The 109,981-nt window shown below is 58.3% G+C and carries 125 protein-coding genes, 1 tRNA gene and 1 pseudogene (1 of these 127 only partly in view); 85 read left to right on the top strand and 42 right to left on the bottom strand.

What is annotated here, in order from left to right; genetic code table 11:
- Positions 1 to 371 carry the 5' portion of a S24 family peptidase gene (locus K5Q35_RS02250; protein WP_220798275.1) on the bottom strand. Its footprint begins 688 nt before the window's first position, so the window shows 371 of its 1,059 coding nt (coding positions 1–371); the start codon lies at positions 369 to 371; the stop codon falls past the left edge of the window.
- A 559-nt stretch (positions 372 to 930) separates the two neighbouring features.
- On the opposite strand from K5Q35_RS02250, the gene K5Q35_RS22570 reads away from it, so the two are divergent.
- The 23 genes from K5Q35_RS22570 to K5Q35_RS02140 all read left to right on the top strand — a co-directional run bounded on the left by K5Q35_RS22570 (position 931) and on the right by K5Q35_RS02140 (position 12,759).
- A complete protein-coding gene (locus K5Q35_RS22570; protein WP_259650433.1) occupies positions 931 to 1,065 on the top strand; it encodes a hypothetical protein in 135 nt (44 codons plus the stop codon).
- Positions 1,062 to 1,364, top strand: a complete 303-nt coding sequence (locus tag K5Q35_RS02245; RefSeq protein WP_220798274.1) for a hypothetical protein — start codon at positions 1,062 to 1,064, stop codon at positions 1,362 to 1,364. Before K5Q35_RS22570 ends, K5Q35_RS02245 begins: the two co-directional genes overlap by 4 nt.
- On the top strand, positions 1,364 to 1,603 hold the full coding sequence (locus K5Q35_RS02240) for a hypothetical protein (protein ID WP_220798273.1): 240 nt from the start codon (positions 1,364 to 1,366) through the stop codon (positions 1,601 to 1,603). The genes K5Q35_RS02245 and K5Q35_RS02240 overlap by 1 nt, the downstream gene beginning before the upstream one ends.
- A complete protein-coding gene (locus tag K5Q35_RS02235; protein ID WP_220798272.1) occupies positions 1,600 to 2,481 on the top strand; it encodes a ParB/RepB/Spo0J family partition protein in 882 nt (293 codons plus the stop codon). Before K5Q35_RS02240 ends, K5Q35_RS02235 begins: the two co-directional genes overlap by 4 nt.
- A 2-nt stretch (positions 2,482 to 2,483) precedes the next feature.
- A complete protein-coding gene (locus K5Q35_RS02230) occupies positions 2,484 to 4,625 on the top strand; it encodes a transposase domain-containing protein (RefSeq protein ID WP_220798271.1) in 2,142 nt (713 codons plus the stop codon).
- A gap of 70 nt (positions 4,626 to 4,695) precedes the next feature.
- Complete coding sequence (locus K5Q35_RS02225) at positions 4,696 to 5,439, top strand: AAA family ATPase (protein WP_220798270.1); 744 nt, start codon at positions 4,696 to 4,698, stop codon at positions 5,437 to 5,439.
- Entirely contained in the window at positions 5,436 to 5,990 is a 555-nt protein-coding gene (locus K5Q35_RS02220) for a hypothetical protein (RefSeq protein WP_220798269.1), read from the top strand. Before K5Q35_RS02225 ends, K5Q35_RS02220 begins: the two co-directional genes overlap by 4 nt.
- The gene (locus K5Q35_RS02215) at positions 5,987 to 6,373 is read left to right on the top strand and encodes a hypothetical protein (protein WP_220798268.1); all 387 of its coding nucleotides are present in this window, start codon (positions 5,987 to 5,989) and stop codon (positions 6,371 to 6,373) included. Before K5Q35_RS02220 ends, K5Q35_RS02215 begins: the two co-directional genes overlap by 4 nt.
- A complete protein-coding gene (locus tag K5Q35_RS02210; protein ID WP_220798768.1) occupies positions 6,357 to 6,581 on the top strand; it encodes a hypothetical protein in 225 nt (74 codons plus the stop codon). The genes K5Q35_RS02215 and K5Q35_RS02210 overlap by 17 nt, the downstream gene beginning before the upstream one ends.
- A complete protein-coding gene (locus K5Q35_RS02205) occupies positions 6,578 to 6,811 on the top strand; it encodes a hypothetical protein (protein WP_220798267.1) in 234 nt (77 codons plus the stop codon). The genes K5Q35_RS02210 and K5Q35_RS02205 overlap by 4 nt, the downstream gene beginning before the upstream one ends.
- Positions 6,804 to 7,058 carry a hypothetical protein gene (locus K5Q35_RS02200; RefSeq protein ID WP_220798266.1) on the top strand — a complete coding sequence of 85 codons (255 nt, stop codon included), beginning with the start codon at positions 6,804 to 6,806 and terminating at the stop codon, positions 7,056 to 7,058. The genes K5Q35_RS02205 and K5Q35_RS02200 overlap by 8 nt, the downstream gene beginning before the upstream one ends.
- Positions 7,051 to 7,701, top strand: a complete 651-nt coding sequence (locus K5Q35_RS02195) for a DUF3164 family protein (protein ID WP_220798265.1) — start codon at positions 7,051 to 7,053, stop codon at positions 7,699 to 7,701. Before K5Q35_RS02200 ends, K5Q35_RS02195 begins: the two co-directional genes overlap by 8 nt.
- A gap of 72 nt (positions 7,702 to 7,773) precedes the next feature.
- The gene (locus K5Q35_RS02190) at positions 7,774 to 8,151 is read left to right on the top strand and encodes a helix-turn-helix domain-containing protein (RefSeq protein ID WP_220798264.1); all 378 of its coding nucleotides are present in this window, start codon (positions 7,774 to 7,776) and stop codon (positions 8,149 to 8,151) included.
- Complete coding sequence (locus K5Q35_RS02185) at positions 8,148 to 8,603, top strand: gp16 family protein (RefSeq protein WP_220798263.1); 456 nt, start codon at positions 8,148 to 8,150, stop codon at positions 8,601 to 8,603. Before K5Q35_RS02190 ends, K5Q35_RS02185 begins: the two co-directional genes overlap by 4 nt.
- Positions 8,600 to 8,854, top strand: coding sequence for a hypothetical protein (locus tag K5Q35_RS02180; RefSeq protein ID WP_220798262.1), 255 nt, complete (start codon positions 8,600 to 8,602; stop codon positions 8,852 to 8,854). The genes K5Q35_RS02185 and K5Q35_RS02180 overlap by 4 nt, the downstream gene beginning before the upstream one ends.
- The gene (locus K5Q35_RS02175; RefSeq protein WP_220798261.1) at positions 8,851 to 9,213 is read left to right on the top strand and encodes a helix-turn-helix domain-containing protein; all 363 of its coding nucleotides are present in this window, start codon (positions 8,851 to 8,853) and stop codon (positions 9,211 to 9,213) included. The genes K5Q35_RS02180 and K5Q35_RS02175 overlap by 4 nt, the downstream gene beginning before the upstream one ends.
- Before the next feature lie 108 nt (positions 9,214 to 9,321).
- Complete coding sequence (locus tag K5Q35_RS02170; protein WP_220798260.1) at positions 9,322 to 10,230, top strand: lysozyme; 909 nt, start codon at positions 9,322 to 9,324, stop codon at positions 10,228 to 10,230.
- 4 nt (positions 10,231 to 10,234) lie between these two features.
- Positions 10,235 to 10,747, top strand: coding sequence for a hypothetical protein (locus K5Q35_RS02165; protein ID WP_220798259.1), 513 nt, complete (start codon positions 10,235 to 10,237; stop codon positions 10,745 to 10,747).
- 1 nt (position 10,748) lies between these two features.
- Positions 10,749 to 11,153, top strand: coding sequence for a hypothetical protein (locus K5Q35_RS02160; RefSeq protein WP_220798258.1), 405 nt, complete (start codon positions 10,749 to 10,751; stop codon positions 11,151 to 11,153).
- Positions 11,153 to 11,593: a hypothetical protein gene (locus K5Q35_RS02155; protein WP_220798257.1), complete on the top strand. Its 441-nt coding sequence runs from the start codon at positions 11,153 to 11,155 to the stop codon at positions 11,591 to 11,593. The genes K5Q35_RS02160 and K5Q35_RS02155 overlap by 1 nt, the downstream gene beginning before the upstream one ends.
- Positions 11,590 to 11,904, top strand: a complete 315-nt coding sequence (locus tag K5Q35_RS02150) for a hypothetical protein (protein ID WP_220798256.1) — start codon at positions 11,590 to 11,592, stop codon at positions 11,902 to 11,904. The genes K5Q35_RS02155 and K5Q35_RS02150 overlap by 4 nt, the downstream gene beginning before the upstream one ends.
- A 1-nt stretch (position 11,905) precedes the next feature.
- Positions 11,906 to 12,463: a phage protein Gp27 family protein gene (locus K5Q35_RS02145; protein ID WP_220798255.1), complete on the top strand. Its 558-nt coding sequence runs from the start codon at positions 11,906 to 11,908 to the stop codon at positions 12,461 to 12,463.
- Complete coding sequence (locus K5Q35_RS02140) at positions 12,460 to 12,759, top strand: DUF6527 family protein (protein ID WP_220798254.1); 300 nt, start codon at positions 12,460 to 12,462, stop codon at positions 12,757 to 12,759. The genes K5Q35_RS02145 and K5Q35_RS02140 overlap by 4 nt, the downstream gene beginning before the upstream one ends.
- Positions 12,760 to 12,770: 11 nt before the next feature.
- Here K5Q35_RS02140 and K5Q35_RS02135 read toward each other — a convergent pair whose 3' ends face one another.
- The gene (locus K5Q35_RS02135) at positions 12,771 to 13,304 is read right to left on the bottom strand and encodes a hypothetical protein (RefSeq protein WP_220798253.1); all 534 of its coding nucleotides are present in this window, start codon (positions 13,302 to 13,304) and stop codon (positions 12,771 to 12,773) included.
- Positions 13,305 to 13,390: 86 nt separating this feature from the next.
- Here K5Q35_RS02135 and K5Q35_RS02130 point away from each other — a divergent pair, with 86 nt between their 5' ends.
- The 28 genes from K5Q35_RS02130 to K5Q35_RS02000 all read left to right on the top strand — a co-directional run bounded on the left by K5Q35_RS02130 (position 13,391) and on the right by K5Q35_RS02000 (position 35,209).
- Entirely contained in the window at positions 13,391 to 15,103 is a 1,713-nt protein-coding gene (locus tag K5Q35_RS02130; RefSeq protein WP_220798252.1) for a terminase large subunit domain-containing protein, read from the top strand.
- Positions 15,103 to 15,321, top strand: a complete 219-nt coding sequence (locus tag K5Q35_RS02125; RefSeq protein ID WP_220798251.1) for a hypothetical protein — start codon at positions 15,103 to 15,105, stop codon at positions 15,319 to 15,321. Before K5Q35_RS02130 ends, K5Q35_RS02125 begins: the two co-directional genes overlap by 1 nt.
- Positions 15,321 to 15,611, top strand: coding sequence for a hypothetical protein (locus tag K5Q35_RS02120; protein ID WP_220798250.1), 291 nt, complete (start codon positions 15,321 to 15,323; stop codon positions 15,609 to 15,611). The genes K5Q35_RS02125 and K5Q35_RS02120 overlap by 1 nt, the downstream gene beginning before the upstream one ends.
- Before the next feature lie 65 nt (positions 15,612 to 15,676).
- Positions 15,677 to 16,504: a DNA adenine methylase gene (locus K5Q35_RS02115; RefSeq protein ID WP_220798743.1), complete on the top strand. Its 828-nt coding sequence runs from the start codon at positions 15,677 to 15,679 to the stop codon at positions 16,502 to 16,504.
- A gap of 151 nt (positions 16,505 to 16,655) precedes the next feature.
- Positions 16,656 to 18,281 carry a DUF935 domain-containing protein gene (locus K5Q35_RS02110; RefSeq protein WP_220798249.1) on the top strand — a complete coding sequence of 542 codons (1,626 nt, stop codon included), beginning with the start codon at positions 16,656 to 16,658 and terminating at the stop codon, positions 18,279 to 18,281.
- Positions 18,274 to 19,083, top strand: coding sequence for a phage minor head protein (locus K5Q35_RS02105; RefSeq protein WP_220798248.1), 810 nt, complete (start codon positions 18,274 to 18,276; stop codon positions 19,081 to 19,083). The genes K5Q35_RS02110 and K5Q35_RS02105 overlap by 8 nt, the downstream gene beginning before the upstream one ends.
- Positions 19,080 to 19,586: a phage virion morphogenesis protein gene (locus K5Q35_RS02100; RefSeq protein WP_220798247.1), complete on the top strand. Its 507-nt coding sequence runs from the start codon at positions 19,080 to 19,082 to the stop codon at positions 19,584 to 19,586. Before K5Q35_RS02105 ends, K5Q35_RS02100 begins: the two co-directional genes overlap by 4 nt.
- Positions 19,587 to 19,650: 64 nt before the next feature.
- On the top strand, positions 19,651 to 20,787 hold the full coding sequence (locus K5Q35_RS02095; RefSeq protein ID WP_220798246.1) for a phage protease: 1,137 nt from the start codon (positions 19,651 to 19,653) through the stop codon (positions 20,785 to 20,787).
- On the top strand, positions 20,788 to 21,225 hold the full coding sequence (locus K5Q35_RS02090) for a hypothetical protein (protein ID WP_220798245.1): 438 nt from the start codon (positions 20,788 to 20,790) through the stop codon (positions 21,223 to 21,225). It abuts the gene before it with no gap.
- Between the two features lie 12 nt (positions 21,226 to 21,237).
- Entirely contained in the window at positions 21,238 to 22,128 is an 891-nt protein-coding gene (locus K5Q35_RS02085; RefSeq protein WP_220798244.1) for a Mu-like prophage major head subunit gpT family protein, read from the top strand.
- 9 nt (positions 22,129 to 22,137) lie between these two features.
- Positions 22,138 to 22,212: transfer RNA gene (locus K5Q35_RS02080), tRNA-Met, on the top strand.
- 115 nt (positions 22,213 to 22,327) lie between these two features.
- Positions 22,328 to 22,885, top strand: coding sequence for a hypothetical protein (locus K5Q35_RS02075; protein ID WP_220798243.1), 558 nt, complete (start codon positions 22,328 to 22,330; stop codon positions 22,883 to 22,885).
- Positions 22,886 to 22,942: 57 nt separating this feature from the next.
- Positions 22,943 to 23,371 carry a gp436 family protein gene (locus K5Q35_RS02070; RefSeq protein ID WP_220798242.1) on the top strand — a complete coding sequence of 143 codons (429 nt, stop codon included), beginning with the start codon at positions 22,943 to 22,945 and terminating at the stop codon, positions 23,369 to 23,371.
- Entirely contained in the window at positions 23,371 to 23,799 is a 429-nt protein-coding gene (locus K5Q35_RS02065) for a hypothetical protein (protein WP_220798241.1), read from the top strand. Before K5Q35_RS02070 ends, K5Q35_RS02065 begins: the two co-directional genes overlap by 1 nt.
- Entirely contained in the window at positions 23,799 to 23,921 is a 123-nt protein-coding gene (locus tag K5Q35_RS22565) for a hypothetical protein (RefSeq protein WP_259650432.1), read from the top strand. Before K5Q35_RS02065 ends, K5Q35_RS22565 begins: the two co-directional genes overlap by 1 nt.
- A 3-nt stretch (positions 23,922 to 23,924) precedes the next feature.
- On the top strand, positions 23,925 to 24,854 hold the full coding sequence (locus tag K5Q35_RS02060; RefSeq protein WP_220798240.1) for a phage tail tube protein: 930 nt from the start codon (positions 23,925 to 23,927) through the stop codon (positions 24,852 to 24,854).
- Between the two features lie 35 nt (positions 24,855 to 24,889).
- Positions 24,890 to 25,222, top strand: coding sequence for a phage tail assembly chaperone (locus K5Q35_RS02055; protein WP_220798239.1), 333 nt, complete (start codon positions 24,890 to 24,892; stop codon positions 25,220 to 25,222).
- A 35-nt stretch (positions 25,223 to 25,257) separates the two neighbouring features.
- Positions 25,258 to 25,584 (top strand): DUF1799 domain-containing protein, encoded by a 327-nt coding sequence (locus K5Q35_RS02050; protein ID WP_220798238.1) that lies wholly within the window; start codon positions 25,258 to 25,260, stop codon positions 25,582 to 25,584.
- Entirely contained in the window at positions 25,581 to 27,617 is a 2,037-nt protein-coding gene (locus K5Q35_RS02045; RefSeq protein WP_220798237.1) for a phage tail length tape measure family protein, read from the top strand. The genes K5Q35_RS02050 and K5Q35_RS02045 overlap by 4 nt, the downstream gene beginning before the upstream one ends.
- Positions 27,617 to 28,279, top strand: a complete 663-nt coding sequence (locus K5Q35_RS02040; RefSeq protein WP_220798236.1) for a hypothetical protein — start codon at positions 27,617 to 27,619, stop codon at positions 28,277 to 28,279. Before K5Q35_RS02045 ends, K5Q35_RS02040 begins: the two co-directional genes overlap by 1 nt.
- 3 nt (positions 28,280 to 28,282) lie before the next feature.
- Positions 28,283 to 28,900, top strand: a complete 618-nt coding sequence (locus K5Q35_RS02035) for a hypothetical protein (protein ID WP_220798235.1) — start codon at positions 28,283 to 28,285, stop codon at positions 28,898 to 28,900.
- On the top strand, positions 28,897 to 29,319 hold the full coding sequence (locus K5Q35_RS02030) for a DUF6950 family protein (RefSeq protein WP_220798234.1): 423 nt from the start codon (positions 28,897 to 28,899) through the stop codon (positions 29,317 to 29,319). The genes K5Q35_RS02035 and K5Q35_RS02030 overlap by 4 nt, the downstream gene beginning before the upstream one ends.
- 1 nt (position 29,320) lies before the next feature.
- Entirely contained in the window at positions 29,321 to 31,777 is a 2,457-nt protein-coding gene (locus K5Q35_RS02025) for a phage tail protein (RefSeq protein ID WP_220798233.1), read from the top strand.
- Positions 31,774 to 32,154, top strand: coding sequence for a hypothetical protein (locus K5Q35_RS02020; protein WP_220798232.1), 381 nt, complete (start codon positions 31,774 to 31,776; stop codon positions 32,152 to 32,154). Before K5Q35_RS02025 ends, K5Q35_RS02020 begins: the two co-directional genes overlap by 4 nt.
- Positions 32,155 to 32,285: 131 nt before the next feature.
- On the top strand, positions 32,286 to 32,582 hold the full coding sequence (locus K5Q35_RS02015) for a hypothetical protein (RefSeq protein ID WP_220798231.1): 297 nt from the start codon (positions 32,286 to 32,288) through the stop codon (positions 32,580 to 32,582).
- Positions 32,569 to 32,946 (top strand): hypothetical protein, encoded by a 378-nt coding sequence (locus K5Q35_RS02010; RefSeq protein WP_220798230.1) that lies wholly within the window; start codon positions 32,569 to 32,571, stop codon positions 32,944 to 32,946. The genes K5Q35_RS02015 and K5Q35_RS02010 overlap by 14 nt, the downstream gene beginning before the upstream one ends.
- Positions 32,946 to 33,194, top strand: coding sequence for a hypothetical protein (locus tag K5Q35_RS02005; RefSeq protein ID WP_220798229.1), 249 nt, complete (start codon positions 32,946 to 32,948; stop codon positions 33,192 to 33,194). The genes K5Q35_RS02010 and K5Q35_RS02005 overlap by 1 nt, the downstream gene beginning before the upstream one ends.
- A gap of 2 nt (positions 33,195 to 33,196) precedes the next feature.
- Complete coding sequence (locus tag K5Q35_RS02000) at positions 33,197 to 35,209, top strand: right-handed parallel beta-helix repeat-containing protein (RefSeq protein ID WP_220798228.1); 2,013 nt, start codon at positions 33,197 to 33,199, stop codon at positions 35,207 to 35,209.
- 332 nt (positions 35,210 to 35,541) lie between these two features.
- Here K5Q35_RS02000 and K5Q35_RS01995 read toward each other — a convergent pair whose 3' ends face one another.
- Positions 35,542 to 35,766 (bottom strand): hypothetical protein, encoded by a 225-nt coding sequence (locus tag K5Q35_RS01995; RefSeq protein ID WP_220798227.1) that lies wholly within the window; start codon positions 35,764 to 35,766, stop codon positions 35,542 to 35,544.
- A 529-nt stretch (positions 35,767 to 36,295) separates the two neighbouring features.
- Between K5Q35_RS01995 and K5Q35_RS01990 the strand changes: the two genes are divergently transcribed.
- Positions 36,296 to 37,936 (top strand): DUF262 domain-containing protein, encoded by a 1,641-nt coding sequence (locus K5Q35_RS01990; protein ID WP_220798226.1) that lies wholly within the window; start codon positions 36,296 to 36,298, stop codon positions 37,934 to 37,936.
- A gap of 231 nt (positions 37,937 to 38,167) precedes the next feature.
- Here the strand turns inward: K5Q35_RS01990 and K5Q35_RS01985 are convergent, their stop codons facing one another.
- Entirely contained in the window at positions 38,168 to 39,112 is a 945-nt protein-coding gene (locus K5Q35_RS01985) for a hypothetical protein (protein ID WP_220798225.1), read from the bottom strand.
- A gap of 606 nt (positions 39,113 to 39,718) precedes the next feature.
- Between K5Q35_RS01985 and K5Q35_RS01980 the strand changes: the two genes are divergently transcribed.
- The 5 genes from K5Q35_RS01980 to K5Q35_RS01960 all read left to right on the top strand — a co-directional run bounded on the left by K5Q35_RS01980 (position 39,719) and on the right by K5Q35_RS01960 (position 43,337).
- Entirely contained in the window at positions 39,719 to 40,081 is a 363-nt protein-coding gene (locus K5Q35_RS01980) for an SUF system Fe-S cluster assembly protein (protein ID WP_013961403.1), read from the top strand.
- 12 nt (positions 40,082 to 40,093) lie between these two features.
- The gene (locus K5Q35_RS01975; protein ID WP_220798224.1) at positions 40,094 to 40,651 is read left to right on the top strand and encodes a sugar O-acetyltransferase; all 558 of its coding nucleotides are present in this window, start codon (positions 40,094 to 40,096) and stop codon (positions 40,649 to 40,651) included.
- 32 nt (positions 40,652 to 40,683) lie between these two features.
- On the top strand, positions 40,684 to 41,028 hold the full coding sequence (locus tag K5Q35_RS01970) for an iron-sulfur cluster assembly accessory protein (protein WP_013961401.1): 345 nt from the start codon (positions 40,684 to 40,686) through the stop codon (positions 41,026 to 41,028).
- Positions 41,029 to 41,313: 285 nt separating this feature from the next.
- On the top strand, positions 41,314 to 42,060 hold the full coding sequence (tpiA, locus tag K5Q35_RS01965; protein ID WP_220798223.1) for a triose-phosphate isomerase: 747 nt from the start codon (positions 41,314 to 41,316) through the stop codon (positions 42,058 to 42,060).
- A gap of 95 nt (positions 42,061 to 42,155) precedes the next feature.
- The gene (locus tag K5Q35_RS01960) at positions 42,156 to 43,337 is read left to right on the top strand and encodes a cytochrome P450 (RefSeq protein WP_220798222.1); all 1,182 of its coding nucleotides are present in this window, start codon (positions 42,156 to 42,158) and stop codon (positions 43,335 to 43,337) included.
- Between the two features lie 80 nt (positions 43,338 to 43,417).
- Here K5Q35_RS01960 and K5Q35_RS01955 read toward each other — a convergent pair whose 3' ends face one another.
- A complete protein-coding gene (locus K5Q35_RS01955) occupies positions 43,418 to 43,879 on the bottom strand; it encodes an Lrp/AsnC family transcriptional regulator (RefSeq protein ID WP_013961398.1) in 462 nt (153 codons plus the stop codon).
- 136 nt (positions 43,880 to 44,015) lie between these two features.
- Here K5Q35_RS01955 and cysG point away from each other — a divergent pair, with 136 nt between their 5' ends.
- The 7 genes from cysG (at position 44,016) to infC (ending at position 50,261) form a co-directional block, all read left to right on the top strand.
- The gene (cysG, locus tag K5Q35_RS01950) at positions 44,016 to 45,443 is read left to right on the top strand and encodes a siroheme synthase CysG (RefSeq protein ID WP_220798221.1); all 1,428 of its coding nucleotides are present in this window, start codon (positions 44,016 to 44,018) and stop codon (positions 45,441 to 45,443) included.
- A complete protein-coding gene (locus K5Q35_RS01945; protein ID WP_220798220.1) occupies positions 45,443 to 45,748 on the top strand; it encodes a DUF2849 domain-containing protein in 306 nt (101 codons plus the stop codon). Before cysG ends, K5Q35_RS01945 begins: the two co-directional genes overlap by 1 nt.
- Entirely contained in the window at positions 45,741 to 47,405 is a 1,665-nt protein-coding gene (locus K5Q35_RS01940) for a nitrite/sulfite reductase (RefSeq protein ID WP_220798219.1), read from the top strand. The genes K5Q35_RS01945 and K5Q35_RS01940 overlap by 8 nt, the downstream gene beginning before the upstream one ends.
- The gene (locus tag K5Q35_RS01935; RefSeq protein ID WP_220798218.1) at positions 47,395 to 48,156 is read left to right on the top strand and encodes a phosphoadenylyl-sulfate reductase; all 762 of its coding nucleotides are present in this window, start codon (positions 47,395 to 47,397) and stop codon (positions 48,154 to 48,156) included. Before K5Q35_RS01940 ends, K5Q35_RS01935 begins: the two co-directional genes overlap by 11 nt.
- Positions 48,153 to 48,566, top strand: coding sequence for a DUF934 domain-containing protein (locus K5Q35_RS01930; protein WP_220798217.1), 414 nt, complete (start codon positions 48,153 to 48,155; stop codon positions 48,564 to 48,566). The genes K5Q35_RS01935 and K5Q35_RS01930 overlap by 4 nt, the downstream gene beginning before the upstream one ends.
- A gap of 81 nt (positions 48,567 to 48,647) precedes the next feature.
- Positions 48,648 to 49,496 (top strand): ferredoxin--NADP reductase, encoded by an 849-nt coding sequence (locus K5Q35_RS01925; RefSeq protein ID WP_220798216.1) that lies wholly within the window; start codon positions 48,648 to 48,650, stop codon positions 49,494 to 49,496.
- 219 nt (positions 49,497 to 49,715) lie between these two features.
- Positions 49,716 to 50,261 (top strand): translation initiation factor IF-3, encoded by a 546-nt coding sequence (gene infC / locus K5Q35_RS01920; RefSeq protein WP_044025245.1) that lies wholly within the window; start codon positions 49,716 to 49,718, stop codon positions 50,259 to 50,261.
- A 118-nt stretch (positions 50,262 to 50,379) separates the two neighbouring features.
- On the opposite strand, the gene K5Q35_RS01915 is transcribed toward infC, so the two are convergent.
- Positions 50,380 to 50,520, bottom strand: a complete 141-nt coding sequence (locus K5Q35_RS01915) for a hypothetical protein (protein ID WP_217517513.1) — start codon at positions 50,518 to 50,520, stop codon at positions 50,380 to 50,382.
- Positions 50,521 to 50,572: 52 nt separating this feature from the next.
- On the opposite strand from K5Q35_RS01915, the gene K5Q35_RS01910 reads away from it, so the two are divergent.
- The gene (locus K5Q35_RS01910; protein WP_220798215.1) at positions 50,573 to 51,358 is read left to right on the top strand and encodes a GNAT family N-acetyltransferase; all 786 of its coding nucleotides are present in this window, start codon (positions 50,573 to 50,575) and stop codon (positions 51,356 to 51,358) included.
- A 233-nt stretch (positions 51,359 to 51,591) separates the two neighbouring features.
- Here the strand turns inward: K5Q35_RS01910 and K5Q35_RS01905 are convergent, their stop codons facing one another.
- The 5 genes from K5Q35_RS01905 to K5Q35_RS01885 all read right to left on the bottom strand — a co-directional run bounded on the left by K5Q35_RS01905 (position 51,592) and on the right by K5Q35_RS01885 (position 57,531).
- Positions 51,592 to 52,383 (bottom strand): xanthine dehydrogenase family protein subunit M, encoded by a 792-nt coding sequence (locus tag K5Q35_RS01905; protein ID WP_220798214.1) that lies wholly within the window; start codon positions 52,381 to 52,383, stop codon positions 51,592 to 51,594.
- 99 nt (positions 52,384 to 52,482) lie between these two features.
- Positions 52,483 to 54,855 carry a xanthine dehydrogenase family protein molybdopterin-binding subunit gene (locus K5Q35_RS01900; protein WP_013961388.1) on the bottom strand — a complete coding sequence of 791 codons (2,373 nt, stop codon included), beginning with the start codon at positions 54,853 to 54,855 and terminating at the stop codon, positions 52,483 to 52,485.
- A 104-nt stretch (positions 54,856 to 54,959) separates the two neighbouring features.
- The gene (locus K5Q35_RS01895; RefSeq protein ID WP_013961387.1) at positions 54,960 to 55,445 is read right to left on the bottom strand and encodes a (2Fe-2S)-binding protein; all 486 of its coding nucleotides are present in this window, start codon (positions 55,443 to 55,445) and stop codon (positions 54,960 to 54,962) included.
- A gap of 107 nt (positions 55,446 to 55,552) precedes the next feature.
- On the bottom strand, positions 55,553 to 56,566 hold the full coding sequence (locus K5Q35_RS01890; RefSeq protein WP_220798213.1) for a molybdopterin-binding protein: 1,014 nt from the start codon (positions 56,564 to 56,566) through the stop codon (positions 55,553 to 55,555).
- Positions 56,563 to 57,531 (bottom strand): XdhC family protein, encoded by a 969-nt coding sequence (locus K5Q35_RS01885; protein ID WP_220798212.1) that lies wholly within the window; start codon positions 57,529 to 57,531, stop codon positions 56,563 to 56,565. Before K5Q35_RS01885 ends, K5Q35_RS01890 begins: the two co-directional genes overlap by 4 nt.
- Before the next feature lie 153 nt (positions 57,532 to 57,684).
- Here K5Q35_RS01885 and K5Q35_RS01880 point away from each other — a divergent pair, with 153 nt between their 5' ends.
- The 3 genes from K5Q35_RS01880 to grxD are packed head-to-tail and all read left to right on the top strand — an operon-like array spanning position 57,685 to position 58,601.
- Positions 57,685 to 57,921: a BolA/IbaG family iron-sulfur metabolism protein gene (locus K5Q35_RS01880; protein WP_013961384.1), complete on the top strand. Its 237-nt coding sequence runs from the start codon at positions 57,685 to 57,687 to the stop codon at positions 57,919 to 57,921.
- Positions 57,922 to 57,924: 3 nt separating this feature from the next.
- A complete protein-coding gene (locus K5Q35_RS01875; protein ID WP_220798211.1) occupies positions 57,925 to 58,242 on the top strand; it encodes a hypothetical protein in 318 nt (105 codons plus the stop codon).
- Positions 58,239 to 58,601: a Grx4 family monothiol glutaredoxin gene (grxD, locus tag K5Q35_RS01870; protein WP_013961382.1), complete on the top strand. Its 363-nt coding sequence runs from the start codon at positions 58,239 to 58,241 to the stop codon at positions 58,599 to 58,601. Before K5Q35_RS01875 ends, grxD begins: the two co-directional genes overlap by 4 nt.
- Positions 58,602 to 58,654: 53 nt before the next feature.
- Here the strand turns inward: grxD and K5Q35_RS01865 are convergent, their stop codons facing one another.
- Together K5Q35_RS01865 and K5Q35_RS01860 are read right to left on the bottom strand one after the other, a co-directional pair.
- Positions 58,655 to 59,047 carry a cell division protein ZapA gene (locus K5Q35_RS01865; RefSeq protein WP_011569116.1) on the bottom strand — a complete coding sequence of 131 codons (393 nt, stop codon included), beginning with the start codon at positions 59,045 to 59,047 and terminating at the stop codon, positions 58,655 to 58,657.
- On the bottom strand, positions 59,047 to 59,538 hold the full coding sequence (locus tag K5Q35_RS01860; RefSeq protein WP_220798210.1) for a hypothetical protein: 492 nt from the start codon (positions 59,536 to 59,538) through the stop codon (positions 59,047 to 59,049). The genes K5Q35_RS01865 and K5Q35_RS01860 overlap by 1 nt, the downstream gene beginning before the upstream one ends.
- A 274-nt stretch (positions 59,539 to 59,812) precedes the next feature.
- Between K5Q35_RS01860 and tkt the strand changes: the two genes are divergently transcribed.
- Positions 59,813 to 61,858, top strand: a complete 2,046-nt coding sequence (gene tkt / locus K5Q35_RS01855; protein ID WP_220798209.1) for a transketolase — start codon at positions 59,813 to 59,815, stop codon at positions 61,856 to 61,858.
- A 210-nt stretch (positions 61,859 to 62,068) separates the two neighbouring features.
- On the opposite strand, the gene K5Q35_RS01850 is transcribed toward tkt, so the two are convergent.
- Positions 62,069 to 63,058 (bottom strand): DUF808 domain-containing protein, encoded by a 990-nt coding sequence (locus K5Q35_RS01850; protein WP_220798208.1) that lies wholly within the window; start codon positions 63,056 to 63,058, stop codon positions 62,069 to 62,071.
- A 223-nt stretch (positions 63,059 to 63,281) separates the two neighbouring features.
- Between K5Q35_RS01850 and gap the strand changes: the two genes are divergently transcribed.
- A complete protein-coding gene (gene gap / locus K5Q35_RS01845; RefSeq protein ID WP_220798207.1) occupies positions 63,282 to 64,280 on the top strand; it encodes a type I glyceraldehyde-3-phosphate dehydrogenase in 999 nt (332 codons plus the stop codon).
- Between the two features lie 175 nt (positions 64,281 to 64,455).
- Here the strand turns inward: gap and coaD are convergent, their stop codons facing one another.
- The 3 genes from coaD to K5Q35_RS01830 all read right to left on the bottom strand — a co-directional run bounded on the left by coaD (position 64,456) and on the right by K5Q35_RS01830 (position 66,433).
- Positions 64,456 to 64,956: a pantetheine-phosphate adenylyltransferase gene (gene coaD / locus K5Q35_RS01840; RefSeq protein ID WP_013961377.1), complete on the bottom strand. Its 501-nt coding sequence runs from the start codon at positions 64,954 to 64,956 to the stop codon at positions 64,456 to 64,458.
- Positions 64,957 to 65,041: 85 nt separating this feature from the next.
- On the bottom strand, positions 65,042 to 65,476 hold the full coding sequence (locus K5Q35_RS01835; protein ID WP_013961376.1) for a CBS domain-containing protein: 435 nt from the start codon (positions 65,474 to 65,476) through the stop codon (positions 65,042 to 65,044).
- 60 nt (positions 65,477 to 65,536) lie between these two features.
- Complete coding sequence (locus tag K5Q35_RS01830; protein ID WP_013961375.1) at positions 65,537 to 66,433, bottom strand: LysR family transcriptional regulator; 897 nt, start codon at positions 66,431 to 66,433, stop codon at positions 65,537 to 65,539.
- Between the two features lie 132 nt (positions 66,434 to 66,565).
- Here K5Q35_RS01830 and K5Q35_RS01825 point away from each other — a divergent pair, with 132 nt between their 5' ends.
- The 4 genes and pseudogenes from K5Q35_RS01825 to K5Q35_RS01815 all read left to right on the top strand — a co-directional run bounded on the left by K5Q35_RS01825 (position 66,566) and on the right by K5Q35_RS01815 (position 71,538).
- Positions 66,566 to 68,065 (top strand): CoA-acylating methylmalonate-semialdehyde dehydrogenase, encoded by a 1,500-nt coding sequence (locus K5Q35_RS01825; protein ID WP_013961374.1) that lies wholly within the window; start codon positions 66,566 to 66,568, stop codon positions 68,063 to 68,065.
- 146 nt (positions 68,066 to 68,211) lie between these two features.
- Positions 68,212 to 69,219, top strand: a pseudogene (locus tag K5Q35_RS22835) (enoyl-CoA hydratase/isomerase family protein); the annotation flags it as partial.
- Between the two features lie 33 nt (positions 69,220 to 69,252).
- Positions 69,253 to 70,134, top strand: a complete 882-nt coding sequence (mmsB, locus tag K5Q35_RS22830; protein WP_308443339.1) for a 3-hydroxyisobutyrate dehydrogenase — start codon at positions 69,253 to 69,255, stop codon at positions 70,132 to 70,134.
- Positions 70,135 to 70,203: 69 nt separating this feature from the next.
- Positions 70,204 to 71,538 (top strand): MmgE/PrpD family protein, encoded by a 1,335-nt coding sequence (locus K5Q35_RS01815; protein WP_220798205.1) that lies wholly within the window; start codon positions 70,204 to 70,206, stop codon positions 71,536 to 71,538.
- Between the two features lie 76 nt (positions 71,539 to 71,614).
- Here K5Q35_RS01815 and uvrA read toward each other — a convergent pair whose 3' ends face one another.
- Positions 71,615 to 74,476 carry an excinuclease ABC subunit UvrA gene (gene uvrA / locus K5Q35_RS01810; RefSeq protein ID WP_220798204.1) on the bottom strand — a complete coding sequence of 954 codons (2,862 nt, stop codon included), beginning with the start codon at positions 74,474 to 74,476 and terminating at the stop codon, positions 71,615 to 71,617.
- Positions 74,477 to 74,839: 363 nt separating this feature from the next.
- Between uvrA and K5Q35_RS01805 the strand changes: the two genes are divergently transcribed.
- The gene (locus K5Q35_RS01805; protein WP_220798203.1) at positions 74,840 to 75,502 is read left to right on the top strand and encodes a VPLPA-CTERM sorting domain-containing protein; all 663 of its coding nucleotides are present in this window, start codon (positions 74,840 to 74,842) and stop codon (positions 75,500 to 75,502) included.
- A gap of 81 nt (positions 75,503 to 75,583) precedes the next feature.
- Here the strand turns inward: K5Q35_RS01805 and lpdA are convergent, their stop codons facing one another.
- The 5 genes from lpdA to K5Q35_RS01780 form a co-directional block, all read right to left on the bottom strand.
- On the bottom strand, positions 75,584 to 76,978 hold the full coding sequence (gene lpdA, locus K5Q35_RS01800) for a dihydrolipoyl dehydrogenase (protein WP_220798202.1): 1,395 nt from the start codon (positions 76,976 to 76,978) through the stop codon (positions 75,584 to 75,586).
- A gap of 122 nt (positions 76,979 to 77,100) precedes the next feature.
- The gene (locus K5Q35_RS01795) at positions 77,101 to 77,685 is read right to left on the bottom strand and encodes a DUF924 family protein (protein WP_013961368.1); all 585 of its coding nucleotides are present in this window, start codon (positions 77,683 to 77,685) and stop codon (positions 77,101 to 77,103) included.
- A gap of 92 nt (positions 77,686 to 77,777) precedes the next feature.
- The gene (locus K5Q35_RS01790; protein WP_013961367.1) at positions 77,778 to 79,043 is read right to left on the bottom strand and encodes an MFS transporter; all 1,266 of its coding nucleotides are present in this window, start codon (positions 79,041 to 79,043) and stop codon (positions 77,778 to 77,780) included.
- Between the two features lie 103 nt (positions 79,044 to 79,146).
- Positions 79,147 to 80,202 carry a tRNA preQ1(34) S-adenosylmethionine ribosyltransferase-isomerase QueA gene (gene queA / locus K5Q35_RS01785; RefSeq protein WP_220798201.1) on the bottom strand — a complete coding sequence of 352 codons (1,056 nt, stop codon included), beginning with the start codon at positions 80,200 to 80,202 and terminating at the stop codon, positions 79,147 to 79,149.
- Between the two features lie 10 nt (positions 80,203 to 80,212).
- Complete coding sequence (locus tag K5Q35_RS01780; RefSeq protein ID WP_259650431.1) at positions 80,213 to 83,509, bottom strand: DUF3971 domain-containing protein; 3,297 nt, start codon at positions 83,507 to 83,509, stop codon at positions 80,213 to 80,215.
- A gap of 189 nt (positions 83,510 to 83,698) precedes the next feature.
- Here K5Q35_RS01780 and K5Q35_RS01775 point away from each other — a divergent pair, with 189 nt between their 5' ends.
- The 5 genes from K5Q35_RS01775 (at position 83,699) to K5Q35_RS01755 (ending at position 87,808) form a co-directional block, all read left to right on the top strand.
- Positions 83,699 to 84,160 carry a peroxiredoxin gene (locus K5Q35_RS01775; RefSeq protein ID WP_220798200.1) on the top strand — a complete coding sequence of 154 codons (462 nt, stop codon included), beginning with the start codon at positions 83,699 to 83,701 and terminating at the stop codon, positions 84,158 to 84,160.
- On the top strand, positions 84,157 to 84,966 hold the full coding sequence (locus K5Q35_RS01770) for a ferritin-like domain-containing protein (RefSeq protein ID WP_013961363.1): 810 nt from the start codon (positions 84,157 to 84,159) through the stop codon (positions 84,964 to 84,966). The genes K5Q35_RS01775 and K5Q35_RS01770 overlap by 4 nt, the downstream gene beginning before the upstream one ends.
- Positions 84,967 to 85,133: 167 nt before the next feature.
- On the top strand, positions 85,134 to 86,468 hold the full coding sequence (locus K5Q35_RS01765) for a M23 family metallopeptidase (protein ID WP_220798199.1): 1,335 nt from the start codon (positions 85,134 to 85,136) through the stop codon (positions 86,466 to 86,468).
- Positions 86,458 to 86,952 (top strand): polymer-forming cytoskeletal protein, encoded by a 495-nt coding sequence (locus tag K5Q35_RS01760; protein ID WP_013961361.1) that lies wholly within the window; start codon positions 86,458 to 86,460, stop codon positions 86,950 to 86,952. Before K5Q35_RS01765 ends, K5Q35_RS01760 begins: the two co-directional genes overlap by 11 nt.
- Positions 86,953 to 87,190: 238 nt before the next feature.
- The gene (locus K5Q35_RS01755; protein WP_220798198.1) at positions 87,191 to 87,808 is read left to right on the top strand and encodes a VPLPA-CTERM sorting domain-containing protein; all 618 of its coding nucleotides are present in this window, start codon (positions 87,191 to 87,193) and stop codon (positions 87,806 to 87,808) included.
- 270 nt (positions 87,809 to 88,078) lie between these two features.
- On the opposite strand, the gene K5Q35_RS01750 is transcribed toward K5Q35_RS01755, so the two are convergent.
- Positions 88,079 to 88,627: a peptidylprolyl isomerase gene (locus tag K5Q35_RS01750; RefSeq protein ID WP_220798197.1), complete on the bottom strand. Its 549-nt coding sequence runs from the start codon at positions 88,625 to 88,627 to the stop codon at positions 88,079 to 88,081.
- Positions 88,620 to 89,126, bottom strand: a complete 507-nt coding sequence (locus K5Q35_RS01745; RefSeq protein WP_220798196.1) for a peptidylprolyl isomerase — start codon at positions 89,124 to 89,126, stop codon at positions 88,620 to 88,622. Before K5Q35_RS01745 ends, K5Q35_RS01750 begins: the two co-directional genes overlap by 8 nt.
- A gap of 129 nt (positions 89,127 to 89,255) precedes the next feature.
- Here K5Q35_RS01745 and pgk point away from each other — a divergent pair, with 129 nt between their 5' ends.
- The 5 genes from pgk to K5Q35_RS01720 all read left to right on the top strand — a co-directional run bounded on the left by pgk (position 89,256) and on the right by K5Q35_RS01720 (position 94,695).
- On the top strand, positions 89,256 to 90,452 hold the full coding sequence (gene pgk, locus K5Q35_RS01740; RefSeq protein WP_220798195.1) for a phosphoglycerate kinase: 1,197 nt from the start codon (positions 89,256 to 89,258) through the stop codon (positions 90,450 to 90,452).
- A 113-nt stretch (positions 90,453 to 90,565) separates the two neighbouring features.
- Complete coding sequence (locus K5Q35_RS01735) at positions 90,566 to 90,865, top strand: septum formation initiator family protein (protein WP_013961355.1); 300 nt, start codon at positions 90,566 to 90,568, stop codon at positions 90,863 to 90,865.
- Positions 90,866 to 91,000: 135 nt separating this feature from the next.
- On the top strand, positions 91,001 to 92,011 hold the full coding sequence (pdhA, locus tag K5Q35_RS01730) for a pyruvate dehydrogenase (acetyl-transferring) E1 component subunit alpha (protein ID WP_013961354.1): 1,011 nt from the start codon (positions 91,001 to 91,003) through the stop codon (positions 92,009 to 92,011).
- Positions 92,012 to 92,014: 3 nt separating this feature from the next.
- Complete coding sequence (locus tag K5Q35_RS01725) at positions 92,015 to 93,394, top strand: pyruvate dehydrogenase complex E1 component subunit beta (protein ID WP_220798194.1); 1,380 nt, start codon at positions 92,015 to 92,017, stop codon at positions 93,392 to 93,394.
- 11 nt (positions 93,395 to 93,405) lie between these two features.
- The gene (locus K5Q35_RS01720) at positions 93,406 to 94,695 is read left to right on the top strand and encodes a pyruvate dehydrogenase complex dihydrolipoamide acetyltransferase (protein WP_013961352.1); all 1,290 of its coding nucleotides are present in this window, start codon (positions 93,406 to 93,408) and stop codon (positions 94,693 to 94,695) included.
- 182 nt (positions 94,696 to 94,877) lie between these two features.
- Here the strand turns inward: K5Q35_RS01720 and cysE are convergent, their stop codons facing one another.
- From cysE to K5Q35_RS01635, 17 genes are all read right to left on the bottom strand, one after another.
- Positions 94,878 to 95,690: a serine O-acetyltransferase gene (gene cysE / locus K5Q35_RS01715; protein ID WP_013961351.1), complete on the bottom strand. Its 813-nt coding sequence runs from the start codon at positions 95,688 to 95,690 to the stop codon at positions 94,878 to 94,880.
- 113 nt (positions 95,691 to 95,803) lie between these two features.
- Positions 95,804 to 99,748: a glycoside hydrolase/phage tail family protein gene (locus K5Q35_RS01710; protein WP_220798193.1), complete on the bottom strand. Its 3,945-nt coding sequence runs from the start codon at positions 99,746 to 99,748 to the stop codon at positions 95,804 to 95,806.
- Positions 99,748 to 100,194, bottom strand: a complete 447-nt coding sequence (locus tag K5Q35_RS01705) for a peptidase (protein WP_220798192.1) — start codon at positions 100,192 to 100,194, stop codon at positions 99,748 to 99,750. The genes K5Q35_RS01710 and K5Q35_RS01705 overlap by 1 nt, the downstream gene beginning before the upstream one ends.
- Complete coding sequence (locus K5Q35_RS01700) at positions 100,191 to 101,078, bottom strand: DUF2163 domain-containing protein (protein ID WP_220798191.1); 888 nt, start codon at positions 101,076 to 101,078, stop codon at positions 100,191 to 100,193. Before K5Q35_RS01700 ends, K5Q35_RS01705 begins: the two co-directional genes overlap by 4 nt.
- Complete coding sequence (locus K5Q35_RS01695; RefSeq protein WP_220798190.1) at positions 101,075 to 101,710, bottom strand: DUF2460 domain-containing protein; 636 nt, start codon at positions 101,708 to 101,710, stop codon at positions 101,075 to 101,077. The genes K5Q35_RS01700 and K5Q35_RS01695 overlap by 4 nt, the downstream gene beginning before the upstream one ends.
- Positions 101,711 to 101,727: 17 nt before the next feature.
- A complete protein-coding gene (locus K5Q35_RS01690; protein ID WP_013961346.1) occupies positions 101,728 to 102,390 on the bottom strand; it encodes a phage tail tape measure protein in 663 nt (220 codons plus the stop codon).
- A gap of 12 nt (positions 102,391 to 102,402) precedes the next feature.
- Entirely contained in the window at positions 102,403 to 102,588 is a 186-nt protein-coding gene (locus K5Q35_RS01685; protein ID WP_148264319.1) for a rcc01693 family protein, read from the bottom strand.
- Positions 102,585 to 102,902: a gene transfer agent family protein gene (locus tag K5Q35_RS01680; RefSeq protein ID WP_013961344.1), complete on the bottom strand. Its 318-nt coding sequence runs from the start codon at positions 102,900 to 102,902 to the stop codon at positions 102,585 to 102,587. The genes K5Q35_RS01685 and K5Q35_RS01680 overlap by 4 nt, the downstream gene beginning before the upstream one ends.
- Position 102,903: 1 nt before the next feature.
- A complete protein-coding gene (locus K5Q35_RS01675; RefSeq protein WP_013961343.1) occupies positions 102,904 to 103,317 on the bottom strand; it encodes a phage major tail protein, TP901-1 family in 414 nt (137 codons plus the stop codon).
- A 28-nt stretch (positions 103,318 to 103,345) separates the two neighbouring features.
- Entirely contained in the window at positions 103,346 to 103,756 is a 411-nt protein-coding gene (locus K5Q35_RS01670; protein WP_013961342.1) for a DUF3168 domain-containing protein, read from the bottom strand.
- A 45-nt stretch (positions 103,757 to 103,801) separates the two neighbouring features.
- Complete coding sequence (locus K5Q35_RS01665; RefSeq protein ID WP_374758567.1) at positions 103,802 to 104,092, bottom strand: head-tail adaptor protein; 291 nt, start codon at positions 104,090 to 104,092, stop codon at positions 103,802 to 103,804.
- On the bottom strand, positions 104,089 to 104,682 hold the full coding sequence (locus tag K5Q35_RS01660; RefSeq protein WP_220798189.1) for a hypothetical protein: 594 nt from the start codon (positions 104,680 to 104,682) through the stop codon (positions 104,089 to 104,091). Before K5Q35_RS01660 ends, K5Q35_RS01665 begins: the two co-directional genes overlap by 4 nt.
- A gap of 158 nt (positions 104,683 to 104,840) precedes the next feature.
- Positions 104,841 to 106,019, bottom strand: coding sequence for a phage major capsid protein (locus K5Q35_RS01655; RefSeq protein WP_220798188.1), 1,179 nt, complete (start codon positions 106,017 to 106,019; stop codon positions 104,841 to 104,843).
- Positions 106,020 to 106,085: 66 nt separating this feature from the next.
- Positions 106,086 to 106,643, bottom strand: a complete 558-nt coding sequence (locus tag K5Q35_RS01650; protein ID WP_013961338.1) for an HK97 family phage prohead protease — start codon at positions 106,641 to 106,643, stop codon at positions 106,086 to 106,088.
- 34 nt (positions 106,644 to 106,677) lie between these two features.
- Positions 106,678 to 106,899: a hypothetical protein gene (locus K5Q35_RS01645; RefSeq protein WP_013961337.1), complete on the bottom strand. Its 222-nt coding sequence runs from the start codon at positions 106,897 to 106,899 to the stop codon at positions 106,678 to 106,680.
- Complete coding sequence (locus K5Q35_RS01640; protein ID WP_220798187.1) at positions 106,892 to 108,070, bottom strand: phage portal protein; 1,179 nt, start codon at positions 108,068 to 108,070, stop codon at positions 106,892 to 106,894. Before K5Q35_RS01640 ends, K5Q35_RS01645 begins: the two co-directional genes overlap by 8 nt.
- 148 nt (positions 108,071 to 108,218) lie before the next feature.
- Positions 108,219 to 109,589 (bottom strand): DNA-packaging protein, encoded by a 1,371-nt coding sequence (locus K5Q35_RS01635; RefSeq protein ID WP_220798186.1) that lies wholly within the window; start codon positions 109,587 to 109,589, stop codon positions 108,219 to 108,221.
- Between the last annotated feature and the right edge of the window lie 392 nt (positions 109,590 to 109,981).

Here is a 109,981-nt window from a genome sequence, read left to right as displayed (position 1 = left end):
AAGCAGTGATCGCCTGAAATAATTCCTTCGCGCTCCATGGACTGACCCGTCGCCATAACCCAGAAAGACTTCTCGTCGTCAATCCACGCAGGCTTTGGCAGAGGATCGCGTTCGCGAAAATCATCAGCCCACCCTTTGACGCTGCACTTTGCGAGCCCGATGAAAGGCACAGTGCTCTCGGACCAGCCATTAGCAACTTCCCAAGACGGACCCTCGATTACACGGGCGGGACCGAAATAAAATTCGAGCCCCAAAACATCTCCAATGGATTTCAGCCTGTCAACTGACGGCCACGCCCCGCGCCTTATGTTTTGAAAGGCAGTATCTGACGCCTTGCCGAAAGCGAGCTTACCCACTTGAGCTTGCGTCATACCAAGCTCTTTCCGCCTCACATCCAGAACATCGTACAGCTCAGTCAATTCCATGCTGTATAAATACAGAAAAAAAACATCTCCGACACCAATAAATATTAAAAAATAATTAATCTGTATTTATACCTTGCATGTAATCTGTATATTTGCAAGTTTTAGATATGGAACGAGTTATTCACACCCCGATGAAGTATGGAAATTTGATCAACCTCGTCTCGGTCATGTGCTCACACGTAGACCGAAAAGAGGTGACGATTGCTGGCTGGGCTGGCGTGCATTCTCGCTTCTTTGCGCGATTGCGTTCCGGAAAAGGCTGCAGCGCTCATGCTTATGAAGATGTCCTAAACTGGTTCAGCGAAAACTGGCCCACCGACCTCGAGTGGCCGAGAGACATCCCACGACCCAGTAAGCCAGAAGAAGCCCGGAGGGCCTCATGACCCACCGCTCCGAAACTGCCGCCGAGACTTCCCAACCTCCCTTGGGCCTGCCGGTCTCGGCCACCTGCGCAGGCGAGGCTCCCCCCTCGCCTGCGCCTTTTCAATCATCAAAGAGAAAAGCGATGATGGACCTCTCAAAAATACAAGACGAAACCGAACGTCAGGCGTGGCTGACCCTTATTTGTGATCTGATCGGCTGCGTCTGTCTCTTTGTGATCCTATTTGCAGGTCTGTGGATCGGGGCGGTGTTCCAATGAACGTGAACCCGGATATCGAGCAGCTGAGCGCGCCTGTGTTGACGCCATCGGCGCGGATCATGGATTTCGAGAATGCCGTATCAGAATATGGATTGGCGCGCGCTGCCGTGCGGCGGGCTGGGCTCGACGTTTCAGCCGCCGGAACACCGGTGCCTGAACACCTCTCGGAGCGCCTGCGTCTGGCGGTCATTGCCGAGGACAACGCGCGACACATAATCGCTGCGAAGGCCCAGATCCTGACAGCATCGGGCCTGCTTGACCGTGCCGCCGACGCCTTGGCGAACGAGGGCACATTCTGATGCATAGCGCGCGCCTCGCCACCAGTCCCCGCCTGCAGCGCACCCTTGATGCGCTGCGCCGCGCTGATGGCGAGATCAGCACCTATGATCTGTCACGCAGCGCCAAGATTTGCGCCGTGAATTCCTGTGTGGCCGAGTTGCGCGTGAACGGCGCTGAGATCACGTGCCGCCAGCAAGTCGAGAACGGCAAACGCACCTTTTACTACACCCTTTTAAACTCGCCGGAGACTCCAAAATGACGCGCAGCAACACGCCTCAGATCACCTTCCTGCCCGTCAGCGACATTCAGGTGCGCGACCGGCTGAGAGATACGTCCGAAGCCGCTGTTGCCGCCCTTGAGGCCTCGATCCCGGAGCGTGGCATTTTAAGCCCGCTTCAGGTCCAGCTGGTCAAGGGCACCTATTGCCTGATGGACGGGTTGCACCGGCTGGAGGGTGCGCGGCGCTGCGGCCTTGACGAGGTGCCGGTCATTATCCGGAACTGCTCCATGCGCGAGGCGCGCAACATCGAAGTAGACACAGCCCTTGCCGCCGCCCCACTCGACAGTCTGTCGATGGCAGTCTTTCTGGCAGCGCAAAAGGACCTCTATGAAGAGGAGTTTCCGGAGGCGAAACGCCTTCACGCCGCCAATGCAACCCTTCAGGGGGATCGTACTGTAAAAAATACAGTACGGTCATTCGCCGATAACGCAGCTGACATTTTCAACGTCTCTACATCCAAGATATTCAAGCTTGTCAGCGTGGGAAAGTCGCTGACAGGCGAGGATGTAAAGATGCTGCGAAAGGCCCCGAAGAAGGTCAAATTCGGGGACCTGCAAGCAATGGCAAAGCTGGACGCGAGCCTGCGCAGCCTCGTCTGCCGGGAGTTATCTTTAGGCAAGATCAAATCGGTCAAGGAGGCGTTGGAGCGCAGCAAGAAGCCCGGCTCGGTGGTGACCACATCCCCGGCGGAGGCCGAGTTCAAGAAGCTGAACGATGCCTTTGCCCGCGCCTCCAAGGCGGCACGGATGCAGTTTGTGCGCGCCCATTCCGACGCGCTTGAGGAATTGATGGCGCGCGATGTGATGAAGGGCGGTGACGGCGAGGTTGTCGAATTCAAAGCGCGGGAGCGTGGTTGAATATGGCGCGCCTTGAACCCGATAAACTCTGGTGGACGGCTGATGATCTTGCGGGCTCCGGCTTGCCGATGCTTCCCGGCACCAAGCAGGCCGTGAACGCAATGGTGAAGCGGGGCGGCTGGCGGGCAGCGCCCGGTTGTGCGCGCCGCAAGCCCGGTCGCGGTGGCGGGTGGCAATATCATTGGTCGGTTCTGCCCGAAGAGGCGCGCCGGGTGCTTTTGACCCGACAGATCGAGGTCGAGAAATCGCGCGCTGATGCCAATGACGCATGGGAGGCCTTTGATGGGCTGAAAGAGACGGCGAAGGCCAAGGCAAAAGAGCGCCTCGAAGCCATCCGCCTGGTCGAGGCCCTGCACGATACCGGCAACACGCACGTCGCCTCAGTGGACGCGGTTGCACGGCGCTACAAAGTCTCTGCCCGCACCATCTACAATTGGTGGGCAATGGTTGAAGGCGTCGCAGAAAGCGACCGTCTGGCCTATCTGGTGCCGCGCAATCAGCTGGTGAAGCGCACCCGTCGCAACAAAGCGGACGTGCGCGCCTTCATGGATCATCTGAAAAGCGATTTCCTGCGCCTTGAGGGTCCGGCCTTCACGGACTGTTACCGCGATGCGGTCGCCGAAGCCGTGAAGCAGGGCTGGGAGTACCTCAGAGAGCGCACCGCCAAGCGCAGGTTAGACGCGGAAGTGCCGCGTGTGACGCGCGTCTTTGCCCGTGAAGGTGAAAAGGGGCTGCGGCGTTGCTTTCCTGCACAGATCCGTGACCGCAGCGGATTGCATGCCCTTGAGGGCGTCAATGCCGATTGCCACAAGATCGATGTCTTTGTCCGCTGGCCCGATGGCACCGTGGATCGGCCCCAGATCGTTGGGTTCCAAGACCTCTACAGTAACAAAATACTGAGCTGGCGTGTGGATCATGACCCCAACAAGGTCATGGTCATGTCCGCCTTTGGTGAGATGATCGAGAAATGGGGCATCCCCAGTCACTGCCTGTTCGACAACGGACATGAGTTCGCCAACAAATGGATGACAGCAGGCGCGCCCACGCGGTTCCGCTTCAAGGTTCGCGAGGGTGATCCGCTCGGCGTGCTGCCCTTGCTGGGGATCAAGATGCACTGGGCCACGCCCGCGCACGGTCAGGCCAAGCCCATCGAACGCGGGTTTCGTGACTTTGCCAGTAGCATCGCCAAGGACATCCGCTTTGCCGGGGCCTATGTGGGCAACAAGCCCACCGCCAAGCCCGAGAACTACGGATCACGCGCCGTCCCGCTTGAGGACTTCATGCGGGTGGTTGACCAGGGCATCACAGAGCACAACGCCCGCGATGGCAGGCTATCCGCTACGGCAAACGGACGCTCTTTCGATGCGACCTTCGAAGACAGTTTCAAGACGGCCCGGATCCGCAAGGCGACCGAAGAGCAGCGCCGGTTGTGGATGATGGGTCAGCATGTCGGCAAGCTGAACAGCAACGATGGCCAGATCCGCATCCACGGCAACTTCTATTATGCTGACTGGATGTCTCAGCATGCAGGTCGCAAGGTCGTGGCCCGTTTTGACCCGGAAGACCTGCACGCCGAAGTGTTCATTTATGACCCGGACGGCACGTTCCTCGGGCAAGCCGAATGCCGCGAAAAGATCGGCTTTTTCGATCTGGTCGGTGCACGCGAAACCAGCCGCCGCAATGCCCGTATCAAGCGCGCCGAAAAGGCGCTCGTCAAGGCGCACGCACCGGTGCCCATCGACGAGCTGGCCGCACGCAAGAATGCCCGCGCACCCGAACCCGCCGAGCCTCTCGAGGCCAAGATCGTGGCCCCGGTCTTTGGCACGCGCCGCGCCACATCCAACCCGCACAGCCCGCTCTATGAGGCCCCTGATAACCCTGACATCGATCAGGCACAGGAAGCGCTGATCCTGCAGATGAGCGTCCCGAAAGACACCCCGAAACCAGCAGCCGAGAGCGCTGCCATCGACATGTCGACGCCAAGGGCACGGTTCATGTGGGCGCTGTCCATCATCGCCCGCTCGGACGCCGGTCAGGAGGTCGGTACGGAGGAGGCACGGCGGTACCGTGAGTATGTGAAATCATCCGAATACGAAAGCCAGATGGGCATGTACCGCGCATTTGGAGAAGACGGTGTCGGCTAGGCACCAAAGGAAAACCGCCGCTCGGCAGCACCCGAGCGACGGTTCAGTAGATACCTTCAACGGAGGCAAAATGACACGAAATACTTCAATAGGCAACAGGGTGAAGCCTCTGCGCAATGTGGCGGCACTCAACCAGCTCATCGAGCGGGTCAAGAGGCGGCAGTTTGGCCTGCCCGGCATGGCGGTCTTTTATGGTCCGCCGGGTTTGGGTAAGTCGTTTGCCTGCATTTTCGCCAAGGTCCAGCACGACGCGATCCACATTTCGGTGCAGAAGCTCTGGACGAAAAAGACCCTTCTGACCGAGATCCTGCGGGAGCTGTCGATTGCCCCCGAAAAGACACTCAGCGACATGCAGAAACAGGTCAACTATGGTCTGGCGACGTCTGACCGACCGCTGATCATCGACGAGGCAGATTATGCGGTCGACCGGGGCATGATCGAAATCATCCGCGACATGTTTGACGGCTCCGGCGTGCCGGTGATCCTGATCGGCATGGAAAAGTTCCCGCAGAAAATCCAGCGCCATGAGTTGGTCGACGGGCGGGTGCTGTCTTGGGTCGGGGCTGAGCCTGCCAACCTGCGCGACGTGCGCCTGCTGGCTGAGAACTATGCCGACGGTCTGGATATCGACGACACGATGCTGACCCACATCATGAACAGCAGAAACGGCAACGCCCGCAACATCAGCAAGGACATCGCCTATGTGGTCGAGGTCTGCCGCACCGAGGGCGTCACCGCGATCACGCACAAGACATGGGGCAACAGGCCCCTGTTCCACACAACCGCACCCGCACCACGGAGGGGCATTGGATGAACACTTTCGAGGCTGATTTCGAGCAGGAAAAAGAAACGATGATGGCATTTATGAACGCCCATCCGCAATTTACGAACAAAGAGGTTCTGGCCACGGTTGGCGGGCCCACGACACGGCGCAAACACTTCCTGCGCACCCTGCGCGCGCAGGGCAAGATCAACGAAGTCGCGCGCAAGGCGGGCACGCCCTTTTACACGATGCTCTCGACAGAGGTCGCCCAGCAGCGCGCCGCCATCAAACGCGCCACGCCCAATGGCTCCATGTGGGGCGCGATGCGCGCTCTGCGCCAGTTCACGCAAGCCGATGTCGTCGCCGCCCTCGCGGCAACCGACAAGGCTGTGAGCGCAGACGATGTGCGCAAGTTCGCATCCTCCTTGCTCGCCGCCGGATATCTCAAGGTCCTCCAGAAGGCCCGCGCCACCGGCAACCGCCCGGCGCGCTACCAGTTGGTCAACGACAGCGGCCCTCTGCCCCCCGACGTCAAGCGCCGCGAAGTCGTGATCGACGCCAACGAAGACCGCGTTGTGCATGTACAGGGAGCCCGGCTGTGAGCGCGCGTCTGCAAATCGCCCGCGAGGCGTGGGGCACCGTCCCCGACTGGATCGAAGCGCTGGTTGCGGCCTGTGATGCGCCCGGTTCATCCCAAAGCAAGGTCGCGGCCCGGATCGACCGCTCGCCCGGCGTGATCAGCTCGCTTTTGCGCAATGATTATCGCGGCAACATGGCCAACCTTGAGGACCGCGTGCGCTCCACGATCTGCATCAGCCAGGTCAAGTGCCCTGCCCTCGACTGGATCACGTCCGCGGACTGCCTGAACTGGCGCGATCAGGCCGTGAAACTCACCTCACCCAGCCCGGACCGCGTGATGATGTTTCGCGCGTGTCAGACCTGCCCGCGCTTCAAGAAGGATGACCCCGATGCCCAAGCAGATTGAGCCCATGTCCGCAGATCGCATGATCCGCCTTGCCGCCAGCGGTGTCGCCAAGGTCGATCTGATGGGCCCACGCGGCACCACGCTCTGCACCATGGATGAAATCGAGGCCATGGCGCTGATGATCGTCGCAAGCGGTATTCTGCCCGGCCATCCAGCAGATGCCGCGCGCCAGCCCCATTACCCTGAACTCGAAAAGGACAAGCGATGAAACGTAAACACCCCGCCGACGGGCGCTATCAGGCCTCGGGCCCCTTCGTGATCAAACGCCACGAGGTGCGCGCACATGACGGCACCGAAACACTGGTCTCGGACCAGCGCGTGATCTGTGAAATCCACAAGCAGGCAGGCGATGCAAACGCGATGGCAGAGAAGATCGCCAAGGCTCTGAACACGCAGGCCCGTGGCGATGCGCGCGTAGAGGAGGCTCGCAATGTCTGACTATTACTTTGAGGTCGATGTTCTGCGCGACCAGATGGCGACCAAACTCTCCGACAACCTCGAGCAGACGCCTTACGTCTTTGCCGAGGTCGCCAAGGACATTGTGCCCGACAGCGCCTATTTCACCGAGTTCTGTGACTTGGTGGATAATCTGGACGGCGGCCAGAAAGAGGCGCTGCAGCAGTTTTGCGCTGCCCTCGCCAAACACCTTTCACCCGAAATCAAAAAGGAAACGCCCAATGACTGAATTCACCCCCTTTCCGATCCCCGATGGCAAAGTTGAGGCCAATGGCCAAATCTATATGCAGGACGCAAAGGGCGGGCTGGTCCCGCTCGAGATGGTCAAGCCTCAGGACCAGCTTCAGGACGAGACCGTGCGCAAGATCATAGGCTTCTGGATCGCACTCAGTGAGCAGGTCGCGCGCCAGAAAGCGCATGTGATCGAGGACATCGACACCTTTGTTGATCTGTTGACCGAAGAGTATGGGGCGCGCGTTGGTGGGCCCAAGGGCAACATGCAGCTGAAGACCGTCGACGGGCTGTTCATGATCGAGGTGCGGATCAACGACTTCATCGACTTCGGCCCCGAGTTGCAGGTCGCCAAGGAATTGGTCGATCAGTGTCTGACCGAGTGGTCTGAGGACGCCCGTCCAGAAATCCGCGCCGTGATCAGCAACGCCTTTCACACCGACAAGGCGGGAATGGTGAACCGCGCCGAAATCATCAAGCTGACGCGCCTCAAGATCGAAGACGCACGCTGGCAGCGGGCGATGGATGCCATCCGTGACGCCCAGCGGGTCGTGGGCTCCAAAACCTACATCCGCTGCCGCCGCCGGGAGCGCTTCGATGCGCCCTGGCAGAATGTCACCATCGATATGGCGAAGGCGTGATCTGATGCCGCGCAAAGGCATCTGGGTTCTGTGGGCACAGCTGCACGATCAGCATATCGCGGAGCTGGCCGCATGACCCAAGTCACCCTCGCAGAGGTCCAGAAAGCCACGATTGCATACTTCGGGATCACGCAAGAGATGCTGCTGACACCCAAGCGGCACGCTCGCTTCGTGATGTACCGGGCGGTGGCCTACCGGGTGGCCCGCGATCTCACACATCAAAGCCTGGTCCAGATCGGGCTGGCCTTTGGCGGGCGCGATCACACGTCGGTGTTGCACGGCCTGAAGTGGCTGGAGAAGAGGCGCGATGAAGAGGTCGAGGCCGCAATCATCGCCATCAAGCGCGCTGCCAAGAACGAGGCATCCCATGCGCGACGCCATGTGATCCGTGCACCCTTCAAAACCGTGCGCAAACCGCGCGCGCCCCTCTTTATCAGGAGCGCATCGTGAACAACGCCCTGCGCAAGATGATCCATGTGGGCTGCCGCGAGCTTGGCATCGATCAAGACAGCCGCCGCGCCCTCCAGCTTGAAATCTGCGGCAAGGCCAGCATGTCGGACATGGACGAGGATGAGATGAACGCGCTGCTGGCTCGGCTCAAGCGCGATGGCTTTAATCCAGCTTCAAAGGCCCCTTCAAAGCGCCCTGCCGCCCCACGTGCCGATCTGCGGCTGTGTCACGTGCTTTGGCGCAAGCTGGGAGAGGCGGGAGCGCTGGACAGGCCCGGACGCGCCGGTCTCAACGCCTTCCTGCGCAGCCAGTTCGGCGATGCCTGGGGATCCGTGCCGGTCGATATCGACATGCTGCGCGATCCCGACCAGATCAACGATGTAATCCGCGCGCTCAAGGCGTGGGGCAAACGCGCCGGGATCGACTTTGATTTCAGGCGGACCGGCAAATGAAGACGCCCCGCGATATCGTATCGGACCACGCGGTCCTGCGCTATCTGGAGCGGGTCTACGGCGTGGACATCGATGGTGTGCGCGCGCGGATCACCGAAATCACCGCCGAGGGGCGTGAGAACGGTGCCTGTGGCATCAAGGCGGACGGTGTGAGCTACAAGATCAGCAAGAGCGGGCGTGTGGTCACCGTCCACGGCGTGAGCGCGCCGCTGAGCAACCGGGCCCGTCGGTGGCAGCGGAGGCGCAAATGAGCATTACCCCGCCCGCCAATGTGAAACCCTACGTCGATATCCTCGGCGAGGATCTGGCCGTTGAGTTTCTGCTGAACTTTGGCGGGGCTGAGCTCTACATGCCAACCAATCCGGGCGGTGGCAGTCGCGTCGCCAAATTCGTCGGCCTCGAAAAAGCCCGCGCGCTGGCGGAGGCCTCGACCAGCCTGAAAGCCCGCGTGCCGACACCCCGACGCTGGATCGCGCAGGCGCTGCGATCAAAGGGCTTGCCCGTGGCAGAAATTGCCCGCAGACTGCACGTGTCCGACGTGACCGTGCGTAAGTACATCGCCGATGTACGCAGCGATCCGGGCGATCCCCGTCAACTCCCCCTGCTCTGAAAACCTCTCTCTGCAACAGGCTTGCGGATGTATCCAAACGCTCTGCGCCGTCATCTTGGACGTGTAACGCGGGCGCGCCGGGCCCCGTGTCATTTCCGGGGTCAGATCATGAAAACAAGTGCAGAAGGCATCGCATTTCTGGAACGCCACGAGGGCGTCGTTCTCAAGGCTTACCTCTGCCCCGCTGGTCACTGGACAATCGGCGCAGGGCTCACCAAAGCCACGGGCATCATCACACCTAAAGCGGGCATGAAGATCACCCGGCAAGAGGCCAGCGCCCTGCTCGCGCAAGCCCTGTCTGGCAATTATGAACCCGGCGTCGCGCGGCAAATGCCCGGTGCCAACCAGCATGAGTTCGATGGCGGCGTCAGCTTTCACTTCAACACCGGGCAGATTGCCAAGGCCTCGTGGGTCAAGGCGTGGCTCGACGGAGATTGGGGCGAGGTCAAGCGTCGCATCAAGCTCTGGAAAAAAGGCGGCGGGCGTGTCCTGCCCGGTCTGGTGCGACGTCGCGAGGAAGAGTTCGATCTGATTGCACATGCCAGTTACGGCAAAGAGGTCTCCCAGCGCGTCGAGCCGCGCCTTGCACGCATTACGCTGCCTTTGACACAGGACGAAATCGGCACGTTGCGCAAAGAGCTCAAGCTGCTCGGGTATGATCCCGGTGACAATGTGCTGGGCGTCGCGGCGGGTGCTGCGGGCGCGTTTCAGCTTGATCACGGCCTGACAGTCGATGGCATCATCGGGCGCGCCACCCTGTCAACGCTGCAGCGCCGGATCGACGCGCGCGCCAAGGTCAAAACGAACACCGCAGTTGCCGGGACGGGCGCGGGCGCCGCCGGAACCGCCGGAGCTACGGACACCATCCCTGTCGATCAGGCAATCTCCGCCATGGCCCTTGTGGCGGGCTGGGGTCTGCTGCTCGCGCTGTATCTGGCGTGGTCCTACCGCGACGTCATTGCCGCCAAAATGGCGCATCGCTTCCCCAATCTCGCCCGCAAACTGAGAGGACACTGATCCCATGAGCATGGCTCTAGTTTCACTCGCCGCCCAGATCGGCGCGCCCATGGTGCGCAAGCTGCTCAGCGACCGCATCGGGTCGGGCAACGCAAAGCTCGCCGAAGAGGTCGCCGGGGCCATTGCCGAGCGTGTCGGTGTCGCGCCGGATCAGCTGGAGGGTTTCGCCGCAAAAGAACCGGAAGTCGTCATGTCGGCCATCAAGGAGGTCGAGGCGATGACGCCGAACATGATGCAGGTGGCGCTCGCTGAAACCCAGACCCGCGAAGCGTTGCTGCTTGCGGAAACCGCACGCGGCGGATGGCAGGCAGCATGGCGACCGGCGGGCATGTATCTGATAGGTTTTTTCTGGCTCTGGAACATGGTCATTCTTCACATCGCAAATGCCGTGTTCAAGATCGCGCTGCCGCCCACGGATTTTGCGATCCTGTTGCAGATCAGTGCGGCCTACATGGCGCTCTACATGGGCGGGCACACCGCCAAGGACGTGTTCAGAAACCGGAAAGGTGCGCGCTGAGATGGGGTTTGAACAAAACGCCCTGACCATCGCGAGCCATTTGACGATGATCGCCGTGCTGATCGTGCTCGTGGTGCGCCTTGTGCTGGCCGGGGCCAATAGCATCGCGTGGGAGGCGCTGGGTCACGGTCTGACACCTGCGCTGGCCATCGCCTGCGTCGGCTTGATGCTGGAGCGGACCTATTATGTCCTGGCACGGATCGTGAAGCCGCATGGCGTCGATCTGTGGAACCTGCATCCGGCCCCGGAGGTGCTGTCCTTTATTGTCGGCGCGGGCTTGTTCGTCGTCTCGATCCCGCTGGTGTTCGTCAAATCACCGACACCGCGACAGGGCTGGACGCGGATCTCGGTCGAGGCATTCCTTTTTCTGTGCCTCTGGGCACTTCTGGTCTGGGTCTTTTACTGATGGACGAGGCGACTTGGGTAGACGCATTGCGCAGTGTCGAGATGGTGGTCGGTCTGATCCTGACCTTTTTCGGGGTGTCCTCCGGCATCATCTTCTGGGCGCACAAGCGTATGAAATCCGTGGCAACCGATGCGGTCGAGAAGGCCAGCGGAACCAGCAGACACATCGCGTCTCAGGTCACCGAGATCGAGCGCGACGTGGAGCATATCGGCGACGAGCTGCAGCTGGTCAAGAACGACGTCCACTCTCTCTCGCGGCGCGTTGGCGGTGTGGAGAGGTCGATGGAGACGGTCGCGCGCCAATCCGATCTGGCGCGCCTTCAGGTCGAGGTCGCGGGCCTCGCGGGCAGCGTCACGGCGGAGCTGCGGATCCTGTCGGGCATTCTGCACACATTCCGGGAAAGCGCTTTGCGCGCTTCAGATGAAGGGAAATCAAAATGAACAGTTGGCGGGACAATGTCGCACAGGTCGAAATCGAGAAACGCCGCTGGGCCGTGCTCAGGCACCTTGAGGACAGTAAACCCGCGCGCAGCCTGAATGCGGATATCCTGTTGATGGGGTGCCGCGCTGCCGGTCTGCCGACCACCGAGGACCAGATGAAGGAGACATGGGCGTGGTTGGAAGAGCGCCGCTTTGTCGAGCGCACCAATCTGGGTCCGATGGAAGTGGTCACCATCACCTCTGCCGGGCGGGAGGTCATTCAGGGCCACAAGGTGGTTGAGGGTCTCATCCCCTTCGGGCTGGATATCTGAGATGCCGCCGCCCAAGAAACTGGACCTCGTGCCGGAGGAGTTGATCGAGCGCCTCAAGCGGATGCTGGCGGATCGTGGTTTTAGTGACATCGTTGAGGTCACCGAGGAGTTCAACACGCTGCTGGAAGTCGATGGCATCTCGATCCGCGTGGGCAAAACGGCGGTGGGCAACTTCTCGAAGATGCTCAAGGACCAGCGCGAGGCGTTTTCCATGGCGGAGACCTTGCTCAGCGACATGGACCTAGAGGCCGAAAGCGACATGCACCGCACGTTGCTGACCATGATCGCCACGTCGGCCATGCAGATGATGCGCTCGGTGCGCGAGGGAGATGGCCACCTGCCCGCCAGTGATCTGATGAACCTCGGGCGGATGCTCAAGGATCTGATGGGGTCCACAATCGCGCGCGAGAAAATACTCGAAGATGCCGAACGCAAGAAAGAGCGGCAAATGGGGCTGGAGATGGCTGCAGCGGCAGCCTGTGATACCGCGCGCAAGGTGGGCATGTCCGAGGAATTGGAGAACCAGATCAAGGCCAGTATCCTGGGGATTGAAGTATGATCCGGGCCATCGCGTTTCACGACTTTGAGGAGTTCAACGACACCAGGCAGGCGGGCAGCTTCCACCTGTCGAAACCCAACAGCAACGGCTGCCACGATTTCTGGTACTGCTGTCCCTGCGGGTGCCGCTGCGTCACAGCGCTGGTCGTGGGTCGCGAGTTCAAGCCCGATCTGGTCGGGCACGCCACATGGAACCTGTGCGGACCTGAAGGGTCCCCGACCCTCAAACCCTCCGTTAATCATGTTGATCACTGGCACGGCTGGCTGCGTGATGGGTACTGGGAGGTGTGCGCGTGACGAACCAGCGTTTAATAGCCAGTCGTGTTGTTTATGCCGCTGCGTGGATCGAAGTCGTAATCAGTTGGTGCGGGATCTTCACGCGCAAATTCGAAGGTTCTGTTGCAGTTTCGACAAACGAAGTAAGTCTCAAATTTTTCCATGGGCAGATACACTTCCTCTTTCTCAAAGCAAACATAACAAACAGTCGAAGGATAGCTGCCAGTTTCATCCGGGTTTCGGAGCTGCATCACGGTTCCACCAGCCTCAAAGTCTCGCACTCTGTACAGATTCCGTTTTTCTTCTGCCGCATCGCTACTCTCTGCGGTTCGTTTGATCTCAAGAAGCTTCTCACGCGCTTCCTGAAGCGCCTCCCGGTGTGTCAGGTTATCGTCGCGCAAATCCTGTATCAGTTCTTTAAGTGCCGTGACGTCTACTTCGCTGCCGTCAGACTTACCGCGCAAAAGGTCTTGGATGGCCTTGATCGTCCCCGCACCTGTTTTGACGGTCTTCAGCCCTGTATCTGTCGCAGCAAGACCCGCAATGATGGTCGCCAGTTCAATCATTTAGAATCATCCTTTTTTAAAGTGTTCATCAGCTTAGTCTGTTTGATACCGTCGCCAATACCAAATCCGATCTATCGAGCGTCGCTATGAACGCCCCCGTCTCCAAGGAACAATGGGAGTTTCAGCGCCGCGAGGCGATGGACGTCATGGACGATCTGGCGGGCAAGGTGGACACCGATACCAACGGGCTGCCTAAGGTCCTGCTGCCCTACCAGGCGAAAACAGTGGGCCTGCTCGATACCGTCTCGACCAAGGTGCTCTTCGTCGAGAAATCCCGCCGGATCGGTTTGACCTGGGCGCTGGCGGCTTATGCCGTGTTGCGCGCCTCGCGGCCCAAATCCCGGCGCGGCATGGATGCGATGTATATTTCCTATTCACAGGAGATGACCCGCGAGTTCGTGGACGCCTGCGCGATGTGGGCCCGCGCCTTCAACATTGCCGCCTCCGAGGTCGAGGACGGCCTCTTTGAGGAAGGCGACACCGACGGCGACAAGTCGATCCAGACCTTCCGCATCCGCTTTGGCTCCGGCTACCAGATCAAGGCGCTGAGTTCCGCCCCGCGCGGTCTGCGCGGCAAGGAGGGCGTGATCATCATCGACGAGGCGGCATTTGTTGATGATCTGGGCGAGCTGATCAAAGCCGCCATGGCCTTCCTGATCTGGGGTGGTCAGGTCATCGTCTGCTCGACGCATGACGGTGCCGACAACACCTTCAACGAACAGGTGCAGGACATTCTGGGCGGACGCCTGCCTTACCAACACCTCAAGATCGATCTGGACGATGCGCTCAACGACGGGCTCTACATGCGCATCTGTCTGGTCAGCGGTACTGAATGGACGCCCGAAGGCGAAGCGCAGTGGCGACAGGACCTGATCGACTTCTACGGCGATGGCGCGGACGAGGAGTTGTTCTGCGTCCCCTCGATGTCCTCCGGCTCGTGGATCCCTGCCCCGTTGATCGAGGCACGCATGACAGCCAAGGCCCCCGTGCTGCGGCTGGAACTGCCGGGGGATTATCTGCACCTCGACAAGCTGGCGCAGAAAAGCCTGATGTCGCCGTTTCTGGAAGAGCTCGAGGAGGTACTGGGCGGATTGGACATGGATCTGAGCTATGCCGCCGGGTTCGACTTTGCGCGCGTGGCCGACCTGTCCTGTCTGCCGGTGCTGGCCATCGAGCAGAACATGAAACGCACCGAGGCCTTTTCCATCGAGATGCGCAACGTGCCGGGCGACGAACAAAAGCTGGTCGTGGGCATGGTGCTCGACCACCTCAAGGAGCGCCTGCTGGGTGCGGCCTTCGATGCGACCGGCATGGGCTGGACCGTGGCCGAGGACATGGGGCGCAGGTTCGGCCTGCGAGAGGACGAGGAAGGTTCCGGTCTGATCTGGGCCATCAAGTTCACACAGGACTGGTACCGCATCCAGATGCCGCCTTTGAAAACGGCCTTTGAGGACGACATGATCGCCATCGGACCGGATGAGGATCACCTGGGCGACATGCGCGCCGTCAAGGTTGTGCGCGGCATCCCGCGCGTGCCCGACATCCGCACCAACGAAAAGGGCGAGGTCAAGGACAAGAAGGGCAAGAAGCGCCACGGCGATTATGCCATCGGTCTGGCACTGGCGCATTTTGCCTCGCGCATGCGCTGGGTGGAATACGGCTACCGCGCCGCGAGCAGCTACGGACGCCACCAGCGTGCCGAAGGCCGCATGTCCATGACACCGCGCCGGGATCGCGACATGCCCCGGAAGGACAGATATGCCGGACCGCTGGGCGCGCGGTTGCGAGGAGGCGTGTAATGCCGGGAAAATACAAACGCAAATCAGCATCTGGCATTATGGTCTCTGGCCGCGACGGAGACTGGGTTGCATATGACGGCAGCCGAGTTGGGTATGGACCCCACAAAGTGCATTTACTCATGGGCAGTTGGCATAACCTCTACAAGGTTGAAGCGGCAAAAGGGCGAACACCTTTTGAAGCAATGCAGAGATTTAAGCGTTTGAAGGGTGATCTCTGATGCCCTTTTCCCAAGAGCGTGTCGATGCTGCCTACAAGTTCTGGCGGTTGCTGCCCTATCACGAGCGCACTGAGAAAGAACTGCGCATATGCCTCAAGCGCCATGGTCTCGTGGACATCGATGCCGCCGCCTATGCCCGCGACCTGATCGCGAAGGCCACCGATCTTGAGCCGATGAATTCACCCACATGCCCGGTGCTCTTGTCCACCTGGTACCGCATTATCCCTGCGCCTGAAAGCGAAGGGCCAGCGGCTGTCTCACCAGCCACCGACACGGGGAGCAACCAATGACCCCCGCCGACCAGCAAACACATGTGGTCGCCTTCACCGGGCGGCGTAACTGGGAAACCTTTCACATGAATGAACGCAACAGGGCCAAACCCGTCGCCCCCTATATTGGCGGCAAGCGCAACCTCGCCAAGCGGCTCTGCCGCGTCATCGATGCGCATGATCACGTGACCTATGCGGAACCCTTTGTCGGTATGGGCGGGATATTCCTGCGCCGCGCCCAACCTGCGCGGGCCGAATTCATCAACGACCGCAGCCGCGATGTCTACAATCTGTTTCGCATTCTTCAGGAGCATTATGTTGCCTTCCTCGACCTCTTGCGGTTCCAGATTACGACGCAGACCGGGTTCGAGCGGTTGCTTGCCGTGGATCCCGAGACCCTGACCGACCTGCAGCGCGCAGCGCGGTTTCTCTACCTGCAGCGCATGGCCTTCGGCGGCAAGGTCGACAAGCGCACATTCGGAGTGTCACCGGATCGCACGGCGCGGTTCAACCTGACCACACTGGAACCGGACCTCGAGGCGCTCCACACGCGGCTCTCCGGAGTCACGGTGACCAATCTGGATTATGCCGCCTTCATCGCGCGCATCGACCGGCCCGGCGCGCTGTTCTATCTCGACCCGCCCTACTTTGGCTGCGAGGGCGATTATGGCAAGGACGCCTTTGGCCGGGAGGATTTCGCCCGGATCGCCGACAAGCTGAAAACCCTGAAGGGTGATTTCATCCTGTCGATCAACGAGACGCCCGAAATCCTCGAGTTGTTCGCCTGGGCAAACATCGAACCGATCAAGACAACCTACTCGCTGGGCCAAAAGGCCAGCACGGAGGCGCATGAGCTGATCATCACCTCGCTCGATCTGGCGTGGGTACAGGCGCGACTGGACCGGCAATCATGATACATCCTGCGTCGCCCTCTTCTTCCAGTGCGAAAGTCGCAGCCCTAAAGACAGCACGGCGCGCATTGCAACACCGTTGGAGTTCAGAGATTTGCTGATCGTGATGGCACGGTCTGTCAAAAATGGAATTGCTATTTGAAGGAGCCTTTAAATGGCCAATAAACCCGTCATCTACGACCACTACGGCAGACCGATGCGCCGCGCTGAGCTGAAGCAGGAAGTTGCCGCCCCCACGCTGGGCGGTGTGCGCTCGCCGATCACCAGCTATCCCGGTGACGGGCTGAACCCCTATCGGCTGGCGGAGATCCTGCGCGCGGCGGACCGGGGCGACCCGATCCGCTATCTTGAGCTGGCCGAAACCATCGAGGAGCGCAACCCTCACTACCTTGGTATTCTTGGCACCCGCCGCCGGTCTGTCAGCCAGCTCGACATCACGGTGGAGGCCGCGACCGACAGCGCCCAGGACGAGCGGATCGCCGAGACCATCCGCAACTGGCTCAAACGCAAGGAGCTCGCGCTGGAGCTCTTCGACATTCTGGATGCCATCGGCAAGGGCTACAGCTTCACCGAGATCATCTGGGAAACGTCCATGGGACAGTGGCGTCCACAAAAGCTGGAATGGCGCGACCCGCGCTGGTTCCGGTTTGACCGCACCGATCTGGCCACCCCGATGCTGCTGGATGACAACGGGCAGGAACAGCCCTTGCCCGCCTTCAAGTTCATCGATGCGCGCATGAAAGCCAAATCGGGTCTGGCGCTGCGGTCGGGTCTGGCACGGATCGCCACGTGGAACTGGATGTTCAAGGCTTTCACCGAGCGCGACTGGGCGATCTTTACCCAGACCTACGGCCAGCCCCTGCGGGTCGGCAAGTGGGGGCCCGGTGCGTCCGAGGCCGACAAGGACACGCTGTTCCGGGCGGTCTCCGAGATCGCGGGCGATTGTGCGGCCATCATACCCGACAGCATGGCCATCGAGTTTATCGAGAGCGGCAACGTCGGATCGAGCACGGATCACTACGAGCGGCGTGCGGACTGGCTTGACAAGCAGATGTCCAAGGCCGTGCTCGGCCAGACCGCAACCACGGATGCAGAGACCGGCGGGCTGGGGTCCGGCAAGGAACACCGCGAGGTACAGGAAGACATCGAGACGGCGGATGCCTGCGCGCTCTCGGCGATCATCAACCGCGATCTGGTGCGCCCGTTCGTGGATCTGGAATACGGCCCGCAGCAGAATTACCCGGTGCTCAGCATCGCGCGTCCGGAGCCAGAAGACATCGCCGGTCTGACGGATGCGCTGACCAAGGTCGTGCCCTTGGGTCTGCGGGTGGGCACCAAGGGCCTCTACAAGCGCCTGGGCATCGAGGAACCGGGCGAAGAGGAGGAGATTTTGAGCCAAACCGCCGAACGTGCGCCGGATGAAACGGGCGCAGATGGATTTAAAGCCGATAGCGCCATTCTTAAACGGTTTTCCGGGGCGTCAGGCAATCCTGCGGCCCTTGAGGCGCTACAGGCCTCCACCGCGCTGAGAGCGGCTAATATCGCGCCCACGCCGGATGGTGATCTGAGCGACCGGCTGGCAGAAGAAGCCGCCCCGCTCATTCAGGGCATGATCGAGCAGCTGGAGGCGATGATGGCAGCCGCCGGATCGCTGGGCGAGGTGCGCGAGATGTGGCTTGCCGCCTACCCCGATCTGGATGCCTCCGCCTTTGCGGAACTACTGGCCGATGCGATGATCGCGGCGGAGGCTGGCGGGCGGGCCGAGGTCGCGGATGGCTGATCCCGCGCTGCGCGCCACGTTCCGGCAACCCTTCAAGGAGCAGGTCGCGGCCTTTCGGCTTCGGCTGGGCGATCTGGTGCCCACGTCGCGCTGGGACGATATCAGCCGCGCGCAGCACGACCGCGCGTTCATGGTGGCCGGAGCGACCAAGGCCGATCTGCTGGAGGATCTGGGCGCGGCCATCGACAAGGCCATTACCGAGGGCACGTCGCTCGAAGAGTTCCGGCGTGATTTCCGCACAATCGTCGAGCGGCGTGGCTGGCACGGCTGGACCGGCGAGGGAACCGCAAAGGGCGAGGCATGGCGCACGAAGATCATCTACCGCACCAATCTGGCCACCACGCGCGCGGCGGGGCGGCATGCGCAGCATTTTGGCGGCGCGTTCAAATATCTCGTCTATCGTCATTCGGGTGCCGAGAACTATCGCCCGGAGCATCTGGCGTGGGACGGGTTGATCCTGCCGGTGGATCACCCGTTCTGGCGCACGCATTATCCGATCAATGGCTGGGGCTGTGCGTGTTTCGTGCGCGGCGCGCGCACTTTGGCCGGGGCCATCCGTGTGGGCGGCAAGCCTGATGTTAAGCTGCCCGCGAACTGGGCAGCCCCTGATCCGCGCACCGGCGCGCCTGCGGGCATCGACAAGGGCTGGGACTATGCACCAGGTGCGAGCGTCGATGATACGATCCGCGCGCTCAAGCCCAAGATTGACGGTCTGCCGGAGCGGATCGCGTCCGATCTGCTGACGGAATGGCTCAAGCGCGGCGACTGGGGCGACTGGATCGAGGAGTGGTTCAACCGATGACCGGATACAGTGTCGAGATCAACGATGCCGAGATCGAGGCGGGGCTGCGCGAGCTGGGCCAGCGGTTGTCTGATTTCACGCAGCCCTTCGAGGTAATCGGCGATCTGCTTGAGGATACGACCGAAAAGCGGTTCGACGAAGGTGTCTCGCCAGATGGCATCCCCTGGGCCCCGAAGTCACAGACCACAATCGATGCATATGAGCGCAAGGGGTTCGCCGTCGATTTCCGCCCGCTCTTTGGTCCGAACCTCGACACGCTGCCTTTGCGCAAGAGCTTTTTTCACGATGCAGGCCCCACCACGCTGGAGATCGGCACCAACAAGGTGCAGGCGGCAGTGATGCAGTTCGGGGCCGCCAAGGGTGCGTTCGGAACAGATGCGCGCGGCGGATCGATCCCGTGGGGCAATATCCCCGCGCGCCCCTTTCTCGGGATCTCGGACACCGATAGTGTGGCGATCCTGCAGACCATCGAAGAATGGCTTGAAGAGGCGGTCGACGATTGACCGCGCCCCCCTGCCCGGCCTAGTCTGAGGCAAGGGATACGCGCCCTCCGCAACAGGCTTGTGGATGTATCGCAAAACCCTGATCCGGCACAAAGGCTGCATGAGCCCAGCCGAACGCCTTACAGCCCTTATGAGCGCACAGACCCTGCCTGAAATGGCGGGTGATGCCGCACCTGAATGGATCCACCTGCTGCCCGCAGGTGTTGCTGGCGTGATCGACACATCAGATGCACGGGGACCTTATCATGTAAGTGACACCGCCAAGATCATCGCGGCCAGTTTTGAGGCCGACACCCGCCTTCCCATCGACGAAAACCACGCCACCGATATCGCGGCCCCTCTGGGTCAGCCCGCGCCAGCGCGCGGCTGGATCACGGAAATGCAGGCGCGTGAAGACGGGATCTGGGGGCGTGTTGAATGGACAGCGCAGGGTTCACGTCTTGTGCGCTCGCGTGCCTATCGCGGGATCAGCCCCGTGATCCTGCACGACAAGAGCGGCCCCAAAGAGGTGCGCGCCATCCTGCGCGCCAGCCTTGTGAACAAACCTAACCTGCGGGGCATGGCCTCGCTTCACCAACAACAGGATAAGGAAATGACCCTTATGGACAAGTTACGCGAACTTCTGGGTGTCGCCGCCACGGCCTCTGATGACGAGGTCGTTGCTGCGATGAGAGCCAAGATCGACAGCACTGCTGAGGTTCCGGCGCTGCAATCCGCTATTGGCGAGATTGGCATAGCCCTTGGGCTTGCAGCTGATGCCGCCCCCGCCGACATCGTGACCGCCGCACAGGCCGCGACCAAAAGTGATGACACGGTGGTCGCAGCGCTTCAGGCCAGCAACGCCGCACTTCAATCCAGCGTGACCGAGTTGAGCGCGACAGTCACCGCTCTGCAGTCCGGCCAGTCCGAGGCTGCCTCCGAGACGTTCTTTCAGAATGCCCTGGCCGAGCGCCGTGCGGGCGTGAATGAGGCGTCGAAAGACAAATGGATTTCGCTGCACCAGGCGGATCCGGAAAACGCCGTCGCCCTTGTGGCAACGCTGCCCAAGCTGGGTGCGACAAACACCACCATCGAGCCACCCGCCCCGAAAGACGGCGAGGTGTCTCTGAATGCCGATCAGCGCGCAGTTGCCGCTCAGCTCGGCCAGTCCGAAGAGGACTTCGCCAAAGCCCTTCAATCTGAAACCAAGGAGGCATCCTAAATGGTTGCTCTGACCAAAGGGCGCACGACGCCCCGTCTCGACGGTGATCTGCGCGAAGGCGCGGTCGCCGCAAATGCCACGCTGTTTACCGGCGCGATCCTGATGCGCAATTCGTCCGGCTATATCTTCGATGGGCGCGTGGGCACGGGAGCCGTTGGCGTCGGCGTCTGCCTCGCGGATGTCGATAATACCGGAGGGTCTGCCGGGGACGTGACCGTTGTCTTCCGGCAGGGCACCTATTCCTTCGCGAACTCTGCCGGTGCGGATGAGATCACCGCCGTGCATATCGGCTCTGTCGCTTACGCGGTCGATGACCAGACGGTCGCGCGCACCAACGGATCGAACACCCGTTCACCTGCGGGCGTGATCGAGGGTGTGGACGCACGTGGCGTCTGGGTCCGCTTTGACGAAGCCCTCACACAAGCCGCCTCGGCGTAAGGAGACCCCACAATGCTAGTTACCACCTCAACCCTCACGGCTCTGCGCACCGGCTTCAGCGGGATGTATCAATCCGGCCTCTCGCAGGTCGAAAGCCAGTATGCCGCCATCGCGACCAACGTGCCTTCAACCACCTCGGAGAACACCTACGGCTGGCTCGGCAGCATGCCCAACATGCGCGAATGGATCGGCCCTCGTCAGTTGCAGGCGTTGATGGAGCATGAGTATTCCATCAAGAACAGGGATTTCGAACTGTCGGTTCGGGTGCAGCGCAATCACATCCGCGACGACAATCTCGGTATCTACAGCCCGCTCTTCACGGAGATGGGCCGCGCGACCGGCGCGCACCCCGACCAGATGTGCTTTGGCGCGCTGGCAGAGGGTTTTGATAGCCGCTGCTATGATGGTCAGTACTTCTTTGACACCGACCACCCGGTGATCGGCCCGGACGGTGACGTCGTTACTGTCTCCAACACCGGCGGTGGTTCCGGCCCCGCCTGGTTCCTCATGGATGACAGCCGCGCACTGAAACCGATCATCTATCAGGATCGCGAAAAACCGCAGTTCGTGGCGATGGATAATCCGACGGATCAGAACGTCTTCATGAACAAGGAGTTCGTCTACGGCGTCGATGGCCGCAACAACACAGGCTATGGCTTCTGGCAGATGGCCTATGGCTCCAAGCAGCCGCTGACGGCGGAAAACTACGAGGCCGCGCGCGTCGCCATCGGCACCATGATGGGCGATCACGGGCGCAAGCTCGGCCTGCGCGGCAAGCTGCTCGTGGTCCCGCAGGAACTCGAAGGTGCCGCCATCGAGCTGCTGAATTCAGATCGCCAGGCCAACGGTGCCACCAACAAGTGGAAAGGCACCGCGCGCATGATGCTGGCCGACTGGCTCTGAGCACAGTTCTGCGGGGTAGAGCAGAGGTAGCTCGCCAGCCTCATAAGCTGGAGGTCGCAGGTTCGATCCCTGCCCCCGCAACCAGATACCAGGGGAAGCCATCGCGCCCCGCCTGAACACAAGGTCGCGTCCCGATGCGGCTCCGATGGTCAAGCAGGTGGGAAGCCTGCACCTGAATTCTCAAATCGGAGGGCCTCACATGGCACCGCGCAAGAAACCAACCAGCTCAAAGGCCGCAGACAAATCGTCAGAGGCCTCTACTGCGTCGAGCGAAGATCAGCCCGAAGCTGACACCGTGACGCAAACCGGGACAGGCCCTGAACCTGTCCCGGCACCTGACCCCGCCCCTGAAAAGGACGCGGTTCAGGACGCAGGGGCGGACAGTTCGGCACCCTCCTCCCCTGCGTCTGACGAAGATGCCGCACCACAGGATATGAAGGTTCTGGATCACATCTTGCAGGAGCTGGCGGAACTGAAGGGGCGCGTGTCGCTGCTTGAGCGTTCCCGCGCCATGTCCGGACAGGCCGTCATCCTCGAGGGGCTGGGCGAAACCCGCGACCCGATGCCCGACCCGCTCGATGAAAAGGGCGCGGCGGACATGATCATCACGGTCACGGGTCCCGAAAAGGGCTTTTACCGCGCAGGCCACCGCTTCGGGTTGGAGCCTGTGACGATCCCCGCCGACACGCTGAGCGTGCGCCAGATCATGGCGCTTGAAGACGAGCCGTCGCTCAGCGTGTCGGTCGCCCTGAAGTAATCAGCCCGACGGGCGGTCCGCTGCCCGTCTCCACCGCCTTGAAAGGATGCCGATCCCGTGCCCTACACAACCCTCGCAGATCTGACTGACCGGTTTGGTGAAAACCTGCTGATCCAGCTCACGGATCGCGGGGATGTGGCCACGGACAGTATCGATGCGGACGTGATCGACCGCGCGCTGGCCGACACCGACGCGCTGATCGACGGGTATGTGGCCAAGCGCTACGCCCTGCCGATGGCGGCGACGCCCGCGCTGATCCGCACGCTGGCCATCGATATCGCGATCTACAAGCTGCACGTCTATGACGCCAACCCCAAGATCGAGGCGGACTACAAGGCCGCGATGCGCGCACTTGAGGCCATCTCTGCAGGGTCGGTGACCTTGCCCGTTGACGGCGTCGAGGCACCGGGTTCCGGCAGCTCCGGCGCGCGTCTGACCGACCGTGAGCGCCCGCTGACCGAAGCCAGCATGAAAGGCTTCATCTGATGATCGAGGATGTCATCGCCAGATTGCAGGCCGAGATCGCCGAGCTTGACCACCGCGTCGAGGGCGCAGGTGCCTTTGCGGAAATGATGCGCGCCAAGCGTCTGCCGCAGCACACGCCCGCAGCACACGTCCTGCCGCTGGGAATTGCCGGGCGCGCCGCCGACAGCAGTGCGGGTGCCTTCACCCAGATGCTCGAGGAGACCGTGGGCATCATTCTGACCATCCGCGATCAGGGAGCCATGGCCCGCCGCGTGCTGGGCGATCTGCGCGGGTTCATCTTTCGCATCATCGAGGCCATCGCCGGGTGGGGCCCCACAGACAGTGTGGGTGTCTTTCGTTTTGCGCGCGGCACGCTCGTCAGCTCATCCGCTGGCACCTTTGTTTACCAGATGGATTTCACCATCGCAGACCAGCTGAGGATATTCTGATGGCGCAAGAGCTTCCACAAACGGGCGGCAGCTATACCCGTGACAAGGGCGGCAAGCTGATCAAATCGATCCCTTCGAAACCCGCTTCGAACACCCCTTCAAAGCCTGCGAAAGGAGCCTGATCAATGGAACCGCTTTTCTGGCGCGACAAGATCATTGCAGCCGCAATCGAGACCACCTACGGCACCGACGAAGATCCCGGCGGCGCGGATGCGATCTATGCAAAGGAGGTCAGCCTGACCCCGATGGAGGGCAATGATCTCGACCGGGAATTGGAACTGCCCCATTTCGGCTCGCAGGGTACGATCCCGGTGGAGCTGCACTCAAAGCTGAGCTTAAAGGTCGAGCTTGCCCCCTCCGGCACGGCCGGGCTTGCCCCGCAATGGGGGCCTTTGCTGCGCGCCTGTGGTGTTGCCGAGACGATCAGCGCGGGCACCTCGGTGACCTACAACCCGATCACGAACGGGGCCGAAAGCCTGACGATCCACTTCTTTATCGGCGCGACCCGCCATGTGCTGAAAGGCACGCGGGGCAATGCCCGCTTTGAGCTGACCGCCCAGGGCATCCCGCACATCATGTTCGAGTTCACCGGCCTCTTTGCGCTGCCCTCCGAGGAAACCCGCCCGACGCCCGTCTTCACCGGCTGGCAGAAACCCCAGCACGTCACCGAGACCTTCACCGCCTTCACGCTGAATGCGGTCACAACCGTGATGCGCAGCTTTACCATGGAAATGGGCAACGCGGTCGAAACGCGGTTTCTGGTCGGTCCCGAAAGCATCCTGATCACGGATAAATCCGAGCAGATCGAATGCACCATTCAGGCGGTGCCGCTGACCAGGCTCGATCCCTACACGCTGGCGCTGAATGCCACGGATGTGGCGCTGAACCTGCGCCACGGTGTGGGCGCGGGTAAGATCGCCACCATCGCCGTGCCACTGGCGCAGATGCAGCGCCCGCAAGGCCTGCAGCAACCCCAGAACATCACCGAATGGCCGCTGCGCCTCGTGCCCCGGACGAACGCGGGCAACGACCAGTGGACGCTGACCCTTACCTGAAACCCGAACCTGAAGCCCTGAAAGGAACACCGCCGATGTTCAAGATTGAGAAAAACCCCAAGTTCTGGGCCGACGTCAAAGTGCTGGTGCCCATCGATGACGGGCACCGCGAGGACACGTTCCGCGCCCGCTTCAAGGTGCAGCCGGCTGAAATGGTCGAGCAGTACGATATCCTCCACTCGGGCGGCGATCTGACAGAGTTCCTGCGCGCCACGGTGGTCGATCTGGATCAGATCGCGGATGAGGATGATGCCACCATCGCCTTCAGCCCTGATCTGCTGGAGACAATAATCAGCAATTACGGCGCGCGGCTTGCGATGTGGAACACCTACATCAGCGCGGTGACCAAAGCCCGCCTGGGAAACTGAAATGGGCCGGGCGCGCCTTTGTGAAGGGCACGCTGATGCAGCGGCCCCAGGATGCGCCCCCGGCGGACGATGCCGCGAGCGACGCGGCCTTCTGGGGGATCCCGCAGCCCCAAGCCACAAAAGAGGACGATACCGCCGTCTGGGAGGAAAACGTGCCCGCCCTGCTCGCCTATCTCGAGGTCAGCACACAGTGGCGCATCGTGTCTTTGGCGGAGGGCGGTCTGCACGCGGTGGGATTGGATTACCAGGGCGTCAAGGTCGGGCTGGAGCTGGCCGGAACTGAGATTACGCCAGCGCTCTGGTCTGATCTTCAAATGGTCGAGATCGGCGCACGCGCCGCGATGAACGGAGAGAAAGAGTGACCCTGAAGCTGTCCATGCTCGTTGATATGAACGCCAAACAGGCGCTCAACGAGAATGAGCGGCTGAAGGCGAGTTTTCGCGGTGTAGGTTCCGCAGCTCAGTCTTTTGGCGATGCGGGCAAAATCAGCGCAGATCAGCTCAATGTGTTTAGTGGTAAGGTGTCACTTGCCAAAGCCAAGATGACCGAACTGAAGGTCGCACAGATCGGGGCCACACTCGAAGCCAAAAAGTTCACGTCCGCCAACCGAATGGCTGCGGGCAGCCTTGGCAATCTAACCGCCCAGTTTAACGATATCGGAGTGATGCTTGCAGCTGGCCAGAACCCGCTGCAACTGGCGCTTCAGCAGGGTACGCAGATCACGCAGGTCATAGGCCCTATGGGAGCTGGCGGGGCGGTCAAGGCGCTTGGCAGCGCCTTTATGGGGATGATCAACCCGGTGAGCCTTGCCACCATCGGCATCATCGCTGGCGGTGCGGCCCTCTTTCAGTATGCGCAAAGTGCCTTGAGTGCCGAAGATAACTCCCAGAAGTTTGCAGATGCTCTGGCGGAAATTGAGGAACGAACGGTCACAGCAACGGACAACCTGGCACTGCTAAAAAGCGGCATGAGTTCGATTGCGGAACTGCAAGTTCAAAACGAGATATCCCGGCTTGAGGCAGAGCGGCAGGCGTTGGCGAATAAACTGCCGCAACAGGGTCGAGGCGCGGAAGGGTCGGAGAAACTTTTGTCGCTGGCGCAGCAGGAAATCGACGTCCTCGATAAAAAGATTGCCGCGATGAGAGAGGTAGAAGGTCAGCTTGCAAAAGAAGAGGCTCTTCAAGGTCGCATCACCGCAGCCTACAAAGTGTATGCGCGAACCCGTTTGCAGTCAGACCAGCAGCAACGTGAAAGCCTGCAAGCCCAGTATCGCCTCTACGCTGAAACGCGTGTTGAGGCATCGGCGCTGAGCCAGCAGCTGCTCGAGGCCTATGACGCCGGGCGCGATCTTGCCTCTGTGGACATGCCCAAAGGTGTGGAGGCCGCGGCGGCGGCAGCCGCCGCCCTTGCTGAGCGTTTGGGTGTCAGTCTCGATGTGGCGCGCGGTATGGTTGCTCTGGGCAGCAGCCTTTCGGCTCCACTGGGTTCTGATCAGGCGCGCTCGAACGTGCAGAGCGAGTTCTTTGGCCAGAGCGGGCTGCGCGAGGCGGATATCATCTCGCGCAGCCCGCTCACTGGCAAAAACAACAAGTCCAATAGTGGCGGCGGTGCGGACACTGACAAGATCGCACAGTACACCCAAAGCCTGCGCGACGAGCTGGCCATCCTGCGCGAGATGGACCCGATCCAGAAAGAGTTGATCCGCAACCGAGAAACACTTGCCGGGGCCACGCAGGCACAGCGCAACCAGATCACTGGCCTGCTGGGCCAGCACGCAGCAGAGACCAGCGCGCTCAAGCGCAAGCAATTCGCCTGGGACACGGTCGGATCAGCGGCCACCGGCGTTCTTGATGCGATCACCAACAAGAGCAAGAGCGTCTCAGACACATTGCGCAATCTCGCAGCATCGGTGCTCGATGTGGTCATTCAGGGCCAGCTGCTCGGCACCGGACCTTTCGGTAACGGTGGGGGCGGTTTGATCGGCGCGGCGTTCCCCATGCTGATCCCCGGACGTGCCGAGGGTGGTCCGATTTTTGGGCCCGGCGGCCCGAAGGACGATAAAGTTCTGTTTATGGGGTCCAATGGCGAGCATGTGATGAATGCACGCGCGGCCAGTCGTTACCGACCAATCCTCGAATTGATGAATGCCGGTGTACCGATCCCCGGACTGGCGAATGGCGGCATGGTCGGCACTCGGCGCGGCAGTACACCCACCAGTGCCAACGGCAATTCAGCGCCCTTGCAGGTCAACATGGATGTCTCGGGCGCGCGTGGTGACCGGGAGATCGAGGAAGCCGGGTATCGCGGCATGCAGCGCGCGCTGGCGGAATACGACCGCGAGACACTGCCCCAGCGTGTCGGCCAGATCAATGAAGACCCGAGGATGCGCGGATAATGCCAGTTACCTTTCCCATGCCTTACGCGGAGTTTCTGGGCGCGCTGCCCGTCAAATCGGTCGAGTTTGATCTTCCGGAGGCGGTAGAGATGAGCCGGACCGCAGGCGGCGATCTGCTGGTGGCGGCGATTGGCGCGCGCCTCTGGCAGGGCGAGGTCATGCTCGGCAAGCTCAATCCATGGGAGGCGCAGGACGCACAGGCGCTGATCGATCTCATGCGCGGTGCCGGGTCGTCCTTTCTGGCCACACATACCCGCTACCCCTATCCCAGACAGGACCCGACAGGCTCAGTTCTCGGGGCCAGCACCGTGCAGATCGCAGCGCTTGATGGCACCGACGCGCGCATGATCAGTCTCAAGGGGTTGCCCGTGGGCTATGCGCTCAGCCGGGGCGACATGCTCAGCTTTACCTATGGCGCCACCCCTCTGCGGTACGCTCTGCACCGGGTGCAGGACGCACAGATCACAGCGGATAGCTCCGGTGTCACACCGGCTTTTGAGGTGCTGCCGCATATCGCGCCCGGTGCGCAGGTCGACGCGGCGGTGACACTCGTGCGCCCCCATTGCAAGGCCATCATCGTGCCCGAGAGCACCCAGACAGGCCGACAGAGCCGGTTCATGCGCGACGGCATGAGCTTTCGTTTCCTGCAGACCTTGAGGTGAGCGATGCTTGATCTTCCCCCCGCCCTTCTGGCCCATCTGCAATCGCGCGGTGCCCGTCATGCCCAGTTGCTGGTCTGGGTCACAGTGCGCGAGCGTGCGACAGGTGATCTTACCTCGGTCGGGTTCTGGACAGGCGCAGATCATCGCGACTTCATGATCAATGGCGTGAGCCGACCCTATTATGGGGCCGGGTCGCTGATCCAGATTGCCCCGATTGTGGGCGAGACAGGTGTGACGGTGCGCACCACGCGGCTGACGTTCTCACCCGCCTCGGCCGAGTTCCAGGCGGCGGTGGCGCTTTATGACACCAACGATGCGCGCTGCGACATTCACATCGCCAACTTTGATCCGCAGACGGGAGCGCTGATCGCGGACCCGGTACGGCGCTACAAGGGCTACATCAAGGGTCTGGATTTCACCCGACCTGCCCTTGGAGGCGAGGCCAAATGCGAAATGTCGGTGCAAAGTGCCGCGCGCGTGCTGACCCGCACCCTTCCCCTGAAGAAATCCGACACGGCCCTGCGCGCACGCCATGCCACGGACGCCTTTCGCAAATACGCAGATATCAGCGGCTCCATAGAGACCGCATGGGGCGAGCTGCGCAAAGGGAGCCGGTCATGAGTGCGGGTTACTACCCTACGCGCCTGCCCGACTGGCGCACCAACCTGCTGGCCTACCTGCACGAGGCGGCGCGCAGGCCCTTTGAAGAGGGCGTGCATGATTGCGCGCTGTTTCTGGCAGGCGGTGTCCGCGCCATGACGAGCTATGACTACGCATTCGAGTATCGCGGCAAATACACCACGACCAAGGGCGGTCTGAAACTGCTGCGCGCCGCAGGCTATGCGGATCACGTCGATCTGGCGCGCAGCGCCCTGCGTTCAAAGCCCGTTGCAATGGCCTGTGAAGGGGATGGTGCGGTTATTCCGGAGGACGGCCTCGCCGCCCTTGGCATCGTTCAGGGCAGCAGCATCTACGTGTTGCGCAGTGCGGGTCTGGGGCTGGTGCCTCTGACCGCCGCGACCTACGTGTTGGAGGTCTGAGATGGGCAAGGTCGGTGTCGCAGTCGCAGCAATCGGGCTCACGGTCGCGACGGGAGGGTTCGGTGGCGCAGCTTTTGCGGGTTTAAGCTCATTCGCAGCGGCCTATCCGATTGCCACCCAGCTGCTGACCACCGTTGCCCTCTCGGCCCTGCGCGCGGCACTGATGCGCACACCCAAGGCAGGAGGGCGCAGCCGTTCGCCGGGTATCCGTACCTCCCAGACCCAGACCGGGGGAACCAATCCGGCGTCCTTCATCATGGGTGTCTATGCCACCGAAGGCACGCTGGCAGCACCTATGATGAGCTCGGGGACCGGCACAAATGTGCCCAATGCATATCTGACCTATGTCATCGAGCTGGGCGATATTCCCGGTCAGACGCTGCAAGGCATCATCGTGGATGGTGAGCGCGTCACCCTTGGCATCAACGAATGGCCGGGTCGCGGGTTTGGCTTCAAGGGCCGGTTCCAGGACCATGGCTGGGTCAAGTTCTACGACGGCACCCAAACGGCTGCTGCAGTGAACCTGATGAACTGGTACGCCGATCATCCCGACCGGCCCTGGACTGCCGACATGATCGGGCGCGGCATTCCTTATGCGATCTGCACGTTTCGCTATAACCGCGAGATCTATTCCAGCTTTCCGAACGTGCGTTTCATCTGCGGGGGCATCCCGCTTTATGATCCGCGCAAGGACAGCTCGGTCGGCGGGCTTGGCGCGCACCGCTGGGCGGATCGCAGCACCTGGGAGCTGTCAGAAAACCCTGCCGTGCAGATCTACAACATCAAGCGCGGCATCGATTTCGGCGGTGGCTATATCTGGGGCGGTGGCTGTGACGCCGCCGATCTGCCACTGGCCAACTGGTGGGCTGCGATGAACAAGGCGGATGTGGCGATCACGCTGGCCGATGGCGGCACCGAGCCGCAATACCGGACCTCCTTCGAGGTCTTTGCCGATGACGAGCCTGCGGAGATCATCGACGATCTGCTGAACGCCTGTTCGGGCGAAGTTGCGGAAAATGGCGGGGTCTGGAAGATCCGGCTCGGTGGGCCCGGCCTGCCGGTCTATTTCTTTACTGACGATGATATCCTCGTGAGTGAGAGCGAGGAATACAGCCCCTTTCGCGCCCAGCAGGAACCCTACAACGGCGTCGCGGTCACCTATCCCGATCCGGACGCGCTCTGGGAGCCGCGCGATGCGCCTGCGCGCTACAACGCCGACTATGCGCTGGCCGATCCCGCGCAGCGCCGTGTGGCCGATCTGACCCTGAGCGCGGCCCCCTATCCAAATCAGGTGCAGCGGATCATGCGCGCCTATGTCGAGGAAGAGCGCCGCGTGGTGCGCCATGTCCTCACACTGCCCACCGATGCGCTGATGCTCGAAGCGCTTGACGTGGTGTCCTGGACTTCGGAACGCCACGGCTATGCGGGCAAGGCCTTCGAGGTGGATGCCCATATCGATCCGATGGTGTCCGGCACCCAGCGTGTCACGCTGAAAGAGCGTGATCCGGATGATGCAGCCTGGTCCAGCTCCTTTGAGATTGAAACCACGCTTGGGTCCAGTTCTGTGACCCCGCTTGCGCCACAGGAGGTCACGGGTTTTGCGGTCGCGGCGGCCTCCATCGAGGATGAGAATGGTGACCCCGCGCGCCCCGCGATCCTGCTGACATGGGACGGCGAGCAGGAAGACGTGCGCGGTCTTGAATATGAGGTCAGTGCAGCAGACGGCACCTCCATCGTCAGGGGATCGACGCTGAACGTGGCGGCTGGGTCCTTCACGGTTGCCGAAGGCATTCTGCCCGCCAAGGACTATGTGGTGCGCGCCCGGTTCGTGGTCTTCAGGCCTGCCGCCTGGACGGCCCTGCTGCCGGTGACGACACTTGATCTGCGGATCCGGCCTGATGATCTTGATGCGCCTGCATTTTCCGTCTCGGGCCTGTCGGTCTTTGGCGGAGCGCTGCGATCCTCGGACTTTGTCGCAGGCACCACCGGCTGGCAGATCACAAAGGCGGGCAATGCCGAATTCAACAAGCTGATCGCGCGCAACTCGCTGCAGGTCGGGGCGATATCGGATATCTACGAGCTGCTCGCGCCCGACAGCATCGGGGTCGGCGACGGTGATCTCGCCTATGAGCTGTTGCTTGGGGCACAGACCGAGCCATTGGTCCAGCATATGTACCTCAAATGCGACGTGCGCCGATCCTCATCGAGCGTCACCACCACGGCGTCGTTTCGGATACGGTATCTGGTGACCGGAGTATGGGGCGATTGGTCAGTACCTTTGGTCAGGGAAGACGAAAGTTCACAGGCATGGAGCGTCCTGCAGCGGGTCGGGCATATTCAGGGACCTTATGAGGCCGCGCAGCTGCAATTGCGTGTCGGCCTGAGCAACAACAGCTCAAACCCAGCCCAGCACAATATCCGCGAGGTTGTCATGCGGGTTCAGGGGGTGGTCAGATGATCGTCTGGTACATCGCCACGGGCACGGTCATTACCGTGGCCGGTCGCGCCGCCACGCTGCCTGCGGGCGCGGTTGCGGCACCTGCGGGCCTGTCTGCGTCTGACCTGCTGGCGCGGATGATTGAGACTGACGGCACGCTGGTTCTGCGCCCCCTGTCGCCTGTCGTCACCTCGGCAGGCACCGTCCACACAATCGCGAACTGCCCGGCGGGCACCGTCATCGAGGTCGCGGATGTTGCCGGAGATGAAATCATGGCCGAGATCACCAGCACAGGTCAGACCGAGGTCATCTCGCTGCCCGATCCGGGCGAATATCAGATCCGCGTCGCGGCCCCCCTGCCCGCGCTGCCGACCGAGCGGAGGATCATCCAATCCTGACCCTGAACCGCAGCCAGTCCAGTCTCGACCACCAGATCGCCAAGGAGCGCGCCGAGGCCATTGCATCTGTCAATGCGGCAGCCAAGATCATCCGTCGCCGGTTTGTCACCGATCTGCCCGGTCAGGAGATGATGTATCTGCGCAAGGAAGCGCAGGCGCGCGCCTTTCTGGCTGAGCCGGTTACACCGACGGACCTCACATCCTATCCCTTAATTGCAGCAGAAATCGGCATCACGGCCCAGAGCGCCACGCAGGTCGCACAGGTCTATATCAATCTCGCCTTTCAGTGGGAGAGCGTGGGCGCGGCCCTCGAGACCGTCCGGCTGGGCGCGATCAACTCCATCGAGACGGCCACGAACGCCTCCCAGATCACCCAGACACTCACGTCATTTTTCACAGCAATGGAGGCTTTCAATGCGCCTGCTTGATCCTGAGACTTTCAAAGACCAGCCCTATGTCGCGGGGCTGAACCAGGGCGGTCACATGATCGCCGGGGCGGCGATCTTTGCCGGGGCCTTCGCGCTGCTGGGGGGAGACTGGGGCCTCGTCCTTGCGCTGGTGATCCCGCTGGTGCTGGAGGCATGGCAATACTTAGCGCGCGATGCGGCTGGTTGGGATTGCGTGCTTGATTACTTCTTTTGGCAAATCGGAGCCACGGCGTGGGTGCTGGCCGTCATGATGGACGATGTGTCGGGGTTTGCCATTCTTTTGCCGGTCTGGAGCGTGCTCATCATGGGCGCTGTCATGGCGGTGTTCACCATCTTTAAAGCCCGTTCGAAAGGGGATTTATAATGCCGACGAAGAGCACACACATCACAGGTCCGACGCTGATCGCATCCGGTGAGCAAAACGTCACCATCAACTTCAAACGCGGTGTGGGCGAGTTTTACGTGCTCGAGACCAACACGGCCCCCGATGCGGGTGATCACGGGGCGTATCTCGGCATTCAACCAGAAAGCATGGCACTTGATGCCGATCAGTTCCTCTTTGTGGATGGCACCGGCACGCTTGTTGTCATCGCGCGCAACCCCGCGATCTGATCATGCGGTTGCTGACAGGTCATAAGCTTGCATCCGCTGGTTTGCTGCTCAAGGGTCATGGCCTGCTTGGCGGGATCGCGGCACGCATCACGGGACTGACGCGCAACGCCACATACGGGCCGACGGCCCAAAGCGGCGCAAGCCTCGGCTTTGCCGTCGCTGGTCTGCCGGACGGCGTGACGGTCACCGGCCAGTCCTGGCGCACGTCATCGGCAGGCGAACTGGCGACGACAGCAACCTACGCACCTGATGCCAGCACAAATGATCTTGAGAACCTCTTTGTCGTTCTGACCTTGTCGGATGGAGAGACCATCCAGACACCCGCCAGCATCATCAGATACCCTGCCCCCGTGGCAGGCACGCTTGCGCCGGTGCAGGAGGTGCAAGGCACCGGCACCTCATCGGTCAATCTGGCCGCCGGGTTTACCGGCGCTGATCTGACCTACTCCGCCAGCCCGTCTTGGATCACGATCAGCGGCAGCACCGCCACCATCGATGACGCGTTGCGATCCGAAATGGTGACGATCACCGCGACGAACTCCGGTGGATCGGCGACGGTCGATCTGGCCGTGAGTATTGCGTTGCGCGCACCCGTTGAAGTTCAGGTCTCTCCCTCCGGAAACGACACGACCGGCGACGGCACGGTGCTGGCCCCCTTTGCCACGCCGCAGGCCGCACAGGCGGTCATGATCCCCGGCGATACGCTGATCCTGCGCCCCGGTGTCTATGATCCATTTGAAGTACTTTTGAATGGCGGAGCCGCGAGCCGGATCACCGTCGCAACCCTGCCCAGCGAGGTGAGCCAAGCGATCATCCGGGGAGATCTGCAGCAGCATTTGGCCTATGGCGGCCCTGGTGTTGCCCAGGACAATGCGACCCGCGATGGCATTCGCATCGATGGCAGGAACTATGTGACCATCAGAGGTCTGACCATTGAATATGTGTGGCGCAACGGCGTGTTCATCAAAGGCGCTGGCGAGAACACGGTCACCGGCAATCACATCATCGAGGACTGTCTGGTGCGCCACACAGGCCTCAGTGGCATCATGGCCTGCGGCGAGCGGCCAGAGCTGGCGGTCGCGGCGAATGATGCGTTCCGCACGCGCCACATAACGATCCGAAACAACGAGGTCACCCAGACCAATGTCGTGACCGATTACAATGACACGGTCACGAACTCCTTCGGTGAACCCGGCGGCGTCGGCGAGGCGATCACCATCGCCAACAGCCTGCGCTATGCCTACGTTTACAACAATTACATCCACAACAGCCGCCAGTACGGCATCGACTTCAAGAACCACGTGGTCGACGGGGAAATCACCGGCAACCGGATCGAGGACGTCGTCCGGTATGGCATCTATCTGGACGCGGGCGAAACGGATGTGCGCCGCATTCTGGTGGATGGCAACATCATTCAGCGGTGCCGTGCAGGCATCGTGATCGCGCGCGAGGAAGACGGCAACGACAGTGGTGACAACCTGATTGTCGAGGACATTGATCTGGTCAACAACAGGCTGGCCAACCTGTCTCGTGTCGGCATCCATTATCAGCGCCACGGCACAAAGGATCAGCAGGACATCGGGTACTTTCGCCGCGTCCAGGCGCGGTTCAACACGCTCTATAACACCAACACCGATGGCAGCTATCGCGACATCAGCATCGATGGGATCGCAACCTTCGGTGTCAACCGGGCGGGCCAGCAGATCGTGTCGGGCATCGAGCTGATCGGCAACCTCGCCTGGAACCCGGACGGGCAGATGCGCATGGCCACGGATGTGGCGGGCGATCCCCGCTTCACGGTTGCGCAAAACCACAATGTCCGGAACGGTGCGTTCGTCGGCGATGACCCGCTCTTTGTTAATGCGGCCAATGGTAACTTCAACCTGCGCCCCGGATCCCCGGCACGCGCCAAGGTCACGACGGCTGCGTATATAGCCGGACTGTATGCCAAGGATAGCAATGGCACCGCGCATGTATTGCCAACCTCGGCGGGCGCGTACTATGCCGCTGCCTAGGACGTCGCGTCCGGCACCGTCCTTGCGGTCAATGATGCCGGGCGAATCCAACGACCTTCCGGTGATCGTCAGTGATGGCGTTTGATCCGATTCTACATTCTTCGCTGCAGAGCATCCCCGTTGATGCAGTGGCATCAGAGAGCGTACAGTTCGGAGCGGACATGCTTGCCATGATCGTCTGGGCGCAGATTCTTCAACCCGCAAGCCGGGAACGCGAATTGCCATCCCAGCATTTTGATACATCGGAAAATGGCAGAAACAGGCCAGTTTCATCAGAAAAGCCAACCAAAAATGAATTAGGCGTTGTCTGCCTTATGGGAAACGGGGAAATTTCAAGAAGCAGTTTCCTTCCGTAGAGCCGCCTTTGCTCCTTCGTGGTTTGGGCCTGATAGGAATTCTTCCACGGTATATGTCTTATGACCCGATTTTGAGCTAAGTCCGTTGACTGTTACATGATCCCAATGGTGGGTGACAATTTGCTTATCTTCGTCGAAATTCCACCAATCCTCATACTGACCTAGATGACCTTTCTCGGTTTTATGTATTTGCTTACTCATCTATCTATACCTTTCTTCGGGCTATTCTGAAAATGGCAAGACCCGTTCAACCTGCGAAAGTCTGCTGTCTTTCAGCTGCGGTCGCAAGATGGGTCGAGATCAGTTAGTTGTAACGATGGACAGGCGTACTACAATGCTGCTTAAGGGCAATCACGGAGCTTTGCAAAGTTCGGTTTCTGTGCTCAGCTGTCATCGGGCATCAAGCAGCATCGGTCGATCTGGATTCCAAGCCGACACCCGACTGTTTTAGTCGGTTGACTGTTGCCAGCCCTAAGCGGACATCGCGATAAGGCACCTCGGGCGGATTGCGGCCATTCGCTGCGGTAGCCAACTCACAATGCAATCTTGCAAAAGCAGACTTCCATTACGCGCCATTCATGCGCCTTTTGCATAGATAGAACTGATCCAACTGCCATCCGTGTTCAGAGTTATTGAGCCTTAGCGTGGTGCATAGAGATACGAGCTTCAACTGTCGAACTCATACATGTAGGCTGCCAACATTGAAGGCGGGATAAGAAGGGCAATTTTGATGAACGACCAAAAGATGTTTAGCGCAAAAGAGGAAACCATCCATCAGATTTTCAATGAAAAACGATATGTAGTCCCATACTATCAGCGACCTTATTCTTGGCTTCGCGACAATGCCGAGAGTTTGTGGGATGATCTTTTTTCCGCATGGCGAGAAGAAGGAGAAGAGGGCTCGGGATACTTCTTGGGAAGCGTTGTATTAGTGCATGATAAGGCCCTAGGTCGCGACGAAATTGTTGACGGCCAACAGAGATTCGTGACGCTTCAACTACTACTCTGTGCGCTTGCCCATAGCATTGACGATCCTGACAGAGCCAGAAAACTCACCCGCTATTTCATTTCGGAAGAAGATGAGTTTGCAGGGACGAAAGCAGAAATGGTTGTTCTTCCAGGTACGCGCGTCCAGCCGCTCTTCGAAGCAATTCTCACAAAAAAGGAGGGTAACCATTTTGAAGAAAATCTTGGGGTAAGGTTCAATGAAAACTTCAAATTTTTCAAAAGTAAATGTGCAGAGTTAAGCCAAATTGAACTTGCAGATTTTGGTAAGTTTATTCTTCAAAAGTCTTTCATCGCTGTCTTGCGAGCAGACAACAAGTTGCGCGCATTGCGAATTTTTGCCATCTTGAACGATCGCGGCATCGACCTCCATCCTGTTGACATTCTGAAAGCTAGTATTCTTGAGAAGACAAATTTAGCGGATAGTCAGAAGGCAAAATTTGCTGAGAAGTGGGAAGAATATGAAGGGAAACTTGAAAGAAAGCGCTTTCAAGATTTAATCGGCCATATGAGAATGACCTATATTCGTGCCAGAACTCAAAATCCTCTGCACGACGATGTATTGAACCGCCTAAAAACTGCCGCTGCCGCTGAAGCGTTCCTAAAGACTGAACTGCCAAGCTTTGTCTCATCGTTTGAATACCTTCAGTCAACTGACAACGTAACTGTCCGAAATCTGGTGGAGATCGGTCGTCGCGCCGGTTTCAAGGATTGGGAGGCACCTGCTCTGTTCCTCACCCGACAGAAGGACAAGTTAAAGAATTACGAACAAATTTTGATGGAACTTGCAGCGATAGTTGTCTTCTTGGCAATCACAAAGGCTCCCGATGGTCAAAGAGCTGGCAGGTTCGGTAAAATGATTAGTGACTTCGAAGCCCTAATTGCTGGAAAGAAACAACTGTCGGAACTTGATAGTCTGCGACTAAGCCCTTCCGAGTGGAATAGTTTTGAAAATGCTCTAATAACAGATGCTTATTCAATTCGCGGTTTGAGAGCTTGTCTATTGTGGCTTGAGTGGATCTCTGGCGACGACAATAGGTCAGTTGAAAATTCGGAGGTAACAATTGAACACGTCTTGCCTCGAAAACCCGGTGATGAGGGATTTTGGGATTCTCGTTTCCCTGATGGTGCTTGGGCGGAGAATTCGAACCGTCTCGGGAACCTTCTGCTGGTCTCGGGTAGAACAAATACTCAGATGGCTCGCAAACCTTTTACCGAAAAGATACAGTACATCAAAAAGAAGGGTGGCAGTTCTTGGATATGGACCCAAGATGCATTGGCAAGGAATGACTGGGACTTGGACGTGATAAATGACCGAGAAGAAGAGATGATGACTAAGCTCAAGTCACGCTTCAATTTTCTTTAGCATCACTGGTGCTCAGGTCGGTTCATTCCCGCGAAGCTGCTTGATCCGGTTCAAAATACACTAATATCTGCCATGCGGGCCTCACCGCAGCATCATGATGGGGTGGTGAAGGTCAGCAATGGGCCGTGAGCTACGGTCGGAGGCGGCAATGAGCGATGGATATCCACGCGCCGCCGCAAGTCGGCTGAGAACCCAAGGCTCCAATCACATATCGAAATTGCGCCGCTGCCCTCAGAATAGCATGAGGTCGGACACCCTTTTGGGTTGGCTGCCAAACACAGATTGGATGCAGGCGTTAACTACTGTCTCTTTCTTCTTGCCCGACCATGCATCAACAATTCTTGGCGAAAGGAAGAAGTTCTCCGCCCTGTTAATAAGCATGTAAGAGAGCTCATATTTCCTGCCTTCGCCTTTTTGGGTCATAACAGGCGCCGTATATTTTCTCGCTCTGCCTGAATGAGCGCCTGCATAGCTGAAGATGACTGTCGTTTCAGTTGGTCCAGACGGAATAATGTTCAGGATTAACGCAGCAAATGGTTTGCCCCAAGGCTTCAAATCTACCGAGAAGAAAGACGATGCCGCAAGGCAGGGTTGCTCACCTTCGAACTTGAATACTGAATGCTTGATCTGCGAATACTTTTTGCTTTCAAAAATTGGATCGAAGAACTTGTAGCGATATTTCCATACAGACCAGGCCTTCATCATGTGCTGCATAGCTTCCATGCCTGGTGCTGATGGTTTGTCAGCCGAAACCTTACCTTTCGAGACAAGCATCTGGTAACCTAACTGAACTCTCATTGCCCCTTCGAGTACAGTATGCAATTCCCGAGTTACTGAGCGGTAGGCAACGAGAAATAACTGCTCGATATCGTCTGGTGATAGCGGTTTCGTGTCGATTGCTTTGAAAATACTTGCATCATGGTTTGCGCAAAGTCCCAAGAACGTAGAAGCCTTCTTTCTTCCTATTAGGTCGAGGCTTGGTTCTGGCTTTCCGGCTACCACCTTCATTCCGATTTCGTAAACGTGGTTGCTTTCCTCGATTAGTTTCAGTGCCGTTGCATTCTGTACAGAGTGGGCTCTGATGGCATCATTTCCACATTCCATTTTTGGCTCCAGACACTTGCCGTAGCGAGTTTTCTGGATGGACATGAAATCCGAGATGTGTGTTTCCGTCATCTGATCTTCTCATAGGTCCAAGCCTAACATGGATGTACCTAAGCCGTCGCAAAAGCAAGGATTGGTAACCCGCGAACCGACGTTGCCGGCGAATTACCTCTAGTGGTGCTCGGAAGATCGCCAAAATACTCCGGGTAGGCGCCGGAATGTTGAACCAACCGTCGGCACTTGCCGATTGAACGACGTCATCACCCGCTCTGTCCGCTCTGCCATCACTCTGCTTCCTTTAATTCTGCGCAATCGATCAAGGTCCGCTTCGACGGGCCGCGTCGCAGCAACTGACCCCTCGGGTGAACGACAGCTCTGAGCCGCTATAGAAAATCTCCAAAGCTGCTTTGCTCGACCAACTGAATGACACGTTGGCTCCGTGGATTGCCGCACCAAGACGCCCCTTAAACCGGTTCTGGTTTGAACCCTCTTTAAAGATATATTCAAAGCAGCTTTTGAAAAACACGTTTGCTGCAATTATCAATGTCATTCACTGCAATTATCAATGTCCGGCTACACCGGCTACAACAACAATCAGTGTCCCGCTACAGCGCTGGCTCTTTACGGGTCAGCCCATAATCCCTATATAAACGATCAGGAACAAAATTGAGGCCTGATATGAACAACGTGCCAGAACCGCTCGAGGGAGCGCCCCTAATCGCGCCGTCAACGACGGATCACCCTTTGTATGAGCAGGTGGTGGAGGCATGCCGCTCCGTTTATGATCCGGAAATTCCGGTGAATATCTACGAGCTGGGTCTGATTTACACGATTGATATCAATCCTGAAAATGCCGTTGCGATCAAGATGTCCCTCACAGCTCCGGGTTGCCCTGTTGCGGGTGAAATGCCGGGATGGGTTGCGGACGCAGTGGAGCCGATCCCAGGGATCAAGCAGGTCGATGTCGAGCTTGTCTGGGAACCCCCTTGGGGCATGGACATGATGTCTGACGAAGCGCGTCTTGAACTCGGGTTCATGTAGACCTGCGCTGTCATGACATGCGAAAAAGACAAGATGATTGCTGGTGCGTTTTACCAACCCGGTGACCCTCAATTGGTGCGCGAGCGGGCACGCAATCAGGAACTGCAACGTCGCTATAATGCCACAACCGGTTCAGATCAGGACACGCGGATTACAATCTTGGATGAATGGCTTGGCGGTCGGGGTGAAAACTGCGCGCTGCGCACACCCTTCTATGCTGATTATGGCTACAACATCCATCTGGGCGACAATGTGTTCTTCAACTACGGCTGCGTCGTTCTGGATGTCTGCGAGGTGCGGATCGGTGATATGACGCAAATCGGACCCTATGTGCAAATCCTGACGGCAGACCACCCCAGAGATGCGGCCAGTCGTGATGCGGGTCTTGAGTTTGGCCAGCCCGTCAAAATCGGTAGAAATGTCTGGATTGGCGGCGGTGCGCTCATCTTGCCCGGCGTTGAGATTGGGGACGATGCGATTGTCGGTGCGGGCGCTGTTGTCACGCGCAATGTTGCGCAGGGTGTCACGGTCGCAGGAAATCCCGCCCGACCGCTTGTTCCGCACGCGTGAAGCAACTAGATTAACCGCAAAGGAGACGTCCTATGTTTGGTATTCCCGGCAAACCCCCGGTCACATTGACCCCGAAAGCCTGCGCGCAAGTTGCGAAGCTTATGCAGTCTGCGGGTCATGCCGGCTTGCGCATTGGCATCAAGAAAGGTGGTTGTGCGGGTATGGAATACACGATGGAATACGTCGAAGATACCGACCCGAACGACGAAGTGGTCGAACAGGACGGCGCGCGCGTGATGATTGCGCCCATGGCGCAGATGTTTCTTTTCGGCACTGAAATCGACTATGAAACCAGCCTGCTGGAGTCCGGGTTCAAGTTCAGAAACCCAAACGTGACCGAAGCATGCGGCTGCGGTGAATCCATCAAATTCGGCTAGGGCAACGCGCCCGGTCGCGAAAACGGCGGTACGTGCCTGTCAGCGCCGGGCTTTTCAGGCAACAAACCGAACGCAGGGAAGTTAAATCGCACTTCTTTTGACGCATGATGCGCGGATATGTCTTTTTGGCCATCTCTGCGCACCAGATTTTACGCGTCACGCCTTTGGGTCATACCCCCGCCGTAACGACATGAAACGGTCAGGTACCTGCCACATTATCACAACAGCGTTTGCCCAGTTGCATCAGGGCTGCTAGCAAGAGACATCACAAATCTGGAGAGTAAGATGCAGCGCAAACTGGCGGCGGGAAACTGGAAAATGAACGGCGCACGCGCGGACCTGTCCATGATCGACAGGTTGAACACCAGCCATCCGAGCCCCGACTGTGACATTTTGCTTTGCCCTCCTGCGCATCTCGTGTCGCAAGCCGTCGCGCAGGCGGCGAAGGGCACCGTAAAAATTGGGGCGCAAAACTGCCATTCCGCCGAAACCGGTGCCTATACTGGCGATATCTCTGCGGGGATGTTCGCGGAAATTGGGGCAAGCCATGTGATCGTTGGCCATTCCGAGCGGCGGGAGGGGTATGGCGAAACCGATACAGATGCGCGCGCGAAGGCCACAGCCGCTCAGGCAGCAGGCTTGATCCCCATCGTTTGCCTTGGCGAAAGCCTCTCACAACGCGACGCCGGGGATGCGCTGAACGTTATTCTGACGCAGTTGGCAGGGTCAGTTCCCGCTGGCAGCAAGGCTGATACGCTCGTTGTCGCCTATGAACCGATCTGGGCCATCGGCACCGGTAAAATCCCCACGATGGATGAGATTGCCGAGGTGCACCAAGCCCTGCGTGCAAAACTCATCGACGCCTTGGGCAAAACCGGGGCCGCAGTTCCCCTACTCTATGGCGGATCGGTCAAGCCGGCCAACGCTGCCGGTATTTTCGCGTTGGAACATGTGAACGGGGCGCTGGTCGGTGGCGCAAGCCTGACGGCGCAGGATTTCTCTCCGATCATACAGGCGCTGTCGGATAGTTGATTTTCATCGGATCGGACGCACCGGCAAACCACCAAAATTGAAATGCGGCGCAGTCCCCCTTTCCCATACACTGTCAACTGGCCTTAAAGACGGATATGCAACTCCTTATCCAATCCCCGCTGGACCCCACCTTTGTGCAAAACCCCTATGCGCTTTACGCAGAAGTTTTCACCGGGGACACGATCCGCTACTGGCAGGACTATGAAATGCCAGCAATCTTTGATGCGGCCAACGTGCAGTCGGTGTTGCGGGACCGTGGTTTTGGGCGCGCGACCCCAGCCGATCAGATCGAGCCGCTACGCCCGCATCTTGCTGCGTTCAACGCTGTGGAAGCTGTGTCCATGCTTGATCTGGAACCCCCGGATCACACCCGGTTGCGCGGCCTTGTGCTGCGCGCCTTCACCTCTCGTAAAATCAAGGCGTTGGCGCCTGATATTCATGACATATGCGACACATTGATCGCTGCACTGCCCCCGCATGGATGTGACCTGATTCCGGCGTTTTGCACGGCTCTGCCCGTGCGCATCATTGCTCGGCTCTTGGGCGTACCCGAAGACATCAGCGGTGATTTACTGCGGTGGTCCAATGCAATGGTGGCCATGTATCAGGCCGGGCGCACACTGCAGACCGAACAAGCGGCCAACGCAGCCGCCATCGAATTCACCGCATTCCTGTCCGATTATATCGACATCAAACGTCGTAACCCACAAGATGATCTGATCAGCCACCTGCTGCGCGCCGAGGATAACGGTGAAAAGCTCAGCCGGGACGAATTGATCGGCACTTGCATTCTTCTGCTTAATGCCGGACATGAGGCGACCGTGCACACGATGGGAAACGCCGTCAAAGCCTTGCTGGAACACGAAACTCCTGCCTCCGCCCTCACCGATCAAAACATCGCCACAACGGTCGAAGAAGTGCTCAGGTTCGATCCACCTTTGCACATGTTCACGCGCTACAGTTACCAAGATACCACCATCGGCGGCCATATCATCCGCAGCGGCCAGCAGGTCGCTCTGGTGCTCGGCGCGGCAGGTCGCGATCCGACCCTGTGCAAGGACCCGGATGTTTTTGACCCTTTCCGTGCGCCCGTCGCACACGCGGCTTTTGGCGGCGGATTGCATTTTTGCGTCGGTGCACCGCTGGCAAGGCTTGAACTTCAAATCGGGCTGCAACGGCTCTTTGCCGCCTGCCCTCATCTCGCCCTCAGCCGCTCCCCCGAATTTGCCAATGCGTACCACTTTCACGGCCTCAAGCGCTTGGACGTCACCTACTGACGCCGCCTATTGCGCCTAAGGGGCTCACGGCGCTACAAATCCCAGAATGGAATGCGGCGCAGCCGCGCCTTTGGATCAAGTCACAATGGCAGCATCGTGGTTGATTTGATCTCTTCCATGGACAAGAGCGCCGTTACATTGTGGACGCGCACCTCCGAGATCAGCGCCTGATAAAAGGCATCATAGGCGCGCGCATTCTTTACTCTTACTTTCAGGATATAATCGATATCTCCTGCCAGCCGATGCGCCTCCTGCACCTCTGGCCGTTCGCGCAACGCTTTCAGAAACGCCGCCTGCCACTCCGCCTCATGTTCCGACGTGCGGATCAACACGAAAAAGCACGCCTCAAACCCCAATGCTTCCGCATCAAGCACGACCGTTTGCTGGCCAATGACCCCAGCCTCCCGCAACTTGCGAATCCGGTTCCACACCGGTGTCTTTGAAGACCCGACTTTTGCCGCGATTTCATCCAGAGACTGGCTCGCATCCTGCTGGAGCGCCCCAAGAATTTTCCGGTCTGTCTCATCAATCCGAACTGACATTCCAAATACACGCCCCATTGTGTTTCACTGTTCTCCCACACAGCATAAATAGAACATTCGTTCTTTTCAAGCATCCTATATGGCGCATATTCGGAATTTTATTCTATATTGAGGGTAAGAACTTTGAGGTATCAATATGGATCATTTTCCTGTCTTTCTCCGCGTGCACGGCCGACGCATCGTGGTTTCGGGCGGTGGCGAGGCTGCTTTAGCAAAACTGCGGCTGCTGCTCAAAACCACCGGACACATCACTGTGTTTGCCGAGACGGCCGCCCCGGAAATCCAAAAATGGGAGGAGGAAGGAAAGCTGACGCTGAACCGCCGGGCTCTGGCTCCTGGTGATACCCTCTGTGCCGCGTTGTTTTATGCCGCGGACGAAGATGACGCAGAAGATGCGCGCACATCGGCCATCGCGCGGGCTGACGGTGCACTGGTCAATATCGTGGATAATCTGCAGGACAGCCAGTTCATCACGCCGGCGATTGTCGACCGGGATCCCGTCACCATCGCCATCGGCACCGAAGGCGCCGCACCCGTTCTGGCCCGCGCCATCAAGGCGGATCTGGAAAGCCGCCTGCCCGTCTCCCTTGGGGCGCTGGCAAAAATTGGCAAATCCTTTCGCAAAGCGGCAGATGCACTCCCCTTTGGCCGCCCACGCAGGGATTTCTGGCGCGCGTTTTACTTTGAAACCGGCCCCGAAGCGATCAAGCAAGGCGAGGTTGCCGTTCGCCATGGCTTGGACGGCCTGCTTGCCGATCATCTGAACCGCAAGGCGCGCCCCGGTCATGTGCATTTCATCGGTGCCGGTCCCGGCGATCCCGACCTGCTGACCATTAAAGCGCAACGCGCCCTCGATGAAGCGGATGTGGTGATCTATGACCGCCTGATCAGTCAGCCCATTCTTGAGCTGGCCCGCCGGGAAGCCATCATGATTGATGCGGGCAAGGAAGGTTTCGGCCCCTCCACCCCGCAAGAGGACATTAACGCGCTGCTGGTGAAGCACGCGCGGACCGGGGCGCAGGTTGTCCGCCTCAAATCTGGCGATGCCACCGTGTTTGGGCGGCTGGACGAAGAGATTGACGCGGTTGATGCGCATCAAATCAGCTGGGAGATCGTGCCCGGTATCACCGCAGCCTCGGCAGCCGTGGCCGCCATCGGTCAGAGCCTCACCAAACGCGGGCGCAATTCTTCGGTGCGATTTCTCACCGGGCACAACATTGCCGGGTTTGCTGATCACGACTGGGCTGCTTTGGCCCGTCCCGGCGAAGTGGCCGCGATTTACATGGGCAAGAAGTCTGCGCGCTTCATGCAGGGTCGGCTGATCATGCACGGCGCAGACCGCCACACCCCTGTCACTTTGGTTGAAAACGCATCCCGCCCCGATCAGCGGATCGTTGAAACGACGCTGGATGCACTGCCCGCCGCCCTGTCGGCCGCAGAAATGTCCGGCCCTGCCCTGACATTTTATGGATTGTCCAAACGCAAGGCAGCCACTGCGGTGACGGATCTTGCACCCTCGCTGATTTCTCACACCCCGCCCGCACATGCACAGGAGGCGCTCTGATGCCCAAAGCGTTCAATCCCAAAGTCGTCACCGCAAATCACTTGCTGAAAGGCGACGTAATCTATCAGACGGCCACCGGCTGGACACGCGATCTGGCCGAGGCCGAAGTTCTGACGGACGAAGCGGATGCAGACCTGCGCCTGATTGATGCCGCCCAACAACACTCGGTGGTGGTCGGCGCTTATTTGGCGGACATCGATCCCAACGAGGACACCCCAAAGCCCATCCATTTTCGCGAAGATTTCCGCGCACGCGGCCCCTCCAACTATGCCCATGGCAAGCAAGAAGGATTGAGCAATGTATAGCTATACCGATTTTGACAGTGCCTTCATCAAGGAGCGCAACGCGCAGTTCCGCGCGCAGGTCGAGCGTCGCATTGACGGATCGCTTACCGAAGATGAGTTCAAACCCCTGCGCCTGATGAACGGGCTCTATCTGCAACTGCATGCCTATATGCTGCGGGTCGCAATTCCCTATGGCACGCTGAACGGGCGTCAGATGGACAAGCTGGCAGATATTGCGGACCGCTGGGACAAGGGCTACGGCCATTTCACCACGCGGCAAAACATCCAGTACAACTGGCCTGAATTGCGCGACATACCGGACATGCTGGACGCGCTTGCCGAGGTGCAGATGCATGCCATTCAGACCTCCGGTAACACCATTCGAAACGTGACGGCAGATCATTTCGCCGGGGCCGCAGCAGACGAAATTGCTGACCCGCGCCCGGTTGCTGAGCTGATCCGGCAATGGTCCACCGACCATCCGGAATTCCAGTTCCTGCCCCGCAAGTTCAAAGTCGCCGTGACCGGATCCCCCAATGACCGCGCAGTGACCAAGGCGCATGACATCGGGTTGCGCATGCTGGAACGCGACGGCGTGGCCGGGTTCGAAGTTATCGTCGGGGGCGGCCTTGGGCGCACACCGATGATCGGCAAAGTGCTCAAGGATTTCCTGCCGCGCGAAGACCTGTTGCCCTATCTCGAAGCCATTGTAAGCGTCTACAACCTGCTGGGACGGCGTGATAACAAATACAAAGCGCGCATCAAGATCACGGTCCATGAAAACGGCATCGATGATTTCCGCGCGCGGGTCGAAGAGCGCTATGCACTGATCCGTCCGCAATTTGGTGGCATTGACCAACAGCTTCTGGCCGGGATCGAGGCGGATTTCGCAGCACCAAAGTTCAAAACACAGTCTCTGGCGACCTTCGAAGCGGCCTATACCAACGATCCGGTCTTCCGGTCTTGGGCCGACACCAACCTGACGGACCACCGCGCGCCGGGGTATGCGATTGTTTCGATCAGCCTAAAGGCACATGCCGCCACACCCGGCGATGCCACGTCAGCACAGATGCGTGTCATGGCAGATCTCGCGCGGGACTATGGGCATGACGAATTGCGCATCAGTCATGAACAGAACGTCATCCTGCCGCATGTGCATAAATCCGACCTGCCCGCACTGCATGCACGGCTGAAAGAGGCGCAGTTGGCCACGGCTAACATCGGGCTGATTTCGGACATCATCGCCTGCCCGGGGATGGATTATTGCGCGCTGGCCACGGCCCGTTCGATCCCGATTGCGCAAGAAATCGCGACCCGGTTTGATGACCTCAAGCTTGAGCATGACATTGGACCGCTCAAGATCAAGATATCGGGCTGCATCAATGCCTGCGGCCATCACCATGTGGGCCATATTGGCATTCTGGGCCTTGATCGCGCAGGGGTCGAAAACTATCAGATCACGCTGGGTGGCGACGGATCAGAGGACGCGACAATCGGCGAGCGTGCAGGCCCCGGTTTCTCGGCCGAAGAGATCACCTCCGCGGTCGAGCGGATCGTGATGGCCTATCTTGAATTGCGCCACGCACCCGAGGAAACTTTCCTCGAAACCTATCGCCGCATCGGTCTCGCCCCTTTCAAAGCGGCCCTTTACCCAGAGGTGCAGGCTGATGCCGCTTGATGATGCGCAGCCATTAGACCAGCGCACCGACCCGGCCGATGGCCTGCAGGCGCTTGTGCAGGATTTGAACACGCGCATGCGCCATCATGGGGCGGTGGATGTCTTGCGGGTGGCTCTGGCCGAAATCACACCGCTTAGCCTCGTGTCGAGCTTTGGGGCGGAATCGGTGGCCTTGTTGCATCTGGCGTCCATGGTGGATCGCAACATACCGGTGATCTTTGTGGACACAGAAATGCTGTTCACGCAGACGCTGGTCTATCAGCAGGAACTTGCGGAGCGTTTGGGCCTGCGCAACCTGCGGATTGTGCGCAGCGCCGATATCGCGCAACGCGACCCAACTGGCACGATGCACCTGCATGACCCGGACGGATGCTGTGCCTTGCGCAAAACCGAACCGTTGCAAAAGGCGTTGGCCGGCAGCAATGGCTGGATCACCGGGCGCAAACGCTATCAATCCGGCCAACGCGCCGCACTTGAACATTTCGAGATCGAGGCGGAGACCGGCCGCATCAAGGTGAACCCGCTCGCCTATTGGCAAGCCGGGGACGTGGCCGATTACATTGCTGAAAACCGTTTGCCCCGGCACCCGCTGGTCGCGCAAGGCTACCCATCCATCGGCTGTGCGCCCTGTACCTCACCGGTGCGCAGCGGCGAAGACGCGCGCGCCGGACGCTGGCGCAACACCGAAAAAGACGAATGCGGAATCCATTTTGTGAACGGCAAAGCGGTCCGCCAAGGAGATATGATATGACTGTCATCGTGACTGATACCGGCTTTGCCCCGGACGACTGGACCGAGGGTTTTGTGGCTCTTGGTGCCGCCAATGACGCCGAAGCGCTGGATGTACCCTCGGATGCAGACCCAAACCAGATCCCGATCTGTGACGGCCTTCATATGGTGCGCATTGATTTTCCCTCCTCGGCGGACGGGCGCGGCTTTACAATTGCGCGGGCCTTGCGCCTGCGCGGCTACACCGGGCGGCTGCGGGCGCGTGGACATGTGCTCGCGGATCAATATGCGATGGCGCGGCGTGCCGGCTTTGATGAGGTCGAGATTGACGCAAACCTTGCAAAACGCCAACCTGAAGAGCAATGGCAGTTCCGTGCCAACTGGCAGGCGCATGACTATCAGAACCGTCTGCGCGGTACAGCCACCGGGTAAAGCGGCAAAGCGTCCTGCTTCAATATTCCGAAAACACTTTCTAAAAAGGTGCGGCAGGTGTAAGCCTGCCTTGACATATTTATGACTGAGCAAGCTACCGTGAACAAAGAAACTGCCACCAAAGTCCCCACCCTGCCCGACGCGCAAACCGTGACCGCTGTGCAGCACTATACAGACCGCCTGTTTTCGTTTCGCGTGACGCGCCCTGCGTCATTGCGGTTCCGGTCCGGCGAGTTTGTGATGATCGGCCTGATGGGCGACCCTGACCCCAAGACCGGCAAACAAAAGCCTTTGATGCGGGCCTATTCGATCGCCTCCCCGTCTTGGGACGATGAGTTGGAGTTCTACTCCATCAAGGTGCAGGACGGCCCGCTGACCTCACGGTTGCAGCACATTCAGGTCGGTGACGAGATCATCCTGCGTCCCAAACCAGTCGGCACTTTGGTGCATGATGCCTTGCTGCCCGGCAAACGGATCTGGTTCTTTGCCACCGGCACCGGCTTTGCCCCCTTTGCGTCGCTTTTGCGCGACCCGCAGACCTATGAAGATTATGACGAGGTCATCATCACCCACACCTGCCGCGAAGTCGGCGAACTGCAATATGGTGCCGATCTGATCGAGAGCATCAAAGCCGATGAATTACTGAACGAGTTGATCGGCGAAGATAACCTCAGGAAATTGCGCTATTATCCGACAACCACCCGCGAAGAAAGCCCGAAGATGGGGCGCATCACCGACCTGATGCGCTCGGGCGATGTCTTTGCGGACCTCGGGGTTTCCCCGATGTCCCCAGAGACGGATCGTGCCATGGTATGTGGCAACCTTGCGTTCAATCTGGAAATTAAAGACCTGCTCGAAGGCTATGGTCTTGAAGAAGGGGCAAATTCGAAACCAGCGCAATATGTGGTTGAGAAAGCCTTTCTTGACTGACTATCCAAGCTGTCTGTCGATGCCAATCAGCCAAAAACGGACGGTCCGGGGGTGGCAGCGCTCGCCGACCTAAAAAGTGGGTTTGCAACATCAAAGCGAGATGCTAAGCGAACTCAGGTCGCTTTTCATCCGCTTATCCTGCATTTGCAGCTTGAAGTAGCACCGACCTGCGTCTAATTTATGAGCGCAGTTTCGTTGAACAATTGAAGGAAGAACATCATCGCTCGCAGACCACACAACGCGCCGCCGCAACGGGAAACCGGTCCACGCGTGAACGAAAAAATCCGAGGGTCAGATATCAGACTGATCGGGGCCGAAGGTGAAAACGTCGGCGTTGTAACACCCGAACGTGCCATGGAAATGGCGAATGACGCCGGGCTGGATCTGGTCGAAATCTCGCCAAATGCCAACCCGCCCGTGTGTAAGATCATGGATTTCGGCAAGTTCAAATATGAACAACAAAAGCGAGAGAGCGAAGCCCGGAAAAAGCAAAAGATCATCGAGATCAAAGAGGTCAAATTCCGGCCCAATACCGACACCAATGACTATGATGTCAAAATGCGCAATGTTTTCAAATTTCTGGAAAACGGCGATAAGGTAAAGATCACATTGCGGTTCCGGGGACGCGAAATGGCGCACCAGAACCTTGGTCGCGAGTTGCTGGAGCGTGTCGCAGAAGACACCAAGGAAGCGGGCCGCGTGGAGAACTTCCCCAAGATGGAAGGCCGCCAGATGGTCATGCTGATCGGGCCACTTCCGAGGTAGCCGACCCTCACACACGCTATTCAAACCCAACGTCCTGTCCCAACGGTCAGGGCGTTTTGCGTTGGGGCGGCAGGAGCAAACGATCAACAGCGGTTTTCAACCGGGCACGCATTGAGCCTCAAAGAAAAAGTTCAGCCAAAAAAAGCACTGCACCTATCGGCACCGAAATCACCGCAGCCAGCAACGCAGCGCCTAATGGTGTCGGGCGCACAGCAGGAGCCAGTATTCCGGCGACGGATTTGAAACGTGTCTTTTTCATCAAGGACATTAACCATGTTTTAGGTTTCCAGAGCCTTAATGGATTGATGGAAATGCCCCTTCAACAACATCCAAGCTTTGGCGAAGCCCTCAAAAGGCTTGGTACGAACGTTCAAAGGATCAGCATCAGTGGCGCTGCCCCGACGCAGATGATTAAACGCTTTGGGATTGCTTTTGCACCACGCGGGCCCCTCTGGAATGTAGAGGATGCAGACGCTTTGCGCCGCTCCCCCCTTCGGATCATAAACGCGGAATACCCGAGCAACATTTACCATGAGGCCGGATTTCGCCGCATCATGACGCCCGCACATGTCGCGGAACTCAACCTATGCGACACGTGTTGGCTGACAAAGGCCACTGGGAAGTGGCGAAATGCGTGGCGCAAATCGCAAAAATCCGCGCTCAAGCTGCAACACGCATCTTTCGATCAGACCGTGCATGACTGGCTGTTGACGGAAGATCGCCTCCAACAACGTCAAAAAGGGTTTCGCGCTCTTCCTCATAGCATTATTCATGCCTATGCGGCGACAAACCGGGACAAAGTGATTTTGTTCACGGCCAGGCAAAAAGACAATCCCGTTGCAGCGATGCTGTTCCTGGAACATGGCCCTGTGGCAACCTATCATCTGGGATGGACCAGCTCTGCTGGCCGCGGCGCCAATGCCCATTACGCATTGTTGATGCACGCCGCAGATTACTTCGCCGAAAGATCCATCACACGACTGGATATTGGCACTGTTGACACCGAAAATACGCCGGGCCTCGCCCGTTTCAAAATTGGCAGCGGGGCACAGGTGCGGGCCTTGGGCGGTACGTGGATCCGTATGCCCGGTATGTGACAGGTCCGAATCACCACTGATCCTTGACGCAAACACGCCAGTTGCACCAACACCGCCCTGATCAAAACGTGCCGGTCAGGATAGGTTGCAAGTCTGCGCTCTTGGCCGTTCTGAAACTTCGCCACCGATCAGGTTCAAGGATATTTTCAGCAACAAACGGTGCGCATCGGCTTATGTTGGACACTCGGTGCAGCAGCCCGCTGCGCGAAGGCACGGACTGCTGCGGATGGACTTCACGACGCGTTCGCAACGGCTCGTTTCGTCATGACGGCAACGATATGCGCCCGGTAGGCTGCGGTGCCGTGCAGGTCGTTGATCATATCGTCGCTGTCCGCCGTCACACCGTCCAGCGCTTCGGGCGCAAAATTCGCCGACAGGGCCGCTTCGGCCTCCGTCCAGCGGAACACACCATCGTTGCTCGCACCCGTTACGGCAACACGCACACCGTCGTTGGTTTTGGCGACAAACACGCCCACGAGCGCAAACCGCGAGGCTGGTTGCAGGAACTTCTGATAGTTTGACGCCTCGGGGATCGGGAAGCGGACCTCAGTGATGATTTCGCCCTCTTCAAGATCGGTGGTGAACATCCCCTGAAAATAGTCATCCGCTGCGATCTCGCGGGCGTTTGTCACGATAGTCGCCCCTGCGCCCAATGCTGCCGCAGGATAGCAAGCCGCCGGGTCATTATTGGCAAGGCTGCCCCCGATCGTGCCACGATTGCGCACGGCAGGGTCGCCGATATGACTGGCCAGCCCCGCGAGGCCGGGAAAGCTGGCCGCCGCGTCGCGCGCCACGGTGGCATGGGTGGTCGCCCCGCCGATACACAGCAGGCCATCATCATTTTTGCACACGCCCTTCATCTCAGCGATGCCGCTGAGGCTGACAAGAACGCTCGGGCTTGCGAGGCGTTGTTTCAGCGTCGGGATCAGCGTCTGACCGCCCCCCAGAGCCTGCGCATCTTCCTTGCTCATTGCATCGACCGCGTCGCCAACACTGGCAGGCATTTCCACATCGAAGTTATACATTGTCTTTCCTTTCCAAAGCCGGGAATCGCAATCCGTTTCCCTGACCTAAAACTCCCTGAAACGGGCGAGAGGCAGCACCCCTCACCCCCTTCAGCGGGATCATCCTTGCATTGCCGCCCATACCCGCGCCGGTGTAGCGGGCATGTCGATATGTGTGATGTCATGTCCGCCGGAGCGCAACGCATCCACGATGGCGTTGATCACCGTCGGCGGGGAACCAATCGCGCCCGCCTCGCCGCAGCCTTTCACGCCCAGTGGATTGTGCGTGCAGGGCGTCTGACAGGAGTGATCCACGGTGTAATGGGTCATCTCCGGCAGATCATCCGCGCGCGGCATCGTGTAATCCATATAGGACGCCGTCAGCAGCTGACCGTTTTCGTCATAGGCACAGTTTTCCAAAAGCGCTTGACCAATGCCCTGCGCGATCCCGCCATGCACCTGACCTTCGACGATCATCGGGTTGATGACGTTGCCGAAATCATCCGCAGAGGCGAACCGCTCGATGGTCGCAACACCCGTCTCCGGGTCCACTTCCACTTCGCAGGTATAGGCCCCGGCCGGATAGGTGAAGTTTGACGGATCATAAAACGCGGTCTCTTCGAGGCCCGGTTCGATGTCTTCCAGCGGATAGTTATGCGGCACATAGGCGGCCAGCGTCACATCCCCCCAGGCTACGGATTTATCCGTACCTGCGACCGAAAACGCCCCATCCTTGAGCTCGATATCCCCCTCGGAGGCTTCGAGCAGGTGGCTGGCGATCTTCTTGGCCTTGGCGATGATTTTCTCGGTCGCCCGCACCATGGCAGACCCGCCCACGGCGATGGAGCGCGAGCCATATGTGCCCATGCCCATCGGCGCGTTTGCCGTATCACCATGGACGATCTCGACCATGTTTTCGTCAATGCCGATCATATCGGCCACCACCTGCGCAAAGGATGTCTCGTGCCCCTGCCCGTGGCTGTGACTGCCCGTCATCACCACGAGACCGCCGGTCGCGTTGACCCGCACAGTCGCGCTTTCATATAGCCCCGCGCGGGCGCCCAATTGCCCCACAAGGTTCGACGGCGCAATGCCACAGGCCTCGATAAAGCAGTTGATCCCAAATCCGCGCAGCTTGCCACGCGCCTCGCTCTCCTTGCGGCGCGCCTCGAACCCGGCGCGGTCCGACATCTCGAGCACCTTGTCCATCGTTGCGTGGTAATCACCGGTGTCATATTCAACGGCGACGGGCGTGGCGTAGGGGAATTCCGTGATGAAATTCTGACGCCGCAATTCCACCGGATCGACTTTAAGCTCAAGTGCTGCCTTGTCGATGACCCGCTCCAGCTGGAACGTCGCCTCGGGACGGCCAGCGCCGCGATAGGCATCCACCGGCACGGTGTTGGTGAACACGGCCTTGACGTTCACATAGACCAACGGCGTCTTGTAATTTCCCGCCATCAACGTGCCATGCAGCCACGTCGGGATAGAGGGTGCAAACGTCGACAGATAAGCGCCCATATTGGCGAATGTTTCCGTACGCACAGCGGTGAAGTTGTTGTCCGCATCCAGCGCCAGTTCAATCTTGGTCACGTGGTCGCGCCCATGGGCATCGGACATGAATGCCTCAGAGCGGCTCGAGGTCCATTTCACGGGTCGGTTACAGGCTTTGGCGGCGAAGGTGCAGAACGCCTCTTCCTGATAGTGGAAGATCTTTGTGCCAAAACCACCACCCACGTCGGGCGCGACGACACGCAGCTTATGCTCCGGTATGCCCAGCACGAAAGCGCCCATGAGCAGGCGGATCACATGCGGGTTTTGCGATGTGGTATACAGCGTGTGATCACCGGTGCCGCGGGAATAATCGCCGACGGCGACGCGCGGCTCCATCGGGTTGGCGACCAGCCGGTTGTTGATCAGTTCCAGCGTGGTGACATGGGCCGCTTTTTCAAATGCCTCATCCGTTGCCGCCTTGTTCTCCTCAACAAAACCCCAGTCATAACAAAGGTTTGACGTCAGATCATCATGCACTTTGGGCGAGGCATCCGTGACCGCCACCTTCATATCCATCACTGCGGGCAGTTCGGAGATGTCGAGTTCAATCGCCTCTGCTGCATCCCGCGCCTGCTCCAGCGTGTCAGCAACCACCGCCGCGATTGGTTCACCCACGTGGCGCACTTTGCCATGGGCAAGCACCGGGTGCTTTGGCTCCAGCATCGGCTGCCCGTGTTTATCGGTGATTTGCCAACCACAGGGCATGCCGCCCACGGCTTCGAAATCCGCGCCGGTAAACACCCGGACCACGCCCGGCATCCCTTCGGCGGCGGCGGTATCGACCTTGTTCAGTGTGCCATGCGCCACGTCAGAGCGCAGGAAAAACACATGTGCCTGCCCCCGGATGTTGATGTCGTCTGTGTAATTCCCTGCTCCGGTCAGAAACCGGACGTCTTCGCGGCGCTTTGAACTGGCACCAATGCCTCCATCTTTTGGCATAATACTTCTCCCTTAACTTGCGGTAAGCTTGCCCTCACCCGGCTGGCGCGGCAGCGATACGCAGAGGCACGGGGGCCACCGACGCACGGCACGCGCATGAATGCTTATTCGGCAGCGATACTGTCGACGTTCTGACCGGATGCCGCCATGATCGCCTTGACGATATTATGATAGCCCGTGCAGCGGCAGATATTGCCTTCGAGGTAGTCGCGCACCTCGGCTTCGGTTGGCTTGGGGTTTTCCTTGAGCAAGGCCGCCGCTGACATGACCATGCCCGGCGTGCAAAACCCGCACTGCAACCCATGGTGATCCTGAAACGCCTGTTGCAGCACATTCAAAGACCCGTCTGCGTTCGCCGCACCTTCGATGGTTGCAACCTCTGCCCCCTGCGCTTCGGCGGCCAGCATCGTGCAGGCTTTGACCGCTTCGCCATTCACATGAACGACACAGGCGCCGCACTGGCTTGTGTCGCAGCCCACATGCGTGCCGGTGAGATTGAGTTGATCGCGTAAAAATGATGACAGCAGCGTGCGTCCTTCGACTTCACCGGACGCGGCTTTGCCGTTCACAGTCATTGAGACCTGTGCCATGGCTTCCTCCCTAGTAGCTTGGTTATTTGTTTGGCGTGAGTTAAGCACGACGATGGCGCTATGAGAACCACTAATTTCATCGACTTAAGTCGCATGAGCGAAAATTTTCAATCCGCTGGTTTCAAAGCGGCGGCGCGGCGCGGGAGCGGGCGTGTCGGGATTTCTTTAAGCAGCCCCCCGACACCCATCCCGGATATGTCGTCATCCGTCACCGCAACACCGCAGATCATCCGCGCCATGACCCAATCCGCGCCGTTCAGTGCCGGGGATCGCGCGCATCCCGGCAGGCCAATGATGGCCCGTTTACCCAACGTTCCGATAAACAACAGGTTGCCCGGATCGACCGGCATGCCAAAGCGACCGACCGTGCCCCCCGCTTCCCGAACCGCCTGCGGGGCAACGTCGTCGATATCTGACGTGGCCGATCCCGTCAGGATCAGGGTCAGATCGCTTTCCTCTGCAATCAGCGCCTTGGCCAGCGCGGGAACAGAATGCGGCACAACAACGGGGCGCGGCAATTCGAGACCAAAAGCGGCCACACGCTGCGCGATGGCGCGCCAGCCTTTGTCCCCCGCCCCCCCTTCAATATCACTGACCAAGAGGCGCACATTTTGCACCTGCGGCGCGATCAGACGGATGGCAGCCTTTGCCTGCGCGCAGGCCGCATCAAGCGCCGCGCGCGGCACGGCGTATGAGATGATTTTGATGGTGGCGGCCATCCCGCCGTCTTGCATCTGCTGAAAGGGCGGCACCGTCGCGATCGTGATCATCGGGTGTATCCTGTTCACAGCCTCAATCGCGGCCACGTCAAGCTGCACAACGCCCGGGCCCTTTGCCAGCAGGTTCACCCGACCGGTGAATGCTTGCGTCAACTCCAGTCCCTGCGCTGCGGAATTTGGCACGAAAGCCTCGGCAAGCGCTTGTGCCGCCGGGTTTTCATGCACGTCCTCCGGGTCCAGCTTGGCGACGATCACCTCTGTGAGGCCGGCAGCCTCAAGCGCCCTGATGTCGCCTTCATCAAGGCTTCGTCCTTTGCGCAGACGTTTTTTGCCATTCAGCCCAACCGAATGCGCCAGAACGGCCCCTTCGGCGTCACTTAAGGGGACAGACCCGAACTTCACGCGCCGCGCCTTAGTTTTTTCGTCATTTCAGCCAGAATAGATACGGCAATTTCCGGAGGGCCCGACGCGCCGATATCCAGCCCGATAGGTCCATGAACGCGCGCGATCTCTGGCTGAGTGAACCCAGCGTCCTGCAACCGCCCGACCCGTGCCGCGTGGGTGCGTTTCGATCCCAGCGCGCCGATGTAGAAACACGGGGATTTCAGCGCCAGATGCAACGCGGGATCGTCCAGTTTCGGATCATGGGTCAGCAAAACCAGTGCTGTGCGCGCATCCAGTCCAACCTCAGCCAAGGCTTCATCGGGCCAGTCCGCGAGAATCTTCTCGCCCGGGAAACGCGCTTGCGAGCCGAATGCACCACGCGGATCGATTATCACCGGGTCATATCCGGCGGTGCGCGCCATCGGCACCAGCGCCTGCGCAATATGCACAGCCCCCACGATGGCAAGGCGCAAAGGCGGGTTGTGAATGGCTACGAAAACCGCGCCTTCTGCCTCGAACCCGGACTGGTCCCGCGCGAACCGCTCCGGGTAGGCGTCCTGCACCAGACGGCGCGCTCCGGTATTTATGTTGACCTCATAGGCGGCAGCGTGACGTGCGGCGCGTGCAGCGACCAACGCCTCCAGAATATCCGCCGGGAAAACTGATCCGACAGGTTCCACCAACACGCGGATCGTGCCGCCGCACGCCAGCCCAACCGCGAACGCATCCCCGTCGCTGACGCCATATTCCAGCAAGCGCTGCTCGCCTTTCTCCAGCGCCTCCATAGCCTCAAGCACGACGGCCCCCTCGACACAGCCGCCTGAGACGGAGCCTTGCATTTCCCCATCCCCCGCGATCACCAACTGCGCGCCCGTGCGGCGTGGCGCAGAGCCCCATGTCTCAACCACAGTGGCCAAAACGGCACCCCGCCCCGCCTGATGCCAGGCCAGCGCCTGTTCCGGTGCGTTTTCAAAAACATCCATCTTGCTTCTCCCCCGACCCGGCTTTTGTGCAGCATGTGGCACGCAAACGCATGGTTCCGTCTCGAAATATGCACCCTGTCGGTCAAATTGACATCTTGTTCCGACGCGCGCCTCCGACTACATCTAACCTGCAAAACGAAAGGGAGCCAGACCATGCCCATGCAAGCCCACGAGATCGAAGAGCTTTTGCGCCAGAGCTTTCCCGATGCGACCATTCAGGTTGACGGGGATGACGGCGTGCATATGGCCGCAATGGTCGTAGACGAGAGCTTTCGCGGCAAGAACCGGGTGCAACAACAGCGCGCGGTTTATGCGGCCCTCAAAGGGAAAATGGACGGCTCACAGGGTGAGTTGCACGCGCTTGCGCTGACAACAAAGGCGCCGGACTGACCCATGACCCTGTGGCACTGGCTGACATATCCGTTCAGACCCGGCCAGCGGCGGCCCCTGTCCTATCGTCAACCGCAACCGATTGGCGAACAGACGGCCCAAACGCCCTTGGGGCTTGAAGCGATTGATATGTCTGCCATCGACTCCGTAAACCGCCGGAATGCATCACTGGAGCGGGTGAACGCACCGATTGTTCGCGCCAAAGGCACATCGGGATTTTTCAAGATTGCGGACACCCCGGTGGCCCCGCTGAAAGATGATGAAACTTACGCAGCGCGATATCATCGCGCGTACAACCAGAAAAAAGGCACCTCAAAATGACCGAGACAACAAGCAAAATCCAGGAAGCCATCAGCGCCAAAGATGTCGTGCTCTTTATGAAGGGCACAAAAGAGATGCCGCAATGCGGGTTTTCAAGCCGCGTCGCGGGTGTGCTGAACTACATGGGAGTTGATTTTTCCGACGTAAACGTGCTGTCAGATGAGACGATCCGCCAGGGCATCAAGGAATTTTCCGACTGGCCGACGATCCCGCAGCTCTATGTAAAAGGTGAATTTGTCGGCGGCTGCGACATCATCACCGAAATGACACTGTCGGGCGAATTGGACACGCTTTTTGCCGAAAACGGTGTGGAGTTTGACAAGGATGCCGCGGATAAAATCCGCGAGGCCAACGGCTAAAATAACCGCTGTAATCTTACAAAGCGCTGCCTCCCCGGCAGCGCTTTTGTTTTCTAACCCGCGACTTTTTCGTCAACCGACGCGGCCAGTGCTTCGGCCCGTGCCGCCAGTTCGGCCAGCGTGTCCGACACGGATTGCGGCACAACCGGAACTTCGATCTTTTCGGGTTCGGCGCGCTGCTGTTTGAGCGCGGAAAGCTCGGCCTCCGTTTCATCCAGCTGCGCCTGAATTTCGGCCGCACGGTCTTCGACGCTCGCGGTTTTATCCGCCAGCATCAGACCGGCCATCAACAACATGCGCGCTTCGGGCAAACGTCCGACCTGCTGTGCCAGCACCTGCGCCTCATCATCCAGCATCTTGGCGGCGGTATGCAGGTAATGCTCTTCGCCCTCCTGACAGGCGACCTCGAATTCACGCCCGCCGATGGAAACTTGTACCTCAGGCATCAGTGCGCCTCCTCTGTGTCTTGTGATGTGGCACTTGCGGCCAGTAGCGGCGTCAGGGCTGAAAGTATCTGATCGGCCTCCAGAACCTCGGCACTGCGCATGGCGCGGATGGCGTCCAACTCGACCTCCATCGCCTTGTTGATCAGGGTCGCGTCCCCCACGCCCTCTGCGTTGGCCTCGCGCAAGGCACCGCAAGCATCAGACAAGAGCCCATTCGCTTTCTTGAGTTTTTGCAGTTCTTCATCCAGCGCGGCAACCCGCGATGTGGCCTCTTCGGCTTTGGTTTCCAAAGCACCAATTGCCTGATCCTGACGCTCCGCCAGCACCCGAACGCGCTCGGACAGTTGCGCATTCACCTGCTTTTCTTCGTCCAGCGCCTGCTGCAAGGCCTGCATCTGGCCCGTGTCGTTTTTGCCAAGCGCATCAACACCCTGCGCCACACGGTCCATGGCAGCCATAATTCGGCCATTCAACTCTTCAATATCACTCATACCCACCTCATGTGTCTTCTGTTCATCAGCTCCATCACCCTGCCCGATTTGGCGAATCGACAACTGTTTGGGTAATCGTACCCCTATCGCAACCACACAACAAATGCGCTTTTCAATTGCTTCAACGGGTTGCGCCTATCTCTTCAAGTGAGCAGCTTGGTTTGGCCCGTCCAGCACTTGATCTTTGCGGGCGGACTGGTATGCAGCGGCTCAACATCGCCCTGAATAAAAACGCCCGGTAGTGCGGGTTTACAGCCGACAAAGGAACCTCTTCGTGGATCTCAAAGCACGCGCCGCGGCGCACCCGGACCACTGGTCCAAAGCAAATGCAATTCGCGCTTTGGCCCTTGATGCCGTAGCCGCCGCAAACTCGGGCCATTCGGGCATGCCCATCGGGATGGCAGATGCGGCAACGGTGCTCTTTGAAAAGCACATGAACTTTGACCCCTCCGCGCCAAACTGGCCGGACCGCGACCGTTTTGTTTTGTCGGCAGGCCATGGCTCCATGCTGCTTTACGCGCTGCTGCATCTGACGGGCTACAAAGACATGACGCTGGAGCAGATCAAGAATTTCCGCCAGTGGGGCGCGATCACGGCGGGTCATCCGGAATATGGCCATGCAACCGGCATCGAGACGACGACCGGGCCCTTGGGTCAGGGTATTTCCAACGCTGTGGGCTTTGCCATGGCCGAAGAGATCCAGCGCGCGCACTATGGCAAAAAGGTCGTGGATCACTACACCTATGTCATCGCGGGTGACGGCTGCCTGATGGAAGGTGTCAGCCAGGAGGCGATCACCCTTGCCGGGCGCCATCAGTTGTCCAAGCTGGTTGTGCTCTGGGACAATAACAACATCACGATCGACGGCCCCGTCAGCCTGTCGGACCGCACAGATCAGGTCGGACGTTTCGTTTCTGCCGGTTGGGATGTGATCGAAATTGATGGCCATGACCCCAGGGAAATCGACGCTGCCCTTACCCAAGCGAAGAAGAATCAGAAACCAACGATGATTGCCTGCAAAACGCATATCGCGCTGGGGCACGCCGCGCAGGATACCTCAAAGGGGCATGGCGCGCTGACCAATGATGAGCAGAACGCCGCAGCGAAAGCCGCATGGGGTTGGACAACCGGTCCGTTTGAAGTGCCCGATGCCGTTCTGGAAGGCTGGCGCGCCATCGGTGCGCGGGGCAAATCGACCCGCGAGGCGTGGGAAGCCCGCTTTGACACCCTGCCCCGCGGCAAGCGCGAGACGTTCAATCGTGCCTATGCGCTGGATGTGCCCAAAAAGCTGAGCGCAACCATCAAGGCGTTCAAAAAACAGATGTCAGAGGGCGCGCCCAAACTGGCCACCCGCGCAAGTTCCGAAAAAGTCTTGGAAGTCATCAACCCGATTATGCCCGAAACTGTTGGCGGATCGGCTGATCTGACCGGGTCAAACAACACCAAGACCAGCGATCTGGGCGTCTTTGACACCGATAATCGCGGTGGGCGTTATGTCTATTGGGGCATCCGCGAACACGGTATGGCAGCCGCCATGAACGGCATGGCCCTGCACGGCGGGCTGCGGCCCTATGGCGGTACGTTCATGTGTTTCACGGACTACGCGCGCCCGGCCATGCGTCTGGCGGCACTGATGAAAATCCCGACGGTCTTTGTGATGACCCACGACAGCATCGGACTGGGCGAGGACGGACCTACCCACCAACCGGTTGAACATCTTGCGATCAGCCGGGCGACCCCCAACACTTATGTCTTCCGTCCCGCAGATACGATTGAGACTGCAGAAGCGTGGGAGCTGGCACTATCAAGCAAAAGCACGCCATCCGTTTTGTCGCTGACACGTCAGGGCCTGCCGACGGTCCGCACCGAGCACAAGACCAAGAACATGGTTGCCCAAGGGGGCTATGTGCTGGCAGACGCCATCGGCAAACGTCAGGCGATCCTGATGGCAACCGGATCGGAAGTGTCACTGGCCATGCAAGCGCGCGATATTCTGCACGCCGAAGGGATCGGCACGCGGGTTGTGTCCATGCCCTGCTGGGAACTCTTTGAAGAGCAGGACGAAGCCTTGCGCAAACGTGTCCTGCCCGGCGGCCCGGTCCGTGTGGCGATCGAGGCGGGCATCCGCATGGGCTGGGACCGCTGGCTCTTTGGGGAACGGGGAAAGCGCGAGAAATCGGGTTTCATCGGCATGCACGACTTCGGCGCCTCCGCGCCCGCGGATGTTCTGTTCAAGGAACTGGGCATCACCGCAGAGGCCACAGCGCAGAAAGTCCGCGATCTGGTGGCGGGCAACTGGAAACCAGATACGCGCATCTAGTCGGTTACTTTCGGGGATCATGATCAAAACGCCGCGATATCCCATCGCGGCGTTTTTGTATCGCGCGTCTCAATGAGTGATATAGCACCCAATATTGGGCGGCCGTGGCCTGATACAGACCATCATGCTTTACCCGGTGACTGTAGATGCCTGCGGGACATTACGTCGCTTCAGGACCCGCACCCAAACATTGCGCACAAGGCACAACCGTCAATGAGAAGCGCCTGCCTTGCCCCTGCTGAAGACCGCGCGCCACAGCGGCGTGACGAGTTTTTCCCCTACAGGGATCAGCGCAAGACCCAGCATCAACCCCAGAATACCATCCAACAGCGCCGTCGTGGCCCATTCACCGATGCCGATAAACCGGTCCGGCAGACTGTGCCCGACCGCATAGGCCAGATCGTGAATGACGTGATACGGCCACCCTGCCCCCAACGCCTCCAGCCCATGCACGACGATGTTTCCGCCGACCCACAGCATTGCAGCTGTCCCGATGATCGTGAGCGCTTTCATCACATGCGGCATGGCGCGTACAATGACGCGCCCCAGAACCTGCAGCACGGCATTGCGGCCCTTGGCGGCCATGGCCAGCCCCACGTCGTCCGCCTTAACGATGATGGCCACGGCACCGTAAACCGCAACTGTGATCATGACAGCCACCGTGGCGAGTGTCGCCGCTTCCATCCAGAAATTGCTTTCGGGGATCGCGGCCAGTGAGATGGTCATAATTTCTGCCGAGAGGATGAAATCGGTTTTGATGGCGCCTTTGGCTTTTTCCTCTTCGAGGTGCGCCATATCTTCGACCTCGTCAGCGGCCTGCGGGTAATCCAGATGCCCATGCCCGCCGATCCCAAGGGCATGGGCGACCTTCTCGGCCCCCTCAAAACACAGATAGCCCCCACCCAGCATCAGCAGTGGCACAATCGCCCATGGGGCAAAATGATTGAGCGCCAGACCGACGGGCAACAGATAGACAAGTTTGTTGATCATCGACCCTTTTGCAATGCGCCAGATGATCGGTAACTCACGCTCAGCCGAAAACCCCTGCACATATTTTGGCGAAACGGCAGCATCATCAATCACGGCACCCGCCGCCTTGGACCCGGCCTTGGCCGCCTGCCCGATCACATCATCCACCGAGGCGGCGGCGACTTTTGCAATGCCAGCAACATCATCCAGTAATGCCAAAAGTCCGCTCATTGATATGCCCGCACGGATGCGACTCCCTGTTTCCAACCTTGTGTTAGACTGTCGCTGTATCAAAGACAATTTACCACCTTCGCTTTTTGTTGGCGCAAACATGGGGTGAGGCGACAGCAGGTTTAACGCTAACACACGGAAAACACGTCGATTTAGTCATTCCCCGAAGGCCACAGGGGCGTTATACAGCCCCCAGATGAGGCGTGATGTGGAGACAGGTGAAATGACGATCAAAGTAGGTATCAATGGGTTTGGCCGTATCGGCCGCTGTACACTTTCCCATATTGTGAGTTCCGGGCGCAACGACATCGACGTGGTCGCCGTCAACGCTACCGGACCGCTGGCCACCGCCGCGCATCTTTTAAAATACGATAGCGTGCACGGTCGCTTTCCGGGCGAAATCGTGACCGGCGCCAATACGATGGACCTCGGGCGCGGACCCATTCGCATGATGTCCAGCTACGATATGAACGAGCTGAACTGGGAAGGTGTTGATGTGGTGTTGGAATGCACCGGGCAGCACAATGACGGTGACAAAGCCAAAACACACATCGAACGGGGTGCCGGGCGGGTGCTGATCTCCGCCCCTGCCAAGAACGTCGACCGCACGGTCGTCTTTGGTGTGAACCACCGCGACATGATCTCAAAGGACGCGGTTGTCTCGAACGGCTCCTGCACAACGAACTGTCTTGCCCCACTGGCGAAGGTTCTTGATGAAGCCTTCGGCATTGAACGCGGTGTGATGACCACAATTCACTCTTATACCGGGGATCAACCAACGTTGGACCGGCGCCATGATGATCTATACCGCGCACGTGCGGCGGCCATGTCCATCATCCCGACCTCGACCGGTGCCGCAAAGGCCCTCGGAGAAGTCCTGCCCAACCTCGCGGGCAAGCTGGATGGCACGGCTCTGCGTGTGCCAACCCCTAACGTCTCGGCGGTCGATCTGACCTTCGAAGCCGGGCGCGACGTCACCGTCGACGAAGTCAACGCAGCGCTGCAGGATGCGGCTTTGGGGCATATGTCCCGTGTGCTCGCCTATGACGATGAGGCCAAAGTGTCGGTGGATTTCAACCATACAGAACACAGCTGCATTTTCGCACCGGATCAGACCAAAGTGGTCGGCGGGCGCACCGTGCGTGTCATGGCGTGGTATGACAACGAATGGGCGTTCTCCGCGCGGATGGCCGACGTTGCGGTGGCGATGGGTCGCCTGTAACACGCAGGGCCTTTGGCTAATACAATTCTCTGATAATTGCCGCGTCTCGTCAGGCGCGGCAATTTCTGATTTTCTGGCGCAGAATACCAGTTCGACACGCGCCACTCAGCCAGTACTTAAAGGGTGTATTTCATAATAAAGTCAGATATTTGCGACGTTTTTATCAGGTGATAGATCAACTATCCCTACCGAACTTTTTCAGAAGGGCTGCGTTCACTTCGGGTGTAACGAATTTTTCAACGCCACCGCCCAGGCGTGCGATCTCCTTGACCAGCTTACTCGCGATGGCCTGATGCTCTGCCTCGGCCATGAGAAACACCGTCTCGATGGTATCATCAAGTTGCCGGTTCATGCCCACCATTTGATATTCATATTCAAAATCCGCCACCGCGCGCAGCCCCCGCACAATGACCGTCGCTCCGACGTCGCTCGCACAATCAATAAGCAGGTTCTCGAAGGGGTGTGTCACAATCTCAAGCCCGGTCAGGGCCGCAATCTTGATGGATTCAGCCTCTACCATGGCCACCCGTTCTTCAAGGCTGAAGAGTGGTCCCTTGTCACGATTGATCGCAACACCGATCACCAATTTGTCGAGCAGCCCGCTCGCGCGTCGAATAATGTCGATATGTCCCAGCGTTATGGGATCAAAGGTACCGGGATATAGGCCAACGCGCATCAGGCCCTCCTGTCGTTTAAATACGGGCCAGACGACCACTGTTAGCTGCTATTTGCAAGTACTTGTGAGTGAGTTTGCAAAGGTCTCAATGGCCCATGATCATGCCTTCGAGCGCATCTTTTTCCATCGCCAGTTCCATCAGGCGTGCCTTAACCACATCCCCAAGAGAGATCAGCCCCTGCAAAGCGCCTTCTTCTACAACTGGCATATGGCGAAACCGGCCTTCCGTCATTTGTTTGAGGATTGCGTCAGCCTCATCGTCTTTTTTGCAGGTTACGATTTTGGAAGTCATCAGGCTCGCGACGGTATGAGACAGGCAACCCGCGCCCCGCGCACCGATTTCGCGCACAATATCACGTTCTGATAAAATGCCGTCGACCACTTTGCCGTTGCTCGACACAACAACTGTGCCGATCCCCTTGTCAGAGAGAATACGCGCGGCCTCCGAGATATTCATCGTCGGGGGCACGGTCACAACATCATGTTGTTGTTTGGATTTCAGGATTTGAGAAACAAGCATGATGTACCCCTTGGCTAAATGGCTATGACCCCTCAAACGTCACCGCAAAGCGCAAACAAGTCAAGTAAGCGCTTCAAGGCGCGCGACTTCTGCCCGCAGACCGTTGCACAACCTGTCGGCAAACCGGCGCAGTCGCGCATTTCGCCGGTCGTCTTCGTGGCGGATCAGGTAGAAGGCCCGCGTCAGGCTGACATCCTCTGTCAGAATACGCGAAACCTCAGGTGCTGAGGGCAAGGCGAAATCATGCACGACCCCGACGCCACCCCCTTGCCGGATGAGATTGAGCTGCACCGAGACCGAGTTTGACGCCAATGGCACTTTGGTCAGACCTATTTCTTCAAGATAGTCGAGTTCGCGATCGAAAATCATATCGGCGATGTAGCCGACGACATTGTGCCGCGCGAGATCTGCAACGGATTGAATCGCCCCGTTTTCACGAATGTACTCTTGTGACGCCGCAAGATGCAGCTTGTAGTCCGTAATTTTCTGCACGATCAACCGACCAGCAGTGGGAGCGCTGACGGCAATGGCCATATCAGCCTCGCGGCGCGACAGATTGAAAACTCGCGGCAAAGCAACAATTTGAACCTCCAAATCCGGGTTCTCACGCAAGATCGCAGCACAGACCTGCGGCAAAAGATAATTCGCGGCACCATCCGGCGCCCCGATGCGGATTTGTCCGCTGAGGCGGTCGGATTGCTCTGGCAGTTCCGCCACAGCCGCGCGCATCGCTGTTTCTGCCTGTTCAGCCCGTGCCAAAAGGGCCTGACCTGTTTCGGTCAACGCATAGCCTTGCGGTGATTTCGTGAACAGAACAGTTTGCAAAGACGTTTCCAGCTTTTGAATACGCCTGCCGACCGTCGCAGGATCAAGACGCAAACGCTTGCCCGCGCCAGACAGGCTGTTGTCCCGCGCGACGGCGAGAAATATTCTAAGGTCATCCCAGTTCGTCTGCATTACCCCACCTACCTTGCATTTATGCAAAATGAATTTGCCACAAAGACCCTTTATAGATGATTTTTGCAAGGCTATAGGTGTGGCCAACGCGCTGGTATCGGCGCAGACTTAGGATAACTTAGGGAGAGACCAATGCAGGACCTGACGCATTACATTAACGGTGAACACGTAGCGGGCACCTCGGGACGTTTTGCCGACGTGATGAACCCGGCAACCGGTGAAGTGCAGGCGCGGGTTCCGCTGGCCTCAAGCGCTGAAATTGATCGGGCCGTGGAAATTGCAGCCACGGTGCAACCGGCATGGGCCGCCGTCAACCCGCAGCGCCGCGCGCGCGTCTTGATGAAATTCGTCGATCTGTTGAACCGCGACATGGACAAACTGGCTGAAGCGCTCAGCCGCGAGCACGGCAAAACACTGCCCGATGCTGCGGGGGATGTGCAGCGCGGTCTCGAGGTCGTGGAATACTGCATCGGCACGCCGCATCTGCTTAAGGGCGAGTACACCGACAGCGCGGGCCCCGGCATCGACATGTATTCCATGCGCCAAGCCCTTGGTGTGACGGCAGGCATAACCCCGTTCAACTTCCCGGCCATGATCCCGATGTGGATGTTTGCCCCGGCAATCGCCTGCGGCAATGCCTTTATCCTAAAACCATCCGAACGTGACCCTTCTGTCCCTCTGATGCTGGCGGAACTGTTCGAAGAAGCCGGCCTGCCCAAAGGTGTCCTGCAGGTCGTCAATGGTGACAAAGAGGCGGTTGACGCGATTTTGCACCACGATGTGATCCAATCCATCGGCTTTGTCGGCTCGACGCCAATTGCCGAATACATCTATGGAACGGGTTGCGCCAACGGCAAGCGTGTGCAGTGTTTTGGCGGTGCCAAAAACCATATGATCATCATGCCCGATGCCGATTTGGATCAGGCCGCAGACGCCTTGATCGGCGCAGGCTACGGGGCGGCCGGGGAACGCTGCATGGCGATTTCCGTGGCAGTTCCCGTAGGCGATGAGACGGCAGACCGGCTGATTGAAAAGCTCGTGCCCCGGATCGAAAAGCTCAAAGTCGGCCCCTACACGTCGGGCAATGATGTGGATTACGGCCCGGTGGTGACCGCTGCCGCCAAAGCCAACATCGAACGTTTGGTTGAGACCGGCGTGGCGCAGGGCGCGAAACTCGTTGTGGATGGCAGAAACTTTAACCTGCAAGGCTATGAAGACGGCTTTTTCATCGGGCCCCACCTGTTTGATCACGTCACCAAGGATATGGATATCTATAAGCAGGAAATTTTCGGCCCCGTTCTGTCCACCGTCCGCGCCCAGTCCTACGAAGAGGCGCTGAGCCTTGCGATGGATCACGAATACGGCAACGGCACAGCTATTTTCACACGCGACGGCGACGCCGCACGTGACTTTGCAAACCGGGTAAATGTCGGGATGGTCGGGATCAACGTGCCGATCCCGGTGCCGCTGGCCTATCACACTTTTGGCGGGTGGAAAAAATCGGTTTTTGGCGACCTTAATCAGCATGGCCCGGACGCATTCAAGTTCTACACGCGCACCAAGACCGTGACATCACGCTGGCCGTCAGGGATCAAAGAAGGTGGCGAATTCTCCATCCCGGTCATGGAGTAACCGCATATGCTGCGCGGTGGTTTGCTCTGCGCAGCATAGGTTTTGCCTGCCGATGCCCCAAGGCGCGAGTAGGCTCAACACCGCGGCTTGCCTCCCCCCCGCGGGCGGGCAATAAACAGCGTAAACCTGAGCCAGAGAGTGCCCCCATGCCAGATATCGTGATCCGCCAAACACCGCATGCCGGACGCATCACCCTCGCCCGTCCAGATGCGCTCAATGCCATGACGTATGACATGTGCCTGCAGATCGAAGCAGCACTGAACAGCTGGGCAAAAGACGATGATGTCCAGCACGTTGTCCTTGACGCACAAGGTGACAAAGCCTTTTGCGCAGGTGGGGATATCGCGCAACTCTACGACACTGGCATGGCGGGAGATTTCGCTTTTGGGCAGCAATTCTGGGCCGATGAATATCGCCTGAATGCAAAGATATTCAATTATCCCAAGCCGGTGATCTCGTTTTTGCAAGGGTTCACCATGGGCGGCGGCGTTGGCTTGGGGTGTCATGGCACCCACCGTGTCGTCGGAGAAACCAGCAGGATCGCCATGCCGGAATGCGGCATTGGGCTGATCCCCGACGTGGGTGGAACACTGATACTGGCCCTCGCACCCGGTCGTGTTGGTGAATACCTCGGCACCACGGGCTATCGGATGGCCGCCGCTGATGCTATTTTCGCGGGCTTTGCAGATCTCTTCATACCACAAGATCAATGGTCCGACGTGATCCAGCAGCTTGAAGACGGGGCATCCCCCGACATTTTAGCTCAAGCAGCACAGCCCCCGGACGACAGCCTATTGTCTGCTCTTCAACCTGACATCGACAAATACTTCGCAGGGGAACGCCTGGGGGATATCATCACGACTTTGCAACAGGTTGATAGTGACTTTGCAAAGGACACGCTGAAGCTGCTGCGACGCAACAGCCCGCTGGCAATGGCGAGCACGATTGAGGTGCTGCACAGACTGCGCGGCCCAACGCTTAGCATGGCCAAGGCGCTGGATCACGAGTACCGCTTTACCTATCGCGCGATGGAACATGGTGATTTGCTGGAAGGCATCCGCGCCGCTATCATCGACAAGGACCGTCGGCCAAAGTGGCAATATGCAGATCTGCGCGTTCCTGCGATTGCCGTCAGCAAGATGTTGATGCCGCTTGGGAAAAATGCGCTTACGTTGGAGGATGTCAGAATGACTAAAACGACCGTTTGCTTTATCGGGCTGGGAAATATGGGCGCGCCGATGGCGGCTAATCTGGCCAAAGCAGGCCTGCATGTGATCGGGTATGACACTGCGGGCACGACGGCGGAAGGTGTGACACCTGCGCAAAGCGCGACAGATGCCGCGCAGGGGGCTGATATCGTGCTGAGCATGCTGCCAAACGGCGCGATACTGCGCGACGTGGCAGCTGCGGTTTTGCCAGTGATGAAACCCGGTGCCTTGTTTCTCGACTGTTCTACAGTGGATGTGGACAGTGCACGGGCGGTGGCGCGCGATGCGCAGGACGCTGGGCTTCTGTTTGTCGACGCCCCGGTCTCCGGCGGGATCGGTGGGGCGGCCGCAGGCACGCTGACCTTTATGGCGGGCGGAAGCGCTGCGGCATTTGAAACAGCCCAGCCACTGTTTGATATCATGGGCCAAAAGGCGGTGCATTGCGGGGACGCAGGCGCGGGTCAGGCGGCCAAAATCTGCAATAACATGATCCTCGGCGCGACGATGATCGCCACCTGCGAAGCCTTTGCGCTGGCAGACAAGCTGGGGTTGGATCGCCAAAAGATGTTCGACGTCGTCAGCACATCCTCAGGGTATAGCTGGTCGATGAATGCCTATTGCCCTGCACCGAATGTCGGCCCGCAAAGCCCCGCTGACAATGACTATACACCGGGATTTGCCGCTGAGTTGATGCTCAAGGACCTCGGCTTGTCGCAGCAGGCGGCCGAAGCTGTCAACGCCGATACCCCAATGGGCGCGCTCGCGCTCGCGCAGTATCGCGCTTTTGTTGAGGATGAGGACGGGTTGGGCAAAGACTTTTCAGCCATGCTGCCGCGATTTACGTCACGAGGGCGCATCTAAGAGGTCGCAAACGAACGATCCGACACGCTTGCCTTCGTTAGACTGAAACGAACAAGCGCCGGAGACATCATGCCGCTCGCCTTTCACGATTTCGCCCATGATCTGGAATACGACCAGTTGCCCGAACAGGTACTGACCGTTTTGCGACGGTCTTTTCTGGACACGATGGGCGTCGCGGCTATCGGATCGACAACCGAAATGGCAGCGATTGCCCGTCAGGGTGCCACAGCACTTTTTGGGGCCGGGTCTGCCGGGGCCGCGCGCGTTCTCATGGATGGGACCCCCCTCAGCCCCGCAGGGGCGACAATGGCCGGAGCGTTCACCATCGACAGCGTGGACGCCCATGACGGCACCTCGCCCTGCAAAGGGCATGCCGGGTCGGCCGTCTTCCCCGCCCTTTTGGCTTTCGCCGATACACGCCAAGACATGCGCGGGTCTGATTTCGCACTCCTTCTGGCCATCGCCTATGAGGTCAGTTACCGCGCGGGGCTCGCCCAGCACGCAAGCTGTGCGGACTACCATACCTCAGGGGCATGGACTGCCGTCGGCGTTGCAACCGCTTTGGCGTGCGGGCTGGATTCGTCGGCACATGCCATCAGACAGGCCGCTGGAATCGCCGAATATCATGGGCCGCGCAGTCAGATGATGCGGTGCATTGAGCACCCGACCATGCTGCGCGACGGCGTGGGTTGGGGCGCGCCCACAGGTGTGACCGCCGCCTATCTTGCGCAAGCGGGTTTTACCGGTGCCCCTGCCCTGACCTGCGAAGATGCGCCAGCGTATTGGAACGATCTGGGCACGCGCTGGCGACTGGTCGAAGACACACACTACAAACCCTATCCCTGTTGTCGCTGGGCACATCCGTCAATTGATGCCGCCCGCGATCTGATGCGCACGAACAACCTGACCCACGGTAATATCGCCAAGGTAGATATAAAAACGTTCCACTATGCCACGCAGCTTGCAGGGCACAGGCCAAAGACCCCGGATGAATTCGCTTATTCGATCGCCTTTCCAGTCGCTGCAATGATTGTGCGGGGGCAATTGGGCGCGGCGGAGCTGACAAACGACACGCTAAATGACCCCGATATTCTGAGGATCAGCCACGCCACCACATTGATTGACGATGCACATCTGACAAAGATCAGTGCGGGCAAACGCTGGGCGCAAGTGACGCTTACGACGACAGATGGCACGGTTTATGCTTCCGCGCCGCGCACCCCGCGCGGCGATGCCGACGACCCGCTGAGCGATACGGAGATTTCAGACAAATTCCACCTGTTCACCGACCCTGTGAAGGGCCGCGACCAAGCGCACCGGATTGAACAGCTGTGCATACGGTTTGACAGCCTGAATGCGGAGGCGTTTTCTGAATTACTGGACTTACTGCTCTCGCCCCCATGATGCGCCGTTGGTGCTTGACCGGGGCAATCCCGACCGAAAACGCGCAAAGTCCGTCGTAAGACAGGGGGGGTCACATCTACTCTGCGGCCACTTTTCGGCGGTGCTCCAGCATCGGTTTCAGATATTTGCCAGTGTAACTGCCGGGCGCTTCGGCCACTTGTTCAGGCGTGCCGGTTGCCACGACTTCACCACCGCCGTCGCCGCCTTCGGGTCCGATGTCAATGATATGGTCCGCAGTTTTCACCACGTCCAGATTGTGTTCAATCACGATCACCGAATTGCCCTGATCGACCAATTCATGCAACACATCCAGCAGTTTGCGCACATCTTCAAAGTGCAGCCCTGTTGTAGGTTCATCCAGGATGTAGAGCGTGCGCCCGGTGGAACGCTTGCTGAGTTCCTTGGAGAGTTTCACGCGCTGCGCTTCACCGCCGGACAGGGTCGTCGCCTGCTGGCCCACCTTGATGTAGCCCAGACCCACGCGCATCAACGCATCCATTTTCTCGCGAATTGTCGGCACCGCCTTAAAGAACTCCTGCGCGTCCTCCACCGTCATATCGAGGACATCCGCGATGCTCTTGCCTTTGAAGGTCACCTCAAGCGTTTCACGGTTGTAACGTTTGCCTTTGCAGGTTTCACATTCCACGTAGACGTCGGGCAGAAAATGCATCTCGATCTTGATGACGCCATCGCCCTGACAGGCTTCGCAACGACCGCCCTTGACGTTGAAACTGAACCGCCCCGGCTTGTAGCCACGGGTCTTCGCCTCGGGCAATCCCGCGAACCAATCACGGATCGGCGTGAACGCGCCCGTATAAGTCGCCGGGTTTGAGCGCGGCGTGCGGCCAATTGGCCGTTGGTCAATATCGATGACCTTGTCGAGATGTTCCAACCCCTTGATGGTCTCGCAGGGCGCTGGCGTCTGGCGCGCCCCGTTCAACTGCATGGAGGCTGTTTTGAACAGGGTTTCGATGGTCAGGGTCGATTTTCCACCCCCGGACACACCGGTCACGCAGACAAATTTGCCCAGCGGGTAATCGACGGTGACATTTTTCAGGTTGTTGCCCGTCGCCTTGACCACCTGAAGCTTTTTCTTGTTGCCCTTACGCCGCGTCGCCGGAACCGCAATTTCCCGCGTGCCCATCAGATATTGACCGGTGATCGAATTTTCATCCGCCGCGACCACTTCTGGTGTGCCATGGCTGACAACCTGCCCCCCGTGCACCCCGGCACCGGGGCCGATGTCAAACACGTAATCCGCCTCGCGGATTGCCTCTTCGTCGTGTTCAACAACAATGACCGTATTGCCCTGATCCCGCAGGTTCTTGAGCGTCAGCAACAAGCGATCATTGTCGCGCTGATGCAGGCCAATGGACGGCTCATCCAGAACATAAAGCACGCCGGTCAATCCCGAACCGATCTGGCTGGCCAAGCGAATGCGCTGGCTTTCACCGCCCGACAGCGTGCCAGCATTGCGGCTCAGTGTCAGATATTCGAGGCCCACATTGTTCAAAAAGCCCAGACGTTCACGGATCTCTTTCAAAATGGCGCGCGCGATCTCGTTTCTTTGTGCGGTCAGATGTTCCGGCACGGTTTCGCACCATTCAAAGGCATCCCGGATCGACATCTGCACGACTTCACCTGCGTGCAAACCGGCGATCTTTACCGCAAGCGCCTCAGGACGCAGCCGATATCCGTTACAGGTCCCACAGGATCTGTTGTTTTGATAGCGTTCGAACTCTTCGCGGATCCAGTTACTGTCTGTCTCGCGGTATCGGCGCTCCATATTCGGAATGACGCCTTCGAACACCCGCGTGACCTGATAGACCCGCCCGCCTTCATCATAGCGGAACTGGATCTCTTCCTCGCCCGACCCATAGAGAAAGACCTGCTGCACCTTTTTCGGCAGGTCCTTCCATTTGGTCGATTGTTTGAATTGGTAGTGTTTCGCAATCGCTTCGATGGTCTGCAAAAAATAGGGCGACTTGCCTTTGCGCCAGGGCGCAAGAGCTCCATCTGCGATCTTGAGGTTCTGATCCGGCACCACAAGCCGCTCGTCAAAAAAGAGCTCAACACCAAGGCCATCGCACTCTGGACAGGCTCCGAAAGGCGCATTGAATGAGAACAGCCGCGGTTCGATTTCCGGAATGGTGAAACCGCTTACGGGGCAGGCAAATTTTTCCGAAAACGTCGTGCGTTCCGGATCTCCCTCAGCGGGGGCCGTTTCAAGGATCGCGATACCATCCGCGAGGTCAAGCGCCGTGCGCAGGCTGTCGGCGAGCCGTGTTTCCAAACCCTCGCGCACGACAATCCGGTCCACCACCACGTCAATGTCATGGCGGAACTTTTTATCCAGCGTTGGCGGCTCGTCCAGCTCGTAAAATGCGCCATCCACCTTGACCCGCTGAAAGCCCTGCTTGCGCAGTTCCAGAAACTCTTTGCGATATTCGCCTTTGCGGTCGCGGATGATCGGGGCCAGTAGATAGGCGCGTGTCCCCTCCTCCATGGTCATCACGCGGTCCACCATGTCCTGAACCTGCTGTGCTTCAATCGGCTTGCCCGTTGCGGGGCTGTAGGGGGTGCCGACGCGCGCGAAAAGCAGGCGCATGTAGTCATAGATCTCGGTGACGGTGCCCACTGTCGAGCGCGGATTCTTTGACGTGGTTTTCTGTTCGATGGAAATCGCAGGGCTGAGGCCGGAAATATGATCCACATCCGGTTTCTGCATCATATCGAGGAATTGTCGCGCGTAGGCCGACAGCGATTCGACATAGCGGCGCTGCCCTTCTGCATAGATGGTATCGAACGCCAGCGACGACTTGCCCGATCCCGAAAGGCCAGTGATCACAACCAGTTGGTCGCGGGGAATGTCCACGTCAATGTTTTTCAGATTGTGCTCACGCGCACCGCGCACTTCGATGTTTTTCAATTCAGCCATCATGAGCCCCCATTTCCTTACAAAGGACATAGGCGTTTGATGCCGCTTCGCCAATCAAAAAAAGAGAACAGATAAGGAACAGGCACTATTACCCTGTGGATAGGTTGCGCCCCAAGTGCCATGTTCGCTTTTGACTTAACCCATAACAATGTGCGCATTCCGCGAGGTAAAAGTAAGCGCGATATTTACACCTCTGAACAGAACGTAAACATTAAGGTCGCAACCGTCACGGGAAAACGTCCGGAAAACATGGTTAAGGCCGTGAAATTGCTTTCCAAATAGTAAATATTGTTTTAACCGTCGACGCGTTCTGACAGTTGGGCGCTTTTGTTTTTCTGTCTGTCACTAGTACGGGGATATAGTATGAAACTGAAACTTCTGGCGCTGAGCGCCGCAACCGCAACCGTTTTGACCGCCGGGTCTGCATTCGCAGCCGTAGTCGGCGTTCAATCCTCTTGTGGCGGCACAAGCATACTGAATGGCATTAGCAATTCAGCCATAACGGCCGGCGATTTGTCCGGTGGCACAGCGATCTGCGGTGACGCGTCCCGCTCGAACCTCGGCAACATTGAGGTTTCGGACGACGGCACGCCCATCAGCGGCGATAATGATTTCTATTCACTGGGCCTGGGCGGGGCGCTGGTGATTGAATTCAACCCGGTCTACACAGGGCCAACAATGGTGATCGAGATCACCAATGGTCGCGCGTCGTCCAGCCACAAGGAAGCCGTCGAAATCCTTGGATCCAACGACGGTTCGGTCTTTACCTCGCTGGGGTTCGCAACCAACCAGACTGGTACGAATGACGGCACGCGCGGCACCAAGAGCACCGTGTCGTTCACAGGTACCTATGCCTTTCTCGGCTTTCGCGACGTGACGCAGAGCACATTCGCAAACTCGCAATCAACCGATGGATTTGACATCGACGCGGTTTCGGTCGCACCCGTGCCCCTGCCTGCATCTGCACTTTTGCTTCTGGCTGGTGTTGGCGGTTTGGGTGCGTTGCGCGCACGCCGCAAAGGTTAATCCAGACTTAGACGTTTCGACAGAGACACAAAAAATAAAAAAGCGGGGTTTGATCCCCGCTTTTTTTGTGCCTATGCGATCCTACATATGTATCACGCGGTCATAGGCGTCCAGCACGCTTTCATGCATCATTTCCGACAGCGTCGGATGCGGGAAGACCGTGTTCATCAAGTCTTCTTCCGTCGTTTCCAACTGACGCCCGACCACATAGCCCTGGATCAGCTCGGTGACTTCGGCACCAACCATATGCGCGCCAAGCAGCTCACCTGTTTTGGCGTCAAAGATGGTCTTGATCATGCCTTCCGGCTCGCCAAGTGCGATGGCTTTGCCGTTGCCGATAAATGGGAAGCGTCCGACCTTGATGTCGTACCCCAGTTCCTTGGCTTTTGCCTCTGTATATCCCACCGATGCGACCTGCGGATGGCAATAGGTGCAGCCTGCGATGGTTTCGGGTTTGACCGGATGGGCGTGCTTGCCTGCGATAAGATCAGCGACCATGACCCCTTCATGGCTCGCCTTGTGCGCAAGCCAGGGCGCGCCGGCCACATCGCCGATGGCGTACAGCCCCTCAACCCCGGTACGACAGAATTCATCCGTCACAACATGGCTTCGGTCCAGTTTGACGCCTAATTCCTCAAGGCCGAGCCCTTCGACGTTGCCGACGATCCCGACCGCTGAGATGACAGTGTCGAACTCATGCTTTTCCACTTTGCCACCCACTTCAATATGCGCGGTGACTTTGCCCTTGGCCCGGTCCAATTGCTTTACCATGGCTTTCTGCATGATTTTCATGCCCTGCTTTTCAAAGGCTTTCTTGGCAAAGGCGGAAATCTCTGCGTCTTCGACAGGCAAGACGCGGTCCATGACTTCGACGACCGTCGTATCCGCCCCCAGAGTGTTGTAAAAGCTGGCAAATTCGATACCGATGGCACCCGATCCGATCACCAGCAGCTTTTTGGGCATGTGCTTTGGCTCAAGCGCGTGTTTGTAGGTCCAGACCAGATCGCCATCCGCCTCAAGACCCGGCAGTGTGCGGGCGCGCGCGCCGGTTGCGAGCACGATGTTCTTGGCGGTGAGGTCTTCGGTCCCCTTGTCGGTCTTGACGCTGACTTTACCCTTACCCGCCAGTTTGGCCTCGCCCATGAAGACAGTGACTTTGTTCTTTTTCATGAGGTGACCGATGCCACCAGACAATTGACCCGCAACCTTGCGGGAGCGCTTGACCACCGCGTCGAGGTCATAGTCAACATTGTCAGCCTTTAGGCCGAATTCCTTGGCGCGCTGCATCAAATGAAACACCTCGGACGACCGCAGCATGGCTTTGGTCGGAATGCATCCCCAATTCAGGCAAATGCCGCCAAGGTGCTCGCGCTCGATAATGGCCACCGACATGCCCAATTGGGCCCCGCGTATCGCCGCGACATAGCCGCCCGGGCCTGCCCCAATCACGATAAGATCAAAGGATTTCGATGCCATGCTGTGCCCTCACGCCTAGATAATCAAATATAGTTTACCGTTAAACTATATAGACTTTCACAGCAACATGATGCAGCGCGCGACATATGCGCACTGTCTGGCACGCAAAACTGATATGCTGGTTACGCAGCCTTTGCCGCTTGCAGGTCCCGGACCGTTGCGCCGTATCCGCCGTTGTTGACGTAATCCGCTTCAGCTTGGGTTGAAACGCGTTTCAAAGCCGTATTGCGCGCCGGGAAGCGACCAAACTGACGGATCACGGCACGATGGGCGCGCGCATGAAGCAGGTTATCCGCCCCGTGCTTTGGCATCCGCTCGCAGATCAGACGCACGCAGCGATCCTGATCACACAGGTTTTCAGAGTGCATCAGGGGCAGGTAAAAGAACTGTCGCGCCGGTTCGTCAATCTTGAGGTCCCAGCCTTTGCCGATGGCCGATTTCGCCGCAGCAAGTGCGATGCGGTCGGTCGCAAATGATTTGCCCGATCCGCGGTACATGTTGCGCGAGAACTGATCTGTCAGAAGGATGTACGCCAGCGCCCCGGATGGATAGGTCAGCCAGAGCGAATATCGCCCCTCGCTTGCCCCGGTCAAGGTCGATGAAAACCGCTCAGATATCTCTGCATCAAGCTGATCAGATGCTTCGAACCAATTCTGCGGACCCACATCGTCCAGCCAAAACTTCAGTATCTCTTCAGGGCCAGTCATACCGTCTCTCTCTACTCATAAAGTGCCACTTGTCGATGTTAGTCACGTTTTACAAGATTAACCTATTCACATTTTACGTCACCACGACACAATCATTTGTCGTTTGCGACCAAATCGTCCTCTTTTTCGGTCTCAATGGCGTATTCTTGTGCATATTCAAGCGCCACCGACGTATAGCTCGGGGTGACAGCCACATAGGCACCTGTGTCCTCCACGGCGATGGTACGCCCCCGTGTCGAGCGGTAGCCCGCATAAGCCACCAGCGCCACGAACAATATCCCAGTAAAGAGATAAAAGCCCGGTGGCCCTACAATATCCATCAGTGACCCTGTGATCAGCGGCCCTGCAATCGCGCCAAGCCCGTTGATGAAAATCAACCCGCCCGAGGCGGCGGCCATGTCTTCGTGTTGCAGAAAGTCATTCGTATGGGCAATCAGCAGCGAATAAAGCGGGTTGGACATGCCACCCACGATAAAGGCGGACACCAGCAAAAACGCGAAATCATGCCCCAGCACCATGCCCAGCGCAGACCCACCTGCCCCTATCGCCGCAACGATCAGGATCAGAAACCGCCGGTCCATCCGGTCCGAAATCCACCCGATGGGATATTGTAACAATACGGACCCGACGAAAAACATCGCCACGAACATGGATATCTGGGCGACGGACAACCCGGCCTTTGCGCCATAGACCGAAGCCATACCGAATTGAGCCGAGAAGATACCGCCCAGCAGGAACATGCCGACACAGCCCAAGGGCGAGAAACCTGCCAACTCCTTCAGGCTCATCGGTTTGGTCATGTCAAAGGCGGGCGTCGGGCTGATCGATAGCAAAATGGGCGTCACGGCGATGGACACCAATACCGACGGGATCACAAAAAGCACGTAGCCCGACGGGTCCGCCGTCAACAACAGCGCCTGACTGATCACGATGCCTGCGGTCTGCACGATCATATAAAGGGACAGCGTCTGACCCCTGTTTTCGTTGGTGGCTGCGTTGTTCAGCCAGCTTTCAGCGGTGACATAGACAGCCGAAAAGCAAAATCCGATCAACACCCGACCCAGCGTCCAGAGCCACACTTCGGCAAAGGTGGGATAAAGGATCATCACTGCGGATATGAGCGAGGCCAATGCCGCAAAGACCCGCACGTGACCAACACGCCGGATCATCCCCGGCGCCATGCGTGAGCCCCCCAGAAAACCAACGAAGTAAGCGGACATGACGATGGACATCTCAAGGGTCGAGAACCCTTCGATCTCGCCCCTGATACCCAGAAGCGTGCCTTGCATGCCATTGCCGACCATCAACAGGCACATGCCCAACAAAAGCGCCCACGCGCTGGTTAATACCTGAAACATGCCTACTCCAACGTGCGCGGCGGAAATTCTCGTAGTGCCGTGGTGCAGTATCGCGCCGAGCGATTCCCGCTCAGCTACGACGCAAATGGGTCGTAATGTGACGTCAGTCCGTTTTCGGAATCAAAAGTGATGCGTCGCCATAGGAGAAAAACCGGTATTTTTCGGCAATTGCGTGATTATAGATCGTGCGCACCTCGTCATATCCCATCAGCGCGGACACCAGCATCATCAATGTGGATTTGGGCAAATGAAAGTTCGTCATCAAGGCATCCGCGACGTTAAAGCGAAAGCCGGGGTAGATGAAAATATCGGTATCGCCTTCCCATGCTGTGATCTGACCCTCGCGCCCTGCGGTTTCAATCAGGCGCAGCGCCGTTGTGCCCACCGGGATTACGCGTTTGCCCGCCTGTTTCGTCGCATTGATCTCTGCCGCGGCCGCAGCGCTCACCTGTCCCCATTCTGCGTGCATCTTATGGGTTGTCACGTCCTCGACCTTGACCGGCAGAAATGTGCCCGCCCCAACATGCAAGGTCACATAGCTGAACAAAACGCCACGCGCTGCCAGTTCTGACAGCAAGGCCTCGTCAAAATGCAGCGACGCAGTGGGCGCAGCCACGGCCCCGTTGTTTTGTGCGAACACAGTCTGGTAGTCGGATTTGTCCCGCTCATCTGCCGGTCGCCGGGTGGCGATGTAGGGTGGCAGCGGCATTGCACCGGCTGCATTCAGCGCAGCGTCGAAATCATTACCTTCAAGATTAAACCTCAAAAATCCCTGCCCGTCTGTGACCGATTGCAATGTTGCGCGCAGCACATCCGAAAAGATGATCTCCTCACCGATTTTCACCTTTTTCAGCGGCTTGATCAAAGCCGACCAATCGCCCTGCGCATCCGGTTCGAGCAAAGTGACCTCAATGCGGGCCTGCATCGGTCCCTGTGCGGTATCCCGGTGCCGCGCGCCGGTCAGTCGTGCCGGGATCACGCGCGTGTCATTCAACACCAGCCGGTCGCCCGGCGACAGCCAGTTGGGCAAGTCGGAGACGATTGAATCGCTGATCTGCTGACCTTTCGCCACAAGAAGACGCGCAGAGGTGCGCGGCACCGCGGGGCGGGTCGCGATCAGGTCTTCGGGCAGATCGAAATCAAAGTCACTGAGCTTCATGAGCGCCCGTTTAGCGGTCTTCGCCCCGCGTCACAACCGGGATGCGGCGCGGTTCGGGCACCGGTACGGGTTCGCCCGCCTCAAGGGGTGCCTTGGCGCGCGATCCGCGAAACAGGTTGCGTAAAATGCCCGGTGCCAGAGCGGTCAGGGGATTGACGAAAACATCCGGTGACTGCGCAGTGCCCGTGATCGAATAGTTGAACCCGAACAGCCCTTCGCCCGGTCTGGACAAGACACTGCCAATGGCGTTGAGCATATAGACAGGAGAGATCACCCCCTCCATATCAATTTGGCCCGACGCGGGGTAAAAGACGCCGTCCATCGACAACCCGATCGAGGCGCCGGTGGCACTGGCCTGTCGCAACGTGATGCGCGAGGGCGCAAGCCTGAAATCTGCACTGACATCCGAAAAATAAATGCCGTCCCCGTTCAGTTGATTGATCAGCCCCACGATGCTGATCGAATTGAGCAATGCAGCCATTGTCGGCGCATCCCTGACGGTGATGTTCTGGACATTGAGCTTGCCATCAAACGCACCACCAGTGCCCACCGGCACCAACGAAAGCTGTAACGCACCACCGCGGACCTGCTTGACCAGCCCCGACGCCGCAAGAGCACGACCGGCGTTTTCAGCGCTCAGTTGCAGAGACGGCCTGCCATTTTGTGGCGAGACCTTCCCCACCACGCGCGCCGCACCGTTTATCTGCCCGTCAAAATTGCCCGCCAGCCCTCCCGATGTCTGAAACGCACCGCGCATATCGGTGATGGCAATTGTATCGCTGACGGTCAATCGGTCCAGCGCCACCGTGAGTGGCCCACTGTTTCCGTCAGGCTGTGCTCCGGAAGGCAAGTCGGCGCGGCGCAGATCGACCGTGCCCCCACGCAGCACAATGCCCGGCGGCAAATCTGCGCCCCGTCCCACGATATCAACCGGCGCGTTGAGCCAGTTGCCCAAGCGCACCTCGATCAAGCGCATCCGCTCCAACTGCTGCTGCGGTGTCAGGGTAATGTCGCCCACGGCATATAGCCCCGGAGCGTCCAGCAAGATCCGGTCCACCTTGGCATTTTCCCCAAGTGTCATATCAACCGCCAAGGTTCCCGGAACGGAGGCCCGTTTCGACCACCCCAAGGGCGTCAGCGCCATGTCGAGGCCCACAAGATCAGATGTCAGCGAAAACTTCGGTGGCGTCCCTTTGAGCAAATCCAGCGCGATGTCCGCTGCCCCCCTGCCCCGCACCATGTCTTCGGGCAGAGCAATTCCGAACGCTTCCAGCGCTGCGCGGTCAATCTGGACGCGCCCTGTCACCCGGCCCGGCGTTGGTTGATCCGGCGCGCCGATGGCTTGGGTCCAGACGATGTCCAGCGGCACATCGTCAATTGTGCCGCTGCCTGCGACCTCTATCTCTGTCTCAGAGGCTGTCAGGGCAAGTGTGGCGGCAGCCAAGGTGCGGTCTTTCAGCAAGGTGTCGCTGTGGGCCTGCATCACGTTGCCGGTTACGTCAAACGTCACATCGTCAACTTTTGTGCCCTTCTTAAGCGGCAAGGACAGCGTGCCGGTGAAATCCAACTGCCCGTCGGCCACATCCACGGGCACATCCGCCTTTTGCATCACCTGCAAAGGCGGCTGGTCCAGCAGCGACAAGGCCGCCGTTACGCTGGATTGTCCGCTCAGGCGCACGACACCGGGCGGGTCGGGCTTGGCCTTGACGTCGGGGACGATGAATGAGGATCCTGCGACCTCAACCCGGCCTCCCTGCGGGGCAGTTACCGCCCCCTCATCAATGGCAATGGCAAAGCGGTTCTTAAAAAGGGACGCATGCCCTCTACCGCCGCTGATCGGCGGCATCTCCTTGATGAAGGTGAAATCCGCATCGTGAAAATCAAAACCAAGGTATGTTTCAGGTGCCCCGCCTTGGGTAATCCTGAGCGACGCTGCCGCGTCACTTATGTGCCCCGCCTTGATATTCTCGGATATCCAGTTGCGTGTTTTAGGCACGAGCGCTTCCGGCCAAAGCGCCAACAGCCGCTCCGATGACAAAGCGTCCAAATTGGCGTCAACTGAGACATTCCAGCCCTGTTGCCCGGCGGTCAATTCCCCACGCGCCGACAGGTTATTGCCCTGATCACGGACGTCCAACCGACCCAGCGTCAGCGAAAACGGCGCGAGCTTCAGGCGAAAATCCAACTCAGTTGCCTCAATCTGCACGGGCGCGTCATAAAGCCCTGCTGGATTGACCCGTAGTTCAGACAGGCGGAACTGCCCCACAAGAGAGCCGATCCGTCCGTTTTCAACGGATTCAAGCACGGCTTGCCCCTCAAGACTACCCTGACCCCATTTGCTGTCGATGGCAAAGGCATCAAAACGCAGCGTTTGTTCCTGCGGCAGATAAGTGAAATAGCTGCTGGCCCCATCAATCGGGATTGGCTGTGCCTCTGGTGTGGGCTGGATGACGCCTGCGCCAATTTGCAGCGCAACATTCAGCGGATCCAGACCGCCATCCTCGCGCGTGGTGCCACGCAGGGTCGCCGAGATCGGCGCATCCAGAACGCCGAGCCATGAAACCGCCGCCCCCTGAGAGGCCACATCACCGGCATCTATGTTTTCGAGCGACAATCCAAAACTGGCCGCGGCCGCGCCGATCGTGCCTGCGTAATCTGCCGACAATGTGGCCACATCCGCACCGCCCCCCAGAACCGCAAGGTCCACGTTGATTTCAAGTGCGTCCGCGTTTCGGCGCAACTGCATCATGCCCCCATCTACCGTCCACGCACGGTCAGCACGCGCATCCTCATAGCGCAGGGTAATTGCGCGCATTTCAAACAGCGACAAATCCCTCAAGACCGGACGAAGCAACAACTCGTCTAACTCGGTAACAAGCTGCACGAGTGTCGGCGCTTGCTGACTGACAACCCGCGTATCTGCGCTTGTGGACAGCGACAATGCACCTTCCGGCGACCGCCTCAGCGTGACAAAGACACCGTTTACTTGCAGGTTCCCAAGACTGAACCGCCAATCCAGAAGCGCCGGAATGCTCAGCCCGCCGCTCACATCGGAAAAGCCGACGATTTCGTCTCCCTGAGCATTGGCAAGGTGGACATCCCGGACTGAAAACCGGGGGCGCCAATCCTCGTCGACCACGACGACAACATCCCCAAAGGCAACCTCGACGTCCGGGATCGCCTGACCCAGTTGCGCCTGAATCCTGTCGCGCAGCCAAGGGGGCGCCAGCAGTTCGCGCCCCTGCAGCCAAACCGCACTGAAAGAGGCACCAACAAGAAGAAGCGCAAAAATAACGCCTGTCCACATCAGGGTCCGCCTGCGGCGCAGCGCCCGCCGGGTCTTTGCTGTTTTTTTGTCGTTGTCTTGCAAAACGAAATCAGGCCTTGTCGGCGATTAGCTGGATTGGGCGCGACACGGCGGGATGACCCCTTGGCACAGCGCGGCACAGCGCTACTATGTCATCCCAGTTCAATCCTGAAAAGCCACGAGAGTGTTATGCCCGAAATATCCCAAAAAGCGCCCGACTTCACCCTTCCAGGCACAGGCGGAGCCGATGTGACGCTCAGCGCATTGGCCGGACAGCCTGTCGTTCTGTTTTTCTATCCCCGCGACGACACCCCCGGATGCACAAAGGAAAGCATCGGCTTTTCCGAAAGCCGCGCGGCTTTTGCCGCAGCGGGTGCCAGCGTCTTTGGTATTTCTAAGGACAGTATGAGCAGCCATGAAAAATTCGCCAAGAAGCGTGAACTAGAAATCCCTCTTCTGTCCGACGAGCATGGCACCACCTGCGAAGATTATGGCGTCTGGAAAGAAAAGAACATGTATGGCAAGAAATACATGGGGATTGAGCGCACGACCTTTCTGATCGCAGCGGATGGCACGATTGCGAAAATCTGGAACAAGGTCAAAGTGCCCGGCCATGTTGAGGCTGTTCTTGAGGAAGTGCGCGCCCTGTGATCCCACTGGCCCAGATGGCAGAGGCGGTCTTACGCACCGCTGATGGCCGCGAAAAGACAGCCCTGTCGCGCAAGCTCGCAAAGGAATGGCAGACCGCGCGTGACGCGGGCGAGACGCCTGAAATTGGCAGGGCCGACCCGCCCATGCATCCGGCGCGACCACAAAGCCCGGAGTTGCTGAGCCCGCGCGATGTGCCCCACCGCAAACCGGGGTCACCCGAAGGCCGTATCGCGCTGTTACATGCTGTTGCCCACATTGAGCTCAATGCGGTTGATCTGCATTGGGACATCATTGCGCGGTTTGCGCATGTGAAAATGCCGATGGGGTTTTATGACGATTGGGTAAAGGCGGCTGACGAGGAATCCAAACACTTCAACCTGATGTGCGACTGCCTTGAAGACTTCGGCAGCCATTACGGCGCTTTGCCTGCACATGCTGGAATGTGGCGTGCGGCAGAAGATACGGTTGATGATTTCATGGGCCGCCTTGCGGTGGTGCCGATGGTACTTGAAGCGCGCGGCCTTGATGTCACCCCCGGGATGATCGAGGTTTTCCGCCGCGCCAAGGCAAAGAACGCAGTCGAAGCGCTGGAATTGATCTACAGCGAGGAAGTGGCCCATGTCGCCTATGGCTCAAAGTGGTTTCACTTTCTATGTGGCCGCAACGATGAAGACCCGAAAGAGCGCTTTCACGAATTGGTGCGTCAGTATTTTCACGGCCCCCTGAAACCGCCCTTCAACGAAGAGAAACGCGCCGAAGCCGGGATACCTCCGGACTTTTACTGGCCGCTTACAGCGAAGGTTTAGCGCGTGAAACCGCCGTAAACAGGCGGTTTTTTGCCCAATTACCACAATTCAACTTTAAGTGGTGCGTGATATTGCAAAGAGGGTTGCCCCTTTGAATCCCACTGTCTAATCACGAGGCGAAACTCTGCGCACGACCGCAGAGACAGAGGCAACACACGAGGCTTTTAGTGCGGACACGTCTGGGGATCAGCATTCACGGTTTTCTGGAACGGCTTTTTCCGGAGCGCCGTGTGTTTCTGAAATCAGACACCGATACGCGCTTTGTGAGACTGCGCCCGGGGACACAGCTGGTTGCGGTAGGTGGCGTTGCGATTGTGGTCGGCTGGTCCATCGTGGTGACATCGATGCTGTTCATGAACAGCATCGGGGCGGGAAATTTCCGCGAGCAGGCGAAACGCGATCAAACAACCTATCAGACGCGCCTGAATGATCTGGCCGAACAGCGAGACCGCCGCGCCGCAGAAGCGCTGGCTGCGCAACATCGCTTCAATGCCGCGCTTGAACAGATATCGACCATGCAGTCCGAGTTGTTGCTCTCTGAGACACGGCGACACGAACTGGAAACGGGCATTGAAGTCATTCAGAGCAATCTGCGGCGGACAATGAAGGAACGCGAAGTCGCGCGCACGGACCTTGCGGCACTGAGGGACCTTGGCACGCAGGACGGTGACAAGCGTACGATGATGGCGCAAATCGGGGACTCAGCCCCTGTTGATATCCTTGCCGACGCGCTGGCCCGGACTGCTGAGGAGCGAGACGAGGTTGTCGAAGACGCGCAGGTTGCGCTGGAACAGGCCGACCGTCTGGCGCTTGAGATCGCGCTGATGAAAGAAGACAACGACCAGATCTTCCGCCAGCTCGAAGAGGCCATGACGATCTCCGTTGCGCCACTGGACAAGATGTTTCGCGAGGCGGGTCTGCCGACGGAACGCATTCTGGATCAGATCCGTCGCGGCTATTCCGGCCAGGGTGGCCCCCTGACCCCCCTCTCCTTTTCAAGCCGAGGCGAAGAACCCAGCGCAGATATGGAGCGGGCGAACCGTCTGCTCGGGCATATGGACACGTTGAACCTTTACCGGATTGCCGCCGAAAAAGCGCCCTTTGCTTTGCCGGTCAAACAGGCCTTCCGGTTTACCAGCGATTATGGGTTTCGGCGCGATCCGAAAACCGGGGGACGGCGGATGCACAAAGGTGTCGATTTCGCCGCCTCTCTGGGCACCGATCTGCATGCGACAGCCGATGGCGTCGTAACTGAGGCGGGCTGGTCATCGGGCTATGGACGTCTTATTAAAATACAACATGAGTTCGGGATTGAGACCCGCTATGCGCATTTGTCAAAAATTCGCGTCAAAGTAGGGCAAAGGGTCTCGCGTGGCGATCATATTGGTGATATGGGAGCATCCGGACGGGTAACCGGCGTACATCTGCACTATGAGGTGCGTGTCGGCGGTAAGGCTGTAAACCCAATGATCTTTATCAAGGCTGCACAAGATGTTTTCTAAAAGCAAAATGAACGAACCGGCAAGCAAACCAACTCAGTCAGATGCGCCTGCTGCGGCGACATCGGCTCCTGCGACGCCGAAACAAACCGACTTCAAGGCGGCGGCCCCAAAGGCCAAGCCACCCGCGTCTGTGCTGTCCGCGGATTTGCACGTGACTGGAAACATGAAGACAACCGGCGATATTCAGGTGGAAGGCACGGTTGAAGGCGACATTCGCGCCCATCTTCTGACCATCGGCGAAAGCGCCACAATCAAGGGTGAAGTGGTTGCGGATGATGTGGTCATCAATGGCCGTATCGTTGGCCGTGTACGCGGCCTGAAGGTGCGCCTGACGTCGACTGCACGGGTAGAGGGCGACATTATCCACAAAACCATCGCGATCGAAAGCGGTGCGCATTTTGAGGGTTCTGTCCAGCGCCAGGACGATCCGTTGAACCCCGGCGCAAAAACCGCCCCGGCAAGCAAACCAAACCCTGCTTCCTAAACGTCGGTTTTAGAACCAGCACCGAAGGCGCCGCCATAACATGGGGCGCCTTTTGTGATTCTGTGCCATGCGGATGACAAAGCAATCATTCAGGCGCATCACGGACCTCCCCCACAGACGCGCGTTGTGTACCTTAAAGTACAAAAATACCTGCCGAATTTTAATCAACTGTTTCAATTTGAGCTGTATGTCAAAGCCAGGCTCGATGGTGTTTCGGTGAATAACGAAGGATATTTAAGTGCTTAAAGAGTTCAGTTTCGCGGCGGTGCTTGCCATATCGGCCTGTGCGTCGACATCCGTTTTCGCGTCGACGATACTTACGATAGACAATGTCTCTGGCGTCTATGACGAAAGTGGCAAAGCGGGCAGCAATGCGCCCGCGTCAGGCGTAAAGAACATACGAGACTTTGACGAGACGGTTGGGAACCCTGTCCTGAACGTCGTGGATAGCACCCATATATTTGGATTTGTGGCGCATAGGGCAAAGCACTCGGGATCGCTCTACACCGACAAATGGGCGATGGACTTTGGGACAGACACTTACGACGTCGTCTTTCGGTGGCAGGCCTTTGCCGACGAGAGCCCCATCGAATTTGACGGGCGCTTTGGCGTAGACGGCCTGTACATCATATTGGGAACAGGCGGTGAGCTCAGGCTCGGCAATCTGACGGGCTTTGTTCAGTTTGACCTCGACCCGATCTTTGGCAATTTCACAACGAACAATGATGAAAAAGCGCTTTGGGATCTGGAAGCGGTAAAGATATCTGCTGTACCGCTGCCTGCAGGCGCAATTCTGCTCTTGTCCGGCATCGCCGGAGCCGCGGCTTTGCGGCGCCGAAAGCAAATCGAAACCTGATAACGGCTATATTTTTGAATTCTCACGCGCCGTTTTGCGTTGCCAATCAATCAAGGACATACTGCAAGCCTGTATTTCATTTCAGGTGTGAACGTAATGTCGATACCATATTGTCCGATGCAGGGCCGAGACCTGCGCGTTTCCGCAGCATGCAATTTTTTTCGACCGCGCAATATGCATCGCACACTGCGCGGTCGATCACTTTTATTCAGCCCATAACACCGACACCATTTTACCAATGGTGTTTGATTGCACTGCAACGATCCGGAGCTATTCCGTCACGGTAACCGACTGCATCACGTCAGGCTGGCCCGTAACAGCACCGTTGCCGCCCTGCCCGCGCTTGATCGCATCCAGCACCTCAAGCCCTTCGGTTACACGCCCCACCACAGTGTATTGGCCATTCAGAAAATAGCCTTCGCTGAACATGATGAAAAACTGGCTGTTGGCACTGTCCGGGTTTTGCGAACGCGCCATGCCCACGACACCCCGGTCAAAGGGCACACCCGAGAATTCCTGAGGCAAATCGGGCTGGTCGGACCCGCCCATGCCAGCGCGGCGCATATCGCCGCCCATTTTACCAAATTCAACGTCGCCGGTTTGCGCCATGAAACCATCGATGACGCGGTGAAAAACCACGCCATCATAGGCACCGCTGGCCGCGAGCGCGGTGATCCGCTCCACATGGCCGGGGGCCACATCCTCAAGCAGATCAATCGTAATTGTGCCGTTGGCCTCACCCGCGACCTCAATCGCAATCCCAGTTGCCAAAGCGGGGCCCGCGGCCAATGATGCCAGCAGTACAACAGCCTTATACATCAGCAGCGACCTTTACCGAGATCATGCGATCCGGTTCCGCAGGCGGCTCACCTCGGGCAATGGCATCCACATGTTCCATACCTTCGATCACCTGACCGTAGACCGTATATTGTCCGTTCAGGAAATCATTGTCCTTGAAGTTGATAAAGAACTGACTGTTGGCGCTGTCCGGGTTGGACGAACGCGCAGCGCCAAGAGATCCGCGTGCGTGTGGCAGTTTGGAAAATTCTGCTGGCAAATCCGACAGGTCGGAACCGCCCGTTCCGGCCATGCGCAGATTGAAGCCGTCTTCCATGTCGCCGTGCTGCACATCTCCGGTCTGCGCCATGAAGCCGTCGATGACGCGGTGAAATGCGACATTGTCGTAGTGCCCGGCGCGTGCCAGTTCCTTCATCCGCTCAGCGTGTTTCGGCGCGACATCGGCCAACAGCTGGATCGTTACGGTCCCGCCTTTGAGTTCCATCAAAATCGTGTTTTCGGGGTCGGTAATTTCGGCCATCTGGGCACTCCTGTTGAAAACTTTGCGAATTACCTACGCGCTGTGATCAGGAATGCCAAGCCGCTCGGTTGACCTCAGCGACGATAAGCGCAAAACACACATACAGGCGAGGTAGATGGAGAGATCGGTATGAGCTGGAAGACACTGGATGATATGGACTTGGCGGGCAAACGGGTCTTGGTGCGTGTCGACATCAATGTGCCGGTCGAAAACGGTCAGGTCACGGATACGACGCGGATCGACCGTATCATTCCAACGCTGAAAGACATTCTGGACAAGGGAGGCATGCCGATCATGCTGGCGCATTTTGGCCGCCCCAAGGGTAAAGTCGTGCCGGAGATGTCGCTGCGGGTCACCCTGCCCGCCCTTGAAGCCGCGCTGGGGCAAAAGGTTACATTTGTCGAAAAGCCCGACGTGACAACACTATCCAGTCTGGAAGCGGGCAGTGTTGTTTTAATCGAAAACACCCGGTTTGCAGCGGGCGAAGAGGCCAATGACCCTCACATGGCGCAGTGTCTGGCCACTCTGGGCGATGTCTTTTGCAACGACGCCTTTTCAGCCGCACATCGCGCCCATGCGTCAACAACGGGCATCGCGCATTTGATGCCCTCCTGCGCCGGCCGTTTGATGCAGGCGGAGCTTTCTGCGCTTGAGGCTGCTCTGTCGACGCCCCAGCGCCCGGTGGGTGCGGTTGTGGGGGGGGCCAAGGTCTCGACCAAGATTGCGCTGCTTGAAAATCTGGTAAACCGCCTTGATGTGCTTGTGATCGGGGGCGGTATGGCAAATACGTTTCTGGCCGCGCAAGGCGCAAAACTCGGCGCGTCGCTGATGGAACCCGATTACATTGAAACCGCTCTGGCCATCATGCGATCTGCTGAGAGCGCGGGATGCAAAGTGCTGCTGCCGGTTGATGGCCTCGTGGCGCGGGAATTCAAAGCAGGTGCGGCATTTGACGTGATCCCGCTGAGCAAGGATACAGTGCTGGACGATGATCAGATGGTCCTTGATGCTGGCCCCAAAGCCGTGGCGGCGGTTGTGGCGGCGTTCGGGACGCTCAAGACACTGATCTGGAATGGCCCACTGGGCGCTTTTGAAATTGCCCCCTTCAATCAGGCGACGAATGCAGCAGCGCTTGAGGCGGGGCGCTTGACGAAAGAGGGCGCATTGATTTCTGTTGCAGGCGGCGGTGATACGGTTGCTGCCCTTAATCAAGCGGGTGCCGCAGCGGATTTCACATATATCTCCACCGCCGGTGGGGCATTTCTGGAGTGGATGGAAGGCAAAACCCTTCCCGGGGTCGCGGCACTAGAGAGTCAATCGACGTAAATAGCCAAAAAGCAACAGATTTCCGGGTTTTTTGGGAAATGGGATTCACAGGTGAGTGGGCTTGTGTCATAATACCTGCACGCCCGAAAAGAGGCGACCCAGAGGCAGTACACATGAACCGCAGCACACGTCCCGCATTTGGTACATTCATATTCTTTGCGCTTGCGCTGGGGCTGGGCACGTATTTCACCTTTGCCGCAGTGCAGGGTGATTTCGGCGTTTTCAAACGGGCAGAAATCACCGCAGAGGCAAGTATGTTGCGTCAGCAATTGCACGCCGTGAAGGCGGATGTGGACGAAATGGAAAACCTGACGCTGCGTCTGTCAGATGATTATCTCGATCTTGACCTGCTGGACGAGCAGGTACGGCGTGTGCTTGGTATGATCCGCGCGGATGAGATCGTCATTCGCTAGCACCGGCGCTGCTTCTTTGCGGCAAAATGGCCCGAGGTTGCATTCAGTCTCGCAATACGTCACCGAATCCGATATTAGATAGTTTAATGCTAAACTATCTACCCCACGGGGGGTTTCGGAAAGGAAGTGTGACCGATGGCAGCGCGAAAAGCGGCAAAAAAATCCAACGTATCAGCCGAAGAACTGACGGCCTATTACAAAGACATGCTCTTGATCCGGCGGTTCGAGGAAAAAGCTGGCCAGCTTTATGGTATGGGTCTGATCGGCGGTTTTTGCCATCTGTACATAGGTCAGGAAGCGGTTGTTGTCGGCCTTGAGGCGGCTGCCGAAGAAGGCGACAAACGCATCACCTCCTACCGGGATCACGGACATATGCTGGCCTGCGGAATGGACCCCAACGGCGTCATGGCCGAACTGACCGGACGCGAGGGCGGCTATTCCAAGGGCAAAGGCGGCTCCATGCATATGTTCTCAAAAGAGAAACATTTCTATGGGGGACACGGGATCGTAGCGGCACAGGTGCCATTGGGCGCCGGGCTGGCTTTTGCGGATAAATACCTCGACAACAAGCGCGTGACCTTCACCTATTTTGGCGATGGTGCGGCCAATCAGGGGCAAGTCTATGAGGCGTTCAACATGGCCGCTTTGTGGGACCTGCCCTGCGTCTTTGTGATTGAAAACAATCAATACGCTATGGGCACATCGCAACAACGCTCCACCTCTTCGGATGAGATCTACGAGCGCGGGCGTGCCTTTGGAATCCCCGGCGAAGCCGTTGACGGCATGGACGTCATCGCGGTGAAAGCCGCAGGAGATACAGCAGTTGCGCATTGCCGCTCCGGCAAGGGTCCTTACATTCTGGAAATCAAGACATACCGCTATCGCGGCCACTCCATGTCTGATCCGGCGAAATACCGGACCCGCGAAGAAGTGCAGAAAATGCGCGACGAACGCGACCCGATTGAGCAAGTCCGCTCCATGTTGCTCACAGGCAAGCACGCGACCGAAGAAGACCTGAAAGCCATCGACAAGGAAATCAAGGCCATCGTGAACGAGAGCGCTGAATTTGCCAAAACATCCCCGGAGCCCGACTTGGAAGAGCTTTGGACCGATATTTACGCCACAGAAGTTCCGCAGGAGGCTTGATAAATGGCTACTGAAATACTCATGCCCGCCCTATCGCCCACCATGGAAGAAGGCACATTGGCCAAATGGATGGTCAAAGAAGGTGACACGGTCTCCTCCGGTGACATCATGGCCGAGATTGAAACCGACAAGGCGACGATGGAATTCGAAGCCGTTGACGAGGGTATCATCGGCAAGATCCTGATCGAAGAAGGTACCGAAGGCGTGAAAGTGAACACCGCCATCGCCATTCTTGTCGAGGAAGGCGAGGACGTGCCCGAAGCTGGTGCCGGCGCGGCAGAAGCCCCGATGCCTGCGGCCCTCAAGAGCGAGGAAGGCAAGCCACCCGCCACGACGCTAACCGCCGCCACGCCTGCAGCACCCGAAACGGATTCAACGCCCGACTGGCCCGAAGGCACACCCCTTAAGGAGCAGACCGTGCGCGAAGCTTTGCGCGATGGCATGTCCGAGGAAATGCGCCGCGACGACACCGTGTTCCTTATCGGCGAAGAAGTCGCCGAGTATCAGGGGGCGTACAAGATCTCCCAAGGGATGCTGGATGAGTTTGGTGCCAAACGCGTAATTGACACGCCGATTACGGAACATGGGTTTGCCGGAATTGCGACTGGTGCCGCCTTTGGTGGTTTGCGTCCGATTGTGGAATTCATGACATTCAACTTCGCCATGCAGGCGATTGACCATATCATCAACTCTGCGGCCAAAACACTGTACATGTCGGGCGGCCAGATGGGCGCGCCTATGGTGTTCCGCGGACCGAATGGTGCGGCGGCCCGCGTCGGGGCGCAACACAGTCAGGATTATGCCGCATGGTACATGCAGGTGCCAGGACTGAAGGTTGCGATGCCCTACTCCGCCTCCGATTACAAAGGTCTGATGAAAACTGCGATCCGCGATCCAAACCCGGTTATTTTCTTGGAGAATGAAATCGCATACGGGCGCACTTTTGATGTTCCCGACATCGAAGATTATACCGTACCGTTTGGTAAGGCCCGCATCTGGCGCGAAGGGTCCGATGTGACCATCGTGAGCTTCGGGATCGGTATGCAATATGCTTTGGAAGCCGCTGAAAAGCTTGCCGAACAAGGCATTTCAGCCGAAGTTGTCGATCTGCGCACCCTGCGCCCGATGGACACCGCCAGCATCATAAAATCCGTGATGAAGACCAACCGCTGCGTCACCGTAGAGGAAGGTTGGCCGCAAGGGTCTGTGGGCAGCTATATCAGCTCTGTTATCATGCAAGAGGCGTTTGATTATCTGGATGCCCCGGTTATCAACTGTACAGGCAAGGACGTGCCCATGCCTTATGCAGCAAATCTTGAAAAACACGCGCTGGTGACCACCGATGAAGTGATCGCTGCCGTGAAACAAGTCACCTACAAATAAGGAGCGCGCAGATGCCTACCGAAATACTCATGCCCGCCCTGAGCCCGACCATGGAAGAAGGCACATTGGCCAAATGGCTGGTGAAAGAGGGCGATGTGGTTGCCTCTGGCGATATCATGGCCGAGATCGAAACCGACAAGGCAACAATGGAATTCGAAGCCGTTGACGAAGGAACGATTGGCAAAATCCTGATCGAAGAAGGCAGCGAAGGGGTGAAAGTGAACACGCCGATTGCGGTACTTCTGGAAGACGGTGAAAGCGCAGACGATATCTCTTCAGCACCGGCTGCAACACCCGCCGCTGCTGAAGCGCCTGCACCTGCGGCCGATCCGGCACCGGCTGCAACGCCTGCGCCAGCTGCACCGCAATCGTCAGATGGGTCGCGGATTTTCGCGTCTCCCTTGGCGCGTAGGATCGCAGCAAACAATGGCGTTGATCTGGCCACGGTCAATGGGTCCGGCCCACATGGACGGATCGTCAAGGCAGATGTCGAAGGTCTCAGCGCGAGTGCTGCGGCGCCTGCTAAGGCCGCGCCCGCCCCAGCGGCGGCAGCGCCCGTCGTAGCATCGGGTCCCGCCGCCGAAGCGGTGATGGCGATGTATGAAGGACGCGCCTATGAGGAGATCAGCCTGAACGGGATGCGCAAGACAATTGCCGCGCGTCTGACCGAAGCCAAACAATCGATTCCGCATTTCTATCTGCGGCGCGACATTGAACTTGATGCGCTGTTGGCGTTCCGGGGGCAGTTGAACAAACAGTTGGAAAGCCGTGGCGTGAAACTGTCGGTCAATGATTTTATCATCAAGGCCTGCGCCTTGGCCCTGCAAACCGTGCCAGACGCGAACGCGGTGTGGGCCGGGGACCGGATGCTGAAACTCACACCTTCCGACGTGGCAGTTGCCGTTGCTATCGAGGGCGGCTTGTTCACGCCGGTTCTCAAGGACGCCGAGATGAAATCGCTCTCAGCACTGTCCGCAGAGATGAAAGACCTCGCGGCGCGCGCGCGGGACCGCAAGCTCGCACCTCATGAATATCAGGGCGGCAGCTTTGCAATTTCCAACCTTGGCATGTTCGGCATCGACAATTTCGATGCTGTGATCAACCCACCCCATGGCGCGATCCTCGCGGTCGGTGCTGGCGTGAAAAAACCTATCGTTGGGAAAGATGGTGAACTTGGCGTTGCAACCGTAATGTCCGTCACATTGTCAGTGGATCACAGGGTGATTGACGGTGCTTTGGGCGCGCAACTCATCACGGCAATCAAGGAGAACCTTGAGAATCCGATGACAATGTTAGCCTGATTTCCGGGCACAAAAACGATCGGAACGTACGTCTAGCACGTTCCGCGTCGTCTCACATGACTTGGCCCGCAATTATCAAAATTGCGGGCCATTTGCGTTTTTTGCTGATTGCCTACTTCAAGTGAACAGCCTGCCGATACTGGTATTGCTGTCCTCCGAAAAGGCACCGCGTGCTCTGCGGCTCAGACCGCGTCAGGCCCCAGCATATGGTTCATTGAAACAGAAGGTTGGTCGCACCCCGCCTCACCGACGATACGCGCGGGAATTCCGGCGACCGTCTTGCACTCGGGCACTTCTTCCAGAACAACGGACCCGGCTGCAATTCGACTGCAATTTCCGACCTTGATATTCCCAAGCACCTTTGCACCTGCCCCGATAAGAACCCCATCACCGATCTTTGGGTGACGGTCTTCTTCTTCTTTTCCCGTTCCTCCGAGGGTCACGGAATGCAGCATCGACACATTGTCACCAACCACAGCAGTTTCGCCGATAACGATAGAATGCGCATGGTCAATCATGATGCCTTTTCCAATCCGCGCGGCGGGATGGACATCGACACCAAAGATTTCGGAAACACGCATCTGCACGAAATACGCCAGATCGCGATGGCCCATTTTCCAAAGATGGTGGCCGACGCGATAGGATTGCATCGCCTGATAGCCTTTGAAATACAGGATCGGCTGCAAAAGACGGTGACAGGCCGGGTCGCGCTCGAAAATCGCAACCAAGTCAGCGCGCGCCGCCTCAATCAGTGTCGGATCCGCAGCATATGCGTCCTCGACCATTTCTCGTACAACGACCATCGACATTTCGTTGGATGCCAGCTTCGCAGCAATGCGATAGGACAGCGCTTTTTCGATACTCTTGTGATGCAAAACGCAGGCATGCAAGAAACCACCAATGAGTGGTTCATCCTGTGCCGCTTGACGCGCTTCCGCAGTGATCTGATTCCACACAGGATCAACAGAAGCTAATTTCGGTTTGAGTTCAGCCATAAACAGCCTCCTTTCACACCTTATCCTATAGGTTCAGGTCAAGAAGGCCAAACGCAAAGCTGTGATGAGTTCAATTCAAGATTGGAATGACCCCATCACAGCCTGAAGGGCGCTTAAACGGCCAACGACAAAATGGCCGCCGGTCCCGCACCAAAAGTCGCCGAAACTTGTGATACCCTGATGTCATATCCGCCAGTCAACCCATCAGCAGCCTGCTCGGACAGCGGGTAAATCCAGATTGGTTGTTGCGTAGTCGTTTCTCTCAGAACGACATCATCCTTGACGATCTGTATCAGATAGGTCTCGGCCTCCTCACCCAACGGCACCTCAGGCGCGTCCCACCCATCGCCATCAATACGTGTTCTGCGTATCCAGCCAAATTCTTTGGCACCGGATTGCGTCGTTTTCGCCGTCAGATGCACGGGTGCGTATGGACGAAGCCCATTGCCCGCAAAGGCTTCAGCATGATCAACGAACGAAGGATCATCCACTGCGCGTCGCGCAGGTCCAATACGATAATTTTGTGTAACAAGTCGCAGATTACGAGACAAATCAATCTGTTCGGGCAAGCCATTCAACAAGACAAACCATGATCCCTCTGGCCAAGGTCCATCTACGAGCCCATCACTGCCGAACTGTCCCCGCAACCTCTTGCGGAGTTCGTATGTATCGACATCGACCAAATTCGCTTCAGCGAATTGGAAAAGCTCCCACTTTCCGGAACTGCCATCACCAATGGCTGCAAGATTGGCGCCTGACAGCAACGCAGCTTCTTCAACCGAGCTTAATGCACCGCTCAAAAGTTTGACGCGCAGGGGCGCACCGAAGTCATATTGCCCTGATTGTGCAACCTGCATCACTGTTTCGGTTTGTCCGATGACAGAGCGTGCATCGATGACATCCAGCAATTGATAGTCACTCTCGCTTGGGGATTGATAAACGGCGACTGACCCCGGCCACGGCTGGGCCGTGATTGCGATATGCGGTGCATGCGGGATTTCGTCCCCGGTGATCAACGGCAAGTCCAAAAATAGCGGGAACACCGGGACAGATGGCACGAACGGCTTGGGGCTTTCCACCTCATCCACAAGATCGGAGGGCGTATACACCTCCGGGTCGATGCGGACGGCTTCGGCAATTTGCAACGCGCCCTGTTCGACGCGGTCAATCCGATAGAGCGCCTGACCTTCTTGTTGCTCGCCATCCAAAGCGATAACATCGCCTGCCCCGAGCGACAGCATTGACGGCGGCAATGCAAATCTGATGGTATCCCGGGCCACGCGGGATTCAGTCAACCAACGCTCAACGACTTGCCGACCCTCGACCCTCGTGAGGGCTATCGGCACTTCGGATGTGGCCACAGCATGCGTCTTTTCGTCCGCCAGAACGGCTTCTTCGGCCAGGGCGTCGAAATTGGCATCTGCCTGCATAAAACGTAACCGGACGCGTCCTGAAACCTCGGCATCCGCCTTACGTGTCTGTTCAACAGTTGCGTCCAGATCAGTCGCCAAAGCGAGATTTTCACGCTCAAGCGTAATGGCCCCGCGTCCGTTCCGCATGCGGAAAACCAAGACGCCGTCACGTTCCACCGCATCAAACGAATGGCGCAGCATCAAGGGCTGCAAAGACGCGCGGGCCTCAGACACATCACTCACGATATAGCCCCGCACCGTGCCGTAAAGGCGGGATGCATCAAAGGATGTGACGCCAGCTTTCAGGCAGATCTCCGATACCACTGACGCCAAAGAGCGCGCGGATGTACGTCCATTTATCCAATGGCCCCGCCCATAGTTTTCCGAGTCACTCCATAACTCCAGATTGTTTGGGAAATACGGATAGGGTCGCGCGTCCCACGCCCAGACAAATGCCCGGTCCATATTGACCATTTTCAACCCATCCAAAGCTGAATTTGGATTGTTAGCTGGATCATCCCAAAAGGACACCATAGCGCGCAGATATTGGGCTTGGATCAAGTCATCGCGTGCACCGTTTGAAAAATGTGGCAAACTGCTTTCGGATGATTTGGCATCAACAAATTTGTTGGGTTGATTTGTGCCCTTGTCTACAGCAGCACAGCCCAGTTCAGTGAACCAGAAGGGTTTTGACTGCGGGACCCATGCTGTTGGCGTGGCAGCGCGCACACCACCGATCCGCTCGAAATGCGTGTTTTCCCACCAGTTGCGCAGATCTTTGTAGCGAAACACCCATGGCTCGCCATGCGCGCCGTCATTGATCGGTGAGCGTACCTGCTGATCGCGATCCTCTTGGGAGGCGTAAAACCAATCATAGCCTTCGCCGCCCATGATGTTACCACGCAGGTACTCCAGATCATAAACCGTTTCGAAACCTGCATCGGCATGGCTGTCGCCATCCCGCCAATCGGATAATGGCATATAATTGTCTATGCCGATAAAATCGATATTGTCATCCGCCCAGAGCGGGTCCAGATGGAAAAAGCGATCGTTTGATCCATCTTGCGGCTGATACCCGAAATACTCGCTCCAATCAGACGCATAGCTGATTTTTGTCTCAGCGCCCAGTATCTGGCGTACCTGTGCCGCAAGAGTACGAAAACGCTCGACCGCGACAAAACGGTTATTTTCGCCGCGAATTTGCGTCAGCCCGCGCATTTCGGACCCGATGCAAAAGGCTTCCACACCGCCCGCAGCCTTGCACAGGGCGGCGTAGTGCAACACAAACCTGTTCAATCCCCATTCGTTTGGTCCCGAATAAATAACTGAATTGCCGGAAACAGCGAAATCCGACGCTCTGGCTGCGCCAAAGAAAGCTGCGACTTCACTTTCGGCAACGGCTGTTTTGTCCGGGGAGCCAGTAACGCCGGGCGCTGCCGATAGTGTGATCCGACCGCGCCAGGGCAAACGTGGCTGAAAAGTCGCTGGATCATAAGGATTGCTCAGCGAGTTATCAGCCAGCTGGTCCATCAGAATAAAGGGGTAGAACATGACCTCTTTACCGGCGTTATGAGCGGCCCGAATGGCCTGAATGACGGATAGATCGGTTGGCGTACCACCATAAATGGGGCGGCCGTCCTGCAGCGCCATTTCATCCGCTGTTCTGCGGTTCAGGCCCGAAACGGACCACGGCATATTTTCACCTTCGTATGCCTTCTTCTCGACCTTAGGCTTCACCTCGCAGCTTCCACAGCGCAGGTCATTGCCAAACCAAGACACAACAAGAGATGTCGCTTCGCAATTTGGCAGTTCTTCACCCAAGGTCTCCAACGAAACCAAGAAATCGGTTTTATCGGTAGGAGAATTAACGTTGGCACTCCAACGGCTTCCCGGACCACTGGAATAGTACACCGGTCTTGTGGCGAGGGAATACTCTCCCGTACCCGGTATAATCGCGACCGACCGGATGCCGTAGGTCGGAGCAAATTCTGCATCCTGCTCATCCACTTGTTCAGGGCGGGAAATTTCGAATGAAAACTGAGGAACACGATTGCCAAAGCGTTCCAGACCAAGGTTTTCAAAAACGACATATGCCGTGCCCCGATAGGCCGGAACATTGCCTGCGCCTTCAACCGCCTCCATCACAGGATCGGGCAACTGATCTTTGTGGCCTTTATACAAGCGTATATTCAGGTCATCCGCGGCCACTTCTTCTCCATCGGCCCAAACTCGCCCGATCCTGGTGATCTCGCCTTCGCAAATTGCGACCGCGAGGTTCACTGAATAATTGTAGCTGCGTGTCTTGGTCTTCGGCTGGCTGGGGGAGCCTTTGCCCCCCCCTCCACCGCTGCTGGTCACACTAACGTTCTCGATAAAATCAGAAGCCCAGATAATCTGTCCGCCCAATCGCATCCGCCCATAGACCTGCGATACCGGCTCTCCCTCACCAGCGCTGGACAAACGAAACCGGTCAACTCGGCCCGTTTCAATCACTTCAGAGCCTGCACCCATGACGCTCTGGTCGATGACCTGACCGACTGTCGCGCCAACGGCGCGACCAATGACAGCGGTTGAGAGCCCGGCCACACTGCCACCCAAAGCGCCACCGGCTGCGGCCCCAGCTGCGGATAAAACAATCGTAGCCATTATCTGAACTCCTCAGGAAAAGTAAATCGTGCAACAATTCGGCGCTGCCATGGCGCGCTCAGCGGGCTTTCAACAACGCCATACTTGGAATAAGCGTGCACAAAACTGGCGTTATCTCCGATGGTTGCCGCGATACCCAAATGCTTGGCCACCGCACCTGTCCGCATGCGAAACAGTAAAACATCCCCTACATCTTCCTGCGTGACAGCTTTCGGCACCAAGTGCCTGATTGCTGCCTCCCATAGACGCTCTTCGCCCTGTGGTTCCGACCAGTCATAGGAATAGGCGGGCGCGATCTCTGGTTCGTCCCCATACAGACTTCGCCAAATGCCCCGCAATAATCCCAGGCAATCTGCTCCTGCATGAAATGCCGACGCCTGGTGTACATAGGGCGTGCCAATCCACCGACGCGCTTCAAGCACAATTGCTTTTGTGTTCAAGGTCATCTCAAGCTGCCACCCCGGTTAGCGCCGGTCTTTTTCGGCACAGCCATCAGCCAGTCATCACCGGGCAAGTCAGGGAAACCCCGGAAATTCGCAAGGTTGCTGAACTTCAAACGGCACGTCTCGCTGCTCTTGTCGCATCCCGCGCTAATCCTGACGCTCGCGCCGGGTGTGATCGGTGCGCGTATGGGTTCCCACAGTTCGATTGTGCGGCTGTTACCATCAAGGCGATCATGCTTGATCATACCCCACAAACCAGCGGCAGGGCCGTCCAGAACCTCGAAACGCCCGCGTGTAAACCAGTTCGCCTCAAAGCCATTGAACCCGTTCCACTGGAATATACGAGAACGATCAACTGCCTCAATCGCCAGATCAATCGTGTAACCGGGCGCGGATACGTCAAATTGGCAGTCCCGGTCCCCCAAAACAGATGTGCAGGGCTTTTGAAAAACCCGGCCCAAGGGTCTGTTCAAGGCTTCAGTCAACCCTCTGAGCTCAGCCTGGAAACCGCCATCGGTCCGACGCAACTCCCCAATAGAACCCCGAAACTGCAGCCAGCGTTGGTCAACATCCGTCCAGTTTACCAACCATGCGCGCACCTCAGCTCCGTCGAACCGACCCTGTTCTATCTCATCTTCGCGGATAGACAGATCGTTCAAAGCACCAATGGCTTCTGTATTGTCAACGGAAAGACCTGTGCTCTGTGAAAGCGCCAAGGCGCTCAACCCAGTATCCGCACGGAAGGTGATACCCTCGAAAGCCAAATCCCGGTCATGATCTGTGAAGCCCAGAATGACACCGTCGGTGCGCTCTATCGCCCAAGCATGAGACAGGGTCGTCAGACCCGTTGCCAAATGCGTCTTCAAATTTTCATTCATACCAGTCATGACAAACGCACCTCAATAATCGGTACGGTCGGAATTTCGCCGGCTTGAAAACTCGCGACACTCGTCTGAATACTGTTGGTATCAAAGCGCACCGGTACGTCAAACTCAAACCCAGCCGTTACGGATGCGCCAAACTGCGGTGGCACGGTGAAACGAATAACGCCTGTCGCTGCATCTACGACATAATCGACAGCTTCCTGCATCTCGACCGATCCAACCGCTACTTTAAGGGTTGCGATGACCGGCTTTGAGATCGGCCTGACGTAGGTATGGATACCGGACTGATAGGTTTTGGTGATCTGATAATCGACCTGAATACCGTCTCCTTCACCGAGGTTCTGATCAAACGCCGTAATATCCAGAGACGGCTTACACGACCGATAATCAGACCAGTCTTTCCACCTGAAGGCGTAAAGCTGTCCGAAACGGGCCTCGAAAAACGCAATCATCACATCTACATCGTCAAGCGAGCGTATGCCGACCCCGGCATCGTAGCGGCGTCGAGAATGTGCCCAGGGCGCATTGCGCTCCTCAAAGCCATTTGAAATAGCGACGACGTCCGTGCGCCGTTCCGGACCGCCAACTGAGCCAAAGCTCAGCTTTGCGGGAAATCTGACATCATGAAATTGCATTTATAGGTCCCTTCGATTTACCGATTACGTTGACCGCGCCCCAAGGCGCGCGCCATCTGTGCCGCGATTTGACCCTGAGATCTTTGGAAGTTCTGAACATCTGGCGTATTGATGTTCATGACGATTGTTTGCCCGCCACCACCGCCTGCGCCGCGCACGCCAAGTTTGCCATCAGGACCCCGCGCAAGAGGCATGATCGCTTCCGGCCCCGCCTCGCCCATGATGCCCATCCCACCACGCATTCCAAAAGGAGTCGTACTACTGACGATTCCGCCATTTGCGAACGGCATGACGCGCCCTTGGCTGAACGGCGCGCCGTTGGCAAAGGGCAAAACGCTTTGAACCAGACCGCCAACGCCTTGCGCCAAAGCACTGCCCAGCCCGTTAGTGACCGGTTTAATCGCGGCATTGTAAGCCGTTTGAACCATACTGTCGCGAACGGACTTGAGAGCGTCTGACAGTTTTACGCCATCAAGAATGACACCATCAAAAGCACCGCGCAGGCCTCGGCTGATACCGCGTTCAACTGTTGCGATACCTTTGCTCGTGGCATCCAGAGAGTTTTGCATTCGGCGCAACTCTCCATCGAAACCCGTGACCAAGGTGCTTGTTTGCCCTAATGTGTCGTTGAGGCCCTCTGCGCCTGTCTCCAGGTCTTCAAAGCTACTTTCATCTGTCATCTTGCCCGTCCTCTATGTCTTATCAGGGAAGGCATCCATCAATGCCTCCAGCCCTTCACTCAAAAGCGGCCCGGACTTTCCCGCATCGCCCAACAGCAATCGAAACTCTGCTGGCGTAAGCGACCAGAAAACATCCGGTTGAAGCCCCAAATTTTGTATGCCCGCACGCATTAATACGGGCCATTCGATCTGGCTCACGTCTCTGGCACCACAAAGGCGCGCGCCAGTAACTCCGCGGCCGCTTTCGCGGCGGCCATCGGGCCACCCGATATGTCAGCATGCAACAACGCGCCCTCCGGCAGGTCACAACCGCCCCCCTTCAGCCCGGCTTCCAGCAATGCCAGAACGTCCCGACTGGAAAACGTCTGACCCTCAAAGCGTTCGACAAGGGAAACAATGGATGGTTCGTTTAACCCGGCTTCCAGCTCCGCAAGTGCACCCAAAGTAAGCCGCATCACATGCGTCTCCCCGTTGATGACCAAAGGAACCTCGCCCCTCCAAGGATTAGCCATCTTAAATCGCCGTAAAGGTGAGGCTGCCCGCACTGGCCAGCGACAACTCATATGTCGCTTCACCATTATGGCTCCCGCCATATTCGATCGCTGTCACTTGAAACGGACCTTCAACAATCCCAAAATCCGGGATCACAACCTGAAAGCTTGGCGCCTCACCATCGAAAAAGAGCTGACGCGCACGCTCATCAGTTGCTGCATCGCGAAACACGCCTGAGCCGCTAATCGATACTGATTTTACGCCGGCCCCTGACAGCAGTTCGCGCCATCCGCCCTGACTTTCAAGGCTGGTCACATCGATGGTTTCCGCGTTGAAACTGACACGCGTGGCTCGCAGACCTGCAAGTGTCGTGAACTGGCCGTCGGCCGCCATATCGACCTTGATCAAAAGGTCTTTTCCGTTCTGAGCACCCATGGGTAATCTCCTGTAAAAGTGTAAAGAGTTATTCGTCTTCGACGCGCGCTCTGAAGCGCAGCTGGATCTCGCGCGCAGAACGCGAGTCAATCCGTCTTGCATCGGCCCGCTCAAAGCGCAGATATATCAACCGCCCGCGGCTCAACGTGAGGTCTGCATCATGCAGTACGTCAGAAATCGCCGCGGCCACTGTCTTAGCACTTGCGAAACCGGGTTGTGATGTCACCACCGCAATTTGTAACGTGTGAAGCGCCCCATGCCCTGTCTGATCCGAGGCATCGCGCACGCGCTCAACCCCAAGGCTGACATAGGTTGCGGGCAAAACACCTGTGGGAAGCGCATCGTAAACCGCACCACCAACCAACGCATTGAGGTTGGTGTCACTTATCAGGGCATCATAGATCGCCGCTTGCAAAGAACCGGACACTGCGTAACTCATATCGCTGTTTCCTCTGTTGCAAAGCAGGTCAGATGGCGGCCATCGTCATCGGCCTCTGCCACCGCCTGAATGAGAAAGATGCGACCCCGCACCCCGAAACCGTTGTTCGGGCTTCGGCCGTTGAGGCGTATTTGATGGTGCGCCGCGGACAATGATGCGGTAGCTCACCGCCGATATGGGCGCCCCCATTTGGGCAGCTTCACGTCCCGTTCGGGCCGTAACTTGCGCCCAAAGAGACCCCAATGGCTGCCATATGGTTGTAAAACCACCGGCATTGTCGCTTTGGCGAATGGGGGTCTCTAATAGCAAACGTCGGTTCAGGCGCGGTGTGCTCATCTCAAACCACCCAGGCGCATGACCTTGTAACGCTCGATCAAACTTGTCACACCAAATGGCATGCAGCCACCACTCAGGCTGGTCTCATTGCAGTATTCGTAATAATGGGCCGCCAGCAAAAAGACAGCTTGGCGTAAATCCGCAGGAACATCCGCCCAAACCGCACCGAAACCCGCGTCAAATCCAATGACGGCAGAACCACCTGTCGGGATCAACGGCAAGCTTGCTCCAGTCGCACGCAGTCGTGGGCGTTGACTGTCGCGTTCGAGCCAGTAACTCGCAACCGGCACTTCAGTTTGCGCACCGCTGCGCTCCATCACTGCAACCCGCGTGATCTGTATCACCGGCGCAACTGGCAGGCCCTGTGAATCGCGGTCACGCCAAAAACCGAGCGTCCAGGAAAAGCTTCGTGTCATCAAAACCTTGCCCGTGCGCGCTTCAATTGCTGAAACTGCCGCTCTCAAAAAACCCAAAAGGACTTCATCTTGCGCCGTTTCCAGACCGAAGCCGGTGCCCAGTCGGAGGTGTGCTTTGAAGTCTTCGACCGGGAGTGCCGTGTCTGGCACCATCGTCTCTTCGATCAACATCATGGAAAGTCTCCAAAATTCGTCCCCTCGTTGTCAATTACCGGGGCGCGCCACACTATGTTGCTCGGTCGGAGGGGAGCAGCTAGACAACACAGAAGGCACAGGCGCGCACCCGGCCCGGCACGCGAAGCCAATAGGCCCGCTGCCGGTTTCGCAGCCTCTTAAGAGACGGCGAATTTCAGGGTTTTGATCGCGGCAAAATCGCTTACATCACCGCCAACACGTTTGGTCGCATAGAACAGAACATGCGGCTTGGCGCTGAAAGGATCCCGCAAGACGCGCAGATCGGGACGCTCGGCAATTGTATACCCCGCAGAGAAATCACCAAAGGCGATCGCTTCTGCACCAGCGTCAGGATCCGGCATGTCTTCTGCAATCAAAACGGGATATCCCATCAAACGCGCGGGTTCTGCCGCCGCCAGTCCATCTGACCACAAAAAGCGGCCGTCAGCGTCTTTGAGCTTGCGGATCAAACCGGCAGTTTTGGAATTCATCACGAATGTCGCGTTGGCGCGATATTGAGCACCCAGCGCATAAACTACATCAACAATCGAATCCGGGGTCGCATCCCCCGCAACACCGGTTGGAACGTAACCGATATTACCCCATGTCCAGATGTCGTTATCCACCGACGCATGATCGAGAATGCCGCGTGGTTTGTCGATGCCATCGCCGGAGATGAATGACGCAGCTTCGGCGCGTGCAAATTTATCCGCGATGCGCGTGGCCAACCAACCTTCGATGTCAAAGGCACTGTCGTCCAAAAGGCGTTGGGACGCTTTCGGCAACGCGCTCAGCTCATGCAGGGGAATGGTGATCCGATCAATCTGCGGCGTGTCTGTCTCAGTCACATTGTTGGTTTCAGTGGCCCAACCGGCGCCCAGATCGGTGTGATCAACCAAGACATCATAAGATGTCGCTTCAACGTTGACGACGGATGCGATTGCGCGAACGGACGCGGCAGAGGTCAGAACGGATTTCACCGTTTCGGACGTTTGCGGGTCCACAAGATAACCACCGTCGGAATTCACGGATGTGGAAAGGGATTTCACATCTATTTCCAGCCCCCGCAGCCCATCGTCATCGCCAGAGCGAAGATAAGCGTTAAAGGCTTTTTGGTGAGGCGCACCGGCATCTGCCGCGCCGCCCAGAGGTGTACGTTGAAGGGTATTTGATTTACGGTCCAGCATGGTCAGTCGCTCTTCTGTTTGTTGAAGTTTTTGTTTCATTTCGGTTTGGAACTCTTTGAAGTAACTCACAAAGCCTGTAACAGCCTGTTTGACATCCTCAGCGGGGGACAAACCTATCCCGCCCGCCGCTTTTGCTTCGGTCTTGCGCATGGCAATTTCCTTAAGTTGTAGTGTTCAGGTCAGACGTTCACGCCTGACCGCAACGACAGGTGCGCATCAGCGGCGCGCCAGATCAGCGCGCGCACCCTCAAAGGCGGCCGCCATGTCACGCAAAGAACGATCCAGATCCGTCTCTTCTGATTTGGCCGTAATTCGCGCGCTGGGTAACATTGGAAAAGTCACAAGCGAGACCTCCCAAAGTTCCAGTTCGGTCAAGAGCCGCTGGCCCTTGGAATTCTTGGTGGCTTTGCGGGTGCGGTATCCAATCGACAATCCGTCAATCGCGCCAGCTTCAATCAGCGCCATGGCTTCACGCCCCTTGGCCACACTGTCCAGCAAACGACCCTTTACCCAAAGGCCTTTTCCATCTTCTTGGACTTCATCCCATGTGCCAATTGGTTGTGTGGGGTCGTGCTGCCACAGCATTTTGACCCGCCCACCCTTTGCCCCAAGCGCGGCGAGAGACGCTGCATATGCGCCAGCCTCAACCACGTCGTTACCCTGATCTACCGCGCCAAAAAGGCTGGCATAGCCGGCAATGACACTGCCGTCCTGGACCTCTAGCCCCTCTCCAAAACGTGCGAACTTTCGTTCAAGCCCGGTCTCTGTATCCATGGAAACTCTCCTAAAATTATTCTGCGCGGGTACCCTAGGGCACAGCCGCCAGGATCGACTGCAGCCCCTGACTTAAAATCATCGCCACAATGCCGTACACTGTCAGCCAGAGCCGTTTTTCCAACCGCTCCATCATTACTTCGACACGATCCAGACGCCGTATGAGGTTATCATGCTGGATCTGTGCAACGCGCTCATGTGCTTGCAACCGTAGCCCGGGCGCACATTCAAAGCGCTCGAACGCAGGGTCACTCATCGGCACTGACCGCAGGCAATCCAAGCAACGCACGCTTTTCTGCCTGTGTCAGAAAATCCGCAGCTGCCACACGGCTCCATTGCGCATCCCGCTCCGCGGAAAGGGCCGGCACTTGGTCCAGATCGGGTTTGATCTCTACGGTTTCACCTGTGTGGTGGGCGAGCCAATGCGCGAGTGCAGCCGTGACCCGTGTCGCCAAAGGCAAGACCGTCAAGCGATAGAAGGCGCGATGTGCCTCTTGGTAATTCGAATATGTGGCGTCTCCCTGAATGCCGAGCAACATGGGCGGCACTCCGAAGGCGAGCGCAATTTCACGCGCCGCAGACTCCTTGGTTTTCTGAAATTCCATGTCGGACGGGGAAAAACCCATAGGTTTCCAATCCAAGCCACCCTCCAGCAACATAGGTCGCCCGGCATTGCGCGCGCCCTGATGGTGGCTCTCCATTTCACTCACAAGGCGGTCATACTGATCACTGTTCATAGACCCCTGCCCCTCGGCACCGCGATAAACGATCGCACCGGACGGGCGCGCCGCATTATCAAGCAGGGCCTTGGACCAACGGCTTGCCGAATTATGCACATCGACCGCCATTGCCGCCGCCTGCATCGGGCTAAAACCGTAGTGATCATCCTGCGGATGAAAACTCTTGATGTGACACACCGGCACTACGGCGCCACTTGCATCAAACCGGTGTTTGCGACCGCCCACGGCATATTCATAGGCAACGGGCCAGCCGTCCTGACCGGGCACAACGCTCATGCGGTCAGAACGAAGCACATGCAGCTCTTCCGGCATTCCATTCAGGTCCGACACCGCTTCCACATAGGCATTTCCGGTCAACAGCAACTGCGCATACAGCGCCTCAAGCAGCTCGGCCCGCCCTTGCGTCGGGTTCGGGCGCGCCACCAGATCGACCAGCGGATGCGCTTCAAACCGCTGTTCTGCGTCTTGCAGCACAAGCGGCAATGCAGCGGCAGCCTCGGCAATGAGTTTCACAGAGCGAAACCCAACAGGGTTGCTTGAAAAACCCGTGCGCGTCAGTGAAACAGCATCACGCGGGCTCCACGCTACCCGGCCCGTGGTCTGATAGGCCACAACAGGGCCGGTCGCGCTGGCCTTCTGCTCAGGCACTTCAGCCTGCGCCCCGCGCCGTAGAAAATTAAAACCCATTTTGTTCACTCCTCATCTGTGCGCGCAGCATCATCTGACCGCTCAATCCGGTTTCAAATCTGTTCGGATTTGTTGGGATCAATATCGTTTAAAATGCTGTCAAAAACGTCAGCTAGACGCCCGCGGCATTAACTGTTTGGTAAGGCGCTCAAAGCGACCGGACACGGGGCGCGCGCCATTTGGCGACGGGCTCAATCATCAGTTCGTGCAAAGCCCAAACCAAGGCATCAACCCGGTCCGGTGAACCCTGCCCTTCGTATCCCTGCACCGTCATGCGGCACATTTGATCTTCCAGCGCGCCCAAGTCTCGTAAATGACGCACACGCCCCTGTTCATACAGAGCTGCAACAGGCTCTGCCCGGGCAACTTTTCCGCGACTGGCATGCACGCCCTTGTAGGGCACCAAAGGGTCGACCTGACGCAGCACTTCTGCCACCATCTGCCCCCCTTGATTGACCTCTGCGACCAGCCTATCCGCGCCGAAACGCTCCATCGCCGCAATGGCGGCCTGCGCCCATCCTGCGGGGCTTGCACCTTGTACCGTGCAATCGGTCAGAACATAGGCGCGCCAGTCTTGCGGCGCACCTGCCATTTTGACCCCTGCAACGATGATCCCGCATTCGTCCGAATTCGCGCCAGACGTGGTCGAGGGGTCAACTGCCACGACGATACGGTCAAGCTCGGGTGCCTTTTCGCACCTGATACCTTCAATGCCCGCCGTCGTCCAAAGCGCGCCTTCTGCATCTTCCAACAAAACGCCATCCAGTTCCTGACGCCCCAGCCGGGTGCCGGCATAGCGCGCGCGCACTTCCTCAAGGAACGACCGCGCAAGATTGGCCGCATTCGCCTCTGTCGGCGCATGGCTGGATACGGTCGATGGTGATTTCATCAGCGTTTTGAGAACGCCTACATTGCGCGGTGTTGTGGTGACACACACCTGTGGCTTGTCGCCAAGGCGCAGCGCAAACTGCAACATGTCCCACGTGTCTTGTGCTTTTTTCCATTTGGCCAATTCATCGACCCAGGCCGCATCAAATTGCGGCCCCCGCAATCCTTCCGGATCAAAGGCGGAGTGAATGGTGGCAATCGCCCCGTTTGGCCAGACAAGACGCTTGCGTCCTGCTTCCCACACCGGGCGTCTGTCGGGTGGCGAACAGACCAGTATGCCACTGTCGCCAAAAACCATGACTTCTCGCACTTGCTCAATGGTCTCCCCAACCAAAGCAACGCGCCGGGAACGGCCCTCATCCAAAGGCCGTGCGCCTTCGACCTGTGCACGCACCCATTCGGCACCAGCACGTGTCTTACCGGCACCCCGTCCGCCCATGATCACCCAGGTGCGCCAGTCTCCCTCTGGCGGCAACTGATGTTCCATGGCCCAAAACTCAAAGAGATAAGGGAGAGCCAGAAGCTCTCCCTCACTCAGTTCATTCAGAAATTGGTCTTGGACGTGCGGTGCAGCGGAGACGATCCAGCTTGCACCCAATCTCAGCGCGTGCCCGCTCGAGGTCGAGGGCATAGCCCCCTCGTGCGATTCCGGCTGATTTGCTGCGACATTCGACAAGACGGTTCTCCACTTCTTGACAGGTTTTCAGCAGCGTCGTTGCCGAAGCCACCGTCCTACTGTTTTGCGTTTTTTCCAAACCTTCACCTGCGCGGACCCGTTCTTTGAGGTCTTCGATTTCCATACGCAGGTCTTTGATAGATCCGATAACGGAACTTAATAAGTTCTCAGTCTCGGACGCTACGTGCTCTGGGGTTAGTAAAGTCATTCAGGTTTTACCTCTCATGCGCGTAGTCTCCGCACGAGAGAAACAGAAAAGCGACACATCCGGGTGTCCCGGGGTCGCCTGCCCACTTCTTCTAGCATGTCACAATCTATACGTGTAACCGTTCGCAAAGTCAAGGTAA

The organism is Roseobacter sp. OBYS 0001, assembly GCF_019654895.1.
GTDB lineage: Bacteria > Pseudomonadota > Alphaproteobacteria > Rhodobacterales > Rhodobacteraceae > Roseobacter > Roseobacter litoralis.
This window is presented reverse-complemented; position numbering and strand designations above follow the sequence as displayed.

Bases quoted from the DNA above. Each gene is read 5' to 3' on its own strand.
- K5Q35_RS22570 (WP_259650433.1), top strand. From the start codon at position 931: ATGATGGACCTCTCAAAAATACAAGACGAAACCGAACGTCAGGCGTGG.
- K5Q35_RS02245 (WP_220798274.1), top strand. From the start codon at position 1,062: ATGAACGTGAACCCGGATATCGAGCAGCTGAGCGCGCCTGTGTTGACG.
- K5Q35_RS02240 (WP_220798273.1), top strand. From the start codon at position 1,364: ATGCATAGCGCGCGCCTCGCCACCAGTCCCCGCCTGCAGCGCACCCTT.
- K5Q35_RS02235 (WP_220798272.1), top strand. From the start codon at position 1,600: ATGACGCGCAGCAACACGCCTCAGATCACCTTCCTGCCCGTCAGCGAC.
- K5Q35_RS02230 (WP_220798271.1), top strand. From the start codon at position 2,484: ATGGCGCGCCTTGAACCCGATAAACTCTGGTGGACGGCTGATGATCTT.
- K5Q35_RS02225 (WP_220798270.1), top strand. From the start codon at position 4,696: ATGACACGAAATACTTCAATAGGCAACAGGGTGAAGCCTCTGCGCAAT.
- K5Q35_RS02220 (WP_220798269.1), top strand. From the start codon at position 5,436: ATGAACACTTTCGAGGCTGATTTCGAGCAGGAAAAAGAAACGATGATG.
- K5Q35_RS02210 (WP_220798768.1), top strand. From the start codon at position 6,357: ATGCCCAAGCAGATTGAGCCCATGTCCGCAGATCGCATGATCCGCCTT.
- K5Q35_RS02205 (WP_220798267.1), top strand. From the start codon at position 6,578: ATGAAACGTAAACACCCCGCCGACGGGCGCTATCAGGCCTCGGGCCCC.
- K5Q35_RS02200 (WP_220798266.1), top strand. From the start codon at position 6,804: ATGTCTGACTATTACTTTGAGGTCGATGTTCTGCGCGACCAGATGGCG.
- K5Q35_RS02195 (WP_220798265.1), top strand. From the start codon at position 7,051: ATGACTGAATTCACCCCCTTTCCGATCCCCGATGGCAAAGTTGAGGCC.
- K5Q35_RS02190 (WP_220798264.1), top strand. From the start codon at position 7,774: ATGACCCAAGTCACCCTCGCAGAGGTCCAGAAAGCCACGATTGCATAC.
- K5Q35_RS02180 (WP_220798262.1), top strand. From the start codon at position 8,600: ATGAAGACGCCCCGCGATATCGTATCGGACCACGCGGTCCTGCGCTAT.
- K5Q35_RS02175 (WP_220798261.1), top strand. From the start codon at position 8,851: ATGAGCATTACCCCGCCCGCCAATGTGAAACCCTACGTCGATATCCTC.
- K5Q35_RS02170 (WP_220798260.1), top strand. From the start codon at position 9,322: ATGAAAACAAGTGCAGAAGGCATCGCATTTCTGGAACGCCACGAGGGC.
- K5Q35_RS02165 (WP_220798259.1), top strand. From the start codon at position 10,235: ATGAGCATGGCTCTAGTTTCACTCGCCGCCCAGATCGGCGCGCCCATG.
- K5Q35_RS02160 (WP_220798258.1), top strand. From the start codon at position 10,749: ATGGGGTTTGAACAAAACGCCCTGACCATCGCGAGCCATTTGACGATG.
- K5Q35_RS02155 (WP_220798257.1), top strand. From the start codon at position 11,153: ATGGACGAGGCGACTTGGGTAGACGCATTGCGCAGTGTCGAGATGGTG.
- K5Q35_RS02150 (WP_220798256.1), top strand. From the start codon at position 11,590: ATGAACAGTTGGCGGGACAATGTCGCACAGGTCGAAATCGAGAAACGC.
- K5Q35_RS02145 (WP_220798255.1), top strand. From the start codon at position 11,906: ATGCCGCCGCCCAAGAAACTGGACCTCGTGCCGGAGGAGTTGATCGAG.
- K5Q35_RS02140 (WP_220798254.1), top strand. From the start codon at position 12,460: ATGATCCGGGCCATCGCGTTTCACGACTTTGAGGAGTTCAACGACACC.
- K5Q35_RS02135 (WP_220798253.1), bottom strand. From the start codon at position 13,304: ATGATTGAACTGGCGACCATCATTGCGGGTCTTGCTGCGACAGATACA.
- K5Q35_RS02130 (WP_220798252.1), top strand. From the start codon at position 13,391: ATGAACGCCCCCGTCTCCAAGGAACAATGGGAGTTTCAGCGCCGCGAG.
- K5Q35_RS02125 (WP_220798251.1), top strand. From the start codon at position 15,103: ATGCCGGGAAAATACAAACGCAAATCAGCATCTGGCATTATGGTCTCT.
- K5Q35_RS02120 (WP_220798250.1), top strand. From the start codon at position 15,321: ATGCCCTTTTCCCAAGAGCGTGTCGATGCTGCCTACAAGTTCTGGCGG.
- K5Q35_RS02115 (WP_220798743.1), top strand. From the start codon at position 15,677: ATGAATGAACGCAACAGGGCCAAACCCGTCGCCCCCTATATTGGCGGC.
- K5Q35_RS02110 (WP_220798249.1), top strand. From the start codon at position 16,656: ATGGCCAATAAACCCGTCATCTACGACCACTACGGCAGACCGATGCGC.
- K5Q35_RS02105 (WP_220798248.1), top strand. From the start codon at position 18,274: ATGGCTGATCCCGCGCTGCGCGCCACGTTCCGGCAACCCTTCAAGGAG.
- K5Q35_RS02100 (WP_220798247.1), top strand. From the start codon at position 19,080: ATGACCGGATACAGTGTCGAGATCAACGATGCCGAGATCGAGGCGGGG.
- K5Q35_RS02095 (WP_220798246.1), top strand. From the start codon at position 19,651: ATGTATCGCAAAACCCTGATCCGGCACAAAGGCTGCATGAGCCCAGCC.
- K5Q35_RS02090 (WP_220798245.1), top strand. From the start codon at position 20,788: ATGGTTGCTCTGACCAAAGGGCGCACGACGCCCCGTCTCGACGGTGAT.
- K5Q35_RS02085 (WP_220798244.1), top strand. From the start codon at position 21,238: ATGCTAGTTACCACCTCAACCCTCACGGCTCTGCGCACCGGCTTCAGC.
- K5Q35_RS02075 (WP_220798243.1), top strand. From the start codon at position 22,328: ATGGCACCGCGCAAGAAACCAACCAGCTCAAAGGCCGCAGACAAATCG.
- K5Q35_RS02065 (WP_220798241.1), top strand. From the start codon at position 23,371: ATGATCGAGGATGTCATCGCCAGATTGCAGGCCGAGATCGCCGAGCTT.
- K5Q35_RS22565 (WP_259650432.1), top strand. From the start codon at position 23,799: ATGGCGCAAGAGCTTCCACAAACGGGCGGCAGCTATACCCGTGACAAG.
- K5Q35_RS02060 (WP_220798240.1), top strand. From the start codon at position 23,925: ATGGAACCGCTTTTCTGGCGCGACAAGATCATTGCAGCCGCAATCGAG.
- K5Q35_RS02055 (WP_220798239.1), top strand. From the start codon at position 24,890: ATGTTCAAGATTGAGAAAAACCCCAAGTTCTGGGCCGACGTCAAAGTG.
- K5Q35_RS02050 (WP_220798238.1), top strand. From the start codon at position 25,258: ATGCAGCGGCCCCAGGATGCGCCCCCGGCGGACGATGCCGCGAGCGAC.
- K5Q35_RS02040 (WP_220798236.1), top strand. From the start codon at position 27,617: ATGCCAGTTACCTTTCCCATGCCTTACGCGGAGTTTCTGGGCGCGCTG.
- K5Q35_RS02035 (WP_220798235.1), top strand. From the start codon at position 28,283: ATGCTTGATCTTCCCCCCGCCCTTCTGGCCCATCTGCAATCGCGCGGT.
- K5Q35_RS02030 (WP_220798234.1), top strand. From the start codon at position 28,897: ATGAGTGCGGGTTACTACCCTACGCGCCTGCCCGACTGGCGCACCAAC.
- K5Q35_RS02025 (WP_220798233.1), top strand. From the start codon at position 29,321: ATGGGCAAGGTCGGTGTCGCAGTCGCAGCAATCGGGCTCACGGTCGCG.
- K5Q35_RS02020 (WP_220798232.1), top strand. From the start codon at position 31,774: ATGATCGTCTGGTACATCGCCACGGGCACGGTCATTACCGTGGCCGGT.
- K5Q35_RS02015 (WP_220798231.1), top strand. From the start codon at position 32,286: ATGTATCTGCGCAAGGAAGCGCAGGCGCGCGCCTTTCTGGCTGAGCCG.
- K5Q35_RS02010 (WP_220798230.1), top strand. From the start codon at position 32,569: ATGCGCCTGCTTGATCCTGAGACTTTCAAAGACCAGCCCTATGTCGCG.
- K5Q35_RS02005 (WP_220798229.1), top strand. From the start codon at position 32,946: ATGCCGACGAAGAGCACACACATCACAGGTCCGACGCTGATCGCATCC.
- K5Q35_RS02000 (WP_220798228.1), top strand. From the start codon at position 33,197: ATGCGGTTGCTGACAGGTCATAAGCTTGCATCCGCTGGTTTGCTGCTC.
- K5Q35_RS01995 (WP_220798227.1), bottom strand. From the start codon at position 35,766: ATGAGTAAGCAAATACATAAAACCGAGAAAGGTCATCTAGGTCAGTAT.
- K5Q35_RS01990 (WP_220798226.1), top strand. From the start codon at position 36,296: ATGAACGACCAAAAGATGTTTAGCGCAAAAGAGGAAACCATCCATCAG.
- K5Q35_RS01985 (WP_220798225.1), bottom strand. From the start codon at position 39,112: ATGACGGAAACACACATCTCGGATTTCATGTCCATCCAGAAAACTCGC.
- K5Q35_RS01980 (WP_013961403.1), top strand. From the start codon at position 39,719: ATGAACAACGTGCCAGAACCGCTCGAGGGAGCGCCCCTAATCGCGCCG.
- K5Q35_RS01975 (WP_220798224.1), top strand. From the start codon at position 40,094: ATGACATGCGAAAAAGACAAGATGATTGCTGGTGCGTTTTACCAACCC.
- K5Q35_RS01970 (WP_013961401.1), top strand. From the start codon at position 40,684: ATGTTTGGTATTCCCGGCAAACCCCCGGTCACATTGACCCCGAAAGCC.
- tpiA (WP_220798223.1), top strand. From the start codon at position 41,314: ATGCAGCGCAAACTGGCGGCGGGAAACTGGAAAATGAACGGCGCACGC.
- K5Q35_RS01960 (WP_220798222.1), top strand. From the start codon at position 42,156: ATGCAACTCCTTATCCAATCCCCGCTGGACCCCACCTTTGTGCAAAAC.
- K5Q35_RS01955 (WP_013961398.1), bottom strand. From the start codon at position 43,879: ATGTCAGTTCGGATTGATGAGACAGACCGGAAAATTCTTGGGGCGCTC.
- cysG (WP_220798221.1), top strand. From the start codon at position 44,016: ATGGATCATTTTCCTGTCTTTCTCCGCGTGCACGGCCGACGCATCGTG.
- K5Q35_RS01945 (WP_220798220.1), top strand. From the start codon at position 45,443: ATGCCCAAAGCGTTCAATCCCAAAGTCGTCACCGCAAATCACTTGCTG.
- K5Q35_RS01940 (WP_220798219.1), top strand. From the start codon at position 45,741: ATGTATAGCTATACCGATTTTGACAGTGCCTTCATCAAGGAGCGCAAC.
- K5Q35_RS01935 (WP_220798218.1), top strand. From the start codon at position 47,395: ATGCCGCTTGATGATGCGCAGCCATTAGACCAGCGCACCGACCCGGCC.
- K5Q35_RS01930 (WP_220798217.1), top strand. From the start codon at position 48,153: ATGACTGTCATCGTGACTGATACCGGCTTTGCCCCGGACGACTGGACC.
- K5Q35_RS01925 (WP_220798216.1), top strand. From the start codon at position 48,648: ATGACTGAGCAAGCTACCGTGAACAAAGAAACTGCCACCAAAGTCCCC.
- K5Q35_RS01915 (WP_217517513.1), bottom strand. From the start codon at position 50,520: ATGAAAAAGACACGTTTCAAATCCGTCGCCGGAATACTGGCTCCTGCT.
- K5Q35_RS01910 (WP_220798215.1), top strand. From the start codon at position 50,573: ATGCCCCTTCAACAACATCCAAGCTTTGGCGAAGCCCTCAAAAGGCTT.
- K5Q35_RS01905 (WP_220798214.1), bottom strand. From the start codon at position 52,383: ATGTATAACTTCGATGTGGAAATGCCTGCCAGTGTTGGCGACGCGGTC.
- K5Q35_RS01900 (WP_013961388.1), bottom strand. From the start codon at position 54,855: ATGCCAAAAGATGGAGGCATTGGTGCCAGTTCAAAGCGCCGCGAAGAC.
- K5Q35_RS01895 (WP_013961387.1), bottom strand. From the start codon at position 55,445: ATGGCACAGGTCTCAATGACTGTGAACGGCAAAGCCGCGTCCGGTGAA.
- K5Q35_RS01885 (WP_220798212.1), bottom strand. From the start codon at position 57,531: ATGGATGTTTTTGAAAACGCACCGGAACAGGCGCTGGCCTGGCATCAG.
- K5Q35_RS01880 (WP_013961384.1), top strand. From the start codon at position 57,685: ATGCCCATGCAAGCCCACGAGATCGAAGAGCTTTTGCGCCAGAGCTTT.
- K5Q35_RS01875 (WP_220798211.1), top strand. From the start codon at position 57,925: ATGACCCTGTGGCACTGGCTGACATATCCGTTCAGACCCGGCCAGCGG.
- grxD (WP_013961382.1), top strand. From the start codon at position 58,239: ATGACCGAGACAACAAGCAAAATCCAGGAAGCCATCAGCGCCAAAGAT.
- K5Q35_RS01865 (WP_011569116.1), bottom strand. From the start codon at position 59,047: ATGCCTGAGGTACAAGTTTCCATCGGCGGGCGTGAATTCGAGGTCGCC.
- K5Q35_RS01860 (WP_220798210.1), bottom strand. From the start codon at position 59,538: ATGAGTGATATTGAAGAGTTGAATGGCCGAATTATGGCTGCCATGGAC.
- K5Q35_RS01850 (WP_220798208.1), bottom strand. From the start codon at position 63,058: ATGAGCGGACTTTTGGCATTACTGGATGATGTTGCTGGCATTGCAAAA.
- gap (WP_220798207.1), top strand. From the start codon at position 63,282: ATGACGATCAAAGTAGGTATCAATGGGTTTGGCCGTATCGGCCGCTGT.
- coaD (WP_013961377.1), bottom strand. From the start codon at position 64,956: ATGCGCGTTGGCCTATATCCCGGTACCTTTGATCCCATAACGCTGGGA.
- K5Q35_RS01835 (WP_013961376.1), bottom strand. From the start codon at position 65,476: ATGCTTGTTTCTCAAATCCTGAAATCCAAACAACAACATGATGTTGTG.
- K5Q35_RS01830 (WP_013961375.1), bottom strand. From the start codon at position 66,433: ATGCAGACGAACTGGGATGACCTTAGAATATTTCTCGCCGTCGCGCGG.
- K5Q35_RS01825 (WP_013961374.1), top strand. From the start codon at position 66,566: ATGCAGGACCTGACGCATTACATTAACGGTGAACACGTAGCGGGCACC.
- mmsB (WP_308443339.1), top strand. From the start codon at position 69,253: ATGACTAAAACGACCGTTTGCTTTATCGGGCTGGGAAATATGGGCGCG.
- K5Q35_RS01815 (WP_220798205.1), top strand. From the start codon at position 70,204: ATGCCGCTCGCCTTTCACGATTTCGCCCATGATCTGGAATACGACCAG.
- uvrA (WP_220798204.1), bottom strand. From the start codon at position 74,476: ATGGCTGAATTGAAAAACATCGAAGTGCGCGGTGCGCGTGAGCACAAT.
- K5Q35_RS01805 (WP_220798203.1), top strand. From the start codon at position 74,840: ATGAAACTGAAACTTCTGGCGCTGAGCGCCGCAACCGCAACCGTTTTG.
- lpdA (WP_220798202.1), bottom strand. From the start codon at position 76,978: ATGGCATCGAAATCCTTTGATCTTATCGTGATTGGGGCAGGCCCGGGC.
- K5Q35_RS01795 (WP_013961368.1), bottom strand. From the start codon at position 77,685: ATGACTGGCCCTGAAGAGATACTGAAGTTTTGGCTGGACGATGTGGGT.
- K5Q35_RS01790 (WP_013961367.1), bottom strand. From the start codon at position 79,043: ATGTTTCAGGTATTAACCAGCGCGTGGGCGCTTTTGTTGGGCATGTGC.
- queA (WP_220798201.1), bottom strand. From the start codon at position 80,202: ATGAAGCTCAGTGACTTTGATTTCGATCTGCCCGAAGACCTGATCGCG.
- K5Q35_RS01780 (WP_259650431.1), bottom strand. From the start codon at position 83,509: ATGTGGACAGGCGTTATTTTTGCGCTTCTTCTTGTTGGTGCCTCTTTC.
- K5Q35_RS01775 (WP_220798200.1), top strand. From the start codon at position 83,699: ATGCCCGAAATATCCCAAAAAGCGCCCGACTTCACCCTTCCAGGCACA.
- K5Q35_RS01760 (WP_013961361.1), top strand. From the start codon at position 86,458: ATGTTTTCTAAAAGCAAAATGAACGAACCGGCAAGCAAACCAACTCAG.
- K5Q35_RS01750 (WP_220798197.1), bottom strand. From the start codon at position 88,627: ATGTATAAGGCTGTTGTACTGCTGGCATCATTGGCCGCGGGCCCCGCT.
- K5Q35_RS01745 (WP_220798196.1), bottom strand. From the start codon at position 89,126: ATGGCCGAAATTACCGACCCCGAAAACACGATTTTGATGGAACTCAAA.
- pgk (WP_220798195.1), top strand. From the start codon at position 89,256: ATGAGCTGGAAGACACTGGATGATATGGACTTGGCGGGCAAACGGGTC.
- K5Q35_RS01735 (WP_013961355.1), top strand. From the start codon at position 90,566: ATGAACCGCAGCACACGTCCCGCATTTGGTACATTCATATTCTTTGCG.
- pdhA (WP_013961354.1), top strand. From the start codon at position 91,001: ATGGCAGCGCGAAAAGCGGCAAAAAAATCCAACGTATCAGCCGAAGAA.
- K5Q35_RS01725 (WP_220798194.1), top strand. From the start codon at position 92,015: ATGGCTACTGAAATACTCATGCCCGCCCTATCGCCCACCATGGAAGAA.
- K5Q35_RS01720 (WP_013961352.1), top strand. From the start codon at position 93,406: ATGCCTACCGAAATACTCATGCCCGCCCTGAGCCCGACCATGGAAGAA.
- cysE (WP_013961351.1), bottom strand. From the start codon at position 95,690: ATGGCTGAACTCAAACCGAAATTAGCTTCTGTTGATCCTGTGTGGAAT.
- K5Q35_RS01710 (WP_220798193.1), bottom strand. From the start codon at position 99,748: ATGGCTACGATTGTTTTATCCGCAGCTGGGGCCGCAGCCGGTGGCGCT.
- K5Q35_RS01705 (WP_220798192.1), bottom strand. From the start codon at position 100,194: ATGACCTTGAACACAAAAGCAATTGTGCTTGAAGCGCGTCGGTGGATT.
- K5Q35_RS01700 (WP_220798191.1), bottom strand. From the start codon at position 101,078: ATGACTGGTATGAATGAAAATTTGAAGACGCATTTGGCAACGGGTCTG.
- K5Q35_RS01695 (WP_220798190.1), bottom strand. From the start codon at position 101,710: ATGCAATTTCATGATGTCAGATTTCCCGCAAAGCTGAGCTTTGGCTCA.
- K5Q35_RS01690 (WP_013961346.1), bottom strand. From the start codon at position 102,390: ATGACAGATGAAAGTAGCTTTGAAGACCTGGAGACAGGCGCAGAGGGC.
- K5Q35_RS01680 (WP_013961344.1), bottom strand. From the start codon at position 102,902: ATGGCTAATCCTTGGAGGGGCGAGGTTCCTTTGGTCATCAACGGGGAG.
- K5Q35_RS01675 (WP_013961343.1), bottom strand. From the start codon at position 103,317: ATGGGTGCTCAGAACGGAAAAGACCTTTTGATCAAGGTCGATATGGCG.
- K5Q35_RS01670 (WP_013961342.1), bottom strand. From the start codon at position 103,756: ATGAGTTACGCAGTGTCCGGTTCTTTGCAAGCGGCGATCTATGATGCC.
- K5Q35_RS01665 (WP_374758567.1), bottom strand. From the start codon at position 104,092: ATGAGCACACCGCGCCTGAACCGACGTTTGCTATTAGAGACCCCCATT.
- K5Q35_RS01660 (WP_220798189.1), bottom strand. From the start codon at position 104,682: ATGATGTTGATCGAAGAGACGATGGTGCCAGACACGGCACTCCCGGTC.
- K5Q35_RS01655 (WP_220798188.1), bottom strand. From the start codon at position 106,019: ATGCGCAAGACCGAAGCAAAAGCGGCGGGCGGGATAGGTTTGTCCCCC.
- K5Q35_RS01650 (WP_013961338.1), bottom strand. From the start codon at position 106,643: ATGGATACAGAGACCGGGCTTGAACGAAAGTTCGCACGTTTTGGAGAG.
- K5Q35_RS01645 (WP_013961337.1), bottom strand. From the start codon at position 106,899: ATGAGTGACCCTGCGTTCGAGCGCTTTGAATGTGCGCCCGGGCTACGG.
- K5Q35_RS01640 (WP_220798187.1), bottom strand. From the start codon at position 108,070: ATGGGTTTTAATTTTCTACGGCGCGGGGCGCAGGCTGAAGTGCCTGAG.
- K5Q35_RS01635 (WP_220798186.1), bottom strand. From the start codon at position 109,589: ATGCCCTCGACCTCGAGCGGGCACGCGCTGAGATTGGGTGCAAGCTGG.